Source organism: Thioclava sediminum (assembly GCF_002020355.1).
Taxonomy (GTDB): Bacteria; Pseudomonadota; Alphaproteobacteria; order Rhodobacterales; family Rhodobacteraceae; genus Thioclava; species Thioclava sediminum.
Window position 1 is genome coordinate 112,315 of sequence record NZ_MPZV01000002.1, and the last position, 113,774, is coordinate 226,088.

Annotated in this window: 103 protein-coding genes and 3 tRNA genes (2 of these 106 only partly in view); 46 read left to right on the top strand and 60 right to left on the bottom strand. The window is 64.4% G+C overall.

The genetic code is table 11. The annotated features are described in order from the left end of the window. On the bottom strand, positions 1–787 hold the 5' portion of the coding sequence (locus BMI91_RS07795; protein ID WP_158522116.1) for a LysR family transcriptional regulator. The gene continues 62 nt to the left of window position 1, outside the view; only the first 787 of its 849 coding nucleotides appear in the window; the start codon lies at positions 785–787; its stop codon lies beyond the left edge, outside the window. 114 nt (positions 788–901) lie between these two features. Here BMI91_RS07795 and BMI91_RS07800 point away from each other — a divergent pair, with 114 nt between their 5' ends. After that, the gene (locus BMI91_RS07800; protein WP_078604566.1) at positions 902–1,132 is read left to right on the top strand and encodes a DUF1127 domain-containing protein; all 231 of its coding nucleotides are present in this window, start codon (positions 902–904) and stop codon (positions 1,130–1,132) included. A 134-nt stretch (positions 1,133–1,266) separates the two neighbouring features. Further along, positions 1,267–1,986, top strand: coding sequence for a Bax inhibitor-1/YccA family protein (locus BMI91_RS07805; RefSeq protein ID WP_078541880.1), 720 nt, complete (start codon positions 1,267–1,269; stop codon positions 1,984–1,986). A 57-nt stretch (positions 1,987–2,043) separates the two neighbouring features. Here BMI91_RS07805 and BMI91_RS07810 read toward each other — a convergent pair whose 3' ends face one another. The 14 genes from BMI91_RS07810 to chvE form a co-directional block, all read right to left on the bottom strand. Continuing rightward, positions 2,044–3,018 (bottom strand): type I glyceraldehyde-3-phosphate dehydrogenase, encoded by a 975-nt coding sequence (locus BMI91_RS07810; protein ID WP_078604567.1) that lies wholly within the window; start codon positions 3,016–3,018, stop codon positions 2,044–2,046. A 79-nt stretch (positions 3,019–3,097) separates the two neighbouring features. After that, on the bottom strand, positions 3,098–4,195 hold the full coding sequence (locus tag BMI91_RS07815; RefSeq protein ID WP_078604568.1) for a transglutaminase-like domain-containing protein: 1,098 nt from the start codon (positions 4,193–4,195) through the stop codon (positions 3,098–3,100). Positions 4,196–4,264: 69 nt separating this feature from the next. Continuing rightward, entirely contained in the window at positions 4,265–5,044 is a 780-nt protein-coding gene (gene pstB, locus BMI91_RS07820) for a phosphate ABC transporter ATP-binding protein PstB (protein WP_078605095.1), read from the bottom strand. 29 nt (positions 5,045–5,073) lie between these two features. Beyond that, a complete protein-coding gene (gene pstA, locus BMI91_RS19675; protein WP_244176586.1) occupies positions 5,074–5,904 on the bottom strand; it encodes a phosphate ABC transporter permease PstA in 831 nt (276 codons plus the stop codon). Between the two features lie 12 nt (positions 5,905–5,916). Further along, the gene (pstC, locus tag BMI91_RS19680; RefSeq protein WP_078570087.1) at positions 5,917–6,885 is read right to left on the bottom strand and encodes a phosphate ABC transporter permease subunit PstC; all 969 of its coding nucleotides are present in this window, start codon (positions 6,883–6,885) and stop codon (positions 5,917–5,919) included. A 78-nt stretch (positions 6,886–6,963) separates the two neighbouring features. Then, positions 6,964–8,016: a phosphate ABC transporter substrate-binding protein PstS gene (gene pstS, locus BMI91_RS07830; protein WP_078604569.1), complete on the bottom strand. Its 1,053-nt coding sequence runs from the start codon at positions 8,014–8,016 to the stop codon at positions 6,964–6,966. Between the two features lie 433 nt (positions 8,017–8,449). Then, positions 8,450–9,298 (bottom strand): SMP-30/gluconolactonase/LRE family protein, encoded by an 849-nt coding sequence (locus tag BMI91_RS07835; RefSeq protein ID WP_093476985.1) that lies wholly within the window; start codon positions 9,296–9,298, stop codon positions 8,450–8,452. A 24-nt stretch (positions 9,299–9,322) separates the two neighbouring features. Continuing rightward, positions 9,323–10,840 carry an aldehyde dehydrogenase (NADP(+)) gene (locus BMI91_RS07840; RefSeq protein WP_078604571.1) on the bottom strand — a complete coding sequence of 506 codons (1,518 nt, stop codon included), beginning with the start codon at positions 10,838–10,840 and terminating at the stop codon, positions 9,323–9,325. 10 nt (positions 10,841–10,850) lie between these two features. Further along, positions 10,851–11,762 carry a Gfo/Idh/MocA family protein gene (locus BMI91_RS07845; RefSeq protein WP_078604572.1) on the bottom strand — a complete coding sequence of 304 codons (912 nt, stop codon included), beginning with the start codon at positions 11,760–11,762 and terminating at the stop codon, positions 10,851–10,853. Continuing rightward, positions 11,762–13,504: an L-arabinonate dehydratase gene (gene araD / locus BMI91_RS07850; RefSeq protein WP_078604573.1), complete on the bottom strand. Its 1,743-nt coding sequence runs from the start codon at positions 13,502–13,504 to the stop codon at positions 11,762–11,764. Before araD ends, BMI91_RS07845 begins: the two co-directional genes overlap by 1 nt. An 8-nt stretch (positions 13,505–13,512) precedes the next feature. Further along, positions 13,513–14,499, bottom strand: a complete 987-nt coding sequence (gene araD1, locus BMI91_RS07855) for an AraD1 family protein (RefSeq protein WP_078604574.1) — start codon at positions 14,497–14,499, stop codon at positions 13,513–13,515. 1 nt (position 14,500) lies between these two features. After that, positions 14,501–15,703, bottom strand: a complete 1,203-nt coding sequence (gene mmsB, locus BMI91_RS07860; RefSeq protein ID WP_078520305.1) for a multiple monosaccharide ABC transporter permease — start codon at positions 15,701–15,703, stop codon at positions 14,501–14,503. A gap of 8 nt (positions 15,704–15,711) precedes the next feature. Continuing rightward, complete coding sequence (mmsA, locus tag BMI91_RS07865) at positions 15,712–17,232, bottom strand: multiple monosaccharide ABC transporter ATP-binding protein (RefSeq protein ID WP_078604575.1); 1,521 nt, start codon at positions 17,230–17,232, stop codon at positions 15,712–15,714. 82 nt (positions 17,233–17,314) lie between these two features. Then, positions 17,315–18,370, bottom strand: coding sequence for a multiple monosaccharide ABC transporter substrate-binding protein (gene chvE, locus BMI91_RS07870; RefSeq protein WP_078570080.1), 1,056 nt, complete (start codon positions 18,368–18,370; stop codon positions 17,315–17,317). A gap of 134 nt (positions 18,371–18,504) precedes the next feature. Here chvE and BMI91_RS07875 point away from each other — a divergent pair, with 134 nt between their 5' ends. Next, a complete protein-coding gene (locus BMI91_RS07875) occupies positions 18,505–19,437 on the top strand; it encodes a LysR family transcriptional regulator (protein WP_078520308.1) in 933 nt (310 codons plus the stop codon). 42 nt (positions 19,438–19,479) lie between these two features. On the opposite strand, the gene BMI91_RS07880 is transcribed toward BMI91_RS07875, so the two are convergent. Then, positions 19,480–21,117 (bottom strand): Na/Pi cotransporter family protein, encoded by a 1,638-nt coding sequence (locus BMI91_RS07880; protein WP_078604576.1) that lies wholly within the window; start codon positions 21,115–21,117, stop codon positions 19,480–19,482. 181 nt (positions 21,118–21,298) lie between these two features. Here BMI91_RS07880 and BMI91_RS07885 point away from each other — a divergent pair, with 181 nt between their 5' ends. The 5 genes from BMI91_RS07885 (at position 21,299) to BMI91_RS07905 (ending at position 27,617) form a co-directional block, all read left to right on the top strand. Next, a complete protein-coding gene (locus BMI91_RS07885) occupies positions 21,299–22,081 on the top strand; it encodes a DeoR/GlpR family DNA-binding transcription regulator (protein ID WP_244176587.1) in 783 nt (260 codons plus the stop codon). Between the two features lie 121 nt (positions 22,082–22,202). Then, the gene (locus BMI91_RS07890; protein WP_341853194.1) at positions 22,203–23,102 is read left to right on the top strand and encodes an HAD-IIA family hydrolase; all 900 of its coding nucleotides are present in this window, start codon (positions 22,203–22,205) and stop codon (positions 23,100–23,102) included. Between the two features lie 170 nt (positions 23,103–23,272). Beyond that, a complete protein-coding gene (locus BMI91_RS07895) occupies positions 23,273–24,232 on the top strand; it encodes a PAS domain S-box protein (RefSeq protein ID WP_158522117.1) in 960 nt (319 codons plus the stop codon). A gap of 118 nt (positions 24,233–24,350) precedes the next feature. Continuing rightward, positions 24,351–25,646, top strand: coding sequence for an MFS transporter (locus BMI91_RS07900; protein WP_208607969.1), 1,296 nt, complete (start codon positions 24,351–24,353; stop codon positions 25,644–25,646). A gap of 132 nt (positions 25,647–25,778) precedes the next feature. Beyond that, complete coding sequence (locus tag BMI91_RS07905) at positions 25,779–27,617, top strand: heavy metal translocating P-type ATPase (RefSeq protein WP_078604580.1); 1,839 nt, start codon at positions 25,779–25,781, stop codon at positions 27,615–27,617. A 48-nt stretch (positions 27,618–27,665) separates the two neighbouring features. On the opposite strand, the gene BMI91_RS07910 is transcribed toward BMI91_RS07905, so the two are convergent. From BMI91_RS07910 to BMI91_RS07930, 5 genes are all read right to left on the bottom strand, one after another. Next, entirely contained in the window at positions 27,666–28,139 is a 474-nt protein-coding gene (locus tag BMI91_RS07910; protein WP_078604581.1) for an outer membrane lipoprotein, read from the bottom strand. Positions 28,140–28,286: 147 nt separating this feature from the next. Then, positions 28,287–28,363: transfer RNA gene (locus BMI91_RS07915), tRNA-Arg, on the bottom strand. A 41-nt stretch (positions 28,364–28,404) separates the two neighbouring features. Further along, the gene (locus BMI91_RS07920) at positions 28,405–28,872 is read right to left on the bottom strand and encodes a GNAT family N-acetyltransferase (protein WP_078604582.1); all 468 of its coding nucleotides are present in this window, start codon (positions 28,870–28,872) and stop codon (positions 28,405–28,407) included. 68 nt (positions 28,873–28,940) lie between these two features. Beyond that, the gene (locus BMI91_RS07925) at positions 28,941–29,834 is read right to left on the bottom strand and encodes a lytic transglycosylase domain-containing protein (RefSeq protein WP_078604583.1); all 894 of its coding nucleotides are present in this window, start codon (positions 29,832–29,834) and stop codon (positions 28,941–28,943) included. A gap of 56 nt (positions 29,835–29,890) precedes the next feature. Next, positions 29,891–30,739: a COG3904 family protein gene (locus tag BMI91_RS07930; protein WP_078604584.1), complete on the bottom strand. Its 849-nt coding sequence runs from the start codon at positions 30,737–30,739 to the stop codon at positions 29,891–29,893. A 159-nt stretch (positions 30,740–30,898) separates the two neighbouring features. Between BMI91_RS07930 and BMI91_RS07935 the strand changes: the two genes are divergently transcribed. The 4 genes from BMI91_RS07935 (at position 30,899) to BMI91_RS07950 (ending at position 36,318) form a co-directional block, all read left to right on the top strand. Then, complete coding sequence (locus BMI91_RS07935) at positions 30,899–32,971, top strand: [FeFe] hydrogenase, group A (protein ID WP_078604585.1); 2,073 nt, start codon at positions 30,899–30,901, stop codon at positions 32,969–32,971. Between the two features lie 223 nt (positions 32,972–33,194). After that, positions 33,195–34,412 carry an efflux RND transporter periplasmic adaptor subunit gene (locus BMI91_RS07940; protein WP_244176588.1) on the top strand — a complete coding sequence of 406 codons (1,218 nt, stop codon included), beginning with the start codon at positions 33,195–33,197 and terminating at the stop codon, positions 34,410–34,412. Beyond that, complete coding sequence (locus BMI91_RS07945; RefSeq protein ID WP_078541903.1) at positions 34,409–35,113, top strand: ABC transporter ATP-binding protein; 705 nt, start codon at positions 34,409–34,411, stop codon at positions 35,111–35,113. Before BMI91_RS07940 ends, BMI91_RS07945 begins: the two co-directional genes overlap by 4 nt. Continuing rightward, a complete protein-coding gene (locus BMI91_RS07950) occupies positions 35,113–36,318 on the top strand; it encodes an ABC transporter permease (protein WP_078604587.1) in 1,206 nt (401 codons plus the stop codon). The genes BMI91_RS07945 and BMI91_RS07950 overlap by 1 nt, the downstream gene beginning before the upstream one ends. A gap of 70 nt (positions 36,319–36,388) precedes the next feature. Here the strand turns inward: BMI91_RS07950 and BMI91_RS07955 are convergent, their stop codons facing one another. Together BMI91_RS07955 and BMI91_RS07960 are read right to left on the bottom strand one after the other, a co-directional pair. Further along, positions 36,389–36,919, bottom strand: a complete 531-nt coding sequence (locus BMI91_RS07955; RefSeq protein ID WP_078570066.1) for a hypothetical protein — start codon at positions 36,917–36,919, stop codon at positions 36,389–36,391. A gap of 357 nt (positions 36,920–37,276) precedes the next feature. After that, positions 37,277–37,588 (bottom strand): ETC complex I subunit, encoded by a 312-nt coding sequence (locus tag BMI91_RS07960; RefSeq protein WP_078520323.1) that lies wholly within the window; start codon positions 37,586–37,588, stop codon positions 37,277–37,279. 413 nt (positions 37,589–38,001) lie between these two features. On the opposite strand from BMI91_RS07960, the gene uvrB reads away from it, so the two are divergent. After that, positions 38,002–40,185 (top strand): excinuclease ABC subunit UvrB, encoded by a 2,184-nt coding sequence (gene uvrB, locus BMI91_RS07965; protein WP_078605097.1) that lies wholly within the window; start codon positions 38,002–38,004, stop codon positions 40,183–40,185. A 41-nt stretch (positions 40,186–40,226) separates the two neighbouring features. After that, a complete protein-coding gene (locus BMI91_RS07970; RefSeq protein WP_143595001.1) occupies positions 40,227–40,940 on the top strand; it encodes a DUF6782 family putative metallopeptidase in 714 nt (237 codons plus the stop codon). Between the two features lie 3 nt (positions 40,941–40,943). Here BMI91_RS07970 and BMI91_RS07975 read toward each other — a convergent pair whose 3' ends face one another. Then, positions 40,944–41,543, bottom strand: coding sequence for a rhodanese-like domain-containing protein (locus BMI91_RS07975; RefSeq protein WP_078604589.1), 600 nt, complete (start codon positions 41,541–41,543; stop codon positions 40,944–40,946). A gap of 76 nt (positions 41,544–41,619) precedes the next feature. Here BMI91_RS07975 and BMI91_RS07980 point away from each other — a divergent pair, with 76 nt between their 5' ends. Beyond that, positions 41,620–42,084: a YdcF family protein gene (locus BMI91_RS07980; RefSeq protein ID WP_078604590.1), complete on the top strand. Its 465-nt coding sequence runs from the start codon at positions 41,620–41,622 to the stop codon at positions 42,082–42,084. 15 nt (positions 42,085–42,099) lie between these two features. Here BMI91_RS07980 and BMI91_RS07985 read toward each other — a convergent pair whose 3' ends face one another. The 4 genes from BMI91_RS07985 to BMI91_RS08000 all read right to left on the bottom strand — a co-directional run bounded on the left by BMI91_RS07985 (position 42,100) and on the right by BMI91_RS08000 (position 44,459). Then, a complete protein-coding gene (locus BMI91_RS07985; protein WP_078520327.1) occupies positions 42,100–42,372 on the bottom strand; it encodes a hypothetical protein in 273 nt (90 codons plus the stop codon). Positions 42,373–42,474: 102 nt separating this feature from the next. Beyond that, positions 42,475–42,792 carry an antibiotic biosynthesis monooxygenase family protein gene (locus BMI91_RS07990; RefSeq protein WP_078520328.1) on the bottom strand — a complete coding sequence of 106 codons (318 nt, stop codon included), beginning with the start codon at positions 42,790–42,792 and terminating at the stop codon, positions 42,475–42,477. Positions 42,793–42,954: 162 nt separating this feature from the next. Next, positions 42,955–43,998, bottom strand: a complete 1,044-nt coding sequence (locus BMI91_RS07995) for a TRAP transporter substrate-binding protein (protein WP_078604591.1) — start codon at positions 43,996–43,998, stop codon at positions 42,955–42,957. A 272-nt stretch (positions 43,999–44,270) separates the two neighbouring features. After that, on the bottom strand, positions 44,271–44,459 hold the full coding sequence (locus BMI91_RS08000) for a hypothetical protein (RefSeq protein ID WP_172976163.1): 189 nt from the start codon (positions 44,457–44,459) through the stop codon (positions 44,271–44,273). Between the two features lie 312 nt (positions 44,460–44,771). Between BMI91_RS08000 and BMI91_RS08005 the strand changes: the two genes are divergently transcribed. After that, positions 44,772–46,076: a UDP-glucose dehydrogenase family protein gene (locus BMI91_RS08005; protein ID WP_078600006.1), complete on the top strand. Its 1,305-nt coding sequence runs from the start codon at positions 44,772–44,774 to the stop codon at positions 46,074–46,076. Between the two features lie 140 nt (positions 46,077–46,216). Here BMI91_RS08005 and BMI91_RS08010 read toward each other — a convergent pair whose 3' ends face one another. After that, positions 46,217–47,407, bottom strand: a complete 1,191-nt coding sequence (locus BMI91_RS08010; protein WP_078604592.1) for a BaiN/RdsA family NAD(P)/FAD-dependent oxidoreductase — start codon at positions 47,405–47,407, stop codon at positions 46,217–46,219. Positions 47,408–47,506: 99 nt separating this feature from the next. Between BMI91_RS08010 and BMI91_RS08015 the strand changes: the two genes are divergently transcribed. After that, positions 47,507–47,581 (top strand) — tRNA-Gln (locus BMI91_RS08015). 503 nt (positions 47,582–48,084) lie between these two features. On the opposite strand, the gene BMI91_RS08020 is transcribed toward BMI91_RS08015, so the two are convergent. The 4 genes from BMI91_RS08020 to BMI91_RS08035 form a co-directional block, all read right to left on the bottom strand. After that, complete coding sequence (locus BMI91_RS08020; RefSeq protein WP_078604593.1) at positions 48,085–49,125, bottom strand: HlyD family secretion protein; 1,041 nt, start codon at positions 49,123–49,125, stop codon at positions 48,085–48,087. Between the two features lie 4 nt (positions 49,126–49,129). Continuing rightward, positions 49,130–50,941, bottom strand: coding sequence for an MFS transporter (locus tag BMI91_RS08025; protein ID WP_244176589.1), 1,812 nt, complete (start codon positions 50,939–50,941; stop codon positions 49,130–49,132). Next, on the bottom strand, positions 50,938–51,417 hold the full coding sequence (locus BMI91_RS08030) for a MarR family winged helix-turn-helix transcriptional regulator (RefSeq protein ID WP_078604594.1): 480 nt from the start codon (positions 51,415–51,417) through the stop codon (positions 50,938–50,940). The genes BMI91_RS08025 and BMI91_RS08030 overlap by 4 nt, the downstream gene beginning before the upstream one ends. 149 nt (positions 51,418–51,566) lie before the next feature. Further along, complete coding sequence (locus BMI91_RS08035; RefSeq protein ID WP_078604595.1) at positions 51,567–52,631, bottom strand: YeiH family protein; 1,065 nt, start codon at positions 52,629–52,631, stop codon at positions 51,567–51,569. 115 nt (positions 52,632–52,746) lie between these two features. Between BMI91_RS08035 and BMI91_RS08040 the strand changes: the two genes are divergently transcribed. Then, complete coding sequence (locus BMI91_RS08040) at positions 52,747–53,643, top strand: LysR substrate-binding domain-containing protein (protein ID WP_078604596.1); 897 nt, start codon at positions 52,747–52,749, stop codon at positions 53,641–53,643. Here the strand turns inward: BMI91_RS08040 and BMI91_RS08045 are convergent. From BMI91_RS08045 to BMI91_RS08060, 4 genes are all read right to left on the bottom strand, one after another. After that, positions 53,627–54,007, bottom strand: a complete 381-nt coding sequence (locus BMI91_RS08045; protein ID WP_078604597.1) for a response regulator — start codon at positions 54,005–54,007, stop codon at positions 53,627–53,629. The genes BMI91_RS08040 and BMI91_RS08045 overlap by 17 nt on opposite strands. Beyond that, positions 53,991–57,407: a CheR family methyltransferase gene (locus tag BMI91_RS08050; RefSeq protein WP_244176590.1), complete on the bottom strand. Its 3,417-nt coding sequence runs from the start codon at positions 57,405–57,407 to the stop codon at positions 53,991–53,993. Before BMI91_RS08050 ends, BMI91_RS08045 begins: the two co-directional genes overlap by 17 nt. Positions 57,408–57,573: 166 nt before the next feature. Then, positions 57,574–58,137, bottom strand: coding sequence for a PAS domain-containing protein (locus BMI91_RS08055; protein WP_078604599.1), 564 nt, complete (start codon positions 58,135–58,137; stop codon positions 57,574–57,576). A gap of 99 nt (positions 58,138–58,236) precedes the next feature. Further along, positions 58,237–58,313: transfer RNA gene (locus BMI91_RS08060), tRNA-His, on the bottom strand. Between the two features lie 130 nt (positions 58,314–58,443). Here BMI91_RS08060 and BMI91_RS08065 point away from each other — a divergent pair. Further along, positions 58,444–58,653 (top strand): DUF6324 family protein, encoded by a 210-nt coding sequence (locus BMI91_RS08065; RefSeq protein ID WP_078520339.1) that lies wholly within the window; start codon positions 58,444–58,446, stop codon positions 58,651–58,653. A 3-nt stretch (positions 58,654–58,656) separates the two neighbouring features. Here BMI91_RS08065 and BMI91_RS08070 read toward each other — a convergent pair whose 3' ends face one another. From BMI91_RS08070 to BMI91_RS08100, 7 genes are all read right to left on the bottom strand, one after another. Then, a complete protein-coding gene (locus tag BMI91_RS08070; protein WP_078520588.1) occupies positions 58,657–59,115 on the bottom strand; it encodes an MmcB family DNA repair protein in 459 nt (152 codons plus the stop codon). An 83-nt stretch (positions 59,116–59,198) separates the two neighbouring features. Then, positions 59,199–59,555 carry a hypothetical protein gene (locus BMI91_RS08075; protein WP_078604600.1) on the bottom strand — a complete coding sequence of 119 codons (357 nt, stop codon included), beginning with the start codon at positions 59,553–59,555 and terminating at the stop codon, positions 59,199–59,201. Positions 59,556–59,944: 389 nt separating this feature from the next. Then, positions 59,945–60,289, bottom strand: a complete 345-nt coding sequence (locus BMI91_RS08080) for a hypothetical protein (protein ID WP_078604601.1) — start codon at positions 60,287–60,289, stop codon at positions 59,945–59,947. Positions 60,290–60,411: 122 nt separating this feature from the next. Beyond that, a complete protein-coding gene (gene nusB / locus BMI91_RS08085) occupies positions 60,412–60,930 on the bottom strand; it encodes a transcription antitermination factor NusB (RefSeq protein WP_078520341.1) in 519 nt (172 codons plus the stop codon). After that, the gene (locus BMI91_RS08090; RefSeq protein ID WP_078604602.1) at positions 60,927–61,472 is read right to left on the bottom strand and encodes a 6,7-dimethyl-8-ribityllumazine synthase; all 546 of its coding nucleotides are present in this window, start codon (positions 61,470–61,472) and stop codon (positions 60,927–60,929) included. Before BMI91_RS08090 ends, nusB begins: the two co-directional genes overlap by 4 nt. Positions 61,473–61,475: 3 nt before the next feature. Beyond that, entirely contained in the window at positions 61,476–62,633 is a 1,158-nt protein-coding gene (ribB, locus tag BMI91_RS08095) for a 3,4-dihydroxy-2-butanone-4-phosphate synthase (RefSeq protein ID WP_078604603.1), read from the bottom strand. Continuing rightward, entirely contained in the window at positions 62,630–63,253 is a 624-nt protein-coding gene (locus BMI91_RS08100) for a riboflavin synthase (RefSeq protein ID WP_078604604.1), read from the bottom strand. Before BMI91_RS08100 ends, ribB begins: the two co-directional genes overlap by 4 nt. Before the next feature lie 208 nt (positions 63,254–63,461). Here BMI91_RS08100 and BMI91_RS08105 point away from each other — a divergent pair, with 208 nt between their 5' ends. The 3 genes from BMI91_RS08105 (at position 63,462) to BMI91_RS08115 (ending at position 67,973) form a co-directional block, all read left to right on the top strand. Then, entirely contained in the window at positions 63,462–64,748 is a 1,287-nt protein-coding gene (locus BMI91_RS08105; RefSeq protein ID WP_078604605.1) for a capsule biosynthesis protein, read from the top strand. Between the two features lie 79 nt (positions 64,749–64,827). Further along, positions 64,828–65,958 (top strand): polysaccharide biosynthesis/export family protein, encoded by a 1,131-nt coding sequence (locus BMI91_RS08110; RefSeq protein WP_483028318.1) that lies wholly within the window; start codon positions 64,828–64,830, stop codon positions 65,956–65,958. Continuing rightward, positions 65,958–67,973, top strand: coding sequence for a capsular polysaccharide biosynthesis protein (locus tag BMI91_RS08115; RefSeq protein ID WP_078604607.1), 2,016 nt, complete (start codon positions 65,958–65,960; stop codon positions 67,971–67,973). The genes BMI91_RS08110 and BMI91_RS08115 overlap by 1 nt, the downstream gene beginning before the upstream one ends. Here the strand turns inward: BMI91_RS08115 and ribD are convergent. From ribD to dnaG, 8 genes are all read right to left on the bottom strand, one after another. Continuing rightward, positions 67,943–69,046 (bottom strand): bifunctional diaminohydroxyphosphoribosylaminopyrimidine deaminase/5-amino-6-(5-phosphoribosylamino)uracil reductase RibD, encoded by a 1,104-nt coding sequence (ribD, locus tag BMI91_RS08120; protein ID WP_078604608.1) that lies wholly within the window; start codon positions 69,044–69,046, stop codon positions 67,943–67,945. The two genes, BMI91_RS08115 and ribD, sit on opposite strands and share 31 nt — an antisense overlap. Then, positions 69,043–69,513, bottom strand: coding sequence for a transcriptional regulator NrdR (gene nrdR, locus BMI91_RS08125; RefSeq protein WP_075774214.1), 471 nt, complete (start codon positions 69,511–69,513; stop codon positions 69,043–69,045). Before nrdR ends, ribD begins: the two co-directional genes overlap by 4 nt. 142 nt (positions 69,514–69,655) lie before the next feature. After that, positions 69,656–70,072, bottom strand: coding sequence for a secondary thiamine-phosphate synthase enzyme YjbQ (locus BMI91_RS08130; RefSeq protein WP_078548175.1), 417 nt, complete (start codon positions 70,070–70,072; stop codon positions 69,656–69,658). Next, positions 70,072–70,395, bottom strand: coding sequence for a hypothetical protein (locus BMI91_RS08135; protein WP_078570046.1), 324 nt, complete (start codon positions 70,393–70,395; stop codon positions 70,072–70,074). The genes BMI91_RS08130 and BMI91_RS08135 overlap by 1 nt, the downstream gene beginning before the upstream one ends. Positions 70,396–70,489: 94 nt before the next feature. Beyond that, positions 70,490–71,209 carry a hypothetical protein gene (locus BMI91_RS08140; protein WP_078604609.1) on the bottom strand — a complete coding sequence of 240 codons (720 nt, stop codon included), beginning with the start codon at positions 71,207–71,209 and terminating at the stop codon, positions 70,490–70,492. A gap of 189 nt (positions 71,210–71,398) precedes the next feature. Continuing rightward, entirely contained in the window at positions 71,399–71,767 is a 369-nt protein-coding gene (locus tag BMI91_RS08145) for a hypothetical protein (RefSeq protein ID WP_078604610.1), read from the bottom strand. Between the two features lie 62 nt (positions 71,768–71,829). Next, positions 71,830–73,845, bottom strand: a complete 2,016-nt coding sequence (rpoD, locus tag BMI91_RS08150; RefSeq protein ID WP_078604611.1) for an RNA polymerase sigma factor RpoD — start codon at positions 73,843–73,845, stop codon at positions 71,830–71,832. 182 nt (positions 73,846–74,027) lie between these two features. Next, positions 74,028–76,007 (bottom strand): DNA primase, encoded by a 1,980-nt coding sequence (dnaG, locus tag BMI91_RS08155; protein WP_078604612.1) that lies wholly within the window; start codon positions 76,005–76,007, stop codon positions 74,028–74,030. Between the two features lie 376 nt (positions 76,008–76,383). On the opposite strand from dnaG, the gene BMI91_RS08160 reads away from it, so the two are divergent. Genes BMI91_RS08160 through BMI91_RS08170 form a run of 3 tightly spaced genes read left to right on the top strand, consistent with a single transcriptional unit; the run spans position 76,384 to position 79,480 of the window. Then, positions 76,384–78,204, top strand: a complete 1,821-nt coding sequence (locus tag BMI91_RS08160) for a TadE/TadG family type IV pilus assembly protein (RefSeq protein ID WP_078548187.1) — start codon at positions 76,384–76,386, stop codon at positions 78,202–78,204. A gap of 16 nt (positions 78,205–78,220) precedes the next feature. Next, complete coding sequence (locus BMI91_RS08165) at positions 78,221–78,805, top strand: TadE/TadG family type IV pilus assembly protein (RefSeq protein WP_143595003.1); 585 nt, start codon at positions 78,221–78,223, stop codon at positions 78,803–78,805. A gap of 3 nt (positions 78,806–78,808) precedes the next feature. Further along, positions 78,809–79,480, top strand: a complete 672-nt coding sequence (locus BMI91_RS08170; RefSeq protein ID WP_078600043.1) for a TadE/TadG family type IV pilus assembly protein — start codon at positions 78,809–78,811, stop codon at positions 79,478–79,480. Between the two features lie 21 nt (positions 79,481–79,501). On the opposite strand, the gene BMI91_RS08175 is transcribed toward BMI91_RS08170, so the two are convergent. Further along, positions 79,502–81,160 (bottom strand): NAD+ synthase, encoded by a 1,659-nt coding sequence (locus tag BMI91_RS08175; protein ID WP_078604613.1) that lies wholly within the window; start codon positions 81,158–81,160, stop codon positions 79,502–79,504. Between the two features lie 239 nt (positions 81,161–81,399). On the opposite strand from BMI91_RS08175, the gene BMI91_RS08180 reads away from it, so the two are divergent. After that, positions 81,400–82,887, top strand: a complete 1,488-nt coding sequence (locus tag BMI91_RS08180; RefSeq protein ID WP_078604614.1) for an MORN repeat-containing protein — start codon at positions 81,400–81,402, stop codon at positions 82,885–82,887. A 19-nt stretch (positions 82,888–82,906) separates the two neighbouring features. Here the strand turns inward: BMI91_RS08180 and BMI91_RS08185 are convergent, their stop codons facing one another. Genes BMI91_RS08185 through BMI91_RS08195 form a run of 3 tightly spaced genes read right to left on the bottom strand, consistent with a single transcriptional unit; the run spans position 82,907 to position 85,783 of the window. Then, positions 82,907–84,433, bottom strand: a complete 1,527-nt coding sequence (locus BMI91_RS08185) for a cryptochrome/photolyase family protein (RefSeq protein ID WP_078604615.1) — start codon at positions 84,431–84,433, stop codon at positions 82,907–82,909. Further along, complete coding sequence (locus BMI91_RS08190; protein ID WP_078604616.1) at positions 84,426–85,124, bottom strand: SDR family NAD(P)-dependent oxidoreductase; 699 nt, start codon at positions 85,122–85,124, stop codon at positions 84,426–84,428. The genes BMI91_RS08185 and BMI91_RS08190 overlap by 8 nt, the downstream gene beginning before the upstream one ends. After that, complete coding sequence (locus BMI91_RS08195; protein WP_078605099.1) at positions 85,118–85,783, bottom strand: SDR family NAD(P)-dependent oxidoreductase; 666 nt, start codon at positions 85,781–85,783, stop codon at positions 85,118–85,120. The genes BMI91_RS08190 and BMI91_RS08195 overlap by 7 nt, the downstream gene beginning before the upstream one ends. A gap of 310 nt (positions 85,784–86,093) precedes the next feature. Here BMI91_RS08195 and BMI91_RS08200 point away from each other — a divergent pair, with 310 nt between their 5' ends. The 7 genes from BMI91_RS08200 to BMI91_RS08230 all read left to right on the top strand — a co-directional run bounded on the left by BMI91_RS08200 (position 86,094) and on the right by BMI91_RS08230 (position 94,601). Next, on the top strand, positions 86,094–87,653 hold the full coding sequence (locus BMI91_RS08200; protein ID WP_078520589.1) for a 2-isopropylmalate synthase: 1,560 nt from the start codon (positions 86,094–86,096) through the stop codon (positions 87,651–87,653). A gap of 324 nt (positions 87,654–87,977) precedes the next feature. Then, positions 87,978–89,009, top strand: a complete 1,032-nt coding sequence (locus tag BMI91_RS08205) for a rod shape-determining protein (protein WP_038064670.1) — start codon at positions 87,978–87,980, stop codon at positions 89,007–89,009. A gap of 52 nt (positions 89,010–89,061) precedes the next feature. Then, positions 89,062–90,024 carry a rod shape-determining protein MreC gene (gene mreC, locus BMI91_RS08210; RefSeq protein ID WP_078548201.1) on the top strand — a complete coding sequence of 321 codons (963 nt, stop codon included), beginning with the start codon at positions 89,062–89,064 and terminating at the stop codon, positions 90,022–90,024. After that, positions 90,021–90,560: a hypothetical protein gene (locus BMI91_RS08215; protein WP_078604617.1), complete on the top strand. Its 540-nt coding sequence runs from the start codon at positions 90,021–90,023 to the stop codon at positions 90,558–90,560. Before mreC ends, BMI91_RS08215 begins: the two co-directional genes overlap by 4 nt. Positions 90,561–90,571: 11 nt before the next feature. Continuing rightward, positions 90,572–92,521, top strand: a complete 1,950-nt coding sequence (mrdA, locus tag BMI91_RS08220; RefSeq protein WP_078604618.1) for a penicillin-binding protein 2 — start codon at positions 90,572–90,574, stop codon at positions 92,519–92,521. Next, positions 92,518–93,663, top strand: coding sequence for a rod shape-determining protein RodA (gene rodA / locus BMI91_RS08225; protein ID WP_078520366.1), 1,146 nt, complete (start codon positions 92,518–92,520; stop codon positions 93,661–93,663). The genes mrdA and rodA overlap by 4 nt, the downstream gene beginning before the upstream one ends. Next, positions 93,660–94,601 (top strand): 2-hydroxyacid dehydrogenase, encoded by a 942-nt coding sequence (locus tag BMI91_RS08230; RefSeq protein WP_078604619.1) that lies wholly within the window; start codon positions 93,660–93,662, stop codon positions 94,599–94,601. The genes rodA and BMI91_RS08230 overlap by 4 nt, the downstream gene beginning before the upstream one ends. 63 nt (positions 94,602–94,664) lie before the next feature. Here BMI91_RS08230 and hisG read toward each other — a convergent pair whose 3' ends face one another. Genes hisG through hisS form a run of 3 tightly spaced genes read right to left on the bottom strand, consistent with a single transcriptional unit; the run spans position 94,665 to position 97,947 of the window. Then, on the bottom strand, positions 94,665–95,378 hold the full coding sequence (gene hisG, locus BMI91_RS08235; protein ID WP_244176591.1) for an ATP phosphoribosyltransferase: 714 nt from the start codon (positions 95,376–95,378) through the stop codon (positions 94,665–94,667). Continuing rightward, a complete protein-coding gene (locus tag BMI91_RS08240; RefSeq protein WP_078604620.1) occupies positions 95,375–96,445 on the bottom strand; it encodes an ATP phosphoribosyltransferase regulatory subunit in 1,071 nt (356 codons plus the stop codon). Before BMI91_RS08240 ends, hisG begins: the two co-directional genes overlap by 4 nt. Then, positions 96,445–97,947 (bottom strand): histidine--tRNA ligase, encoded by a 1,503-nt coding sequence (gene hisS / locus BMI91_RS08245; protein ID WP_078520369.1) that lies wholly within the window; start codon positions 97,945–97,947, stop codon positions 96,445–96,447. Before hisS ends, BMI91_RS08240 begins: the two co-directional genes overlap by 1 nt. 75 nt (positions 97,948–98,022) lie before the next feature. Here hisS and BMI91_RS08250 point away from each other — a divergent pair, with 75 nt between their 5' ends. Together BMI91_RS08250 and BMI91_RS08255 are read left to right on the top strand one after the other, a co-directional pair. After that, positions 98,023–98,229 (top strand): SlyX family protein, encoded by a 207-nt coding sequence (locus BMI91_RS08250; protein WP_078541948.1) that lies wholly within the window; start codon positions 98,023–98,025, stop codon positions 98,227–98,229. Beyond that, positions 98,229–98,654, top strand: a complete 426-nt coding sequence (locus BMI91_RS08255; protein ID WP_078548213.1) for a hypothetical protein — start codon at positions 98,229–98,231, stop codon at positions 98,652–98,654. Before BMI91_RS08250 ends, BMI91_RS08255 begins: the two co-directional genes overlap by 1 nt. Before the next feature lie 3 nt (positions 98,655–98,657). Here the strand turns inward: BMI91_RS08255 and dnaE are convergent, their stop codons facing one another. Further along, positions 98,658–102,158, bottom strand: a complete 3,501-nt coding sequence (gene dnaE / locus BMI91_RS08260) for a DNA polymerase III subunit alpha (protein WP_078604621.1) — start codon at positions 102,156–102,158, stop codon at positions 98,658–98,660. A gap of 102 nt (positions 102,159–102,260) precedes the next feature. On the opposite strand from dnaE, the gene BMI91_RS08265 reads away from it, so the two are divergent. The 11 genes from BMI91_RS08265 to BMI91_RS08315 form a co-directional block, all read left to right on the top strand. Next, entirely contained in the window at positions 102,261–102,617 is a 357-nt protein-coding gene (locus BMI91_RS08265) for an ArsR/SmtB family transcription factor (RefSeq protein ID WP_078604622.1), read from the top strand. Then, entirely contained in the window at positions 102,614–103,081 is a 468-nt protein-coding gene (locus BMI91_RS08270) for an SRPBCC family protein (RefSeq protein WP_078604623.1), read from the top strand. Before BMI91_RS08265 ends, BMI91_RS08270 begins: the two co-directional genes overlap by 4 nt. 156 nt (positions 103,082–103,237) lie before the next feature. Further along, the gene (xdhA, locus tag BMI91_RS08275) at positions 103,238–104,608 is read left to right on the top strand and encodes a xanthine dehydrogenase small subunit (protein WP_078604624.1); all 1,371 of its coding nucleotides are present in this window, start codon (positions 103,238–103,240) and stop codon (positions 104,606–104,608) included. Then, positions 104,605–106,884 carry a xanthine dehydrogenase molybdopterin binding subunit gene (xdhB, locus tag BMI91_RS08280; RefSeq protein WP_078604625.1) on the top strand — a complete coding sequence of 760 codons (2,280 nt, stop codon included), beginning with the start codon at positions 104,605–104,607 and terminating at the stop codon, positions 106,882–106,884. The genes xdhA and xdhB overlap by 4 nt, the downstream gene beginning before the upstream one ends. Next, positions 106,881–107,816, top strand: coding sequence for a xanthine dehydrogenase accessory protein XdhC (gene xdhC / locus BMI91_RS08285; protein ID WP_078604626.1), 936 nt, complete (start codon positions 106,881–106,883; stop codon positions 107,814–107,816). Before xdhB ends, xdhC begins: the two co-directional genes overlap by 4 nt. Next, positions 107,813–109,327 carry an ABC transporter ATP-binding protein gene (locus tag BMI91_RS08290; protein ID WP_078604627.1) on the top strand — a complete coding sequence of 505 codons (1,515 nt, stop codon included), beginning with the start codon at positions 107,813–107,815 and terminating at the stop codon, positions 109,325–109,327. Before xdhC ends, BMI91_RS08290 begins: the two co-directional genes overlap by 4 nt. After that, positions 109,324–110,403, top strand: coding sequence for an ABC transporter permease (locus BMI91_RS08295; protein WP_078604628.1), 1,080 nt, complete (start codon positions 109,324–109,326; stop codon positions 110,401–110,403). The genes BMI91_RS08290 and BMI91_RS08295 overlap by 4 nt, the downstream gene beginning before the upstream one ends. Then, complete coding sequence (locus tag BMI91_RS08300) at positions 110,400–110,735, top strand: hypothetical protein (RefSeq protein WP_078604629.1); 336 nt, start codon at positions 110,400–110,402, stop codon at positions 110,733–110,735. Before BMI91_RS08295 ends, BMI91_RS08300 begins: the two co-directional genes overlap by 4 nt. Next, positions 110,732–111,664: an ABC transporter permease gene (locus BMI91_RS08305; protein WP_078520378.1), complete on the top strand. Its 933-nt coding sequence runs from the start codon at positions 110,732–110,734 to the stop codon at positions 111,662–111,664. Before BMI91_RS08300 ends, BMI91_RS08305 begins: the two co-directional genes overlap by 4 nt. Positions 111,665–111,719: 55 nt before the next feature. Then, positions 111,720–112,805: a BMP family ABC transporter substrate-binding protein gene (locus BMI91_RS08310; protein WP_078604630.1), complete on the top strand. Its 1,086-nt coding sequence runs from the start codon at positions 111,720–111,722 to the stop codon at positions 112,803–112,805. Between the two features lie 216 nt (positions 112,806–113,021). Continuing rightward, a protein-coding gene (locus tag BMI91_RS08315; RefSeq protein WP_078604631.1) for an NAD(P)/FAD-dependent oxidoreductase crosses the window boundary here: on the top strand, positions 113,022–113,774 show its 5' portion. The gene runs 534 nt beyond the window's last position; the window shows 753 of its 1,287 coding nt (coding positions 1–753); it begins with the start codon at positions 113,022–113,024; its stop codon lies beyond the right edge, outside the window.

Sequence of the window (113,774 nt, forward strand, 5' to 3'; positions counted from 1 at the left end):
CCGTGTCATAAAAGCAGATGCGAGAGCGGCCGATCGCCGGCAGGCCGCTCTCGGGCCCCAAGGCCACGCAGCCCAGCGGGATATATCGCGACAGACGCACCGCGACGCCCATATCGGCCGCCACCGTTGCGCTCGCCATTTCGTCAGATTGCCCCTCGAAAGCGGATTTCGCCTCGATTCCGACCGATTCAAGCGCCTCCAGCGCCGCGTCATAGAAGGCGCAGCTTTCCTCGATCGACAGCATCAGCGGGCGCTCGCAAAAGGCCCGCCCGAGCTGCGCGCCGATCCAGACCAGATCATCGGAAGCCAGCACCTCGGCCTCGTGTCCGGGCTTGTCTTCGGTGGTCAGGATAATATCGAGCTCCCCCGCATCGAACATCCGGCGCAGCACCGACGAACGGCGCGAGACAAGCTGCAGGCGCACCATCGGCCATTGCTCGGCCATCGCGCGCAGCAGGCCCGGCATTTGCGGGCTGACCAGATCATAGGGCAGACCGAAGCGCACGGTCACCTCGGCGTCCGCCGCGCGCAGCCGCGCCAGCGCCGCATCGTTCTCGGCACAGATGCGGCGGGCGTGGTCCAGAAGCGAGCGCCCCGCACGGGTCAGCGCCATCTTGCGGTTCGCCCGGTCGAAGAGAACCTTGTCGAGCGCTTCCTCCAAGCGACGGATCTGCATCGAGACCGCCGATTGCGTCAGGTTCAGAAGTCGCGCCGCCTGCGTCACCGACCCGGTCTCGGCGACCGTGAGGAGCGCCCGCAGCGCGGCGATATCGAGGTTTTGCGCCATGTCCGCCCATCCATCACGTTTCGTGATGCTTATTAGCACAATCATTCGTTTTCATCATCAATAAACTTGCGCCATCCTTCTCGGCAGGAACGATCTGCCACGGAGGATGAGACGATGACCTTCCTGACCCGGCGCAACGCCGCCTGCTGCGCCCCTGCCCGTCCCGCACGGCAGGGCCTCTTTGCGACCCTCGCTCGCATGGCCGCCTATCACCGGTCGCGCCGGGCTCTCGAGCGCCTTGATTCAAGGCTTCTCGACGACCTCGGGCTGAGCGAGACCGAGGCCGCATTCGAGGCACGGCGCTGGATTTGGGACGCCCCCGATCACTGGCGCGCGGGCCGCTGAGACAAAAGACGTGAAAACAGTGCGAAACGAGGCATTTTCGAGCGGCCCCAAATCTTGAATTTCGGGGCTGCTCTGCCAATATCGGTAGCGAAACCGGTCCGAGGGACGACCGGGAGATATAGTTGGAGGTGCTGATGGCTGATTTCGAAACGATGCGGACCCCCCAGGCGGGCACGCGTCAGGCTGCGATTGACGAGGGTCTTCGCGCACATATGAACAAGGTCTACGGGCTTATGTCGCTGGCGATGCTGGTGACCGGGGCCGTGGCGTTTGGTGTGGGTACGAACCCGGCGCTCGTTGCCGCGATCTTCGGCTCGGGCCTCAAATGGGTTGTGATGCTGGCTCCGCTGGCGATCGTCTTCGCCTTCGGTGCGATGATCAACAAGATGTCGACCAGCACGGCGCAGATCGTGTTCTTCGTCTATGCCGCGCTGATGGGGCTGTCGATCAGCTTCATCTTCGCTGCCTATACCGGCATCTCGATCGCGCAGACCTTCCTCGTGACGGCGATCTCCTTCGCGGGTCTTTCGCTTTACGGCTACACCACGAAGCGTAACCTGAGCGCGATGGGCTCGTTCCTGATGATGGGTCTGATTGGCCTGATCGTCGCTTCGATCGTGAACATCTTCCTCGCCTCCTCGGCGATGGCCTTCGCGATCTCGGTGATCGGCGTTCTGATCTTCGCGGGCCTCACGGCCTACGACACGCAGAACATCAAGAACACCTACCTGCAGCTCGCGGCCAGCGACTCGGAGTTCATGGGCAAAGCCGCCATCATCGGCGCGCTGCAGCTCTACCTGGACTTCCTGAACCTGTTCATGTTCCTGCTGCAATTCATGGGCAACCGGAACTGATCCGCGCCCAAGCGAACACGACACGAAGCCCCGCCCAACCGGCGGGGCTTTTTCATGTCAGCCCATCCGCAGCGCCATATCGAGCATGCGGTTGGAGAAGCCCCACTCGTTGTCATACCAGCCGAAGACCCGGATCAGCCCATGCTGGGTCGCCCGCGTCTCGGGCAGCGCCATGACGATGCTCTCGGGGCGCGCGCGCAGATCGGTGGAGACGAGCGGTTTCCCGGTCGTGCCGATCACGCCACCCGCGCCTTGCAGCACCGCGTTGATCTGCGCGACCGTGGCAGTTTTTTTCACCGTCACCGCCAGATCGACCGCTGAGACAGAGGCCGTGGGCACCCGCACCGCCTGCGCAATCAGGCGACCGGCGAGATCGGGGAGCACCTCTTCCATCAGCTTGCCTGCGGAGGTCGTCGTCGGCACCATCGACAGCGCGGCGGCGCGCGAGCGCTCCATCGGGCCGCGCGGCTTGTCGACCGTGGGCTGCGAGCCGGTATAGCAATGCACCGTTGTCATCGAGCCGGTGACGATCCCGAATTCCGCATCGATCAGCCGCGCAAGCGGCGCCAGCGCGTTCGTCGTGCAGCTGGCGTTGGAGACGATCTTCTGCCCGTTCAGCGCCGCATCATTAGCGCCCAGAACCACGGTGATCTCGGCCGCTTTCGCAGGTCCGGAAATCAGTACGCGAGACGCGCCACCCGCGATCCCCTGCCCCGCGATCTGCGGGCTGTCGGCGCGACCGGTGCATTCCATCACCAGATCGACATCCGACAGATCGAGCGTGGAGATATCATCCGCCCGGTGCAGCGCGATCCGGGTGCCGTTGATCACCAGCGCACCCGGTTCCAGCGCGACCGTGCCCCGCCACGGGCCAAAGACGCTGTCATATTCGAACAGGTAGGCCAGCATCTCGGGCGCTTCGATATCGTTGACGCCCACGATCTCGAGCCCCGGCCAGCGCGCAGGCGCCTCCGCCCAGGCGCGCAGCACCGAGCGACCGATCCGTCCGAACCCGTTTATGAAAACACGCATCTGGCGCACCTCCTGCAAACGCCCTTAGCGCCGCAGGGCGCCAAGGGAAAGTGCGCGATTGTCACCGATACGAGAGACTTCAGGCCGACAGTTCGTGCGCGGTGATCTGATAGGTGAAGTCCTTGGCATCGAGATAGTCGCGGCGTTTGCCGTCGATCTCGGCCTGCGGATACATCAGATAGGGCAGCTCCGGCCCGTCCGACCCCGGCAGGTCCACGTCATGCGCGTAGTTATAGCCAACCCAGTTGCCTTCCCATGCGCCGAACAGCTTCGCGCGCACGTCGACCACCTTCGGGTCTTTGAGCCCCAGATGGCCCTCGCCTTCCTGCAGCATCACCTTGCGCACATCGGCGGCGTCGGCGGGCACCCAGCCGAAGCCGCTCAGCCAGACTTCCGAGCGGCAATGCTGCGCGCCGGTGGCATCTTCGGATTTCAGACCGAGGCTCTTGTAGCCGAAGCGCGAGGGCGCGACGCGAATGCCATAGACATCACGTGCGGGCAGACCGGCAGCACGTGACAGCCCGACGAAGAGCGCGTTGAGATCGGCGCATTTGCCCGACAGGTCGCCCGAGGTCAGCATGAAAGAGATATCGCCCAGACCGCAGCCCGGCGTCTTCGGATTGCGCACGGTGTTCTCGACGATCCATTCGTAGATCGCGCGGGCTTTCTCCAGATCGCCGGTCTTCCCGCGCGTGATCGAGTCGGCGGTCTGCTTCACGATCCCGTCGGTCGGCAGCAGCTTGGTCGCGGCGGTGAAGCGCGCACGCTCGACCTCGTCCAGCGGCGCCACGTCGCCCGGCTTGCTCAGATCGACCACGAAGTCCTGCGTCTGGGCCTGCGTCGTCAGGGTCAGCGTACGCGGGCCCTCGGAGGCGCCCCAGACCGCATGCACCATCGGCGTGCCGGTGTCGGACGCATTCACGATCTGAACCTCGTCCGCATCGCTTTCCCAGTTCACCGCGCCGGGCTTCATCCAGCCGTCGCCATGCACGGAAGGTACCGGCACCCAAAGCTGCGCCGTCTCGCCACCGCCGGGCAGGCTGACCTTGGTGACCAGCTCGAAGCTGCGCCAGCCCGTGGGCTTGGGGTCGAACGCCGCCATCGCACCGCGCGGGCTGGCCGCCAGCGCCATCGAAGCCGCACCGAGTTGCAGAAGACGCCGTCTGTTCAAAGCCATGTCACCACTCCGCTGAATACTGGCCGCGTTCTACGCCCACGCCCCTGCAAGAACAAGGCAGCAGTTCGCTCAGCCGAACCGCCCGGTGATGTAGTCCGAGGTACGCTCGACCCGCGGGCGGGTGAAGATCTGCGCGGTCTCGCCCTCTTCGATCAGCTCGCCCAGATACATGAAGGCGGTGCGATCAGAGACGCGGCTCGCCTGCTGCATGTTGTGGGTGACGATGGCGATGGTGAACTGTTCCTTGAGCTGATGAATCGTCTCCTCCAGCTTGCCGGTCGAGATCGGATCGAGCGCGGAAGCCGGCTCGTCGAGCAGGATCACCTCCGGCTCCACCGCGATGGTGCGCGCGACGCACAGACGCTGCTGCTGACCGCCCGAGAGCGACTGGCCCGAGCTTTGCAGCTTGTCCTTCACCTCGTCCCAGAGCGCCGCCCCCTTCAGCGCCGCCTGAACCCGGTCGTCGATCTCGGATTTCGCGTAATTCGCGAGGCGTAGGCCGAAGGCGATATTCTCGTGGATCGTCATCGGGAAGGGCGTGGGCTTCTGGAACACCATGCCCACCTTGGCGCGCAGCCGGTTGAGATCGACCTTCTTGCCGAGGATATTCTCGCCATCGAGCAGCACCTCCCCCGTCGCGGTCTGCTTCGGATAGAGGTCATACATCCGGTTGAGCACGCGCAAGAGCGTGGACTTGCCACAGCCCGACGGGCCGATGAAGGCGGTCACACGGTTCTCGGGCAGGTCGAGATTGATCGATTTCAGGGCTTTGAAATCGCCGTAGAAGAAATCGAGGTTCTTGATCGAGATGCGCGATTTCGGCGCGGGATCTACCCCGTCGAAGGTCATCGGCGAGCGGTCGCGAATGAGGGTATCCATCAGTGTTTCTCCTTCTTGGAGGTGACGAGGCGGGCGACAATCGCCAGCGCCAGCACCGCGACGGTGATGAGAAGCGCGCCTGCCCAGGCAAGGGCCTGCCAGTTGTCATAGGGCGAAAGCGCGAATTGGAAGATGGTGATCGGCAGCGAAGCCATCGGCTGCGTCAGATCGAGGCTGAAGAAGTTGTTGGACAGCGCCGTGAAGAGAAGCGGCGCGGTCTCGCCCGAAATCCGGGCGATGGCCAGCAGCACGCCGGTCACGATCCCCGCCATCGCCGCCTTGTAGGCGACCGTGCGGATCACGATCCAGCGCGGCCAACCCATCGCAAGCCCTGCCTCGCGCAACTGGTCGGGCACGAGGCGCAGCATGTCCTCGGTGGTGCGCACGACGATCGGGATCACGAGGATCGCCAGCGCGACCGAGCCCGCAAGCGCCGAGAAATGCCCGAGGCTGACGACGAGCACCTGATAGACGAAGAGGCCCACGATGATCGAGGGTGCCGACAGAAGGATATCATTCACGAAGCGGATCACCTTGGACAGCTTCGCATAGCGCCCGTATTCGGCCATGTAGGTCCCGGCGAGGATGCCGATCGGCGTCCCGATCGCCACCGCGATCGCCGACATGATCACCGAGCCGAGGATCGCATTGCGCAAGCCCCCCGGCTCCATCGGCGAAGGCGTGTCTTGGGTGAAGACGGAAAGGTTCAGCGCGCTCGCCCCCTTGTAGAGCAGGTAGAGCAGGATCACGGCCAGCACGAAGAGGCCGAGCGCCGCCGCCCCCGTGGACAGCGTCATCATCACCGCGTTGATGGTTTTTCTGCGGGTCATCGAAGCCATGTCTTACGCTCCCGACTTTTGCTTCATGCGCTTGAGCATCCACTGGGCAGCGGCGAGCACGATGAAGGTGAGGATGAACAGAACGAGGCCAAGCGCGATCAGCGACGAGGTGTAGATCGGCGTCGTGGCCTCGGTGAATTCGTTGGCGATCGCCGCCGAGATCGTGGTGCCCGGTGCGAGGATCGAGCCCGAGATGCGATGCGCGTTGCCGATCACGAAGGTCACGGCCATCGTCTCGCCCAGCGCGCGGCCAAGCGACAGCATGATGCCGCCCACCAGCGCGGTGCGCACATGCGGGATCACGATATGGCGGTTCACCTCCCAGCGGGTCATGCCCATGCCGTATGCGCTTTCACGCAGCATCGGCGGCACCGTCTGGAAGATATCGCGCGCGAGCGACGCGATGAAGGGCAGGATCATCATCGCGAGGATCAGCCCCGCAGTCAGCATCCCGATCCCGTAGGGCGGGCCCGCGAAGAGCGTGCCGATCACCGGGACATGGCCCAGCGTGTCGATCAGGAAGGGCTGGATATAGCTCTGCATGAAGGGCGCGAAGACGAAGAGGCCCCAGATGCCGTAGATGATCGAGGGGATGCCCGCGAGCAGCTCGATCGCGATCCCAAGCGGGCGGCGCAACACGCGCGGGCAGGTCTCGGTCAGGAAGATCGCGATGCCAAGCCCCACCGGCACCGCGATGACCATCGCGATGATCGAGGTGACGACCGTGCCGTAAAGCGGCGCCAGCGCGCCGAACTTGTCGGTCACCGGGTTCCATTTCGCGGTCCACAGGAACGGCAGCCCGTATTCCTTAAACGCCGGCCACGCCCCCATAACGAGCGAGGCGAACACGCCCAGGAGAACCAGCAGCACCACCACCGCGGCGGCCAGCGTCAACGAGCCGAATATCCGGTCGGACTGGGCCACCGGGCGCGTGCTCTTCACGCCGCTGTCGTAATCGCTTGTCGCCGTCATCGCGCACTCCACTCAAAATCGCAGAAAGGGAGGGCCGCAGATGCAGCCCTCCCCCGAAGGTGTTTATGGCAGGAAGGATCAGTGGTTCATCGACCAGACAGCGTTGCCATCCTTGCCTTTGATCTGACCCCATTCTTTCTTGATCTGAGCCACGACGTTTTCGGGCATCGGGATGTAGTCCAGCTTGGCTGCCGCGTCGCCGCCGTTCGCGTAGGCCCAGTCGAAGAACTTCAGCGCTTCGGTCGAAGCCGCACCGTCCTTGGCGTCCTTGTGCATCAGGATGAAGGTCGCCGCGGTCATCGGCCAGGTCTTGTCGCCCGGCTGGTTGGCGAGGATGACGCCGAAGCCCGGCTGGCTCGACCAGTCGGCATTGGCGGCGGCTGCGGCGAAGGCTTCGGCCTTCGGCGCGACTTTCTTGCCTGCTTTGTTGATCATGTCCGTGTAGGTCATGTTGTTCTGCAGCGCGTAGGCATATTCGACATAGCCGATCGAGTTCTTCGTCTGATCAACGTTCGCAGCCACGCCCTGGTTGCCCTTGGCGCCAAGACCCACCGGCCATTCGACAGCGGTCGAGACGCCGATGTCGTTCTTCCAGGTCTCATCGACCGAGGCGAGGTAATAGGTGTAGTTGAAGGTGGTGCCCGAACCGTCCGAACGGTGGACAACGGCGATCGCCGCGTCGGGGAGTTTCACGCCTTCGTTGAGCTTGGCAATGGCCGGATCGTTCCACTTGGTGATCTTGCCTTCGTAGATCTTCGCCAGCGTCTCGCCGTCGAGAACCAGCTCGCCCGGCTTGATGCCTTCGACGTTCACGACCGGAACGATGCCGCCCATGACGGTCGGGAACTGAACCAGCGTGTTCTTCTCCAGCTCGTCGCCGCCCAGCGGCTTGTCGGACGCGCCGAAGGTCACGGTGCGGGATTCGATCTGCTTGATGCCGCCGCCCGAGCCGATGGCCTGGTAGTTGAGGCCCGTGCCCGTCTTCTCTTTGTAGGTTTTCGCCCAAGCCGAGTAGATCGGATAGGGGAAGGTCGCGCCGGCGCCGGAGATGTCGGCGGCCTGCACCGCGGCGGCCGAAGCCAGCGTCGCACCGGCGATCGCGGCGGTGAGGGTGAGGCGGGTGATGAACATTGAACAGTCCTCGCTGTCAGAATTCGGAAGCTATGAACGCGGTAACGAAACTCGTCCCGTCCGCTGGGTGCACTCATGACGGGGCTTTTTGACAGCTATGTAACAGTCGCGATTGCGTGACAGGGCGTGATAATCTGGCGGTTTTAGGGGCTTCGGGATCACGACACGCCTTGGGCAAGAAACCCCGAAAACGGAAGATCCATAGGGCCTTTCACACGCCTCCGGCGATCACGCTCTTATCGCAACGCCGCGAGGCATGGGCCGCATACGGCGCCCCCTACGTAAATTTCGCCGAGAAAATGACAGTCTGCAGGCGGTTTTCGTGACTATTTCGGTGTCATGAAACGGTCGCGAAGGCCGGATCGCCCTGCCCTCGCGACTCAGAGTCGGCGTGCGGCAAGCGGATGCCGCACGATCTGACTCGCGACAAAGGCTACAAGATCACGTGCGGCTCGGGCACACCGACGACCGGCGCGCGCAGCAGATAGGACAGACCCTGATCCGCATCGGGATCGGTCATCCCCTCAAGCGCGCTCGTGACCAGCACGTCGCGCATATCCGCGCCCCCGAAGGCCGGACAGGTGCTGTTCTTCCCCGGCAAATCGAGATGATGGGTCATGCGGCCTTCCGCATCGAAACGGGCCACCCGCCCCGAACTCCAAAGCGCGCACCAGAAGCCACCCTCTGCATCGACCACTGCCCCGTCGGGGTAGAGGCCCTCGGACGAGAGGTCGAGAAACAGCCGGCTCTCGCCCTCGGGCCAGCCATCCGCGTCCAGTGGCTGGCACCAGACCTTATGGCTGGGCGTATCGGCGTAGTAAGCCGTGCGACCGTCGAGAGTGAAGCAAATCGCGTTGGGGATGGAAATTTCCGAGACGAGGCGACGCAGCTCGCCCCGGTAATAGCGATAGATCGTGCCGCGCCCGCGCTCCGCCTCTTTGCCCATCGTGCCGAACCAGAAGCCACCCTGCCGATCCGCCCGCCCGTCATTCGAGCGGGTGCCGGGATCGTCGGCCTCCACTTCGACGAGCGGCTCCAGCGTGCCCTCGCCGATGTGGAACAGCGACAGGCCGGTCTCGGTCGCGAGGATCATCCGCTCGCGATCCACCCAGCCTGCCGCCGAGGCCATGCCCTCGAACTGCCATTCGAGCGGCCCGTTGGCATCGCGCGTCAGCAGCTTGCGGTTCAGGATATCGAACCAGAAGAACTGGCTGCGCTCGGGATGCCAGAACGGCCCCTCCCCCAGCTCGCAAACCCTGTCGTCAAACACGCTCATATGAATCCTCCCGCAATTTGCGGAAGCCTCTCACCCCTGCAGGTCTTCGGGCAAGAGGTTCTCGGGAATGTTCTGGAAACAAACGGGCCGCAGGAAACGCCGGATCGCGAGCGTGCCGACGCTGGTCGCGCCGAAATTCGTGGACGCCGGGTAAGGCCCGCCATGGACCATCGCGTCGCAGACCTCCACGCCGGTTGGGAACCCATTCGCAAGCACCCTGCCCGCCTTGCGCTCCAGCACCGGCAGCAGCCGTCCGGCCAGCGCCGCATCGCCGTCATCCATATGCAGCGTCGCGGTCAACTGCCCCGAGAAGCTGCGCGCGACCTTCACCATCTCGTCGTCATCCTTGACCGTCACGATCAGACCAAGCGGGCCGAACACCTCCTCAGAGAGAACTTCGTTCTCCAGCCAGTCGGCGGCGGAGACGCGGAACAGGTAGGGCTTCGCCTCGCGCCGGTCGCAAACCTGAGTCAGCAGTTGCTGAACGCCCCCGGCCTCCTCGAACCGCGCGGCGCCCTTGCTATAGGCTTCGGCGATGCCGTCGGTCAGCATGACCTGCGAGCCGCCCGCCTCGAGCGCTGCGAGGGCCGCGTTCACGAAACTCTCGCCCTCGGTGCCTTCTTTGACCACGACAATACCGGGATTGGTGCAGAACTGGCCCGCCCCCATCATCAGCGAGGCCGCCCAGCCCACGCCCAGATCCTCACCGCGTGCCGCAATCGCTTCGGGCAGCATGAACATCGGGTTGACCGAGCCCAGCTCGCCGAAGAAGGGGATCGGCTCGGGACGCTGCGCGCAAAGGTCATAAAGCGCCTTGCCGCCGCCCAAGCTGCCGGTGAAGCCCACCGCCTTGATCAGCGGGTGTTGCACCAGCCCCTGCCCCACATCATGCGAGCCGCCTTGGACGAGGCTGAACACCCCCTTGGACATTCCGCATTTCTCGACGGCGGCCTTGATCGCTTCGGCCACGATCTCGCCGGTGCCGGGATGCGCCGGATGGCCCTTCACCACGACCGGGCAGCCCGCCGCCAGCGCTGAGGCCGTGTCGCCGCCCGCCGTCGAAAACGCGAGCGGGAAGTTCGACGCGCCGAACACCGCGACCGGGCCGATGGGACGCTGGATCATCCGCAGGTCGGGGCGCGGCAACGGCTGGCGGTCGGGCAGCGCCTTGTCGTGGCGGCGATCCAGATAGTCGCCCTTGCGGATGTGCTCCGCAAACAGGCGCAATTGGCCGGTGGTGCGCCCGCGCTCGCCATTCAGGCGCGCTTCGGGCAAGCCGCTTTCCTGCGTGCCGATCTCGGTGATCGCCTCGCCGCGCGCCTCTATCTCGTCGGCAATCGTCTCGAGGAATTTCGCGCGGGTTTCGCGGCTCGAATAGCCATAGTCCCAAAACGCATCCTCGGCCGCTTCGCAGGCGGCATTCACCATCTCGACCGTGCCCATGCAGAACTCATGCGAGGGCCCATGCGCCGGGTCAGACGTGAAACGGGTCTCGGTCTTTACCCAATCGCCTGCGATCAGATGCTTGCCATGCGGGGTATAGGTCATTTGGTATCCTTCAGAATTCGAAGTCTTCAACAGCGGTGCGGCGGCCCAGCAGGAACGCATCGGCCACATGCACCATCGGCGCGAGATCCACGTCGGATGCGCCCTGCCGCACCAGCTCTGCCATGCGGGCATAGAGTGCGGGGTATTCTTCCATGATGCTCTCGGCACCCTCGGCTTTCGCGACGCCGATCTCAAGGACGTTGCCACCAAGGCGCAACGCCATCGACCCGGCATCGGTTTCCAGCTCGATATCCCAGGTCTGGGGGCCTTCCTGTCGCCAGTCGAAATCCGCCTCGATCGCGCCGGTAAAGTTCAGCCGCACGGCGATGGGGGCCTGTCGGTTGGCGGGAAACTCCAGCTCCGCCGAGGTCAGGTGAACCGGCGCGGGCAGGATTTCCGTCAGGATCGAGAGCGCGTTGATGCCCGGATCGAAAACGCCCATGCCGCCGGGCTCGAACACCCAGTCCTGCCCGGGATGCCATTTGCGCACATCCTCGCGCCATGTGATCCGGCCAGACTGCACCTTGCGATCCGCAAGCCACGCCTTGGCGGCGGCCACCGCATGGGCCATGCGCGAATGCCATGTCGCGAACAGCGTGAGGCCCCGCGCAGAGGCCATCGCCTCAAGCGTATGCACCTCGGCCAAGGTGGCCCCGGGCGGCTTTTCGAGCATCACGTGCCGCCCGGCTTCAAGCGCTGCGCGCGCAGCCAGAAAGCGCGGCACGGGCGGCAGGCAGAGGCTCACCACCTCAATCTCGGGATGGGCGGAGAGCATCTCCTCGATCTGCGTATAGGCGGGCACCCCCTCGACCGTCCCATGCCGCGAGACCGTCGCGGCCAGTTCCCAATCGGAGCTGGCAGCGATTGCGGGCACGTGCTGATCCAGAGCGATCTTGCCGATGCCGACGAGCGCGAGTTTCATCAATGACTGTCCTTTCCGACCGGGTTGCCCCGGCAGCCGACGAGGAAATCGAGATCCGCCCCGGTATCGGCACCCATCACATGCGCCTGATGCAGCCACGCGTAGCCACCGTCCGGCCGCTCATGACTCGGCTGCCACTTGGCAAGGCGCTCGGCCAGTTCCGCGTCCGAGATTTCGAGCGTCAGGCTCCGGTTCGGCACGTCGAGCGCGATCATGTCGCCGTTCTGCACGACCGCGAGCGGGCCACCGGCGGCCGCCTCGGGCGAGGTATGCAGCACCACCGTTCCGTAAGCGGTGCCTGACATCCGCGCATCCGAGATGCGGACCATATCGGTGATGCCCTTCTTCAGCACTTTCGGCGGCAAGCCCATGTTTCCGACCTCGGACATGCCGGGATAGCCCTTGGGGCCGCAATTCTTCAGCACCATCACGCAGGTCTCGTCGATATCGAGCGCGTCGTCGTTGATCTTCGCCTTATAGTCGTCGATGTCCTCGAAGACGACCGCGCGACCGCGATGGGTCAGCAGATGCGGGCTCGCCGCAGAGGGTTTGAGCACCGCCCCTTTCGGCGCGAGATTGCCGCGCACCACCGCGATGCCGCCCTGATCGGTCAGCGGCTTGTCGGCGGGCAGGATCACGTCCTCGTTCCAGTTCACGACGTCCTTGACCTCGTCCCAGATCGCCCCGCCCGACACGGTCAGCACGTCCTTGTGGAGCTGCCCCGCCTCGCCCAGACGTTTCAGCACGACCGGCAGACCACCCGCGTAGAAGAACTCTTCCATCAGGTATTTCCCCGACGGCATCAGGTTGACGATGGTCTTCACGTCGCGCCCGCAGCGGTCCCAGTCATCGAGCGTGACATCAACGCCCACGCGCCCCGCCAGCGCCAGCAGATGCACCACCGCATTGGTCGAGCCGCCGATCGCGCCATTGGTGCGGATCGCGTTCTCGAAAGCCTGCTTGGTCATGATGTCGGAGGGTTTCAGATCGTCCTTCACCATCTGCACGATGCGCCGCCCCGAAAGCTGCGCCATGACGCGGCGGCGGCTGTCCACCGCCGGGATCGCGGCGTTGCCCGACAGCGCCATGCCAAGCGCCTCGGCCATGCTCGCCATCGTGCTTGCCGTGCCCATCGTGTTGCAGGTGCCCGAGGATCGGCTCATCGACGCTTCGGCCTCGAGAAATTCCTCCTGCGTCATCTCGCCCGCCTTCACGGCTTCGGAGAATTTCCACAGATGCGTGCCCGAGCCCACACGCTCGCCCCGGAAATAGCCGTTCAGCATCGGCCCGCCGGTTACGACGATGGACGGAATATCGCAGCTTGCCGCCGCCATCATCAGCGACGGCGTGGTCTTGTCGCAGCCCACCAGAAGCACCGCGCCGTCCATCGGCTGGCCGCGGATCGTCTCTTCGATCGCGAGGGCTGCAAGGTTGCGAAACATCATCGCGGTCGGGCGGAACGTGTTCTCCGAGGCCGAGAAGACCGGCACTTCGACGGGGAAACCACCCGCCTCCCAGATGCCCGCCTTCACCTTCTCGGCCAGCTCGCGCAGGTGGCCATTGCAGGGCGTCAGGTCCGACCAAGTATTCAGGATGCCGATGATCGGGCGCCCGTCGAACAGGTCATGCGGATAGCCTTGGTTCTTCATCCAGCCGCGATGGTAGATCGTGTCGCGCGTATTGCCGCCATACCATTCCTGCGAACGCAGTTTGCGGGGCCAAGGGGCGGGTGTGAAAGCCATATCGGACCTCAGAGGCTGGCGACGGCCACGGGGGCCGACGCGTCGGAGTTGAGGGCGAGCGGATTGCGCAGCGCGAGACCGAACTGTGGGCATTCGATCTCGAACACGTCCCCCGGCGCGGCGCTGATCCCGTCGGCGAAGCTGAGCGTGGCGGTGCCGAAGAAATGCACATGCACATCGCCCGGCTCGCGGAAGGGCGCGTATTTGAAATGGTGATGTTCGAGATTGGCGATGGAGTGGGACATGTTCGCCTCGCCCGACAGGAAAGGTTTCTCCCAGACCGTCTTTCCGTCGCGCAGGATGCGGCTGATGCCCTCGACGCTTTCGGGCAGATCGCCCACCAGCATCTCGGGGCCGAAGCTCGCCGGGCGCAGCTTGGAATGGGCGAGCCACAGGTAGTTGCCGCGCTCGGTCACATGATCGGAGAACTCGTTGCCCAGCGCGAAGCCCACGCGGACCGGCTGCCCGTCGGGCGCGATGACGTAGAGCCCCGCGACCTCTGGTTCCTCGCCACCATCGAGCGCGAAGCTCGGCGAGGTCAGCGCAGCGCCCGGCGCGACTGCCGCCAGACCGTTGCCCTTGTAGAACCACTCGGGCTGGACACCCACCGAGCCAGCGGCGGGCTTTCCGCCCTCCAGCCCCATGCGGAACATCTTCATGCTGTCGGTCATCTCCTCGGTGACCTTGGTGTGCATCGCATCGCGAGTGGAGGCGGAGCCCAGATGGGTCAGCCCCGTCCCGGTCAGATGCAGATGCGCGGCATCGGGATGATCGAGCGGCACCAGCATCCGCCCCTCGGCATAGGCGGCCTCCAGGTCCACCTCGTCCCCCTGCCCGCGCGCGGCGATCTCGGCAGCCAGATCGTGCCCGGCGGCGATGGCGGCCAGCGCCAGATCGCGGGTCGAGGTGACACCCGGAACCAGATGCGCGGGGCCGTTGTCGCGCACGGCCACGGCGCGCGATCCGTCGGCAAGGGTCAATTGCGAGAGCAACATCTCAGGCTTCCTTGTTCTTGTTGTAGACATCGAAGAAGACGGCGGCGAGCAGCACGAGCCCCTTGATGACCTGTTGGTAATCGATGCCAATCCCGAGGATCGACATGCCGTTATTCATCACGCCCATGATGAAAGCGCCGACAACCGCGCCGATGATCTTGCCCGAGCCGCCCGACATCGAGGCGCCCCCGATGAACACGGCCGCGATCACGTCGAGCTCCACCGCGAAGCCCGCCTTCGGGGTCGCGGTATTCAGACGTGCGGCGAAGACGAGACCAGCGAGCGCGGCCAGAAGGCCCATGTTCACGAAGGTCAGGAAGGTCAGCCGCTCGGTGCGGATGCCCGACAGCTTGGCCGCCTTGGAATTGCCGCCCACCGCATAGACCCGGCGGCCCAGAGTGGTGCGTTCGGTTACGAAGACATAGATGATCGTCAGGATCACCATCGACAGCAGCACGTTCGGCAGACCGCGGAACCATGCGAGTTTCCACGTCACGAAGAGAAGCGCCACGGCGACGATCGCATTGCGAAGCACGAAGAGGCCAAGCGGTTCGCCCTCGATCCCGTAGCGCGCATCGCGCGACCGCGCCCTCAGGCCCAGCCACACCAAGAGCACCACAGCCGCGACACCGACCGCCAGTGCCAGCATATTCGGACGGCCCACGCCGAACGGGTCCGCGATGAACCCGGTCGAGAGCGCTTGGAACGACTTCGGGAAGGGGCCGATGGATTGGCCTTCGAGCAGCCAGAGCGACAGCCCGCGGAACACCAGCATCCCCGCCAGTGTCACGATGAAGGACGGGATTTTCCAATAGGCTACGAAATAGCCCTGCACCGCGCCAATCGCCATGCCCATCACGAGGCACGCCGGGATCGCCACCGCGACCGGCAGGTCCATCGACACGATCAACACCGCGGCAAAGGCCCCGATAAAGCCCATCACCGAGCCGACCGAGAGGTCGATATTGCCCCCCACGATCACCAGCAACATGCCCAAGGCCATGATGATGATGTAGCTGTTCTGCAGGAACAGGTTGGTGATGTTGACCGGCTTGAGCAACGTGCCGCCCGTCACGATCTGGAAGAACAGCATGATCGCGATCAACGCAAACAGCAGTCCGTATTCGCGGATGTGGCGCGCGATATAGGCGCCGATCCCAAGGCCTCCCGAAGGCTCGGAATTCGCTTGTTCGATCTGGTCCATGACTTTCCCTATTCCCTAACGATCAAGGACATGATGCGCTCCTGGCTGGCCTCGTCGGCGTTCAACTCGCCCACGAAGCTGCCCTCGTTCATCACGTAGATCCGGTCGGACATGCCCAGAAGTTCCGGCATCTCCGAAGAGATCATGATGACGGCCTTCCCGGCCGCGCTCAGTTCATTGATGATCCCGTAGATTTCGTATTTCGCGCCGACATCGATGCCGCGCGTCGGCTCGTCGAGGATCAGCACCTCCGGCTCGGTAAAGAGCCATTTCGCGAGCACGACCTTCTGCTGGTTGCCGCCCGAGAGGTTCATCACCTTCTGGAACACCGAGGGCGTGCGGATATTGAGGTCGCGGCGGTATTTCTCGGCCACCTCGGTTTCGCGAAAATCCTCGACCACGCCGTTCTTCGCCACCGCGCCGAGATTGGCGAGGCTGGTGTTGCGCTGGATCGTTTCTTCGAGGATCAGCCCGAGGCTTTTGCGGTCCTCGGTGACATAGGCGAGCCCCGCCGCGATGGCTCGGTCGACGCTGGAGACATCGGCGGGCTTGCCGTGGATCAGCACCTCGCCCGAGATATCGCGCCCGTAGCTGCGCCCGAAGACGCTCATGGCAAGCTCGGTGCGGCCCGAACCCATCAGCCCCGCGATGCCCACAACTTCGCCTGCCCGGACATGCATCGACAGGTCGCGGATCATCTGGCGGTCGCGATGTTCGGGGTGGCGCACGTTCCAGTTCTTCAACTCAAACAGCACCTCGCCCGCGCGACGGGTCCGGTCGGGGAAGCGATGCGCCATGTCGCGGCCCACCATGTCGCGCACGATGCGGTCTTCGGTGAGATCGCCGCCGCGCGCATCGATGGTAGAGATCGTGGCGCCGTCGCGGATCACGGTGACGCTGTCGGCCACGCGCTTCACCTCGTTGAGCTTGTGGCTGATGATGATCGAGGTGACGCCCTGCGCCTTCAGCTCCAGCAGCAGATCCAGCAGAGCCTGACTGTCGGATTCCGACAGCGCCGCCGTCGGCTCGTCGAGGATCAGCAGGCGCACGTTCTTCGACAGCGCCTTCGCGATTTCGACAAGCTGCTGCTTGCCCACGCCGAGACTGTCGACCAGCGTGCCGGGCGCCTCGCGCAGACCGACCTTCTTCAGCAGGCCTTCGGTCTGCTGGAAGGTTTCCTGCCAGTTGATCACGCCGCTCTGGGCGCGTTCATTGCCCAGATAGATGTTCTCGGCAATCGACAGAAGCGGCACCAACGCCAGCTCCTGGTGAATGATGATGATGCCACGATCTTCGCTGTCGCGGATGTCGCGGAATTCGGCAGCGGCGCCGTCATAGACGATCTCGCCCTCGTAGCTGCCTGCGGGATAAACGCCTGAGAGCACTTTCATCAGGGTCGATTTTCCCGCGCCGTTCTCACCGCAGATCGCGTGGATTTCACCGTCACGGACCGCGATCGAGACGTCGTCGAGCGCTTTCACACCAGGAAAGGTCTTGGTGATGTTGCGCATTTCAAGAAGGGTGGTCATCCGACCTCTCCGGCGTCAAATCGAGTGGGGGGGACTGGCCGCCCCGAAGGGCGGCCAGCGTGGCAAGTCGGGGAGGCCCGGCTTACTCGATCTGATCCTTGGTGTAGTAACCGGAGCCGATCAGAACCTTTTCCCAGTTCGATTTGTCCACCGGCACCGGCTGGAGCAGGTAGGACGGGATCACCTTGACGCCGTTGTCATAGGTCTCGGTATCGTTGATCTCGGGCTCGCCGCCCTTGAGCATCGCGTTGACCATGCCGACGGTGACTTTCGCCAGTTCGCGGGTGTCCTTGAAGATGGTCGAGTACTGCTCGCCCGCGAGGATCGATTTCACCGAAGGCACTTCCGCATCCTGACCGGTAACGATCGGCATCTTCATGTCGCCCGAGCCATAGCCCACGCCCTTGAGCGAGGACAGGATGCCGATGGACAGCCCGTCATAGGGCGAGAGCACGCCCTGCACCTGCTTGTCGGTGTAATTGGCCGACAGAAGGTTATCCATGCGCGACTGTGCCACGGCACCGTCCCAGCGCAGCGTGCCGACCGTGTCCATGCCCATCTGGCCCGACGGGATCACGACATCGCCCGAGTCGATGAGCGGCTGCAGCACCGACATCGCGCCATTATAGAAGAAATAGGCGTTGTTATCGTCCGGCGAGCCGCCGAACAGCTCGACATTCCACGGCTTGGTGTCGGGGAAACGCTCCTTGAGCCCCTGCACCAGCGAATTGGCCTGCTCCACGCCGACCTTGAAGTTGTCGAAGGTCGCGTAATAGTCGACATCCGGCGTGTCGCGGATCAGGCGGTCGTACGCGATGACCTTGATATCGGCGGCCTTCGCGTTGGCCAGAGCGTTCGACAGCGTCGTGCCGTCGATCGCCGCGATCACCAGAACGTCCACGCCCTTGGTGATCATGTTCTCGACTTGAGCGAGCTGGTTCGGAATATCGTCTTCCGCATATTGCAGGTCAGTGTCGTAGCCAGCTTCCTGGAACTGTTCGACCATCGAGTTGCCGTCAGATATCCAGCGAGCCGACGATTTGGTCGGCATCGATATCCCTACGGTTTCGGCCCAAGCGCCGGAACCGAGCAAAGCGGTGCCGATCGCCAGCACTGCGGCGGCGGTTTTAATTTTCATGGTGTCCTCCCTATGACGGTGCGCGGCCGTCTGTCCTCCTCGCGCAGCCCGATACCGGGCGTGGGAGAAACACTAGCAATGTGGGAGCATGATGATAAAATTACATTCAACGCAATCTGCATACCGAAAGTGATATGCCCCTTTCTCACCTGATGCTGAAACCGGCGCAGTTGCGCCTGATCCGGGCGGTCGCCGAGTCCGGGCAACTCCAACTCGCCGCCGAGAGCTGCGCCATGACGCAGCCGGCCGCCTCGCGGATGCTGGCCGAGGTGGAGCGGCGGGTCGACGCGCCGCTGTTCACCCGGCAGCCCAAGGGGATGGAGCCGACAGAGATCGGGCTGGCCGTGTTGCGCCGCGCCCGGGCCGTTCTGCGCGAACTCGAGAGCATGGGCTCCGACATCGAGGCGCTGCGCAGCGGCCATGCCGGGCGGGTGCGGATCGGCGCGGTGACCGGCCCTGCGGTGGGCTATCTCGTACCCGCGATCCGCGCCGTCAAACGTGCCTCGCCCGAGAGCGACATTTCCGTGGAGGTTCTGCCGTCACGCGATCTGTTGGGCTATCTCGCGGCGGGAGAAATGGATTTCATCCTCGCCCGGGTTCTGCCCGAGTTCGACAGCGAGCTTTTCGACATCACCCCGATGCGCGACGAGAAAATCGTCTTTCTCGTGCGCGCCAATCACCCGCTGGCCCGCTCGCCCTTCGTCACGATGACCGAACTGGGGGATTACGAATGGATCCTGCAGCAGCGCGGCGCGCCGATCCGGGAGGCGACCTTCGAGGCCTTCGCGGCGCTGGGCCTCTCCGAGCCGCGCGACTGCGTGAACAGCCCGTCGCTGCTGTTCACCATCGCCTATCTCGCGCAAAGCGACGCCGTGGCCGCCGTCTCGGAAGAGGTCGCGCAGCTTCTTATCCGGGACCCGGTCAATGCGGGCTTCGCGGTTCTGCGCATCCAGCAGGAATTTCGGGTGTCGTCCTATTACCTGCTGGGTCTGCGCCGCCGCCCGCTCTCGCCGCTTGCCCTTAGATTGCGCGAAGAGCTGCTGCAGCTTTCGGGGCAGGCAAGCTGATCGCAGACAGCAGCCACGTCCCCACATCTCCATCCGCTTAGCTCACCCGGTCAGGCGCGTCGCGCGCAGATCGCCTGCCTGTTCGAGGATCGGATAGGCCACATAGGTCACGTCCGTATTGATCTGCTTCAGCGCGCGCACGGTTTCCTGATGGATATTCGTGGTCTCGATAGAGGCACTGTTATTCGCGCGCAGCCGGGCAAGGTGGGCCGCCTGCAAATCGGCCTCAGCGGCGCGAGTGCGGTCTTTCTCCTCCACGAGCTGGCGCGCATCGTCGATCTCCCCCGACATCAGGACGTTCAGGGCCAGACGCGTGTTCGAGGTGACGCGGTCATGGAAATCGGTCAGCTCCCGCAGCCCCTCTTCCGAGAAGGTCAGGCCGCGTTCGTGGATGCGCTGGGCGAGATCGACGAGATTGGTCGAAATCTGATCGCCCGCATCCTCGAGATGGTTCGCCACCATCGCGATCTCCATCGCGCGCCGGGATTGCTCGGTGCTCAGCCGCGTCTCATTGAGCCGCGCGACATAGAGCTTGATCTCGTAATGCATGCGGTCGACCTCGGTTTCGTTGCGCTTGATGCGGGCGGCGACCTCCGGGTCCCAGCGGACGAAAAGCCCGAGCGCAGGCTGCAGCATCTCCAAGACCTGCTCGCCCATGCGCAGCAACTCGCGCGCGGCATTGCCAAGGGCATGGCCCGGATCGCCCAAGCCCTTTTGGTCGAGCGCGGTGATCCGTGTGGGCGACAGATCCTTGCGTTCGACCACGACCGCCCCGGCAAGACGCAGCACCGCAGGGATCAGCGGAAGCGACAGGATCGCGACGCCGAGGTTGAAGACCAGATGCAGGTTGACCACCTGCCGCGCCGTCGTCGCGCCCAGAAAGTCGAGCGCATGCGGGAAGGCCATCAGACCGATCAGCACCAGCGCGGCCCCGCCCCCGCGCAGGACGAAATTCGAGACCATGATGCGGCGCGGGATCGGATCGGCCGACAGCGTCAGCATCACCGGGATGATCGCCCCGCCGAGGTTCGCGCCCAGCACCATCGCCGCGGCGCCCGTCCCCGGCAAAAGGCCCTGGCCCGCGAAGGTCACGAACATCAAGACCGCCGCGATCGAGGAATGCATCGCCCAGGTCAGCAAGGCCCCGAGGACGAAGGCCGAGACGAGGTCGCTGCCCAGCCGGGTCAGCACCGCGTCTACCAGTTCGCTGTCGCGCAAGGGCGCCGTCGCCTCGCCGATCAGACCCAGCGAGAGCAGCACCAGCGCCAGCCCCACGAAGATGCGTCCCGCCTGCCGCGGCCGGCGGGCTTTCGACTTGAGAAACAACGTCACCCCGATCACGAGAAGCGCGGGCACAAGGACATGGATCGGCGAGAGCAGGATCTGCGCCACGATCGACGAGCCCAGATCGGCGCCTAGCACCAGCGCCACGCCCGACACGGCGGCCAATGTTCCGCTCGCGGCGAAGCCGGCGGTCAGGATCGCGACGGCGGTCGAGCTTTGCAGCAGCATCGCCGCCCCCGTCCCCGCCGCCATCGCACTGATCCGCGTGCCCGCCGTGCGGCGCAGGAACTGGCGCAGCGAAGCCATGAAGGCGCGCTCGACCCCGGTGCGGATCAGCCGAACCGCCCAAAGCAGCAGCGCCACCGCGCCCGCGAGATTGATCAGGAAATAGATCATAAGCTCTCCAAAATCCCGCGTTTGGCTTCGGATGCCCTCCAAGGCCACGCGGTTCTACCTCGTTAAACTGCATCAAAATGTGGGTTTCGCAACATTTTTCTTGAATTTATGCGGCATAGGCCACATCAATTTTAGAGTTCGGTGAGTTTTCTCACCTTCGGGAAAAGCGATGGATGCGAGCGTGAAACAAGACGGACAGCGACTGCGCAAACGCGACCGGCGCGAGCAGATCCTGTTCGAGTTGAAGCTGCGCCCCCACCTGCGCATCTCGGAACTCGCGGCGCGGTTCGGGGTCTCGACCGAAACGATCCGGCGCGATTTCGATGCGCTCGAAGAGAAGGGGCTGATCGACCGCGCGCATGGCGGGGCCTCGCGCCCCCATCCGGGTCACTATCCGACGCTGGACGAGCGCGAACGCGACCAGTTTCAGGAACGCGAGCGGATCGGGCGCGTTGCCGCCGCGCAGGTAGCCCCCGGCGAAACGCTGATGATCGACTCCGGCTCGACCACGCAGCAGATGGCCCGGTTTCTGGCCATGGCAGGCACCCCCTGCCGCGTCATCACCAATTCCCTGCCCATCGCCATGCTTCTAGGCGGAAGCGAGGGGGCGGAGGTGATCCTTGCCCCGGGGAATTACCTGCCGACGGAATCGGCGGTCGTGGGCGAAGAGACGCTCGAATTCCTGTCGCGCCATCACGTCGACCGGGCGGTGATCGGGGCCACGGCGCTTTCACTGGAAGGCGTGTCCGAAACCATTCCGGGCTTCGCCGCGATCAAGCGCGTGATGCTTGCGCAGGCGCAGGCCGGAATGCTGCTGATCCTCGGGTCGAAATTCGGCATTCACGGCTTCACCCGCGCCGCCACGCTAGGCGCGCTCGCCTCGGTGGTGGCGGACCGCGCGCCGCCCGCCGATCTGAAAGAGGCGCTGCGCGAAAACGCCGTGGAAGTACTGCTCGCCAAGTGAGGTCATCCACAAGAGTTTCCTGGGATGCCGGGCCAGCCGCAGACCTGAACGTGCTGGTGATCGCTGTCGCTGTGGTGATAAGTGAGCCCCTATCGGCACAGGCGCGAAGGACGACCATCTGATGACCATGACAGCGCAGGAAGCGCTCGTAGCTTATGAGCGCGCGCGCCATCGACTGCCCTCCCCGGGCGCGGGCACGACAAGCCAGATGGCCCGCGATCTCTCGGAACTTGCCGATCTGTTCGACGTCTTCCTGCTCGATGCGTTCGGCGTGCTCAATATCGGCGAGACCGCGATCGAAGGCACGCCCGAGCGCGTCGCGGCGCTGCAAGCGCAGGGCAAGCGGGTGATGGTCGTGTCGAACGCGGCGGGCGTCCCGCATGACAGCCTGATGCGGAAATACGCACGGCTCGGCTATGACTTCGCGCCCGAGGATGTCGTCACCAGTCGCACCGCTCTCGTTGCAGCCCTGCGCGAAGCGCCTGCCCGGGCCTGGGGCCTGATGGCGAGCCAAACGACGGGCGATGACGAGCTGGATCAGTTCGACGTCACATGGCTCGCCGAAGACCGCACCGCCTATGACGCGGCCGAAGGCTTCCTGCTGATCGGCGCGGCGGACTGGACCGAAGAGCGCCAAGGCCTGCTCGAAGCGTCCCTCCGCGATAACCCGCGCCCGGTCTGGGTCGGCAATCCGGATATCGTCGCCCCCCGTGAGGTCGGGTTCTCGCAGGAGCCGGGTCACTTCGCGCATAGGCTCGCCGATGCGACGGGTGTGGCGCCGGAGTTCTACGGCAAGCCTTTCACCAATATCTACGACATCGCCTTCGCGCGTCTCGGTCCGGTCGATCCTGCGCGCGTACTGATGGTGGGCGACAGCCTGCACACCGACATTCTCGGCGCACAGGCGACCGGAATCCGCTCTGCCCTGATCGCGGGATATGGCTTCTTCGGTGGCGAGGACGCGCAGGCGGCCATCGCCTCCTGCGGCATCGTTCCGGATTTCGTTCTGGAACGGCCGTGAGCGCGCCGCCGCTGACCCCGGCGAAATGATGTGTTTTTTAAAGCCATCGCGCGCGCTCCTGACCCGACCGTGATGGGCTATACTTGATATGCACCTTTTAGTATGTGTGTCCCCCGAGGAGCACGGAGGCCAGACCTGTCATGGACTCACCAGAAAGCATCCAACAGCATTTGGCTGCGATTGTGGAAGGCTCGGAAGATGCGATTGTCACCAAGGACCTCAACAGCATCATCCTGAGCTGGAATCGCGGCGCGGAAAACCTGTTCGGCTACACAGCACAAGAAGCCATCGGTCAGCCGATCACGATTATCTTTCCCGACGACCGGATGGATGAGGAGGTCGATTTCATCGCCCGTCTGCGGCGCGGAGAGCGGATCGCCAATTACGAAACGATCCGCCAGCGCAAGGATGGCAGCCCCGTTCCGGTGTCTCTGACCGTCTCGCCCGTGCGAGATGCCGATGGCCAAGTCGTCGGCGCGTCGAAGATCGCGCGCGACATCACCTTGCAGCATCAACTGGCGGAGCAGCAGAGACTGCTCCTGTCCGAGATGCGCCACCGGGTCGGCAACGCCTTCGCCGTGGCCGCGTCCCTGATTGCCGTCGCCGCGCGGCAGGCAGACAGCGCGGAGCAGCTCAGTTCCGAGATGCGCAGCCGCCTGCACGCGATTGCCTCGCTCAATTCGATGACCGTGAACGACCCCTCGGGCGAACAACCCGATGGCATGCCGCTTTCCTATCTTGTGAGCACGATCCTGAAACCCTTCAGCGAAGGGGCGAGCGTTCAGACCTCGCTTCCGGATATTCAGGTGCGCCCTGCTGCGATCACGCCGCTGACGCTCGTTCTCTTCGAGCTTGCGACGAATTCGGTGAAATATGGGGGCCTGTCGCAGAGCGGCGACGGCGTCGAGATTAGCGCGGAGATCGAGGACGGGCGCTTCAGGCTTGCATGGAAAGAGCCCGGCATCACCGAAGCGGGATCCGGCAAGGACGAAAACAAAGGGTTCGGCACATCGCTTTGTCGGCTCACCGTGTCCACCTCGCTCGGCGGCAGCTTCTCGCGCGAATTCACGCCGGAAGGATTGGTCGCGGCGTTGGATCTCGATCTGACCATGGTAGCGCAGATGCCGTGAGACCGCCGGGCGCGGAGCTGCACCTGCGATTTGGGTTTCAGGCGTCGCGATTTGCGCCCAACTCGAAGAAAAGGCTACGTATGTCGCGGAGATAGCAGAAAAATCGCGAGGCTCGACCATGGCACCGGACGGAAGCACAGCAAAACCGGCAGAGCTTCGGCACCGGATCATGGCCGGTTTCATCGGCAACGTGGTCGAATGGTATGATTTCGCGCTCTACGGCTATCTTGCAGGCGTCATAGCCCCGGTCTTCTTTCCCTCCAACGACCCGACCGCAGGCCTGATCGCGACTTACGGGATTTTCGCGGCCGGTTTCCTGATGCGCCCGCTTGGCGCGGCTGTGTTCGGGTGGTTCGGCGACCGCTATGGGCGCGCACGCACGATGCAGATTTCGGTCGTGATGATGGCGATGCCGACGCTGTTTCTGGGCATATTGCCGACCTATGCGCAGGTCGGCGTTCTGGCGCCGGCGCTTCTGGTTCTGGTGCGGCTGCTGCAGGGCTTGTCGGTCGGTGGGGAGTTCTCGTCCTCGGCGACCTACCTTGTCGAAACCGCGCCCCTGAAGAAACGCGGCCTGACGGGGAGCTGGGCCAATATCGGCTCCATGTCGGGCTCGCTTCTGGGGGTCGGGGCGGCGGCGCTGGTGACGAACCTCTTCGATCCGCAGACACTCGCGGATTGGGCATGGCGCCTGCCCTTCCTCGGCGGCGCGGTTCTTGGAACAGTGGCGATCCTGATCCGCCGCAACCTGCACACATCAGAGCATTTCCAGCAGCATCAGGAGGGGCGCGACGAGACATCGCCCCTGCTCGAAGCCTTCACGACGAACCGCAGGGAAACGCTTCTGGCGGTGGCCTTCGCGGCCAGCTACGGCACCTGCTACTACATCGCCTTCGTCTATCTTCCGGAATGGCTGTCCGGTCAGGGCTTGATGGCGCGGGACACCGCGCTTCTGATCAACACCGCGATGACGGTCCTCGTGATCCCGGCGATGCCGCTGGCGGCAATCGTGGGCGACCGGTGGGTGCCGCGTCGGGTCTGGATCGCTCTGGCGATCGGGCTGCTGGCGCTGGTCGCATGGCCGCTGCACGAGTGGATGCTCGAGTCGGGCGGCGCATTGCTGCCAGTGGTCGTAGCACATGCCGTGACCTTCCTGCTTTTGGCCGTGCCGCTGGGCTCCGGCCCCGCCCTGTTCGCGGAGATGTTCCCCGAGCGGGACCGGCTCTCGGGCTATTCCGTGGCCTTCAACATCGGCCTCGGCATTTTCGGAGGCCTCACGCCGATGATCGCCACGAGCCTCATCGCCGCGACCGGCATGGTCACCGCGCCTGCGCTCTACATGCTCGTGGCGGGTTTGATCGCTGTGGTCGCGCTTGTTTTCACTCCGGATCGCAGTCGCGCGCCTTTGCGCTGACCGAAGCACATTCGCGAAACCGAATTGGAGGCTGGACCGATCACCGGGATGCGCTATCACGGTGACGGCGCTCTCGGTTTGGAGATGCGAGGCGCCATCGACCGTGAGACGTGCAGAAGGACCACAGACCGGATGGAGCAGCGCGGAACCGACCGTCTGAAACTCGCCCTCCTCGCGCTTGCCGTAGCGGCGCTGGTGGTGGGCCTCGCCTTCTGGGCGGCTGGCGCGGACGCCTTGGCGAAAGCCAGCTGGATCGTCGGCGTCGTGCCCACCCTTGCCGCGCTTGTTTTTGAGATCTCCCGCAGCCTCCGCCGCGGCGAAGTCGGTCTGGATATCGTGGCCGCGCTCTCGATGACGGCCGCCCTCGTCTTCGACGAAACGCTCGCCGCGGCGGTCGTCGCGGTGATGTATTCCGGCGGCACCTTTCTTGAGAGCTTCGCCGAGGGCCGCGCCCGGCGTGAGATGCACGACCTGCTCTCGCGTGTCCCACGGACCGCGACCCGGCATCGCGATGGCGGGCTGGAGGATATTCCGCTCGACGAGATCGCCCCCGGGGATCGGCTGCTGATCCATCAGGGCGACGTGGTGCCGGTGGACGGGACATTGGCCTCCGAGACAGCCTTTCTGGACACATCGGCACTGACCGGGGAGTCTCTGCCGGTGCGTCTGGCGCATGGGGCCGACGTCATGAGCGGCTCGACCAATGCAGGCGAGGCGTTCGATCTGTTGGCGGTGCGGCCTGCGAAGGACAGTACCTATGCCGGGATCGTCCGGCTGGTCGAGGAAGCGCAGGCCTCCAAGGCGCCGATGTCGCGCCTCGCGGATCGCTGGTCGCTGGGGTTTCTCGTCGTCACGCTCGCCATCGCCTTCGCGGCGTGGTGGTTCACCGGAGACCCGATCCGGGCCGTCGCCGTGCTCGTGGTCGCCACGCCCTGCCCGCTGATCCTCGCCGTGCCGGTCGCTCTGGTGGCGGGCCTTTCGCGCGCGGCGCATTACGGCGTGCTGATCAAGGGGGCGGGGCCGCTCGAGACGATGGCGCGCATCGGCACGCTGGTCCTCGACAAGACCGGCACCCTGACCGAAGGCCGCCCGCAGATCGTTTCCATCGATAGTCACGACGGGATGGAGGAGGACGAGATCCTGCGCCTTGCCGCAGCCCTCGATCAGGCCTCGAAACACCCGGTGGCACAGGCGATCGTCACCGCCGCGAAAGAGCGCGGCTTCACCCTGCCCGTCCCGTCGGATGTAGCGGAAATCGCGGGCGAAGGCGTCGTGGGCCGTGTCGATGGGCGCAAGGTCATCGTGGGTGGCGACGACTTCGTGGCGGCGCGCGTCGGGCGCAAACCGGGCGACCACCCGACGATGGCCGCCGGGGCGGTTCTCGTCGCCGTCGCCGTGGACGGGCGCATGGCCGGGCATCTGGTGATGGCCGATCCGCTGCGCGAAGATGCGGGCGCCATGCTCGACGGGCTGCGCCACGAGGGGATCGAACGGATTCTGCTCGCCACCGGCGACCGGACGGATGTGGCCGAACGCGTGACCGAGGGGCTCGGCCTCGACGGGCTGCGCGCGGGCCTGACGCCGGACCAGAAGGTTCTCCTCGTGCTGTCCGAGCGCAAGCATGGGCCGGTCATGATGGTGGGCGACGGTGTGAACGACGCGCCCGCGCTCGCCGCCGCAGATGTCGGCGTCGCAATGGGCGCGCGCGGGGCCGCCGCCTCCGCCGAAGCGGCCGATGTAGTGCTTCTCGTCGACCGGATCGATCAACTGCGCGCAGGCATCGAAATCGCCGCATCCTCGCGGCGGATCGCCTTCGAGAGCGTCGCCGCCGGGATCGGCCTCTCCGTGCTGGGCATGATCGCGGCCGCCTATGGCTACCTCACGCCGGTGGAGGGCGCCATCTTGCAGGAGGCGATCGACGTCGCCGTGATCCTGAACGCCCTGCGCGCCCTTAGGATCAGGCCCAAGTGAGGACGCAAAACGACGTCGCACCCTCACTCAAGCCTGTGCCCAGTGGCGTTATCGCAGATAGACCTGATTGCCGCTGCGCACGACGCTCACCCTGTCACCGACGCGGAACTGGTTCGACATTTGGATGACCGTAATCGAGCCACCATTGTCGAGCCGCACGGTCCACGCATAGGACGTGTAGGTGCCGCCTTGGCTGGCGACGTTGCTGCCGATAATTGTGCCCGCGATCGCGCCCGCGCCGGTCATCACGTCCTTGCCGGTTCCGGAGCCGAACTGGTGGCCGATCACCGCGCCGACGAGGCCGCCCGTGACTGCGCCGACGATCTGGTCGCCGTCATTGGTGCGGCGCATCGTGACCGGCTGCACCGAAACGATGCGGCCATATTCGATGCTGTCATAGCTGTAGGTGGTGCGCGGGCCGGGGCCGGGACCGGTATAGGGACCGTTCGCATAGGGACCCGGCGTCGGGTTGCAGGCGGCAACGCTCAGCGCCGCAGGCAGAACAAGAAGAAAAATACGCATTTTGAACCTCCATGGTAGCTCCGCCGCATGTCTTTGACATCCGGGCGTAAAAGAAGCTTGCCGCGATTCAGAGCGCGTTTCCTTGTTTTCGGACAATGAGGTTGAATAAGTCGCAGGCGGAGGCCGCGTCGCAAGAAGCGAGGATTTTGGCGATCCCTCGAGGACTCGAACCCCGAACCTGCTGATTAGAAGTCAGCTGCTCTATCCAGTTGAGCTAAGGGACCGCTTGGCCCCTAAATGCGCGATCGGGGCGCGTGGTGCAAGTTCAGATCGCGCGCATCAGGAAGACGGAATTCGGATCGGGCTGATAGCCGACATAGGGCCCGCATTCCGCAAAGCCCGCGCGCAGGTAAAGCTGGCGCGCGGGTGCGAAGGAGTCCTGCGATCCGGTCTCGAGATAGAGCCGCGCCATCCCTTCGGCGCGCGCCGCCGCGATCAGCTGCTCAAGCATCCGCCGCGCGAGCCCCTGCCCGCGCATCTCGGAGAGGATATGCATCGATTTGATCTCGCCCTCATCGGGCGCGATGCGCTTCAGCGCGCCCATGCCCACCGGGCGCCCCGCCTGCCGCATCACGAAGAAGGAAATGCCGGGCGCAGCCAGCGCATCTGGCGGCAGCATATGGATCGACTCGGGCGGCGTATCTTCATGCATCGCCGCCGCGTGGCGGGCGTGAAGCTCTGCGAGATCCGCGCCCAGCGGGGTCTCGCGCGCGATTTCGATCGTGTCTTCCATGGGGCGTCCTCATCCGTATCGGCGGCAGATTAGGCGCGGCGCGCACCAGCCTCCAGCGCGAAAACGCCTTAGTTGCGGATGACTTTGCAGAACCCGCCCTGTCCGCGGATTTTCTCGCAGGTCGCCAGCGCCTCCTTGCGCGAACCTGCCGGGACTTGCGCCGTGTATTGCGCGCGCCGCCCGAAGCCCGGCATCACCGCGCGCACGAAGCGCAGCTTGGCGTCACCAATCGCGCCGGAATGACGCGCGGCGGCCCGTTTCCCGAAGACCTCAGCCGATCTCTGGGTGCGCCCGGCGGCCACGATCACGCCCCAGGGAGGGACCGGATCGCGGAACTCCCGGATCGCCCTGCCCTTCGCCAATGTGGTGCAGGCCGCAAGGAAAGGCGTCTCCCCATCGAGCCGGAAATCCACCTCCTCGGGTGGGGAGTCGCGCCAATCCTCCGCCGAATGGCCGGTAATCGCGCGCACATAGGCGCGGGTCTCGCCCGCAAGCCCGCCGGTCTTCGCGATGAACCCCGCCGCACGGTCCTCACCGCCGTTATAGCCGATCGCTGCGAGTCCGGGATTGCCGAAGCGCGTCGCCATCTCGGCCAGATAGCGCGCCGAGGCTTCGATCGCTTCGGCCGGATTGAACGGGTCTCCAAGCGCGCGCAGCCGCGCCGTGCCGGGCATGAACTGCGCGATCCCCTGCGCACCCGCCGGGCTGATTGCCGCCGGATCAAACCGGCTTTCGCGCCAGAGAAGCCGTGCGAAATAGCCCGGGTCGATCCCCGCCTCCTGCGCCGCGTTTTCGATAAGCCCGCAGGTATCGGCGAAATAATCTTTCAACCCGATGCAGCGCCGCCCATCTTCGGTGCAGCGCAGATCGGGTGCCGGAGGCCCGATCATCGCCCGAACGGGCTGCGCGTTCAGCGCCCCCGCGAGGACACAGAAAAACAGGGCTGAGAGGAGGGTTTTCATCACTGAAAATTAGCGGGAATTCCGGCATGGCGCCAGAGCGACGTCGAGGCCGAGCCTTAGTCGCGCAGCACACCTGCGGCGGCCAGCACTTTGCGATCCGGGCGCCAGATATCGCGATGCGGTGTCGCGAAGGCGCGCGTGGAGAAGCTGGCACTCACGCCCCGATCGCGCAGGAAGGCCCGGTCGATCGCCTCCTCTTTCGCGACATCGATCGGCAGCGGATAGGCTTTCAAGCTATAGCCGTGAAAGCCCAGCGTGCCCTCCGGCCCAAGATCGCGATGCGCGCCCGCCATGAAGATCAGCGTGCAGGCGGAATAGCAGCGTTTCGTCACCTGCGTGCTCAGCCCCCGCGCCAGCACGCGTTGCGCCAGCGCCCGCGCGGCGAAGACCTGCCCGCCGGCACTGTCGAGATCGACCGCCGAGACGCCCGTCGCCGGGGTCGCCTCGAACCGCGCCAGAAGATCGTAGCCGATATCGCCGGTCAGATAAGCGACGCCGTTGCGCACCTCCAGCGGCTGCGGCCCGGCATAGGCGGCCGGCACCAAGGCCGCGGTCTGCCTCGCGGCCTGATCGAGCGCATGGGTCACCGTCACCACCGCGACCGCGACCACCGCCACGCGCCCCGCCAGCAGCACATGGCCCCGCGCCTGCGCATCGATCCAATGCGACAGGCTGCGCCACGCCCCCACCAGCTGCCACAGCGCCAGTGTCATATCCGCGAGGAACAGCAACGCGAAAAACGGCATCGAGAGCGGCGACGACAAAGCTTGCCACAGCTCGGCGACAGCCAACCGTCCGCCGATCAGCACCACGACGAGCGCGATCCAAGGCGGGCACTCGCCCTGCCAGTAGCTGCCGAGACCCCAGTGTGAGGCGGGCTGAAATATCCGGGTGGCTCGGGCCATTTACGTCGTCCTTTCGAGCACCATCGGCTTTCAGTGTAGCACGACTGACCCGAAAATTGGGAAACTGCTGGAAAGGACGCGATTGCGGGCGGGCCGAAGGCGGGACTTCTGCCGCGAGCCATGCCTCTGCTATACTAAAGAGACGGGAGGTCCCTTCGCATGATCACGCTTACGATCAACGGGCGGCACGTCGAAGTCGATGACGGCACCAGCTTGCTGGAGGCGGCGAAGCTGGCTGGCATCCATGTCCCGACGCTCTGCTATTACCCCGGCTTGCCCGCCCATGCCGTGTGCCGCATGTGCCTCGTCGAGATCGAGGGCACTCAGAACCCGCAACCCGCCTGTCGCACGCTGGCGAAGGAGGGCGATGTCGTGGCGACGGACACCGTGGCGCTGGCAGCCTTTCGGAAAGCCGATGCGCAATGGCTGCTCGCGCGTCACCCCAATGACTGCATGCGCTGCGAGGTGAACGGGGCGTGCCAGCTGCAGCGTCTCGTCCATGAGAACCAGTGGGAGGAGCGTTGGCCGAAGATGCCCGCCGGGGCGCCTGCCGCCTCGGAAGAGCTCGCGAGTGATCACACCTCCCCCAGCATCTGGCGCGATCTGTCGAAATGCATCGAATGCGGGTTGTGCGCGGAGGTCTGCGGCGACGCCGTCCAAAACCAGAATGTCATCGGGTTCGCCAATCGCGGATTTGACCGCCGCCCCGTCACGGTCTTCGACGTACCGCTGTCGCAGACCAATTGCATCTCCTGCGGCCAGTGCACGCTTGTCTGCCCGGTTGGCGCGCTGATCGAGGCGCCCCATTGGCACGCGGTGCTGCAGACGCTCGACGCTCATCGGCGCGTCTCCGTGGTTCAGGTGGCCCCGGCGACCCGCATCGCCATCAGCGAGGAATTCGGGTTGGAGCCGGGCACCGTCAGCACGGGACGCTTGATCAATGCGCTGCGGCTTCTGGGGTTCGATTACGTGTTCGACACCAATTTCGCCGCCGATCTGACGATCATGGAGGAAGGCACCGAACTGCTGTCGCGGCTCAAAGCCGGGACGGAGCTGCCGCTGTTCACCTCCTGCTGTCCGGGTTGGGTGAATTGGGTCGAGCTGAACCGCCCCGATCTTCTGCCGCATCTGAGCACGACCAAATCTCCCCAGCAGATGCATGGCGCGATCGCCAAACGGGGCCGCTTTGCACGGTCTCTGGGGCCCGATTTCGCGGAGGGCAAAGCCGAGCCCTATGTCGTGAGCGTGATGCCCTGCACCGCCAAGAAGGACGAGGCCCAGCGCCCCGGCGTCTCTGGCGACGTGGATCATGTGCTCACCACCCGCGAACTGGCGCGGATGATCCGGTCGCGGGGCATCCCGTTCGGGGCGCTCTCCGAGGACGGGCAATTCGACAGCCCGCTGGGCGAGAGCACCGGGGCCGCCCAGATATTCGGCGCCTCCGGCGGGGTCATGGAGGCGATGGTCCGCACGGCTGCACATTTCAAAGGGGTCGAGCACGATTTGCCGCTGGAATGGGAGGCGCTTCGCGGCGTCCGTGAGGGCGTGAAAACCGCGACCATTCCCGGCGTCGGCACGGTGGCCGTGTGCAACGGGATCGCCTCGGCCCAGCGCATGCTGGAGGACGAGGCATGGCGCGACGACTATGTCGCGATCGAAGTCATGGCCTGCGTCGGCGGCTGTCTCGGCGGCGGCGGCGAGCCGAAATCCATGGACCCGCATATTCTGCAAAAACGCGCCAAGGCGATCTACAGCGTTGATGCGAAGGCACCGCGCCGCCGTTCCTATGAGAATGCGGATGTGCAGGCGCTTTATGCCTCGGAATTGGGCGCGCCGAACTCGCCGACCGCGCATCGCCTGCTCCACACCCATTACGCCACCAGACATTCCGCGCGCTCACTGCTGATGCGCTTTCTGGATTGCGTGGACCGGCGCGATGGCGCGGCGGCCGCAAAGCTGTTTCATCCCGATGGGGTCTGGTCGACCACCTCTCCCTTCGGCGTGCTGACCGGCGCAGACGAGATCGCGGGGCTTATCAACGCGAAGCTGCCGCCGAACCTGCGCGGTGCGAAATATGCGCGTCACCAGATGGAGAGCGCCTCAGATATCGACGATCTCACGGTCCTCGCCCCCGACGGGAGCCGCAGCCGCTTCGATCTGGAGCTGAGCACCGTGGAAGCTGACGGCTATTCTCAGACGGTGATCCAGACCCTCACGCGCACCGTCCTTTGACACTCTCCTGCGCAGGCTTTCCGCGCAACGGGCGAAGACAGGTCACAAATTCATCATCCCGACGATCACAAGCGCGTTTCTTTTTCCTTTCTTGTTCTAGAGCAAAGCCATAGCGGGCGACGGGGTTCATTTTCTCGGACGTAATACTCCCGCCCGAGCTTGCGGGAAGAGACACCGGAACGGATGAACGATGCCAAGCCAGAGCCGCGACGAAATCGAAAAAATGCTGTCCACTGCGAAGAGTGGACGCCCCTGGCGACTCTGGGCTTTCGGCGCGGGTGCTGTCGTGATCGCGATCGGCGCGTGGCTTTGGCTCGCGCCTGCCGGCGACACCACGGGCACGAGCTATGTAACGCAAGCCGTCACGCGCGGCGATCTGACCGTCACGGTTACCGCAACCGGCACGGTGCAGCCCACGACGGAAGTCGAAGTCTCCTCGGAGCTGTCGGGCACGCTCGATAGCATCGATGTCGACTATAACGACGAGGTCAAAGTGGGTCAGGTCCTCGCGCGGCTCGACGACACGAAATTCAAGGCGCAGGTCGCCAATGCCGAAGCCGCGCTTGCGGCCGCCAAGGCGCAGCTCGCACAGGCCGAAGCCACCCAGAAGGAAGCGACGGCGCTTTATGAGACACAAGCCGAGCTGGACCGGCGCGGCGTCTCGACCCATAGCACCTTCGTAACCTATATCGCGCAGCGCGATCGCGCCGTGGCCGCCGTTCAGGCCGCGAAAGCGTCGCTGACGCTGGCCGAGGCGAACCTCGCTTTGGAGAAGGACGATCTGGAGAAATCGGTCATCCGTTCCCCGATCAACGGCGTCGTTCTGGACCGCAATGTCTCGGCCGGTCAGATCGTGGCCGCCTCACTGTCCGCGCCCACCCTGTTCACGCTGGCCGAGGACCTGCGCCGGATGCAATTGCTGGTCGATATCGACGAGGCGGATATCGGTCAGGTTGCGGTCGGCAATGACGCGACATTCACCGTCGACGCCTATTCCGGTCGCTCCTTCCCGGCGACGATCACGCAGGTGCGCTACGCCCCCGAGACCACCGACGATGTCGTGACCTACAAGGGCGTGCTGGCGGTCGACAATTCCGATCTTCTCCTGCGCCCCGGCATGACCGCGACGGCGACGATCACCGTGGACGAGGCCAAGGACGCGCTTCTGGTCCCGAACGCGGCGCTGCGCTACGCGCCCCCGCAAGAGGTCGAAGATACGGGCAATGGCGGAAGCGGGCTCATCGGTCTCGTGATGCCGAGCCGCCCGAGTTCGGAGAGCGGCACCGCGAGCGGCAAGTCCGTCTGGGTGCTTCGCGACGGCACCCCCGTCGAAGTGGCGGTCACGCCGGGGGCGACGAACGGCAAGTTCACGATCGTCACCGCGGGCGATCTGGCCGTTGGCGATCAGGTCATCACCGATCAGCGGGATATGTCGCGATGAGTGAACCGCTTCTCGAGCTGCGCGGGATCGAGCGCCACTATGGCCATGACGAAACCCTCGTGCGCGCTCTCGACGGCGTCGATCTTCGCGTCGAACCGGGGGAATTCCTTGCGATCATGGGGCCCTCGGGGTCGGGAAAATCGACCGCGATGAACATCATCGGCTGTCTCGACCGGCCGACCGCGGGCAACTACCTGTTCAACGGTGTCGAGGTGGCGACCCTGAACCGCGACCAGCGCGCCCTGCTGCGCAGGCACTACCTCGGGTTTGTCTTTCAGGGCTACAACCTTTTGCCGCGCACCACCGCGCTGGAAAATGTCGAACTTCCCCTGATCTACAAGGGGATGCGCAAGGCCGAGCGCGTGGCGCGGGCCCGTCAGGCTCTGGCGCGGGTCGGGCTTGAGGGGCGCGAGGATCACACGCCGTCGCAGCTCTCGGGCGGTCAGCAGCAACGCGTCGCCATCGCGCGGGCGCTGGCGGGAGAGCCGATGGTGATGCTCGCCGACGAGCCCACCGGCAACCTCGACACCAAACGCAGCGTCGAGATCATGAACCTGATGCAAGACCTTAACCGCGAGTCCGGGCTGACCATCGTGATGGTCACGCATGAGGAGGACATGGCCGCCTATGCCTCCCGCCTCGTCGTCTTCACCGACGGTCGCGTCGTACGCGACGAGAAGATGCACGAAGGAGCGCTGTGATGCTCTGGGAAACCATCCGCCTAGCGCTGACCGCGATCATCCGCAACGCGCTTCGATCCTTTCTCACCGTGCTGGGCGTGGTGATCGGGGTTGCAGCCGTCATCGCGATGGTGACCGTCGGGCAAGGCTCCTCCGAACAGGTCTCGGCCAATGTGGAATCGCTCGGCACGAATGTGCTGGTCCTGCGCTCGGGGGCGCGGATGATGGGGCCCGGATCGCGCGATACCGCCCCGTCCTTCAAGCTTTCGGATGCAGAAGCGCTGGAGGACCTGAGCAGCCTCTCGGCGGTCGCACCTGTCGTCTCGACCTCAGCCACGGCGGTCTTCGGCAACAACAATCGCACGACATCGATCACTGGCACTACGTCGCCCTATCTCGAGATCGGCGGCTGGACAATCGCGCTCGGGCGCAGCTTCACCCCGGCGGAGGACCGCAGCGGCGCCAATCTTTGCATCATCGGCGAGACCGTACGGACGACCCTGTTCGGCGCGACCGATCCGACCGGCGAGAAGATCCGCATCAAGTCGATCTCCTGCGAGGTGATCGGCGTGCTGAAGTCCAAGGGCGCCGGGTCCTTCGGGCAGGATCAGGACGACCTCGTGCTGATGCCGGTCCGAACGGTGCAAAGGCGGCTGATGGGCAGTCAGGACGTCTCTTCGATTTCGCTTCAGGTGGCCCGGACGGCCTCCGTGGAGCGGGCGACGTCCGACATCGAGGCCCTGATGCGCGAGCGTCGCCGCATCGCGATCGGTGAAGACGACGACTTCTCGGTCTTCGACATGGCCGAACTGAGTTCGATGCTCAATTCGGTCAATTCGGTTCTCACCGGCCTGCTGTCCTCCGTCGCCGCGGTCAGCCTGCTCGTGGGCGGCATCGGGATCATGAACATCATGCTGGTCTCGGTGACCGAGCGCACCCGCGAGATCGGCATCCGCCTCTCGGTCGGCGCGCAGGCCCATCAGGTCTTGATGCAGTTTCTGGTAGAGGCGGTGGTGCTGTCGGTTCTGGGCGGGATCATCGGGATCCTCTTCGGCCTCGGCCTCGCCTATGTCGCGGCGCAGATCATGGCGATCCCCTTCTCGCCCAGCCTGAACGTCATCGCCCTCGCCTTCGGCTTCTCCGCCGTGGTGGGTATGGTCTTCGGCTACTTTCCTGCGCGGCGGGCGGCCCGGCTCGATCCGATCGATGCGCTGCATTATCAGTAGATGTCAGGCACAAAAAAGCCCCCTGCCGCGGAGGACAGGGGGCTTCGGGATCATGTATCGTCGAAGGTGATCAGGCGTTGTTGTCGACCACGACGATCAGATTGCCTTCGGCGTTGATATACGCGGCAGCGACATCCTCGGGCGTGTAGTCGGTGCCGTCGAAGACGCTGGACGGAAGCTGGCTGTAATCGGCATCCACGTCAGCGCCCATTGCGTTCTCGAGAGCCGCGGAGCCATTCTCGGCGCCTTTACCCTTCAGATCGGACAGAGCGACGATCTTGGCTTCGCCATCGGTTCCCACTTCATAATCGGCGAACTGGTCGGTGGACGCAGCGCCATTGGCCTGAAGGTCCGCGACGAGCTGACCATAGGTCTTCACCGACCCATCTTGGCCCATTCCACCATTCGAGCCCGCAGTCGTTGCGGCATCCGTCGATGCGCCCATATCCGCGCTTGCGCCGACATCAGCGCCTGCAGCCTGCGCCGAGACCGATGCGCCAGCGTCCGTTCCGGTGGATACGTCAGCCTGAGCCAGGGCCGCAACGGGCGCGGCAGTGGCCAGAATACCTGCGAGAGCGATCGACTTGATGGTGTAGGTCATAGTGTTCTCCTTGCATTTCATGCGCCGACCGTCAGCCGGCAGACAGAGAACACTGCAGAAAGATCACCGTTCCTGAGCGCGAGCAGGCTCGGAAAAACTCTGCTCAAACGTCGAAAATCGTGAGCGCGATAATGCCAAGGAACAAAGCGACGGGCTCTTGGGACGGAACGCAGAGCTACGTCGGAAATTCGGGCCACGTTGGAACCTGCGCGAGACCGTCGGTGGCACAGGTTGGAACGCAGTAAGAAACCGAAACGCAGCCTGACGCCCCAGCTTCATTCACGTGGAAATCGGGGGGGGGCGCGGTGCGGAAAACTCTCCCTCAGCCGGGAAAGCTTTCGCCGAAATCGCAAATATTCAGTGCGTCCAGTTCGCGCGGCGGTCGGTCGCGAAGTTCTCGCCATAGCCGCGGGCGCGGACATTCGGGGCGCGCTTATGCGGCTCCGTCACGACGTAATCGATGCCCTTTTCCTTGGCATAGGCTTCGGCCGCCTCGCGGGTCTCGAAGCGCAGCCGCACTTGGGCCTGCGTGTCGTTGGAGCTGGTCCAACCCATCAGCGGGTCGATCTCACGCGCGTCGGAGGCGACATAGTCGAGATACCAGAACCGCGTTTTCGCGGTGCCCGATTGCATGGCGTTGCGGGCGGGTTGGTAGATGCGCGCGCGCATGGGCAAACTCCTCTGCGATACCTCTGACTTTTCTTAGTGCATCTGAGCCAAATCGCAAGCCCCGGAGCGCAAAGCCGAAAGATGCGAGGTGATTGTGCATGACATGCCGAGCCCGGAGAGAACGCCGCCGCCTACCCTGTCCGAAGGATCCCGCGAGCACCGGTGAGATGAGGAACTGCCGACCGACTGGGGAGCAAGGGGTGGGGGTGGTGCGCCGGCCGGCAGTCTGATGCTACTTGCAAAAGGCAAGATGCGCGCGCGCCGCCGCGAATTCAAGCCAAACAGAGACGCAAGCCACTGTTAAATATAGACAATTCGAAACTCCGCGTTAAGCCTTCCGTAACGCCTTTCGCAAACCCTTGAATGCGAACGAAAAGAGGACAACTTTGGGGGGCAAGCAAAAGGTCTGCGCGATGCCTCACAACAATACCAATCTGCCCTCCGAACGCCCCGACGTGCTCACCCGCCCCAAGCTGGAAGGCGGCAAGCGGTTCGTGATGCAGACTCAGTTCAACCCGGCCGGCGACCAGCCGACCGCGATTGCGGAACTGTCTTCCGGTGTCGAGGCGCTCGAACGCGATCAGGTGCTGCTGGGGGCGACCGGCACGGGCAAGACCTTCACGATGGCCAAGGTAATCGAGGAAACCCAACGCCCCGCGATCATCCTCGCGCCGAACAAGACGCTGGCCGCGCAGCTATATGGCGAATTCAAGAGCTTCTTCCCCGACAACTCGGTGGAGTATTTCGTCTCCTACTACGACTACTACCAGCCCGAAGCCTATGTGCCGCGCTCGGACACCTATATCGAGAAGGAATCGCAGATCAACGAGCAGATCGACCGGATGCGCCACTCGGCCACCCGGGCGCTTCTGGAGCGTGACGACGTGATCATCGTGGCTTCGGTCTCGTGCATCTACGGCATCGGCTCGGTCGAGACCTATTCGGCAATGACGCAGGACCTCAAGACCGGCGATCTGATCGAACAGCGCAAGTTCATCAACGAGCTGGTGGCGCAGCAATACAAGCGACTCGATGCGGCCTTCCAGCGCGGCGCGTTCCGTGTGAAGGGCGACACGGTCGATCTGTGGCCCGCCCACTTGGAGGACCGCGCCTGGCGCTTCTCCTTCTTCGGCGAGGAGCTGGAGGCGATCACCGAATTCGATCCGCTGACCGGGGCGAAGACCGACAGTTTCGACCAGATCCGCATCTATGCGAACAGCCACTACGTCACGCCGCGCCCGACCCTGCAGCAAGCCGCGAAGGGCATCCGCAAGGAGCTGGCGCTCCGGCTGAAGCAGTTGGAAGAGGAAGGCAAGCTGCTGGAGGCGCAGCGCCTTGAACAGCGCACCAATTTCGATCTGGAGATGCTGGAGGCGACCGGCGTCTGCAACGGGATCGAGAACTACTCGCGCTACCTCACCGGTCGCGCACCCGGCGAGCCGCCGCCTACCCTGTTCGAGTTCATTCCCGATAACGCGATCGTCTTCGCCGACGAAAGCCACGTCACCGTGCCGCAGATCGGCGGCATGTATCGCGGGGACTATCGGCGCAAATTCACGCTGGCAGAGCACGGGTTCCGCCTGCCGTCCTGCATGGATAACCGCCCGCTCAAATTCGAGGAATGGGACGCGATGCGCCCGCAATCGGTCTTCGTCTCGGCCACCCCCGCCGCGTGGGAGCTAGAACAGACCGGCGGCGTCTTCACCGAACAGGTCATTCGCCCGACCGGCCTTCTGGACCCGATCGTGGAGATCCGCCCGGTCGAGACGCAGGTGGACGATGTGCTCGATGAGATCCGCACCGTCGCCGCACGCGGCTATCGCACACTCGTCACCACGCTCACCAAACGCATGGCCGAGGATCTGACCGAATACCTGCACGAACAGGGCGTTCGCGTGCGCTACATGCACTCCGATATCGACACGATCGAGCGGATCGAAATCCTGCGCGACCTGCGCCTCGGGGCCTTCGACGTGCTGATCGGGATCAACCTGCTGCGCGAGGGTTTGGACATTCCCGAATGTGGGCTGGTCGCGATCCTCGATGCCGACAAGGAGGGCTTCCTGCGCTCGGAAACCTCGCTGATCCAGACCATCGGCCGCGCCGCGCGGAACTCTGAGGGCCGCGTCATCATGTATGCCGACAGGATCACCGGCTCGATGCAGCGCGCTATGGACGAGACCGACCGCCGCCGCGCCAAGCAGATCGCCTATAACGAGGAACACGGCATCACGCCCGAGACGATCAAGAAGAATGTCGATGACGTTCTGGCCGGTCTCTATCAGGGCGACACCGATATGTCGCGGGTCACCGCCAAGGTCGATGCGGTCAAACCCGGCGCGAACCTGCAGGCGCATCTCGACGACATGCGCGCCAAGATGCGCAAGGCCGCCGAGGATCTGGAATTCGAGGAAGCCGCCCGTCTGCGCGACGAGGTGAAACGTCTGGAAGCGGTGGACCTCGCCGTCCACGACGACCCGCTCGCGCGGCAATCGGCGGTGGAGGCGGCCAGCGAGGCCGCCGTCAAGGCGCAGGGCCGCTCCACAGCCGGGCGCCCCGGTCAGCGCGGGGGTGTTAAGCGGCGGAAGGGTCGGTGAGGCGCGCCCGGCACATCGTCCTGAGCGCCTGGCTCGGTGTGATGACCGGACCGGCGCACGCCCAGATCCTCACTTGTGCCGCCCCACCCTTCGATAAGCCTCCCGAAATCGCAGCGCTCGTCACACAGCTGCGTCCCGCCCTCGACCGCTGGCCGAGCCTGCATGTCGCGCTCTTTCAAGACGCTGGCGAGCTGTGTCTCGCCGACACGCTGCACGATGCGCGGGGATATTTCGAGCCGCGCTCCTCCCGGCTCGTGATCGCCACCGACATGGCACCCGCCCTGCAAAAGGCAGTTCTGATTCACGAATTGCGCCATCTGGAGCAGAAATTCCACGGTTCCTGTCCCGATCCGAACCTGTCGATGAAGGAAAATGCCCGCGCGATCTTCGCGATGGAGGCGGACGCGACGACCTTCAGCCTCGCTGTGGCTTGGGATCTGCGCGAAGCCGGGATGCCCGACGCCTGGGACGCGCTTGCAGGATGGCCGATGCAGGACGATATCGCCGCAGCCTTCGAGACAGAAATGGGCCGCTCGGACGATCTCATCAGCGCGGCCAGCGCCGCTTTCACCCAGTGGTACGCGAAAGATGCACGACGCGAGCTATACTACCTCGCGTCGTGCAGCGATTATCTCGAGTCCCGCGACCGGGAACACAGAATGCTCAGCTATGATCGGCTTTCCAGCAGCTTCTTCGACGCGCTTTGCCGGCTACCCGATGGCGAAGCCTACCCTTGCACAGAGCCCGGAGACTGAGGTTCAGCCCCCGCTGACCGTCAGCCCCAGCAGCCGCCACTGCTGCATCCCGCCGCGGTAGTAATAGATCTTTTCCGCCGGGAAACCGGCTTCGATCATGCGGCGTGCGGCAGTGGGCGACTGACCGCACCACGGTCCGTTGCAGTAAAGCGCGACCGATTTCACATCCTCGCCATCGCAGATGAAGCCCTCGAAATCGGGCTGACAGCCAAGCTCGCCCAGACGGTCGGGGGCTTCCATATAGGGAATATTAATCGCACCGGGGATCGCGCCGCCCTCGAAGTCGCGGGTCACCCGCCCGTCGACGACCACCACGTTGGGATCCTTGAGAAATTCCATCATCTCCAGCTCCCCCACCGGGGTCACGCCGGGGGCCGGGATCATCGGCTGGATGCAGAAGCTCGGACAGGGGCGCGAGGTCTTGGCCCAATCGCCTTCCAGCTTGTTCTCGTTATCCTGAATCCGCTTGATCTCGACCGGTCCGTTGGCAGTGTCGACCGTGACGGACATGACGTCAGGGCGAATATTGACCGGCTCGGCGAAAGCGGGCTCGACAATAACAGGCGCGGCAGCCAGAAGCGCGGCAAGAAAAATGAAACGCATGTTAACCTCCCTTTTTCGTGATCATAACACGACTGCCAGCCTTGTCGCCGGCAGTGTGGACCTTTAGCTCAACGAAATGAGAGCGATTTTGATCCTTGGTGCAGCGGTTTGGGCGCAAGAAGCCCCCTCGCCCACATTGCTGCGGCGCACCCGTCACGCGGCATCGCTCTGGCATTCCGGCGCGGCGGAGCGGGTGATCTGTTGCGGAGGTGTCGGGCGGCATCCGCCGAGCGAGGCCGAAGTGATGGCCCGGATCCTGCGCGCGGAAGGCGTCGACGACGGGGCGATCACGCTCGAGGACCGCTCGACCACTACTTACGAGAATATCGGCTTCGCCCGGGCGCATCTGGAGAGCGACGAGGTGATCATCGTCACCGACCCCTATCACGCGCCGCGCGCGGTGATGATCGCGCGGCGGATGGGGCTGCGAGCGCGCGCGGATTGTCCGCCGCACCGCGCGAGCGCGAAGGCCCGCGCCCGCGAAGGGTTCGCCTACCTGAAGCTGGGATGGTGGCTGGCACGCGGTGGGCCTTCGCCCTGAGGCGCGCGCCTTGCGTCAGTCGAGGATCATCTTGCCGATAACCAGCACGATGACCGCACCGACAAGCGCGATGGCAATGATCGCAAGCAGACCGCCCGCCGCAAGCACCGCCCCGCCCAGAAGGGCCACGATGAAGGGGGTGATCAGGGCGCCGACCACGCCGATCGCCAGATAGGCGGCCTTGTGACGCCCACCCGAGACGACGCTCGCGATCCAGCCCGCCAGAAGACCTGCGAGCACGAGAAAGATCAGGCCGACCGTGCCGATAGCTTGCAGAACGCTTTCCATGATGTCACTCCGATATGTCTTTTCACAACAACGCGAGGCGAGCGATGAAGTTCCCTCTCCGCGCAACCATTTCGGCAGCGCAGAAACGTCCCCGCCTGCCCGTCAGAAATCGGCGGAAACCTCATACATCACCGGCTCGAAATTGCGGCACAGCGTGTAGATCACGCGGTTGCGCGAGATCATCTCGGGGCTGCGCAGCATCGCCTGATAGTCGCCCCGCTCGTTCCATTTCGAATAGGTCGCGATCCGCGTGCGCGCGTCGTTCATATGCAGGCCCGCGCCGATGAAACCGGGCGCTTTCGAGATCACCTCGGAATAGGCGGCTTGCAGCTTCTCCATCAACTCGTCGGCTGTGGCGGGCGTCATCTCGAAGGTGCAGATCACGGTCTGCCCTTTGAAATCGCTGGTAATCTCGGTCATGGGCGGTCCTCCTCGGCCTCATGCTCGCACAGAAGCGCGCAGAAATCACCGCTCTTTTGCGGACCTGCGTCAGAGTGGCAGAAGCGCCAGCGCCGGGATCGCCACGATCAGCGCGATGCGGATCAGATCGGCGCCCACGAACCAGCTCACCGCGACCCGAGTTCAGAACGAATGTTTCTCGATCAAGGCACGGGCGGAGCTCAGCAACGCCTCACCCGGCACACCGTTCTCTTCCATCTCGGCAACCCATGCGTCGATCACCGGCTGCGAGGCGTCTTTCCAGATCGACGTATCCTCGGCCGGGATCGTGATGATCTCGTTGCCCAGATCCATCGCGGCCTGACGCGAGGGGATATCCTCTGCCTGCTGCAGGTGTCCCGCCTGCGCCGAGAACTCAACGCCCGAGACGCTGTCGATCGCGGCCTGCAGATCGGGGTCGAGCGCTGCGTAGCGGTCCTTGTTCATCGCGAGAATGAAGCACGCCGTGTAGATCGAGGGGCCTGCAAATTGCGTGTGGTGATGGACCAGCTCGCCGATCCGCAGCGAGGCCGAGACCTCCCAAGGCAGGAGCGCCCCGTCGATCGTCCCGTGCGAGAGCGCCTCGGGCACAGCCGGGACCGGCATTTCGACAGCCGTCGCGCCGAAGTGTTCGAGCAGATTCGTCGTGACCCGCGACGGGCCACGCAGTTTCAGCCCTTCGAAATCGGAAATCGCGCGCACAGGTTTGTTCGCGTGGATCACGCCCGGCCCGTGCACCCAGGTCCCCAGCAGGTGAATGTCGCGGAAATCGGTGTCCACCATCTCCGCCTGCGCCAGCTCCCACAGCGCAGCAGACGCGGCTTCGGCCTCGGCGACCAGGAAGGGAAGCTCCATCACCTCGGTGCGCGGAAACCGCCCCGGCGTGTAGCCCGGCAGCGTCCAGACGATGTCGACAACCCCGTCAGTGACCTGATCGATAAGATCGGTCGGCTTCCCGCCAAGCTGCATCGAGGGGTAATGCTGGATGCGCACCCGGCCCTGCGACGCCTCTTCGACCGCCTTGATCCAAGGGGTGAGGATATGGGCGGGCACGAAGCTGGTCAGCGGCAGAAATTGATGCAGGCGCAGCGTGACCTCGGGCTCTGCGGCCAGCACAGGCGGCGCGGCCAAGGCGGCGGCACCGGCGGCAAGGGCGAAACTCTCACGGCGGGTAAATCTCTGGCTCATGCGGGTCTCCCTCTCACGCGGTCCAAAGCGGATTTACCCGGCGGATGCCCCCAACGTCCAGTTTTGCTTTTCGCGAGATGACGGGACCTGTCGTGCGGCCACAGCAGCGGCACTCGACGCATGGCAAAACCGCTCCTTCCCGCAAAAGAAAAACCCGCGCCAAGCGCGGGTTTTTCCTGTCCCCGGAGCTTCAGGCCCTACCCCGTATCTCCGGAAATGAAAAAGGCCGGAACGCGTACGTCCGGCCCCTTCCAATTCGGTGTTACCCGAAATTAGTTGTTCGAGGCTGCGACAGCAACGCCGAGCAGCAGCAGAACCGGGATGATGATGCCGGCGTTCGAGGACGACGACTGCTCAACCACAACGGGCTCGGGCTCGACGACCGGAGCGGTGTAGCCGCCAGCAAAAGCGGTCGAACCGGTGAGGCCGAGGGCCAGGGCGATGGTAGCGATCTTTTTCATAGTAATCTCCGTCATTACCGTAGGGAGCCGCCGGACTTTTCTGGCAGCTTCCCGGCGAGACTTACACAGCTTCCCGGGATTGCAAAGAGTGAAATACACGGCCCATTCACGCAGAGGCGAAGACTGTTGCACTTTGGCACTTTTCTTGCATGAAATGCCCAGAATTCGTGTCTAACGCGGCACAGGCTACCATTCCGCGCTTCTGGAGCGACGCGGATTCTGAGAAGAATTACGAGAACTTGTCCGGAACCGGCTTGCAATTTCGCCGCCCGGGAATCAAGGCACCGACACAGCACAGGCAAGGACGAGAATATGAAAATCGCGATGATCGGCACGGGCTATGTTGGCCTTGTTTCGGGGGTGTGTTTCTCCGATTTCGGCCATGAAGTCGTTTGCGTCGACAAGAACCCCGCGAAGATCGAAATGCTCGAGGGCGGCCGCGTGCCGATCTACGAGCCGGGGCTCGACGAATTGATGGTGAAGAACGTCGAAGGCGGACGTCTTTCCTTCACCACCGATCTCAAGGCTGCGGTCGCCGGCGCCGATGCGGTCTTCATCGCGGTCGGCACGCCGACGCGGCGCGGCGACGGCCATGCGGATCTGACCTATGTGATGGCCGCCGCCGAGGAGATCGCCAACGCGATGACCGGCTATGCGGTGATCGTGACGAAATCGACCGTGCCGGTGGGCACCAACCGTCAGGTCGCTGAAGTCGTGCGCAAGACCCGCCCCGATATCGAGTTCGACGTGGCCTCGAACCCCGAATTCCTGCGCGAAGGCGCGGCGATCGACGATTTCATGCGGCCCGACCGGGTCGTCGTCGGCACCACCTCGGAGAAGGCCGAAGCCGTGATGGGCGAGATCTACCGCCCGCTCTTCCTGCGCGAATTCCCGATCCTCTATACCGATCTGGAAACCGCCGAGATGATCAAATACGCGGCCAACGCGTTCCTCGCGACGAAGATCACCTTCATCAACGAGATCGCACGGCTCTGCGAAAAGACCGGCGCCGATATCAAGCAGGTCTCGCGCGGCATGGGGCTCGACGGTCGGATCGGCAACAAGTTCCTCCATGCGGGCCCGGGCTATGGCGGTTCGTGCTTCCCGAAGGATACGGCGGCGCTGGCGCGGATCGGTCAGGACTATTCCTGTCCGATGGAGATCGTCGAAACCGTCATCAAGGTGAATGACGACATCAAGCGTCGGATGATCGAGAAGGTCGTCGATCTCTGCGGCGGCTCGGTCAACGGCAAGACGATCGCGGTCTATGGCGTGACCTTCAAGCCGAACACCGACGACATGCGCGAGGCCCCTGCCCTGACCATCGTGCCCGCGCTCGTGGGCGGCGGCGCGAAGGTGCGCGTGGTCGATCCGCAGGGCAAGCGCGAGGGCGAAGCGCTGCTGCCGGGCGTGTCCTGGATGGACGATGCCTATGCGGCAGCCGAGAAGGCCGATTGCGTGGTGATCCTGACCGAGTGGAACGAGTTCCGCGCGCTCGACCTGAACAAGCTGGCCGCGACGATGGAGACCGCGCGCATGGCCGACCTGCGCAACATCTACGCCGAGAAGGACGTCAGGAAGGCGGGCTTCGAGGATTACGTGGCGGTCGGGCGGTAAGCCCTGACGGCATAGAAATCGATCCGGGAGGGGGCTCTGCCCCCGTCACCGGAGGGCGACAAAACTTAAGAGGGAGGGGGCTCTGCCTCCGCCCTTCGGGCCCCTCGGGGATATTTCTTCCAAGAGGAAGAGGCGCGTGGTCAGGCCACCTGCCCCGCAGCCCAGCCCGAGGCCCAGGCCCATTGGAAGTTGTAACCGCCCAGCCAGCCGGTCACATCGACAACTTCACCGATGAAATAGAGCCCCGGCACCTGCTTCGCCTCCATCGTCTTCGCATCGAGCGCATCGGTCGACACGCCGCCTAGCGTGACCTCCGCCGTGCGATACCCTTCCGAGCTGACCGGCCGCACCTGCCAGCGATGGATCTGATCGTCGAGCTTGGCGAGGTCCTTGTTCGATTGCTCGGCCAGCCGCCCCGATAGCTTCGCCTCCGCCACCACGAAATGCGCGAGCTTCTCCGGCAGATGCCGCGCGAGCGCATTGTGCAGCGCCTGCCGGCCCGCCGCGTCGCGCTGCTCCGACAGCGCCGCCGCGATGTCATTGCCCGGCGCCAGATCGATCTTGAGCGTGTCGCCCTCGCGCCAATAGCTGGAGATTTGCAGGATGGCGGGCCCTGACAGCCCGCGATGGGTGAACAGCAGATCCTCGGCGAAATGCGTCTTGCCGAGGCGCAGATCGACGGGCCGCGCGAGACCCGACAGCGGCGCAGTGCGCGCCAGATCCTGCTCGGCGAAGGTCAGCGGCACCAGAGCGGGCCGCGTCTCCACGATATCGAGGCCGAATTTCTGCGCGATCTCGTAGCCGAGGCTGGACGCGCCCATCTTCGGGATCGACTTGCCGCCCGTAGCCACGATCACCGAAGCCGCGCGGATCGGGCGTTGCGAGGTTGTGACGAGAAAGCCGTCGCCCTCCCGCTCCACCCGCTCGATCTCCGTCTCGAGCGACAGCACGCCGCCTGCCGCGCGCAGATCGCGCAGTAGCAGGTCGATGATCTGCGTGGCCTTGCCGTCGCAGAAGAGCTGCCCCAGATGCTTCTCGTGCCAGGCGATCCCCGCCGCATCGAGCCGCGCGATGAAATCCGCGGGCGTGTAGCGCGACAGCGCGGAGAGCGCGAAGCGGGGATTGCGCGACAGGAATCGTTCGGTCGCGTTTTGCCGGGTCAGGAGACGGTTGGTGAAGTTGCACCGCCCGCCGCCAGAGATTCGAATCTTCTCGCCCGGACGCCGCGCATGGTCGAGCACCCGCACCGAGCGCCCGCGCCGCGCCGCCTCGATCCCGGCCATCAGCCCGGCAGCCCCTGCGCCAAGCACCAAAACATCGCAATTTTCCATGCCATCTCGCTTGCCGTAGCGGCGCGTGACGCGCAATCGAAATTTGTCGGATTTTCCTCTTGAAGCCCCGCGCCCACTTGGCTACATACCCCCCCACGTTGGGGCGTAGCCAAGTGGTAAGGCACCGGTTTTTGGTACCGCGCACCGTAGGTTCGAATCCTACCGCCCCAGCCACTTTTCTCAGTAGAACTGAATTGTTTAAGGTTTCGCTGGCCGCTCAGGCCGTGAAATTGGCCTCTGCTCGGCTTGTTAACAGGCGGCGGCGACGCGACGTCTCCAGAGTTGCGCTCTCTCGACCCAAACGACGGCCACAAATCGCAGCCCCCTTCGCTCGAGGACGGACGGCTTCACTTCGCCGCCGGAATCACGCTGACCAACTATTCCAACCGGACCTTCATGTGGTCGCGCCGATCAACAGCTCGAACGCGTTTTCACGATTGAAAACGGCGCCGTTTGGTGGCGCATGTCGGTCATCTAAGGGGCGGAGGAGGCGGTGACCTCAGGGAGGAGGAGAGAGGCCACCGCCAATTTCCGAGGCTCAGGGAGGAGGAGAGAGCCTCAGGAACTGTTGCAACGATTTGCTCGCTGCGTTGAAATCTTTTTCGCACAAATGCTGCGCCGCAGAAACAGCTTATTCGACATAGCCGCGCTGCGCCTTCCGCATAGCTGACGGCGGATCACGATCCGTGCTGCGGGGCGCTGACCTCGGCGGACAGACCCGGGGCCAGTCGTTGGGCCTGCGGTTGGTCGGGGTCTATCGCGATCCGGACCGGCACACGCTGCGCGATCTTGGTGAAGTTCCCGGTCGCATTGGAGCCCGACAGCAGGCTGAACTGCCCTGCCGTCGCGGGCGAGAACCGCTCGATATGGCCTTTGAATTGCGTCTTGCCCAGCGCGTCGACGGTGAAAGTCACCGGCTCGCCCATCTGCAGCCCCGCAAGCTGGGTCTCCTTGTAATTCGCGATCAACCAGAGATCGGAGGGCACGAGCGAGACCAGTGTGCTCCCGGCGCTGACGAATTTGCCGACTCGCGCCGAGACCTGGCCCAGCCGCCCATCCTCGGGCGCACGGATCACCGCGTGATCGAGCGCCACCTGCGCCGCATCGAGTGCGGCCTGAGCTGCATCGGTTTTCGCGGCGAGCGAGCGTTTGTTCAACTGTGCCGTCTGCACCGCCTGCTCGGCCACGTCGATGGCGCTTTGCGCCTCCTGTACGCCCGCCTTCGCCTGATCGAGCGTAAGCTGCGCCTGATCGGCATCCGATTGCGAGACATAACTTTTCTTCGTCAGTTTTGACGCCCGGTCCCGCGCGGTCTGCGCCGTGGCTTGAGCTGCTTTCGCCGAGGCGAGCGAAGCCTGCTTAGCCTCGAGCGTAGCTTTCGCCGAATTCACCGCCTGCGCCCCGTTCGACTGCGCGGCCTTCGCCGTCTCGAGCGCAGCCTGCGCCTGCTCCACAGCCGCTTTCAGCGCGCGATCGTCGAGACGCACCAGCACATCGCCCTTCTTGACCTCCTCGAAATCACTGACCGGCACCGCCGTGACCTCGGCGGCGACCTGAGCAGAGATCGGCGTGACCTTGCCCTGCAGATAGGCATTGTCGGTCCAGGCAACGTCAGAACGGAACGGCGGCAGGCGCCATGCGTAGAGCACGGTCGCGACACCGGCGAGCGCGATGAGAAGGATCAGGGCGGAAGCGAGATAGCGGCGGGTCTGTGACATCGGATCAACTCGTAGAAACAGGGGTGGAGGGCGTGAGGCGCAGGCCCGGGAGGGGCCAGCTTCGGTGCAGGGCGACATGGGCGATCAGCCCGGCCAAGGCCGCCAGCGCGAACCAGAACACGGCGCGGAACGCATCGTCATAGGCGAGAATAGTGGCCTGCTGCTGCACCGTAGAGGCGACGGAAGACAGCGCGGCCCCTGCCCGCGCCCCGGCATCCGCAGTCTGGCTGCCCAGCGATGCGGCACTCTGCGCGAGGGTCTGGCTCAACATCGGGTTGTCGGCCGATATCTGCGGCGAAAGCTGCGCCATGTGATAGGCGGTGCGGTCGACCACCAAGCTCCGGAACAGACCGGAGCCGATGACCCCGCCGATGGATTGCGTGGCCAGAAACAGCACGACGAAGCTCAGCAGGTAGTGCGGCCCCTTCGCGAAGGCAGCTCCCAACCCTTTCGCCATCGCTGGCGGCAGGAACAGGATACCGGCAAAGCCGATCATCGCTTGGCTAAGATACATCTGCTCGGGCCCGGTGAGCGCGGTCGATTGCGAGTCGAGCCACGCCCCTGCCGCGATCAACACCAGCGCGATCCCGTGGAACAGCGGCGCGCGCGCTCCGCTATTGGTCAGCATCAGGACACCGGTCGCGGCCAGCATCGACAGCGCGATGATCCCGAACAGCAGTTGCTCCTGCCCGGGCTGCAGCCCCATCGTGCGCAGGAAACCGACGGCGCCCGCGCTTTGTTCGGCCAGCGCGATACGGAACACCAGCAGGGTCCCCGCCAGATGCAGGATCGGCGGGCTCAGCAACCAATGAAAATCGATCAGCGGATTGGCCCGCTGCATTTCGATCAGCACCGCGCCCGCGACCATCACGATCGCCGCCGCGAGCGCCACGCCCAGCCATTCGGTCTGCGTCCAGTAGTCGAGCGCACCGAACATGAAGACGCTGGTGAATGCACCGAAGCCAACCGCGAGCAGACTGAAGGAGACGAAATCGAGCGGCTTGAGCACCTTTTGCAGCGGGCGCGGCGTCAGTGGCAGCGCGAAGATCAGTGCCAGCGCCACCAGCGCCATGCCCATCTGGAACAGGCTCACCGCGTGCCAACTGGCATTCGCGGTGAGTTCGGGCAGCAGCACCCGCGCCAAGGGCCTGCCCACCATGATCATCGTCAGGACAGCGGGGATCGCGACCTTGAGGCGCTGAGCGGCGGGAATGGCCTCCAGCATGTAAAGAAAGCCGAGGCTCGACAACGGGGCCGCGGCGCAGCCGCTCAGGAAGGCCACGATGACCGCGGAATGCAGATCGTCCACCCAGAGATTGAGCACCATCGCCAGCACGAAGCAGACGATCCCGACCTCGGCGAAGCGGCGCAGGCCGAACTGGTCGCGGATGCGGATCAGCATCAGCGGCATCGAGGCGCGCGGCGCCATGAAGGCCGCCATCACCCAATAGGTGTGGTTCGTGGTGGCGTGCAAATCGCCCGCAAGCTGCGGAAGATTGGCCGAGACGAAGCCGGTCGCCAACGACTGCGATAGGGCCACGAAGACGGCGGCGCTGGCATAGACGATTCGCTTGCCTGCGGAATGGTCGGGCTCCGCAGGCGCGGCAGGCTGGGGCGCAGCCTCTGGCTCGGCGATCTCTCCCGCTGCGGACTCGTTTTGCGTGACCTCAGCCTCTTTGGCCGGGGCCGCCTCGGGCCGCGGCTCTGTCACCTCGGAACGCGCGTGCTCGCGCAGCGCCGGGTCGCGCGGCGATACCGGTTCGGCGGCCATCGGACGCGCATCCGGGCCGTTGATGTCGCGAATCTGGGAATTCATTGGCCGCGCATCCTTTCGAGATTGGCCTGCATCCGCTCCATCGTCTTGCGGGCGCGGGCGACCTCCTCGGCGTCGATGCCGTCGTAGAGCTTCGCGCGTAGCGCCTCGACGAAGGTCTCGATCTCGGAGGCATTCGCGCGGGCATGTTCGGTGAGAAAGATCTGGCGGACGCGTTTGTCGTCGGGATCGGCGCGGCGCTCCACAAAACCGAGCTTCTCCAGCCCGTCGAGCGTTCGGTTCAGCGTCGGCGTCTCGATCGCCAGCGTCTCGGCCAGTTGCGTCTGGTTCAGCCCCTCGTCGCGGGAGATCGCCAGGATCGCCTGCGCCCGCGCGAAGGTCAGCCCCATGTCCCGCGCCTGCGCGTCGAACATCGCGCGCACCGACCGCGCCAGCAGCATCATCGTGCGCGTCAACTCGGCACGGTCGCGGCGGGCGGCTTCGGTGGGTGCGGATGTAAGAGCGGCGCGGTCGGACATGGGGGCCTCGGGAATAAAGTTAGCCTGCTAACGTTTTCGTCCCATCCCACATATCCTCTGGGTCGCGAGGATCAACACAGGCCGCCCGCACAGGGGGCCGTGCGAAATTGCGAAAGGCCCCGGATCGCGCTGTCATTCAGCGTTCACGCTCAGGCGGAAAGCAAGGTCACAAGCCCGAGACCTGCGCCCACCAGCATCACCAGCGACAGCGTCACCGTCGCGATCACACGCGGCCCGGCGGCTGCCACCGCCCGCGCATCGACGCCAAGCCCCAGCGCGGCCATCGCGATCACCGTCAGGATGGACGCCCCCTGCCCCATCGGTGCGAGAGCCGCCTCCGGGAGCGCCCCGGCAGAGCGCAGAACGATCATCCCGAGAAACCCGAGGATGAAGAGCGGCGGCATCAGCCCGCGCCGTACGCGCCCTTCCGGCGCGGCGGAGCGCCCATCGGTCGGCAGATGCGGCGCGAGAAGCGACAGAACCACCGTAATCGGCCCCAGCATCAAGACGCGCACCAGCTTCACCAGCGTGCCGAGCTGGATCGCCGCGGCCCCCATCGGCGCTGCGGCCGCCAGAACCTGCGGCACCGCGTAGACCGTGATCCCCGACAGGATGCCATAGCCATGCACGCTCATCCCCGCCACGTGGCCGACCACCGGCAGCAGCAGGACGACCGCGACGCCCAACACGGCAGTAAACGCGATTGCGGCGCTGACATCGTCGCTATCGGCGTCGATCACGGGGGCGACGGCGGCGATGGCGGAGTTCCCGCAGATGCCGTTGCCGCAAGCGATCAGCAGCGCCATGCGGGCCGGCAGACGCAGGGCCCGCCCCAGCAGGTAGGCCGCGGGCACCATCAGCGCGACCACTGCGACGATGCCACCCAACAGCCCCGGCCCCACCGACAGAAGCGTCTGGGCGCTCACCGAGGCCCCGAGCAACACGATCGCGATCTCCAGCACCGTCTTGGCGGAAAATCGGATACCGGCTTCGAACCGTGCAGGCGGCGTCCAGAGGTAGCGCACTACCGCACCGATGAGGATCGCCAACACCAGCGGTTCCAGCCATGCCGCACCGAACAGCGCGTGCTCAGCCAAACCGCCCAAGGCCGCGAGCGCGGCGACGCCGATGCTCAACCCAAGCCCCGGCGCGAAGGCGCGAAGCGCAAGCCGCGGGCGGGTGAGGCTGCAGGCAAGGGTCGAATGGTGCGGCACGGTGGCCTCCTATCGTCAGGTCTTGCCCTGTAATTGCCCGCGCCAATTCATTCTTCAAACGAAATGTTTTTGTCGATATGATCGATTTTATCGATTATTCGAACCAGAGACACGCATGACCCCCGAACAACTCCGCGTTTTCGTCGCGGTCGCGGAAGAGCAGCACATGACCCGCGCCGCCGCCCGGCTGAACATGACGCAATCGACGGCCTCAGCCGCCATTGCGGCGCTTGAGGCGCGTCATGAGATCAAGCTGTTCGACCGGATCGGACGGGGAATTTCACTGACCGAGGAGGGCCGCGCCTTTCTACCCGAGGCGCGCGCGGTGCTGGCACGGTTTGCCGAGGCGGAGGCGATGCTTGCCGAGACCCGCGGCCTCGAACGCGGGCATATCCGCCTGATCGCCAGCCAGACCATCGCGGGCTACTGGCTGCCGCCCTACCTTGCCGCTTTTCGGCAAGCCCGCCCGGGGATCGAGGTGACGCTGGAAATCGGCAACACGCAGGAGGCGGCGGAACGCCTGCGCGCAGGCCTGCACGATCTCGCGCTTGTCGAAGGCGATGTCGAGGATGCGAAGCTGGAGCGGGTTCAGATCGGGGCGGATCGGCTGATGCTGGTCAGCGCCGCGCCGCCCCCCGGCAAGCTGGATGCGCGGGCGTTGAGCGCGGCGAGTTGGGTGCTGCGCGAGCCGGGCTCTGGCACGCGCTCTACCGCGGAAGCTGCCCTCGCCGATCTGGGTGTCGCGCCGCACGCGCTCTCAGCGGCGCTGGTCCTGCCCTCGAACGAGGCGGTGCTGAGCGCGGTCGAGGCAGGGGCCGGGATCACCATTCTCTCGGCCCATGTCGTCGCGCGGTCACTGAGCCTTGGAACGGTACGGGACTGGGATTTGCATCTCGCGCCGCGGCCCTTCTATGCGCTGCGTCACCGCGACCACCATGTCAGCCACGCCACCCGCGACCTGCTGGCACGGATCGATCAGTCCCAGCTCGACGATCTCACTCTGACGGAATGAACCAATTCGCGAGCTTCGCCTCGATCTCCGAGGGAAGCGCAGGCTTCGGGCAGACAGCCGCGCCGGGATACCGCTCGCGCAGCTGATTGGCCTCGGCATGGCCGGAATGGAACAGAAGCGGCACGCCCGCCTTGTGAAGATGATCGGCCAGTTCGTAGACTTCGCCATCGGCCAGCATCACGTCGAGGATCGCAGCGCCCGGCAAACGATCGCGGACCAGATCCAGACCCGCGCGCACGGTGGCGCACGGCCCCCAGACATCCATCCCGAGATCCTCGAGCATGAACTGAAGATCAAGCGCGACGACGGCTTCATCTTCGACAAGGAGCACCTCGCTCGGTGCTTTCTCAGTCAGCGTCGCCATCGATTTCATGCGCGAAGATAATCCTGTTGCAACGGCTTTCCGGCGTCTGACGCGTGTCGACCCGCGCCGATATCTGGCTTGCGGAAATATCGACCAACGTCGAGCCGAAGCCCTGTTTGTTCGTGTCGAGTTGCAACGCTTCACGGTACCGCTCGTTCCACGAAAGTATCACGGTATCGTCGTTTTCCATCGACCATGTGATCTCGAGATCACCCTCTCGCGGCCCCAATACCCCATATTTAGCGGCATTGGTGCTCCATTCGTGGAAAATCAGCGCAAGAGCCGTCAGGTGATGCGTCGGCACATCAACATCCGGCCCATCGATCAGGAATTTCGACGGGTCGTCATAGGGGGCCAGAGTCGTTTCGATCACCTCGCGCAGCGGGATCGCCGCACCAGAGGTTCGGGTGCGCGCCAGATCATGCGAGCGCGCAAGCGCGTTGATCCGCTGGCCCACATCCTCAACCAACTCGCGCGGGCTGGCCGCCGAACGCCCCGCGATGCGCAACATGCCCGAGACGATGGAGAACAGGTTCTTCACCCGGTGGTTCATCTCGCGCAGCATCAGCTCGCGCATCTGCGCCGCCTCTTCATCGGCGGTGATATCGACGCTGAGCCCCAGCAGGCGGTTTTCACTCCCCTCGCCCATCGTCCGACCCGTTGCGCGCAGATGGCGCTTCGTGCCGGAGGGGAGGTCGAGTTCGTAATCGACTTCCAATTCGGAACCAGTCTCGCGGGCCTCGCGCACCGCCTCTTCGACACGGGCACGGTCATGTTCCGCGATGCGTTCGAAGAACCGCTCGATCGGATAGGTGCCAGCCGCTTCGAATTCGAAGAAGGCTGCGACAGCCTCGTCGACTTCGACATCTCCATTGGGCTCAGTGATCGACCAAACCCCGATCTGCGCGATTTCCAGTGCGAGTTGCAGCCGCTCGCCCTTCAACGTCAGCTCGGTTTCGAGGCGCAACGCCTCGGTGATGTCGGTGAAGACGAGCGTCGCGCCTTCCACCTCGCCGCGCGAATTCAGATACGGCGTCGCGGAGAGCGACCAGACCTTGCCGAGCTCGGTGGACTTGACCCGGCGCGGTCGCGGCAACTCGCCCTCAAGGACCACATTGATCAGTTCGATCATCACCTCGGGCGTGTCGAGCAGGTTCTGGATGTCGTCGAGCGGACGCCCCCGGTCACTGCCGCGCAGGCGGATCATCTCGCTCGCGCCATCGGTGAAGTTGCGCAGGCGCAGCTTGCGATCGACCGTCACCAGCGCATGCAGCTTGGAATCGAAGATGTTGCGCAGATCGGCATTCGCGGTCGAAAGCTCCTCTACCTTGGTCTTGAGTTCGTCATTGACCGTCGCGAGCTCTTCGTTTGTCGATTGCAACTCCTCGTTCATCGACATCATTTCCTCGTTCGAGGATTTCAGCTCTTCGTTGGCGGTCTCCAGCTCTTCGACCGTCGTGCGCAGGCGGTTGCGGGTCGCGCGCAACTCGGCTTCCAGCACCTGCACATGGCTTTCCGACGGCGCGATCTCGTCGAAATCATATTCGTCCAACGCTTCGAACGGGCCACGGTCGCGGAAAACGATCAGCAGCGTATCGTCGGAGAGCGGATCGGCCAGCACATCGACACGCTGCCGCCCGGTTTCCGAGATCACTTCGACGTCGCGCACGATCTTGCGCGTGCCAAGCTCCGCCGACTCGCGGATCACCGCGGAGAGCGCCTCGCGTAGGCCCGCCCGCGCGAGCGATTGTGCATAGCCCTGCCCGGTCTCGGACGGGTCGATCTCAAGATACTTGCCCAAGCGCCCCGTCGCGGCGAGGATCGCCCCATCGCGATCGACATTTAGCGTCGCGGGCGCATAAAGATCGAGGATACGATTACTGGCCAAGGTCGTGTTCCAGTCTTTGGTTCTTCTGTCAGTCGTCTTCGGTCGGAGTGGCGCAAGTCGCGCATGAGGGTCGGAGCGCATCGGCAGTTCGGTCGGATAAGGAGACCGGGGCCCTATGCTGCGGAAGATGCGCATCGCGCCATCTATGGGATCGAAAAGTTCCTCATGCCGCCCGATCGTCTCGGATGGGCCGAGGAAGAGAACGCCGCCCGGATTGAGCGCGTAATGGAAGATCGGCAGTGCCCGCGCCTGCAACTTCTCTCCGAAATAGATCAGCAGATTGCGGCACGACACCAGATCGAGCCGCGAGAACGGCGGGTCCTTGATCAACGAATGCGGCGAGAAGCGCACCCGGTCACGCAGCGCGGCGGTGATCTGGAAATTGCCCTCACGCCCGATCGTGTAGAGATCGCGGTACCTTTCGGGCAGGTCAAGCAGGACCGAGACCGGATAGCGCCCCTCACGCGCGATCGCGAGCATCCGTTCGTCGATATCGGTGGCGAAGATCTGGAAATCGATCTCCTTGCCGCTCGCATGGATCGCCCGGTCGATGAGCATCGCCAGCGTGTAGGCTTCTTCGCCGCTCGAACAGCCCGGCACCCAGATGCGCAGCGCGCCGCCATCATCGGCCTTCTCGACCATCGGCTTGATCGCCGTCTCGTTCAGCGCCTCGAAATGCGCGCTGTCCCGGAAGAAGCGGGTGACGTTGATCAGCAGGTCGCCCAGCAGCGCCAGAGGCTCGTCTTCTTCGCGTTCGAGCCGTTCGAGATATTCGCGCGGGTGCAGAATGCCCACGACCTGCATCCGGCGCTGGATCCGACGCTCGAGGGTCGAGCGCTTGTATTGCGCGAAATCATGCCCCGTCAGACGGTTCAGCGCCGCGCAGATTTCATCGAGCGTTCCGGAAACCGGCGGCGCCGTGTTCACCTGATCCGGGTCGACATTGCGGAACTCGGTGATCCGCGCGATCACGTCGGAGGGCGCGCTGACCACATCGACCATCCCGGTCGCGACCGCCGAATTCGGCATGGAATCGTAGCGCGCCGTTGCGTCCTGCGCGATGCAGAAGCCGCCATGTTCTTTCACCGCCCGCAGCCCGACGGAGCCATCCGTGCCGGTGCCCGACAGGATCACGCAGACCGCGCGGCGCCCGAGATCCTGGCCGAGCGACACGAAGAAATCGTCGATCGGACGGCGAAGACCGCGGGGTTGGGCGAATTCCGAAAGCTTCAGGCGCCCGTTCTCGACCTCCAGCCCGTAGCCCGGCGGGATCGTATAGACATGCCCGGCCTCCAGCTTCGCGCCATCTTCGGCCTGAAGCACTTCGAGCGAGGTCGACCGGCCGAGCAATTCCGCCAGAAGCGACTCGTGGTTCGGATCGAGATGCTGAACCACGACATAGGCGCTGGGGTCATCCACCCGCGCAGGCTCCAGAAGATCGCGAAGCGCTTCAAGCCCACCAGCGGAGGCGCCGATGCCGACAACGTATAGATCCTCGGGGGCGTCCGTCACTGCACGGCCCGCCGATCCGCGCAGCGCGCGTCCAAAAGGGCGCGGCCTGCGCGCCCTTCTCTATAGTTCTCTTTGCAGTTCATCCGGAGATCGGTGTCACTAGCCTCAGGGCCCTGCAATAACATTTGACATAGTACTGAACACATAACCGTGGCCGCAGCCATTCTTAGCCCTCGCGGTAGATAATCGTGGCCATTGTGGAGAGGCTCTCCGACAGAACCTTGGCAGAGCCGATCATCGCGAGACCGAATCCGCGCGACATCGCGGCGAGATCGTCGGCATTGCGCAGTAGGCTCTCGTCATGCGCAGCGATGTCGACCTTCACGTTCTGACGTTCCGCCGCGGAGGTAAGGTCGAATTGCGACCCGAGGAACAAGCGCGTATCGCCATTGGCCTCGCGCAGACGCGTCATGAACACGAAATTCTGGAAGGTCTCGCCATTCGCGCGGCTGTTGGTGACACGGAAACGGCCCGCGGAAATGTCCTCGTCGTCGATGAACTCCCGCATCGCAGAGCGTTCTTCCTCAGTCGCGGCACCCGCCTGCAGGAAGCGACAGTTCTGCCCCAGCACCTCTTCAGCGGAATACCCGGTCAGATTGAGAAACGCCTGATTCACATAGACGAGCGGCACATCATCCCGATCGGCCGCGGCAATGGTCAGCGCGACATTCGACTTGTCGCAATAGCTGACCAGCGCATCTGGCAGTTCGTAATCTGTGTAAACGGGCATGAAGCCTCCGCTGCGTTTGAGAAAACAAGATTGATCATTGCGCGGAAAAGTCCAGCGCGCGAGGCGAAATACCACCGATAACCAATTTGAAGGGGGGGATGGTACCGCCTCCCCGGCTTGAACGGGGGACCTCTGGATCCACAATCCAGCGCTCTAACCAACTGAGCTAAGGCGGCACTGGCGCGGGATTTAGCCCCCTCGCGCGCGGAATGCAAGTGTCCGATGACGAGAAATTCGCACCAAGTCTTGCCTGCGCACGTCGCGGGGGTTAGGTGCATTTTCCATCCAACCTCTCAGGAGTTTTCGATGAGCATCGACAAGGAAAGCGACATCTCCGCGAATCTGCAAATCGGCCCGACCTCGCTCGGAATGGTGCGGATCTATGTCGAGGGCGAAGGCGTCGAGCTACCGCTCGATTTCGATCCCGACGAGGCGATGGAAATCGCCGAAGAACTGCAGGCCGCTGCGGAAGCTGCGCGTGAAATGAGCAAAGGCGGCAAGGGCAAGAAGCGCTGAGCCTCAAAATCCGGGCGGTATCGCGCCCGGATCGCACAGCCGCTGCAACCGCCGTGCCGACGCGCGCGCGAAATCGAGCGTCAGCGCCTTGCGCCGCGCCGGCGCAAGCTTGGACAGCGGCGCCTCGCGGATCATCTCGGCGCCGTAGCCATCCGCGATGAAAAGCCCCGTCCCCTCGGGCAGAAGATCCGTGGGGAAATCCTGGTCTACCGCCCAGAAATAGCGGTCGCACCAGTCCAGATAGCCGTCCCATTTCCGATCCGAGGTGAAATCGGCGCGGCTCGACTTGCACTCCACGATCCAGATTTCGCCCTTCCGGTCGATCGCCATCAGATCGGCGCGCAGCCTTGGGCGCAGCACCATTTCCGGCAAACTGTCGAGCCCTAGCTCGGACAGCGCGCGGGCCGTGCCGCGTGCTAGCACCTGCCCCGGCTGAAGTTCGGAAAGCGGAATCTGCGTCATGTGGGAAAACATGAACGAAGTGTGAACAAAAGTCCAGACTCAGCCCACCGCACCGATGCGAAGCAGCGGATCAAAAGGTCGGATCAGAAGACCAGCACCGAGAACACCAGAACGATCAGCGCCGCGCGCAGCACCCAGACGCCGGACTCGGCCACCCGCAGCAGCGTCGCGGCCTCGGCCAGCCCTTCGGGTTTGATCTGGCCAAGAAGCCCCGCAGCGCTGACCCGGAACGCCTCGCCAGCAAACAGCGCCAACGCCAACAGCAGATAGAGCAGGTAGTCGATCATGCGCGCATGGCCCGCCACCATCACCGGCAGCAACAGCGCCCCGGCGCCGACCTCGGTGCGCAAGGTGTTGTCCGCCCAGAGCCGCTCCAGCACTGCGCCGATCCCGGTGCTGCCACTCCCGCCGCCTGCGGCGGGCCCGTTCAAATCGCTCATGAAAACTCCTGTCCGCGAATTCCTGCCGCCAAGGGTAGAGCCTCGCAGGGCGAACCCAAGCGCCAAGGTGTCGCAGCGGCAGAGCCTTGCCACCCGGAAAAACCCGCCCTCTCCCCCTCTTGCCGGAGCGCGGTTTCACCCCTATCTGGGGGGCTGACGGTTACTGCTCTTTCTGTGAAAGACCCTTTTCCAGTGGCCTATACCATTCCTGAGGGAGCTGGCTCTGCCGGGGTCCTGGCCTCGGTATCTGGCGCCCACCTGACTTTTCAGGTCTCCGGGAACTCTCGTCTACACGTCTGCTGCGGTTTCCGTCACTCCACCCATCGCAAGACAGCAAAAAGCCCCGCCGGACCGGTCGGGGCTTTTGTCGTCTCGGGAGGTGGATGCGCTCAGCGGCGAAGCTGCATCTGCTGACGCGACTTGGGCGTATCGACCGGAACCGGGATCGCCAGATGCTCGGCCGCCATATCGGTGGGGATGCCGTCGCGTTTGCCGCCGCCGGAGCTGTCGTCATCCTCGGCCATGCGCATCACCGCGATCGCGAATTGGACGCCGGAGAAGACGATCGTGTTGAACACGACCAGCAGCGCCATTGCGATATAGCCGATATCGGACGTGAAAATCAGGTGGCGGAGATTGCCGACATTGAAGCCGAGAAGAAGGCCAACGAAGGTGAGCGCGATGAAGAAGCCAATGATGACGTTCTTGATGTAGAGCCGGACCAGTTCGGGCATGAAAAATCCTCCTGCTTACCTCACAATCTAGTGCATATTCCCAAGTTTCAAACAGGGAAACGGGCGGCAATTGCGAGATAAGCGGGGGTTTGCCCGTGGCATGGTGTCGCGAGTGAGCGCGCTCAGAACGCGTCGGGTTGCAGCGCGCGCGCCATGTGATCGAGCACCGCGTTGACGAATTTCGGCTCCTTGCCTTCGGGGAAGAAGGCGCGGGCCACGTCGACGAACTCGGTGATGACGACACGCGGCGGCGTCGCGGGGGTGATCAGCTCTGCCCCGGCGGCACGGAACAGCGCGCGCAGCACCGGGTCGATCCGGTCGATCGGCCATTTCGCCACCAGCGCACGGTCGGTCGCCTGGTCGATCTTCGCCTGCCAGGTTACCGCATCGTCGATCAGACGGCGGAACAGGTCGAGATTGCCCTCGGCCATTTCGGTGCCGTCCTCATCCACGGCGCCAAAGCGGAAATTTTCGAACTCACGGCGCACCTTGTCGGCGCCCTGCCCGGCCGCTTCCATCTGAAACAGCGCCTGAACCGCGTAAAGACGCGAGGCGGATTTCATCTGGCGCTTCTCCTCTTGGGTGAGCTTGCGCGGTTTCGGGGCGTCTTGGGGCGCGTCGGAAGAGGCGTCGTCGGTCATGCGTTGTTCGATCCGTCAGTGTCGCCGGCGATACGGAAGGATTCGGCGGGCTTGAACCCGATACCCTTCGTCCGGCGCGCCCATTTGCGCGACAATGAGATGAGATGCAAGGCCGCAGCCGCCGCGCCGCCACCTTTGTTTTGATCGGCAGGGTCGGCGCGCACTGCCGCCTGCTCGTAATTTTCGACCGTCAGGATGCCGTTGCCGATGCAAATCCCTTCGAGCCCCATCAGCGTCAGCCCGCGCGAGCTGTCGTTGCAGACGGTCTCGTAATGGGTGGTCTCGCCGCGGATCACGCAGCCAAGCGCCACGAAGCCGTCGTAATCGGCCATGCGCGCGGCCATCGCGATCGCGGTGGGCACTTCGAGCGCGCCGGGCACCTCGATCACGTCCACATAGGCGCCCGCCTCTTCGGCCACCGCCTTCGCCCCCGCGATCAGGTTGTCCGCGATATCCTTGTAATACGGCGCGACCACGATCAGCAGCCGCGGCGCGCTGTCGAATTTCGGCAGGTCGAGCGTGTAATGCGAGATTCCGGCCATGTCTTACTCCGTGATGGGGCGTGTGCCGACGATGCGCAGGCCATAAGCGTCGAGGCCCACATATTTCGTCTGCGGATTGTCGGTGAGAAGAATCATGTCATGCAGCCCCATCGAGGACAGGATCTGCGAGCCCAGACCGATCTGCTTGATCGTGCGCGGCCCCTGATCCTCTTCGCGCAGAAGGCGGTTCGACGGGTCGCGGAAGAGGCATACGAGGCCACGACCTTCCTCGGCCACGATCTCCATCGCGCGACGCACCTCGTCGGCGGGACCGGGGCCGATGCCCAGCACGTCGTCGAGAATGTTGAGCGAGTGGGTGCGCACCAGAACCGGCTCGGGCGTTGAAATGTCGCCCTTCACCAGAACGATGTGATCGACGCCCTCGGCCATATCGGTGAAGACACGCATCTCCCACTCGCCGCCATGGCTCGACGTGACCATCTGGCGCAGGCCCTCGCGCACGAGATTGTCGTGACGGCGGCGGTAGGCGATCAGGTCCGAGATCGTGCCGATCTTCAGCCCGTGTTTCTTGCCGAACTCGATCAGCCCCGGCAGGCGCAGCATGTGACCGTCATCGCCCATGATCTCGCAGATCACGCCGGCGGGCTTGAGCCCGGCCAGACGCGCCACGTCCACGGCGGCTTCGGTATGGCCCGCGCGCACCAGCACCCCGCCGTCGCGCGCCCGCAGCGGGAAGATGTGGCCGGGCGAGGCGATATCCTGCGGCCCTTTGCTCGGATCGATCGCCACCTTGATCGTCTGCGCCCGGTCATGGGCGGAAATCCCGGTGGTGATGTTCTCGCGCGCCTCGATCGAGACGGTGAAGGCCGTCTCGTGGCGCATCGAATTGGCGCGCACCATCGGCGCAAGGCCCAGTTGGTCGACGCGATCCGAGGTGAGCGGCAGGCAGATCAGCCCGCGCCCGTAAGTCGCCATGAAGTTCACCGCTTCGGGGGTGCATTTCTCGGCCGGAATATACAGATCGCCCTCGTTCTCGCGATCCTCGTGATCGACGAGGATCACCATGCGCCCGGCCTTCGCCTCGGCGATAATGTCCTCGGCGGGCGCGATCACGTGGCGCAGGCTTTCCTCGACCTCGCCGGGCATGTCATGGGTGCCGGATTTGTCGACCGGGGTCAGGGGTTTGCCGTCGGTGGTCATGCGTTCCACTCCTGCAGCCGCGCGACATAGCGCGCGAGCGTGTCGATCTCTAGATTGATCCGGTCGCCCGCCTTGGCATGGCCCCAGTTGGTGACCTGCTTGGTATGCGGGATGATGTTGACGCCGAACGTCGCGCCCTCGACCTCGTTCACGGTCAGCGAGGTGCCGTTCAGCGCGACCGAGCCTTTCGGCGCGATGTATTTCGCGAGCGCTTCCGGCGCGCGGAAGGTAAAGCGCGTGCTGTCGCCCTCATCCACCATCGCCACGATCTCGGCCACGCCATCGACATGGCCCGACACGATGTGACCGCCCAGCTCGTCGCCCACTTTCAGCGCGCGTTCGAGATTGATCTTCTGCCCGACTTGCCAACCGCCGCTGGCATCGTTGCCGCGGCCGCCGATATTGGTCTTGGCCTGGCTCTCGGCGGAGATTTCCACGTCGAACCAGTTTTTCGGCTCAGAGCCCGTGGCGATCACGGTCAGGCAGCAGCCGTCGCAGGCAATCGACGCGCCCAACTCGATGCTGCCCACGTCATAGCTTGTGCCGATCCGCGCGCGCAGATCGCCGCGCTGCTCCAGCTCCAGAATTTCTCCGATATCGGTCACGATCCCGGTGAACATGGCATATCCCCTCAGATTTCGGACCTTAGCTAGCCCGCAGGGCGCGCCTTCGCAAGAGATGAGCGCCCCGCCGTCCCGTCACACTCTGCGCGGCCCCGCACAGCGCCTGCCCTAAAATTGTCCAATATTTAAGGGATTACCCCACAAACTCCGTGACTTCGCGCGCATCCTGCGCAATCACGGAAGCAGGCCAAGGACCCACGACTGGATGAACCGTTTCGAAAATCGCCACTTCCTGATGCTGCAGGGGCCCCACGGCCCCTTCTTTCATCAGCTTGGCGCGATGCTTCGGCAGGCGGGGGCGACGGTCTGGCGCGTGGGGTTCAACCGCGGGGATGAGGTCTTCTGGTTCGACCGCGCCTCCTACCTGCGTTTCGACGCACCGCCGGAGGATTGGCCTGATCACCTGCGCGCCCTGATCGCCGAGAAAGGCATCACCGATCTCGTGCTCTATGGCGACACCCGCCCAATCCATGCGCAGGCCGTCGAGGTCGCGAAGGCGCTGGGCCTGTGCGTGCATGTCTTCGAAGAGGGTTACGTCCGCCCCTACTGGGTCACTTACGAGCGCGGCGGCTCGAACGGGCACTCCCGGCTGATGGAGATGTCGGTGGCGCAGATGCGCACGGCACTTGCCCAGTCCGAGATCGAGTTTCCCGACGCCCCGCCCCGCTGGGGCGATATGCGCCACCACGTGTTCTACGGCGCGCTCTACCATTTCTTCGTAATGCTCCGCTCCGGTCCCTATCGCCGCTTCCGTCCGCATCGCGACATCACCGTGTTTCAGGAATTCCGCCTCTGGCTTCGCCGCCTGCTGCTGATGCCGCTGCATATGCTGGAGCGCAAACGCGCGACGCGGCGCATCCGGCATGGCGGCTTTCCATATCACCTCGTGCTGCTGCAGCTCGAACACGATTCCAGCTTCCGGATGCACTCTCCCTTCGCGAGCCAGACCGAGTTCATCGATCTGGTGATGGAGAATTTCGCGAAAGGCGCCCCGCCTCATCATCACCTCGTCTTCAAGGCCCATCCGCTCGAAGATGGGCGCGCGCCCATCCGCGAGACGATCCGCAAAGCGGCCCGCGCACATAGGCTGGCGTCGCGCGTGCATTTCGTGCGCGGCGGCAAGCTGGCGGGGCTTCTGGCGCAGGCGCGCTCCGCCGTCACGGTCAATTCGACCGCCGCGCAGCAGGCACTCTGGCGCGGGCTGCCGCTGAAATCTCTGGGTCGTGCGATCTTCGACAAGCCGGAATTCACCTCCGCGCAACCGCTCGAGGCCTTCTTCGCAAGCCCGGCCCGCCCCGACAGCCGCGCCTATCGCGACTATCGCCACTACCTGCTGGAAACGAGCCAGGTTCCGGGCGGCTTCTACTCTGCGAAAGGCCGCCGCGCCCTGCTGCGACAGGTGGTCGACATGATGCTGGCCGCCGAAGACCCCTATGATGCGCTGGTCGCAGGCAACGCGGCCCCACGGCAACAGTTGCAGGTGGTACGATAATTTTTCTCGTTTTTTTCCCGAGGCTTCGGTAGCTTGGTCGCAAAACGATAAGCAGCATCCCGAACGAGGAGCTCGAGCAGTGACCATGACCCCTTCCCGCAGGGCCGTTTTGACGGGCCTTTCCGCCACGCTTTTGACCGCATCTTGTGGCCTTCCGCGCTCCGGCCCCAACAAGCGCGAACTCTTTGCAGGCTCCGTGATGCGCCAGGGCGATGCGTTCGTCGTCAAGGTGAACGACTTCGTCACCCGCGCAACCGCCGTGCAACCGGCGCTCGGCTTCACCTCCAATTTCATCAATGCCGGTCAGATCGGCTCCGATACGATCCGCCCGGGCGACACGCTTTCGCTGACGATCTGGGAGAACGTCGATGACGGGCTGCTCGCCAGCAAAGGCGCCAACGCGACCCAGCTGCAAGAGGTGCAGGTCGATGGTGCGGGCTTCATCTTCGTCCCCTATGCGGGCCGCATCAAAGCCGCGGGCAACACGCCCGACGGGCTGCGCCGCATCATCACCACCAAGCTCGACGCGCAAACGCCGGACCCGCAGGTTCTCGTGACCCGCGTGGCAGGCGATGGCGCGACGGTTTCGGTCATGGGTGCGATCAACGGTCAGGGCGTCTACCCGATCGAGCGGCCGACCCGGACGCTTTCGGCGATGATCGCCAAGGCGGGCGGCGTGGCGATCCCCCCCGAGGTCGCCAAGATCACCGTGACGCGCGGCGGCATGTCGGGCTCGATCTGGCTCAAGGATCTCTACGAGAACCCCAAGATGGACATCGCGCTGCGCAATGGCGACGTGATCCTCGTCGAGAAGGACCAGCGCGCCTTCACCTCGCTCGGCGCGACCGGCAAGCAGGCCCGCGTGCCCTTCGAGACCCAGACGCTTTCGGCGCTGGAGGCCATCGCAACGGTGGGCGGCTTGCAGTCGAACCTCGCCGATCCGACCGGCGTCTTCGTGCTGCGCAACGAGCCGGCCGATATCGCGATGAAGGTGCTTGATCGCACCGACCTCGTCGGCGATCAGCGCATGATCTACGTGCTCGACCTGACCCAGCCCAACGGCATGTTCATGGCGCGCGATTTCGCGATCCGCGACGGCGACACGGTCTATGTCACCGAGGCGCCCTTCGTGCAGTGGCAGAAGACGCTCTCGGCGCTGACCCAGCCGCTGGGCACGGTGAACACGCTCAATACGCTCGCCGGGAACTGATGCCCCGCGACAGAGACCAGGAGGCCGCCGGGGCGATCCCCCGGCGGCTTTTTTTCTACAATGGCGGGGTGCTGCGCCAGAAGCGCCTGCGCGAGATTTTGCGCGCAGCAGACCATGCACCGCGCCTCGGCCTACCCGGCCCCGACGATGGCGTGATGGTCTGGGGCCGCTCGCCCTATGCGGCGCGCGGTGAGGCGGTGGCCGCCAAGCGCGACGTGCCGCTGATCCGGGTGGAGGATGCGTTTCTGCGCTCGATCCATCCGGGCCGAACCGGCGCGCCGCCTTTGGGCCTGATCCTCGATCCAATGGGCGTGCATTTCGACAGCTCCCAGCCCTCGCGGCTCGAACATCTCCTCGCGACCGAGCCGCTCGACGATAGTGCCGTCTTGCAGCGGGCGCGCGACGGGATTGCCCGGCTGAAAACCTCGGAGCTCTCGAAATACAACGATTTCGACCCGGACCTGCCCGTTCCCGACCCGGGCTATGTTCTGGTGATCGACCAGACACGGGACGATGCCTCGATCACCCATGGCGGGGCGACGGCGGCCACGTTCCGCGAAATGCTGGCCTATGCGCGGATCGAAAACCCCGGCGCGCGCATCCTGATCAAGACCCATCCCGAAACCCGCGCCGGGCTGCGGGGCGGCCATTACGGGCCGGAAGATTGCGATGCGAATTCCGAGATTTACGACGCGCCGGCCTCGCCATGGAAACTGCTCGAAGGCGCGATAGCGGTCTATACCGTGTCGTCGCTCATGGGCTACGAGGCGATCCTCGCAGGCCACAAGCCGCGCGTCTTCGGCCAACCGTTCTATGGGGGATGGGGGCTCACGCAGGACGAAAACCCCGTACCCCGCAGATCGCGCAGCCTGACCCGCGCGCAGATTTTCGCGGTGTCGCATATCCTCGCGCCGATCTGGTACGATCCTTGCCGCAAGCGCCTGTGCAGCTTCGAGGAGGCGGTGGATCAGCTCGAGGCCGAAACCCGCGCCTATCGCGAGGATCGGCAGGGCTACGTCGCGGGCGGCATGTCGCTGTGGAAACGCCCGCATCTGCGCAAGTTCTTCGGACATCACGGGTCGCTGCGGTTCAGCGAGACACCCGACCCTGCTCGGCCCTTTCTCTACTGGGCCACGCGCGCGGCCCCAGACGACGACCGCGACCCTATCCGCGTCGAAGACGGGTTTCTGCGCTCACGCGGCCTCGGCGCCGAACTCGTCCCGCCGCTCTCGTTGATCGCGGATCGCACTGGCATCTTCTACGACCCGACCCATCCCAGTGATCTGGAGGCGTTGATCGCGCGGCCTCTGCCGCCGGGCGGCGAGGTGCGGGTGCGCAAGCTCATCCAACGGATCACGACTGATGGCCTGACGAAATACAATCTCGGCGGCGCGCTTCCCGACCTGCCCCAAGGCCATAAGATCCTCGTGCCCGGCCAGGTCGAAGACGATGCCTCAATCCGCCTCGGCGCGGGGGAGACTTGTACAAATGCGATGCTTCTGGAGAGAATCCGGGCCGAGAACCCCGATTCAGTTATCCTTTTCAAACCTCACCCCGATGTCGTCGCTGGTCTGCGTCCCGGCGTCGTACCCGATGAAGTGGCGAAGACATATGCCGATCTGATCCTGCCCGAGACCAACACCGCTGCGCTGATCGACGCGGTGGACGAGGTCTGGACGATGACTTCCGGCCTCGGCTTCGAGGCTCTCTTGCGCGGCAAGGCTGTCACCACCCTCGGGGCGCCCTTCTATGCCGGCTGGGGGCTCACACGCGATCTCGGGCCTGTTCCGGCGCGCAGAGCGGCGCGCCCCGATCTGCTGCAGCTCACCCATGCCGCGCTGATCGCCTATCCGCGCTATCTCGACCCGGTCAGCGGGTTGCCCTGCCCGGTCGAGGTCGCGCTGGATCGCCTGAGCGAGGGCCGCACCCTACCCCGGGGCCCGCTCAACCGGATCGGCGCGAAGCTGCAAGGCGTGTTCGCGTCCTACGCGTGGCTCTGGCGCCGCCAGCGGTGAAGCAGGTCGTCGCCGATGGGGCGGCTTTCGACCAGCGTGTAGCGCGGCGCAGAGGCCAGCGCACTCAGCCCCATATCGCCGACCCCGGCGCGACCATCCGCGCCCAGTACCATGCCCGCCGTGAAACCGATCAGCTCGTCCACCAGCCCCGCATTGATCAGAGAGGCCGCGAACTTACCGCCGCCTTCGCAGAACACGCGCGTCAGGCCGAACCCGGCCAGAGCCTCCATCAGCGCCAGCGGATCGAGACCGCCGCCAACTGTCTCGGCCACCTCGATCGGCTCCGCGCCCACATCACGCCAGTAGTCTTTCGCTTCCTCGGGCGCGGCAGCCCCATGGATCAGCCAAAGCGGCGCGACGTCCAGCGACCCGGCAAGCCGCTTGCGCGGCAAATCAAGCCGCACCGAGGCCACGATCCGCAGAGGTTGGCGCAGCGGCTTGAAGCTGCGCACGGTCAGCAGCGGATCGTCGGCCCGCGCGGTCCCGCCGCCCACCATCACCGCGTCGAATTCAGCGCGCATCGCATGGACCAGCGCGCGCGATTGCGGCCCGGTGATCCACTGGCTCTCGCCGGTCGAGGTCGCGATACGCCCGTCGAAACTGCTCGCAAGCTTCAGCGCGAGCCACGGCCGCGCGCGGGTCACACGGCTGAGAAATCCCGCCTGCAGATCGCGCGCCTCCGCCTCCATGAGCCCGGTTTCCACGTCGATCCCCGCGTCGCGCAGCATCGCATGACCGCCGCCCGAAACGCGCGGATCGGGGTCTTCCATCGCCGAGACGACACGCGCCACCCCGGCCTCGCGCAGCGCCATCGCGCAGGGCGGCGTCTTGCCGTAATGGGCGCAAGGCTCCAGCGTGACATAGGCCGTGGCGCCATGCGCCGCCTCCCCCGCCTGCGCGAGCGCACGCACTTCCGCATGGGGCCGCCCGCCCGGCTGGGTCCAGCCGCGCCCGACGACGCGGCCCTCTTTCACGATCACGCAGCCGACGGCCGGGTTCGGCCAGACATTGCCAAGGCCCCGGCGCGCAAGCGTCAGGGCCATCGACATGAACCGCCGGTCTTCTTCGGTCACTCGGGGTCGCCCGCTCCCGGCGGACGCAATTCGGAGACGAACTTGTCGAAGTCGTCCGCTTCCTGGAAGTTCTTGTAAACGCTGGCGAACCGGACATAGCCGACCGTGTCGATCCGCGCGAGCGTCTCCATCACGATCTCCCCGATCACCTTCGAGGAGATGTCGGTCTCGCCCATGCTTTCCAGACGCCGCACGATGCCGGAGATCATCTGGTCGATCCGCTCGGGTTCGACCGGGCGCTTCTGCATCGCGATCCGGATCGAGCGTTCGAGCTTGTCGCGATCGAAATCCTCACGCTTGCCGGAGGTCTTGATCACCACGAGGTCGCGCAGCTGGACGCGTTCGTAAGTGGTGAAACGACCGCCGCAGGCCGGGCAGAACCGACGTCGCCGGATCGCGACGTGATCTTCCGCCGGACGGCTATCTTTCACCTGAGTATCGACATTTCCGCAAAATGGGCAGCGCATTCGCTTTCCCCCGTTCGTTGTCCCGCCTCACGATAGGGTCTGCATGCCCCTCTTATCCACAAGACCTTAGCCTAGCGTCGATGGTTTGGGTAGGAAAAATCTTTCGACCCCAGATGTGGCGGTTGCCTGTGGCGAATGAGACTCAGCGCATGAGGGCCATGACCTCGCGGCGATGCGCGCGGCTGCGATGTTCGAAAAGGTAAATTCCCTGCCACGTTCCGAGCGCCATACGCCCCGAAATGACAGGAATCTGCAAGCTGACCGGTAGAAGCGCCGATTTGATATGGGCCGGCATATCGTCCGGCCCCTCATAGGTATGGGTCAGGTAGGACATGCTGGGATCGGTCGTGGGCGGCACGAGCCGATGGAAGAATTCCTTCAGATCGGAGCGCACTTCCGGGTCGGCATTTTCCTGGATCGCGAGACTTGCCGAGGTGTGACGGATGAACAGCGTGAGCAACGCCTCCTCCGCATCGGCGCCCGCGACCCAAGCCGCCACGTCACGCGTGAATTCGTAAAGACCCGGGCCCGATGTTGCGATCTCGAACCGGCGATGCATCAGCTTTTCGGCGCGGGACGCGCCTCGGAGCGATCCGTCGCGACGATCGCGAGGCATTCGGGGTTGATGTCCATGATCTTGCGCTCTTTCGCCCACACCGCATCGGCCTGCGCGCCGCTTAGCCCGCGCTTGACCATGGCCTTGGGTTGCGGCGTGCCGTCGCCGACGCCCGAGACCACCGAATAGGTGCCGCCTGCCTCTTCCTGCACATAGAGGAAACAGGTGCCTGCTTGATCCATGCGCGGCGTGCCCGATTGCATCGTGCCGACCTGACAGGCAGCGAGAACGAGAGGGGCGAGCAAGGCAGGCGCAAACTTGAACATGGTATCTCCGGTTATTGGGTCGCTTCAATTTGGACCGCCGCAAGACGACAGGCAACGCCTTTTGCCCACGCGCGCCACACGAATTAGGCCGCCACTACGCGTGGGAAACCTCGGCACTCTGGAACTGCGCGAGCAGGTAACTGAAACCGTAGCCGCAGGCGATGGAGGCGAAGATGATCTCACCGCCATCTTCGATCAAGCCGAGAAGCCATGAGAGCGGAGCGCCCTCGAACACGCTATGGATCGCGTCGAACCCCACTCCACAGATGATGAGACCGAAGATCGAAGCGGAAAAGCGAAGCACATAGAGGCGCTGCTCCGGCGACCCGAAGCGATAAGCGAGCCACAGAAGCGCGACAACAACGACGCCTTGTCCCGCGAAATACACAAGCTCTCCGATCGTCTGCGCGGCATGCGGATCGGCGATGACTTGTTCGAACACCCCTTCCCTCAGAAACCGGCCTGCGTGTTCGTGCAACTGCTTGCTGTCATCGGCAAGCAGAATGGCGAAGACGGCAAATATGAACACGCTCATGGCGTTCGGCTTTTTCAGGAACGACGCGAGCATGAACACCATGATCGCGGTCCATTTGAAGAACCCGAAATTCTCGGAAAAGCTGAGGTCGAGACCGATATCGAACCGCCAGAACTGTTCGGCGATCAGCCCGTCGCCATGATTGAGCCCCAAAACGTTGTAAGTGATGAAAATAACCAGCAGCACTGCATCCACGAAAAGCAAAGCGAACAGAAACTTTCGCGTTAACTCGTCATTGAACGGTTTCAGCAGGGCTGGCGCGTAATTGCGCAGCCGCATTTAACTCCCCCCAACGAACACCCCAATTGTCCGTAAGGTGACGATAACACGATCAGGGGAATTTCAAACTTTCCAGCAACTTGAGGGACGAAAAAGCCGTTCCACCCCCCGAAATGCTCAAGAAATGTGCGAAATATGCGGTTTAGGGGCCGCCGCCTCGACGCAGCAATGCAAGCGGACCGCCCTCCGTCACGGCACGTGAACGAGACCGTTCATCTTGCAGCCCAGCGGCGCAAGATCGGCTTCGACCGCGGCTTTATGCGCGTTGAATTCGACGTTATGGGCGTCGATCGCCTCTTGGCTCGGGGCATGGCCGGACTCGCGCTGCGCCGTGGTTTTCGCCTCCAGACGCGCGGCCTCGGCCTGATGATCGCTGGCGAAGACGGCCTTGGCCTTCTCCCAATTCTCGGCGATCGCCTCCTGGCTCTCCCCTTCGCAAGTGAAGAGATAGACCAGCTTGGCAGGCTTGTCGGGAATGTAGAATTGCGCGCGCTCGGCGGCGCTGGCGGACCCAGCGACCAGAAGGGCTGCAGCCACAAACGTAGTGAAGACTTTCATGCTCCCCTCCCCGGATGACATGAAAACGCCCCCGAAACCGGGGGCGTCCTGATCGAATGCTATTACTGGTCGAGGAACGAACGCATCTTGCGCGACCGGCTCGGGTGCTTGAGCTTACGCAGCGCCTTCGCCTCGATCTGACGGATACGTTCGCGGGTGACCGAGAACTGCTGGCCCACCTCTTCGAGCGTGTGGTCGGTGTTCATGCCGATACCGAAGCGCATCCGCAGAACCCGCTCCTCGCGCGGGGTGAGCGAGGCCAGAACCCGCGTCGTCGTCTCCTTCAGGTTCTCCTGAATGGCGGAGTCGAGCGGCAGAACGGCGTTCTTGTCCTCGATGAAATCGCCAAGCTGGCTGTCTTCTTCGTCGCCGATCGGCGTCTCGAGCGAGATCGGCTCCTTGGCGATCTTCATCACCTTGCGGACCTTCTCGAGCGGCATCTGCAGCTTGTCGGCCAGTTCTTCCGGCGTCGGCTCGCGGCCGATCTCGTGCAGCATCTGGCGACCGGTGCGGACCAGCTTGTTGATCGTCTCGATCATGTGGACCGGGATACGGATGGTGCGCGCCTGATCCGCGATCGAGCGGGTGATCGCCTGACGGATCCACCACGTCGCATAGGTCGAGAACTTGTAGCCGCGGCGATACTCGAACTTATCCACGGCCTTCATGAGGCCTATATTGCCTTCCTGAATGAGATCGAGGAATTGCAGGCCGCGGTTGGTGTATTTCTTCGCGATCGAGATCACGAGACGCAGGTTCGCCTCGACCATCTCTTTCTTGGCCTGACGGGCTTCTTTCTCGCCCTTCTGAACCTGCTGCACGATGCGGCGGAATTCGGAAATATCGACGCCGACATACTGTCCGACCTGAGCCATCTCCCCGCGCAGCTCTTCCACCTTGTCGGCGGAACGCTCGAACAGGGACTGCCAAGCGCGGCCCGACTTCGCCTGCATCCGCTCGGACCAGCTGGGGTCCAGTTCGTAGCCGCGATACTCTTCGATGAACTCACGACGGTTGATGCGCGCCTGATCGGCGAGCTTCACCATGCCGCTGTCGATCGACATGATCTTGCGGTTGATGCCGTAGAGCTGGTCGATCAGCGCTTCGATCCGGTTGTTGTGCAGGTGAAGCGAGTTCACCAGCTCGACGATCTCGGAACGCAGCTTCTGATAGGCGGCTTCCTCGGTGACCGAGAAGGAGCCATCCTCGTTCAGCGTCGCCGACATCCGCAGATCCTGCATTTCGGCAAGCTGAGCATAGTCGCGCGCGATCAGTTCGAGCGTCTCGAGAACACGCGGCTTCAGCGCGGCTTCCATCGCGGCGAGCGAAAGGTTCGCGCCTTCGTCCTCGTCGTCATCGTCGGATTGGATCGGGTTGCCGTCCGCGTCGAGCTCGGGCTCCGAATTGCCGCTATCCTCGGATTTCTTGCTGCCCTCTGTCGTCGCCTCGGCTCCGACGGTGGGCGGTGCGATCTCTTCTTCTTCGCCTTCGACCCCTTCGAGCGAGTTGCCGAAGGTGGTCTCGAGGTCGATCACGTCGCGCAGCAGAATTTCTTCGTTGAGAAGTTCGTCGCGCCAGATCGTGATGGCCTGGAAGGTCAGCGGGCTCTCGCAGAGGCCCGCGATCATCGTGTTGCGGCCAGCCTCGATGCGCTTGGCGATCGCGATTTCGCCCTCGCGCGACAGCAGCTCGACCGAGCCCATCTCGCGCAGATACATCCGCACCGGGTCATCGGTACGATCGAGCGTTTCCGAGCTGGTGGTCGAGACTGCGACTTCACGCGACCCCGAAGCCGTCGTCGCGACTTCGCCGCCCTGGCTGCTGTTTTCTTCCTCATCGGCCTCTTCGGCTTCGATGACGTTGATGCCCATTTCCGAGAGCATCGACATGACATCTTCGATCTGGTCCCCGGAGACCTGATCTTGCGGCATCACCTTGTTGAGCTGGTCATAGGTAATGAACCCGCGTTCCTTCGCCTCGGCGATCATCCGCTTCACGGCGGCCTGACTCATATCGAAGGACGTCGCGTCGTCGCTCGGGGTGTCGGATTTATTGTCGTCGATGTCTTTGGCGGCCATGTGGGCTCCTCGGTCAGGGCTTGGTTGGGCTCAAGCTATGACGAAAGCGAATCATATCTCGTCTGTGTATCGAATCGCGGCGGCGAATCACAGGGGCGCGAGGGCTGTGGACAGAAAGTTGATTCTGAATGTGTCCGCAACAATTCGCTTTTCCGTAATCCGTTGGCCCGCAGCCATCCGGCTCAATGTTTCTTACGCCAGATTTCCCCGTCGATCATGGCCTGAAGCGTTGCGGACAGCGCCGCTTGATCTTCGCCCATATCGGAGGAGTCCTCCAGTTTCGATCTCTCTGCACGATGGCGAAGCGATGCTGCTTGCGCCAGACGCCATGTCACGCCTTCGTCGGCAAGCCCCGCCAGATCCTCCATCGCGTCGGCGACCTCTTCGCGCACGGCGCGAGCGGCGTCCAGCTTGGCCAGTTCCTCGGTCAGGCACATCCGCGCCAAATCGAGGTTCTCAGCGTTGCGAACCGGAGGGGCAGAGCGCAAATGGGGCAGGTTCAACAGTTTTTCAAGGTCGGCCGCCATTTCCGCGTAAAGGTTTTTCGCGATTTCCGGGGCGGGCGCGGCGACATGGGCGAGCATCCGGTGGCGCAGCTGATCATGCGTCGCGTCGCGCAGCGGCACGGCTTCCAGTTCCGCCTCGAATTCGGCGATCAGCGCCGGGTGGGTGACGCAGATGCCGAGGATCATCGCCTCGCGCAGATGCTCGGCCACGTCGCTCGGCGCGGTCGCCAGAAGCGAGGAGCGCGTCTCGGGCAAGGCCGGCGGCGGCGCACCGAAGCGGCCCTTGCCGCGCTTGCCGCCGGGGCCGAAACCGCTCGGCGTGAAGCCCCCGCGGGATCCTTGCGCGCCGCCCTGTTGGCCAGCCTGCGGACCGGTGCCGAACAGCTCCCAGCGCAGGCGTTTGATCTCGTCCCCGTAATGGCCGCGAATCGAGGGATCCTGGATGCGCGCAATCGCGGCGCGCAGGCTCTTGTCCAGGGCCGCCCGACGCTCGGGACTGTCGAAGACTTTCCCCTCGGTCTCACGTTGCCACAGCAGCGAGACCATCGGCTTCGCCTCGGCGAGGATCGTCTCCATCGCCTCGCGGCCCTGCTTGCGGATCACGTCATCCGGGTCGAGCCCCGGCGGCATGATCGCGAAACGCACGCCCTTCCCCGCCTCCAGCAGCGGCAGCGCGAGATCGATCACCCGCAGCGCCGCGCGCAGGCCCGCCGTATCGCCATCGAGCGCGATGATTGGCTCGTCATGGATGCGCCACATCAGGCGCAGCTGATCTTCGGTGATCGCGGTGCCCAGAGGTGCGACCGCCCCGCCGAAGCCGCCCTCGACCATGGCGATCACATCCATATAGCCCTCGCAGACCACAAGCGGCGCGCCCTTGCCGCAGGCTTCGCGCGCGGGGCCATGGTTATAGAGCGAGCGCCCCTTGTCGAATAGCGCGGTCTCGGGCGAGTTGAGATATTTCGCCGGATCGTTCGGATCCATCGCCCGCCCGCCGAAGGCGATGCAGCGCCCGCGCGGATCGCGGATCGGGAAAATGATACGGTTGCGGAAGACGTCGAAGGGTTCGCGCCCCTTCTGGCTGTCCTTCGCAAGCCCCGCGCCCTTGATCAGTTCGTCGGAAATCCCCTTCGCCTTGAGCGCGTCGCGCAGGCCCTGCCAGCCGGGCGGCGCAAAGCCGATCTCAAAGCGGTCCACGGCGGGTTTGTTCAGGCTGCGCCCGGCCAGATAGTCGCGCGCGGCGCTCCCGGCCTGCGTGTTCAGATGGAGGCGGAAATACTTCACCGCCTCTTCCATCACATTGGCCAGCTCGGTGCGCAGATCGGCCTTCTCCTGCGCCATCGGATCGCGCGCGGGCATCTGCATTCCGGCCTCACGGGCGAGGATCTCCACCGCCTCCATGAAGCTGACATTCTCGGTCTCGCGCACGAAGCTCAGCGCGTCGCCCTTCGCGTGACAGCCGAAGCAATAGTAATAGCCCTTGCGGTCATCGACATGGAACGAGGCCGATTTTTCCTGATGGAAGGGGCACGGCGCCCACATGTCGCCCTTGGCCTGGTTCGACTTGCGCATGTCCCAAATGACCTTGCGCCCCACGACCTGAGCGATCGAGGAACGGCTGCGCAATTCGTCGAGAAATCCGGGTGGCAGGCTCATGGTCTCTATATTGTCTCCATGTGCGGCAGAGTCGAGGGGACCCGCGGAGCTACCCACAGCTTTCGGCCTCGCGCGCGCCGAGAACTTCGCGTCAGCCGAAGGTGAGAAATCCGCCCCTTGAGGCGAGTTAACTTAGTTTAAACGACTCAGTCTCTAAGACGGCACCCAGCGTCAGAAGACCCTCAGATTGGTGGCCGATTGGGAAACTATCTCACACACACTGCGGCATTCCACATTTAAAGCACAACAATTCCATGAAGTTAGACAAGGTTTTGCCTTAATTTCGCCTCAGGAATTATGCAGTTTCATCCGGTGATTTTTTACGAGTTTTCTCCGCTGGCGGCGAGGCCATGGGACAAGGAGAAGGAGGTCGGGGATGAGGGACAAAACCGAACAAAACGGCTTGGCACGCCGTATCGAAGCCGCGCGCGCCCGAATGGGGCGGTTCGCGCAGGACGAGGATGGAGCGGTTTTCATCTTCAGCCTGCAGGTTTTGATCGTGCTGATGGTCATTGGCGGCATTGCGATTGATTTCGTCCGCCAAGACGAACGCCGTACGCTTATCCAAAGTTCGCTCGACCGAGCCGCGCTCGCCGCCGCCAATCTGGATCAGACGCTCGATCCCGCGACCGTGGCGAAAGACTACCTCTCCACCAGCGGCCTCGACTATCTCAATATCGAGCCCGTGGTCGAAGAGGGCGCGCAGAAGGAATACCGCCGCGTATCGATGACCGCGCAGGATGACATGCCCACGATCTTCGGTGACCTGATCGGCTTCGGCGTCGATTCCTTCCGCTCCAACACCGCAGCCAAAGCCGAGGAATCCATCGGCAATGTCGAAATCTCGATGGTGCTCGACGTCTCCGGCTCGATGGGTCAAACGGATTCCGGCTCCTATTACGGCGAGACGAAGATCGCCTCGCTGCGCGATGCCGCGACGAATTTCACCAACAAGATGTTCGACAACGTTCAGCCTCCGGGCGCGCCGGCCGGTCGCCTTTCGATCTCGATCGTGCCCTACAACCAGCAGGTCTCGCTCGGCCCCGACCTGGCGGCGGCGTACAACCTGTCGAACGATCACAGCTACAACACCTGCGCCGACGTGCAGCTTCAGGGCTTCAACAGCGTGAGCCTGCCGACCACCGGCCTGCAGCGCACCATGTATGGCTGGAGCTATGATCTCGTTGGCCAAGGCTACGGCGTGTACAAAACACTCTCGGAATCCTCCGAGAACTGCTACGAGCACAGCTATTCTGACGTGATGGCCTTCGAGGACAATCAGAACGACGTCGTGAACAAGATCGCGTCGCTGCGTGCAGGTGGCGATACCGCGATCGACATCGGCGCTCGCTGGGGCTTCGCGCTGCTCGACCCTTCGGCCAAACCGGTCTCAGCTGCTCTGGTCCAAAACGGGACGATTTCTGCTGATGTGGACGACCGCCCCCTGCCCTATCCGGCGACCGGTCAGAGCATCGATGAACGCTCGATGAAGGTGATGATCCTGATGACCGACGGTCAGAACACACGCACCTTCTCGACCTATATGAAGTACAGGACGGGCGATTCCGGCCTATTCTCGATCGACAGTTCGACGGCGTTTAATGACGACAGCTCGACCATGTCGCACATGTACTGGTTCTCGCAGGAGCGCGCAGATCAGGGAGAGAAGCCCTATTACTCATTCGCCGATCGCAACTGGTATGCGCCCGAGGAAATCGGCGAGACCATCGCGACGAAAGTTTACGAGACGAAGTGCTATACGGATTGGCGGGGCCGCGAGCGTTGCTACCAGGATTCGCATTACGAGTATCAATTCGAGCCGCGTGATCTGCATGCGATCGACTGGCGCACCGTCTGGAGCAAAGGATGGACGCTGCAATATGTGATCCAGACCTTCCTTCTGCCGCCGCGCCAGCGCCTAGACCCGCAAGAATCCGTGGCTTCGATCTACGACGAGATGGCGATCTCCTCGATGTTCTCGGAGAAGGACAAGAACCTGCACGACGTGTGCCAGGCCGGGAAAAGCAAGGATATCATCGTCTTCACTGTGGCCGTGGATGCGCCCCAGAGTGGCAAGACGGCGCTCGCCGATTGCAGTTCGGGTCCGAGCTACCAGTATGACGTCGACTCCGCCAATCTCGCGGATGCGTTTTCCTCGATCGCGACGCAGATCTCTACCCTGCGCCTGACGAACTGACCGGAGAGCGCAGAGCATGGCATTGAGGCTGACGCATAAACGAGCCTTCCTGAGGGCGGAGGACGGGGCGGTGACGATCCCCGCCCTGCTCTGGATCGTGTTCCTGATCTTCTTCATGTTCGCCGGCATCGAGCTGGGCGTGATCTTCATCAAGCAGACCCTGCTGACCCGCGCGACCGAAGCCACGAGCCGGATCATCCGCATCGGGAACTACTCAAGCATCGACGAGAAAACGCTGCGCCACGAAATCTGCAAACAGGCGGGCTTCTTCGGGAACACCTGCATGAACCGGGTTTCGGTCGAGATGTTTCAGGTCGACAAGACGAACTGGACCTCCTCAATCGCCAATCACCCGGTGCGCTGCGAGGATTTCTCGGACGTAACCAAGCCACCGCCCTCCGGCACGCTGGAATCCGCCGCCCCGGATCAACTGATCCTCGTGCGGGTCTGCCTGCGCGAAAAGCCGATGCTGCTGGAAGATTTCATTGCGCAAGCTTTCCTCGAAGCATCGCCGGTCGGCGCGGATGGCGATTACGCCTTGGTGACAACGACCGCGATCGTGATCGAACCGGCAGTCGCCTCTGCTGCAGGAGGGACCTGAGCGATGGTCATGGCAAAGATGCGCAATGTGTTCCGCCGCTTCCGCGACGACGAGACCGGATCCATCCCGATCGAAGGGCTGATGGCCTTCATCATGCTGTCGGGCTGGCTGATCCTGTCGATCGAAATGTATGACGTGTTCAAAATTCGCGGCGCCGCGACACGGGCCAATGTAACGGTCTCGGACCTGATCTCGCGCGAACGGGATCCAATCGGCCCGAAATTCGTCGCAGGCATCAAACAGGTCTACGATTTTGCGACCGGCAATAGCGACCCGTCGCGCAGCTGGATGCGTGTGACCTTGGTGAGTTGCTGGGACGATCCGCAGGATTTGAACCACGCCTGCAACGATCCCACCGAAGGCAGCGACGCAAAAAAGGTGAAGCTGGACGATTCCTTTGCGACCGGTCTGGCGCAAAGCTACACGCAGGAGGCGCTCGATCTCGAGGCGGACCGCATTCCGGTCCTCGCGGCGGGCGACCAGGCGCTGATCGTGGAGACGTCCTACGCCTATGATCTCCCCTTCAAGTTGTCGGAAGCCTACAAGGCTTATCTGACGTCAATCGGGAAAGATCCGACCAAGCATTTCGTCGGCTTCCGCGATGCGATCTCGTTCGACAATTTCATCGTCACCCGGCCGCGCGTCGCCCGCCTGACGTGGAGCGACGCAGACTGAGCGGCAGCGCGAAAGCCGCGCTCAGCCGTGGTCGCGCCAGCGATTGACGATCGGATAACGGCGATCCAGCCAGAACGCCTTGCTCGACAGGCGCGTGCCCGGCGCGGACTGGTGGCGCTTCCATTCCGAGATATAGAGCAGATGCTCGACCTTCTTGATCGTCTCGCGCTCGTAGCCCTCGGCCACGAGATCGGCGACCGAGGCGTCGCGCTCCACCAGCCCTTCGAGAATACCGTCTAGCACCGGATAGGGCGGCAGGCTGTCCTCGTCCTTCTGGTCGGGCCGTAGCTCCGCCGAGGGCGGCTTCTCGATGATCTCGCGCGGGATCACCTCGCCTTCCGGGCCCTTCATCCAGTCGCGGTAGTTCGTATTGCGCCAGCGGCAGGTCTCGAAGACGCGGGTCTTGTAGAGGTCCTTGATCGGATTGTACCCGCCCGCCATGTCGCCATAGATCGTGGCATAACCCACGGCCATTTCCGACTTGTTTCCAGTGGTCAGAAGCATTTCACCGAACTTGTTCGACAGCGCCATCAGCATCACGCCGCGCAGGCGCGACTGGATGTTTTCCTCGGTCACGTCGGGCTCGGTGCCCTCCATCAGATGGGCAAGTGCATCCGAGACCGCATCGCGCGCCCCGTCGATCCGCACTGTATCGAGCCGCATCCCCTGACGCGTCGCCAACTCGGCCGCGTGATCGAGCGAGCCCTGCGAGGTGTATTCCGAGGGCAGCATCACGCAATGCACGGCCTCCGGCCCCAGCGCATCCGCCGCGATCGTCGCCACCAGCGCGGAGTCGATCCCGCCCGACAGGCCGAGCACGACCTTGGAGAAGCCCGACTTGCGCAGGTAATCGCCAAGGCTTTCGACCATCGCGCGGTAATCCTGCTCCCATTCCGAAGGCTGCGGATCGTCACGGCCCGCGACGCAGGCCCAGCCTTCGCCGTCACGCTCGAAATCGACATGGTCGATGATCTCGTCGAAAGGTGCGAATTGCGCGGCCAGTTGCCCGTGACGGTTCAGCACGAAGCTCGCCCCGTCGAAGACCTGATCGTCCTGCCCACCGACAGAGTTGAGATAGGCGAGCGGCAGCCCGGTCTCGACCACGCGCGCGACCATATGGGTCATCCGCACGTCGAGCTTGCCCCGGTGATAGGGCGAACCGTTCGGCACGATCAGAATCTCGGCTCCGGTCTCGGCCAGCGTCTCGGCCACGTCGGGGTGCCACGCATCCTCGCAGATAGGCGTCCCGACCCGCACGCCGTTGATCGCGTAGGGCCCCGAGATCTGACCGGTATCATAGATGCGATACTCGTCGAAAATCCCGTGATGCGGCAGATCGTGTTTCAGCATCCGCGCGACCAGCGCGCCGTCTTTCCAGACCCAATAGGCGTTATACTGCCCCTGCTCGGTCCAGTAGGGCCCGCCGATGCCCAGCGCCGGACCGTCCGTGATCCGCGCGCCCAGCGCCTCCATCGCGGCGACCGCGTCGCGCACGAAAGCGGGCTTCGCGATCAGGTCCTGCGTCTGGTAGCCGGTCAGGAACATCTCGGGCAGCACGACCATGTCGGCGCCCGCGCGCTTGCCCTCTTCCCAAGCGGCGAAGGCCTTCTCGGCATTGGCCTCCAGCGCGCCCACGGTGGGGTTGAGCTGGGCCATGGTGAGGCGGAAACGATCGGCCATAAGCGTCCTCGGGGCTGTTATCGCCCTCTCATTTAGCAGAAAACGCTGGGGTGAAAAGGGGATGGCTGCCCTGCATTTGCCGCCCCTCCCGTGACGCCCCTCAACGCGACCGCCCCGACACCGCCCCCTGCCCGCTTGTCAGGCTATCCCCGCGCAATTAACCTTTCCCCAAGCACGGCAGAGCGCGAATCCACGCGCTCGCGAGACCGGAGCACAGGCAGCACCATCAGGGGGCACGCATGGCAGGCGCGCAGCTTCGCATCGCGACATTGGCAGTTCTGATCGGCTGGACCGCGCAGATCGCGCCGGCGCAAGAGGTCATCACAAAGCAATACGATGACGGCGGCCTCTATGAGGGCACCTTCACCGATGGCAAGCAGGACGGCTATGGCAGCTACAAGCTGCCCTCGGGCTACGAATACGAAGGCCAATGGGTGATGGGCGAGATCAAGGGCAAGGGCCGCGCGCGCTTCCCCAATGGCTCGATCTACGAGGGCGAGTTCGACCACGGCAAACCCAACGGCAAGGGCAAGATCACCTTCGCCGATGGCAGCACCTACGAGGGCGACTGGCTCAACGGTCAGATCACCGGCACCGGCACCGCGCATTACGCCAACGGCTCGGTCTATCAGGGCCAGTTCCGCAACGCGATGCATGACGGCAAGGGTACGCTCGAGAGCGCGAACGGCTATCGCTACGAGGGCGACTGGCTGGGCGGCGTCAAGCAGGGCAACGGCAAGATCACCTATCCCGACGGCTCCACCTATGAGGGCCAGATGGCGCATGGCCAGCGCGACGGCACTGGCACGCTCACCATGGCGGACGGGCTGACCTATGTCGGCGACTGGAAGGCCGGCCAGATGAACGGTCGCGGCAAGCTGACCCAACCCAATGGCGACGTCTATGAAGGCCAGATGGTCAACGGCAAGCGCCACGGCTCGGGCAAGGTCACCTATGCCAATGGCGACACCTATGAGGGGGAATTCCTGCTCGATAAGCGCCACGGCACCGGCACGTTCCGCGGCAAGGACGGCTATGTCTATACCGGCCAATGGAAAGAGGGCCGCATCGAGGGTCAGGGCAAGGTGCAATATCCCGACGGCTCGGTCTATGAGGGCAGCTTCAAGAACGACCTGCCCGACGGTCAGGGCAAGATCACCTATCCCGACGGCTCCAGCTACGAGGGCGGCTGGGCGCATGGCGTCATTCAGGGCACCGGCACCGCGCGCTACGCGAACGGGCTCGTCTATGAGGGCGAGTTCAAGAACGCGCGCAACGACGGGAAGGGCAAGATGACTTACCCGGACGGCTACAGCTACGAGGGCGACTGGGTGAACGGGCAGCGCGAAGGTCAGGGCACCGCGCGCTATGCCGATGGCACGACCTATGAGGGCGCCTTCAAGAACGGCCAGCGCGACGGGACTGGCAAGCTGACCATGCCCGATGGTTTCACCTATGAGGGCGAGTGGCGCAACGGCGCGATCGACGGACAAGGCCGCGCGACCTATGCCAACGGCGACACCTATGTGGGCAGCTTCTCGAATGGCAAACGCGAGGGGCAAGGCACGATGACCTATGCCTCCGGCACGGTGGCGAGCGGCGAATGGTCGAACGACAAGCTGCAGGATACCAGCGCCCCCGCGACGCAGCCCACGCCCGATGCCAGCGCCGAGACCCCGCCGGTCCCGGCGAACGAACCGGCGACTGCAGAGCCTTCCGCGAACTGATCCGCTCTTCTAGGCTGGCTTACAGCGCCTCGCCCCTGTCGAGCTTTGCGAGCACCGCCTCCGCCGTCTTCAGCTTGGCGTCGCGGGTCTCTTTCTTCTGCTTGTCCCAGTTGCGATAGATGAGTCCCATGCGCGGATTGCCCTCGAAGCGGTCGCGATGCCGGTCGAGGAAATGCCAGTAGAGGCTGTTGAACGGGCAAGCCTTCTCGCCGTCCTTCGCCTTCACGTCATAGGCGCAACCGCCGCAATAATCCGACATCTTGTCGATATAGGCGCCCGAGGAAATGTAGGGCTTCGAGGCCACCACCCCGCCATCCGCGAACTGGCTCATCCCCGCCGTGTTCGGCGCCTCCACCCACTCATAGGCGTCGATATAGACCGCGAGATACCAGTCCTGCACTTGGCGCGGGTCGATCCCGGCCAACAGCGCGAAATTGCCAGTCACCATCAGACGCTGGATATGATGGGCATAGGCCAGATCGCGGGTCTGCCCGATCGCGGCTTTCATGCAGGCCATGTCGGTCTCGCCCGACCAGTAGAACCACGGCAGGTCGCGCTTGTGGTTGAGCGCATTGCGCGACGTGTAATCCGGCCCTTCGCGGAAATAGATGCCCCGCATATATTCGCGCCAACCAAGGATCTGCCGGATGAACCCTTCCACCGAATTGATCGGCGCATCGCCCGCCTTGTAGGCGTTTTCCGCGGCCTTGCAGACCTCCCGCGGTGAGAGCAGCCCGAGATTGATGCACGATGACAGGATCGAGTGATGCAGCAGCCGGTCCTCGGCCAGCATCGCGTCCTGATAGGTGCCGAAATCGCGCAGGTTATGGGCAATGAAATGCTCCAGCGCGCGTTCGGCCTGCGCGCGGCTGACCGGCCAGTTGAATTCGTCGAGCGACCCGAAATTGTCGGGGAACTCCGCCTCGACCATATCGAGCACCTCCTGCACCAGCGCATCCTTGCGGAAGGTCGGCGCGGGCTCGCGGAACAGGTCAGGCTGGGCGGGCTTGCGGTTTTCCTTGTCGAAATTCCACTCACCACCCGCCGGATCGTCGCCTTCCATCAAGAGCCCCGTCTCGCGGCGCATTTCGCGGTAGAACCACTCCATGCGCAACTCCTTGCGCCCCTCGGCCCAGTCCGCGAAGCGTTTCTCGGAGCAGATGAAGCGGTCGTCGGGCAGTTGGCGGATTTTCAGCGGCGCGCTCTCGAAGGCCTGCCGCAGTCGCCATTCGCCGGGGGCGAGCGTCACCACCTCCTCGGCCCCCTCTTCCTCGGCGCGGCGCGCGAATTCACCCACCAGCGAGCCCGCGTTGTCGTTATCGATCAGCTCGGTGTAGCGGACATGCCAGCCGTCGCGCTCCAACTCATCGGCGAAGCGACGCATGGCGGCGAAGGTCAGGGCCAACTTCTGCTTGTGATGGCCGGTATAGGTGGCTTCCTCGCGCACCTCGGCCATGACCACCACATCCGTGCCCTTGTCGCCGCAGCGCAAAGCCGCGCCGTCATGGCTCAGCTGGTCGCCCAACACCGCGATCAGCTTAGTCATAGATCATCTTTCGGGTCATGCCGCCATCGACGACCAGCACCTGCCCCGTCACGAAGCCCGCATCGGCAAGGTACAGCACCGCGTCGGCGATGTCGGAAGGCGCGCCCACCCGGCCCACGGGATGCAGCGCGTGATCCTCTTTGCTCAAGGCCTCGCCGCTCGAATTGATCCAGCCGGGCGCGATGGCGTTGACCCGAACTTCCGGCCCAAGGCTCACCGCCATTGCGTGGGTCAGCGACGTGACGCCGCCCTTCGCCGCCGCATAGGCGAAGGTGTCAGGCTCGGATTGCAGCGCGCGGGTCGAGGCCATGTTGACCACCGCGCCGCGACCCTTGCGCAAGGCGGGCAGAGCCTCGCGAGTCATCAGGAACGTGCCGGTCAGATGCGGGTCGATCCACCTGTGCCACACCTCCAGCGTCAGGTCCTCCAGCGGCCCGCATTCGGGATTGGCTGGCCCGCCATTATTCACCAGCAGATCGAGCGTCTCAAACCCGGCCTCCGCGACGGCGGCGCGAATATCGTCTTCGCTCCCCAGATCGCAGCGGATCGCCTGCAAGCCTTCGCGCACCTCCAGTGGGTCGATATCCAGATCGAGCGCCGCGACCTGCCAGCCGCGATCCAGCAGCGCCTCGGTGATCGCGCGGCCGATCCCGCGCGCAGCCCCGGTGACGATGGCGTTTCGGGTTACCATGGGATCTCCTTGCCTGCGTAGTCGTAAAAGCCGCCCGATTGCGCGGGGGGCAGCCCGTCCAGCACATCCAGCAACCGGCGCGCGGCGTCTTCCGGGGCGAGCTTGTCGCGCGGGTAATCGGCGGTAAAGGGGGTGTCGACCGTGCCGGGATGCAGCGCCGCGATAACGAGCTGCTTGTGACTACGTCCCAGTTCGATCGCCGCGCCGTGCAGCAGCTGGTTCAGCGCCGCTTTCGAGGTCCGATAGCTATACCAGCCGCCCAAGCCGTTATCCCCGATCGAGCCGACCCGCGCCGAGAGCGCCGCAAACCGCGCGTGCCCGTCGCGGGGCAACAGGCGGGCGGCGTGTTTCAGCACCAGCGCCGGGCCCATCGCATTCACGGCGAACTGGGTCTGCAATTCCTCGGGCGTCAGATGCGACAGCGCCTTTTCCGGCGTGCCAAGTGCGCCCGAGGCCACGAAGATCAGATTGACCGGCCCCTCGATCTCGCGCAAACCCGCCTCGACCGAACGCTCATCCGTCACATCGAATCCATCGCGCGACCGCGACAACCCCTTCACCGCGAAGCCGCGCGCTTCCAGCTCTGCCCGGATCGCCGAACCGATCCCGCCCGTATCTCCGATCACGATTGCCTGACCCGCCACCTTGTCCTCCGTCATATGCGCCAAAAGGCTACGCGCCCCCGCCGCGAGCGGTTCCTTTTTTGCTTTTCATTTATCACTTGGCGCCTATAGTGCCCCCCATGACACGGGTTAAGCATATTCAACTCACCGCAGCCGGGGCTCTCGCCCAAGGCGCGATGCCCCGTGGTCTCCTTCTTCTTAGCAGCCTCTGAGCGTGCCTTCGGGCGCGAACGCTCAGGGGTAACCAGCGCCCGGACAACTTCCGAAAGCCACCGCGCAATGCTGGCCTTCGGGACCAAGTAACGCTAAGAGCCAAGACGAAAGAGACTAGCAGATGGCCCAGACCATGATCGACAAAAACCGCGTTCTGATTTTCGACACGACCCTGCGTGATGGCGAGCAATCGCCGGGCGCGACGATGACCCATGACGAGAAGCTCGAGATCGCCGATCTGCTCGACGAAATGGGCGTAGACATCATCGAGGCCGGCTTCCCCATCGCCTCGGAAGGCGATTTCGAAGCCGTCAGCGATATAGCGAAACGCGCCAAGTTCTCGACCATTTGCGGGCTGGCCCGCGCGAAGCTGCCCGATATCGACCGCTGCTGGGAGGCCGTGCAGCACGCGAAATCGCCGCGCATCCACACCTTCATCGGCACCTCGCCGCTGCACCGCGCGATCCCGAACCTGACGATGGACGAGATGGCCGACGTCATCCACGAGACCGTCAGCCACGCGCGCAACCTCTGCGACAACGTGCAATGGTCGCCGATGGACGCGACCCGGACCGAGCATGACTACCTCTGCCGCGTCGTCGAGATCGCGATCAAGGCGGGCGCCACCACGATCAACATCCCCGACACCGTAGGCTACACCGCCCCGACCGAATCCGCCGATCTTATCCGGATGCTGCTCGAGCGGGTGCCGGGCGCCGACGAGATCATCTTCGCGACCCACTGCCACAACGATCTGGGCATGGCGACCGCGAACGCGCTGGCCGCGGTCGATGCAGGTGCGCGCCAGATCGAATGCACGATAAACGGTCTGGGCGAGCGCGCGGGCAACACCGCGCTCGAAGAGGTCGTGATGGCGATGAAGGTCCGTCAGGACATCATGCCCTACCAGACCCATATAGACACGACGAAGATCATGAACATCTCGCGCCGCGTGGCGCAGGTTTCGGGCTTCCCGGTGCAGTTCAACAAGGCGATCGTCGGCAAGAACGCCTTCCTGCACGAAAGCGGCATCCACCAGGATGGCGTGCTGAAGAACGTCGAGACCTTCGAGATCATGAAGCCCGCCGATATCGGCCTCAACGAGGCGAATATCGCGATGGGCAAGCACTCGGGCCGCGCCGCGCTGCGCGCGAAGCTCAAGGATCTGGGCTACGAGCTGGGCGACAACCAGCTCAAGGACGTCTTCGTCCGCTTCAAGGCGCTGGCCGACCGCAAGAAGGAAATCTACGACGAGGACCTGATCGCGCTGATGACCGACAGCGCCGCGAACACCGCCGATGACTACCTGCAGGTGAAATGGCTGCGCGTCGTCTGCGGTTCGGACGGGCAGGAAGCCGAGCTGAAGATGCTCGTCGATGGCGAGGAGAAATCCAGCAAGTGCCAAGGCGACGGCCCGGTCGATGCGGTCTTCAACTGCGTCAAGGAAATCTACCCGACGCAAGCGAAGCTGAAGCTCTATCAGGTGCATGCCGTGACCGAAGGCACCGACGCGCAGGCGACCGTTTCGGTCCGCCTCGAAGAAGACGGGCGGATCGGCACGGGGGCGGCGTCGGACACCGACACGATCCTCGCCAGCGTGAAGGCCTATGTCGGCGCGCTCAACCGCCTGCGCTTCCGCAGCCAGAAAACCGCGCCCGACGCGGATGTGAAAACGGTGAGCTACAAGCTCTGAGCCGACCACAAATTGCACAGGTTTCGGGCAGCCCGCGAAGGGCTGCCCGTTTTCAATCCAGCCCCCGCGAATTCCCCGATTTCAGCACGATTTCGTGACGTATCGCATATCTGTAATTTCAAGCAATTTTTCCGGGCGAAATCCGACTAAAATGTTGAAAAAGGTCAATCCCTTGGCCTAGCCTCAGCGGATAACCGCAGGGGTGCCTTGCCGACAGCGCAAATCCGCTTCCCCGTAAGGGCCGCTTTGACTATACGAGGCGCGGGCCGTGGCTTGGCGCGAGTCGCGGTGTTTCTAAGAAATTTGGGATGGGACAGGCGTAATATGGTTGGTGGGATCTTCTCCTCGGACATGGCGATCGACCTCGGGACGGCGAACACGCTGGTCTATGTCAAAGGCAAGGGTATCGTGCTGAACGAACCCTCTGTGGTCGCCTATCACGTCAAGGACGGCAAAAAGCAGGTGCTGGCAGTCGGTGAAGACGCCAAGCTGATGCTCGGCCGCACCCCCGGCTCGATCGAAGCGATCCGCCCGATGCGCGACGGCGTCATCGCGGATTTCGACAGCGCCGAGGAAATGATCAAGCATTTCATCCGCAAGGTGCATAAGCGCTCGACCTTCTCGAAGCCGAAGATCATCGTCTGCGTCCCGCATGGCGCGACCCCGGTGGAGAAGCGCGCGATCCGTCAGTCGGTTCTCTCGGCAGGTGCGCGCCGCGCCGGCCTGATCGCAGAGCCGATCGCAGCGGCTATCGGTGCCGGCATGCCGATCACCGACCCCACGGGCTCGATGGTGGTCGATATCGGCGGCGGCACGACCGAGGTGGCCGTCCTCTCGCTCGGCGACATCGTCTATGCGCGCTCGGTGCGCGTGGGCGGCGACCGCATGGACGAGGCGATCATCTCCTACCTGCGCCGCAACCAGAACCTTCTCGTGGGCGAATCCACCGCGGAGCGGATCAAGACCACGATCGGCACCGCGCGGATGCCCGATGACGGGCGCGGCATGTCGCTCCATGTGCGCGGTCGCGACCTGCTCAACGGCGTACCGAAGGAAACCGAAATCACCCAGGCGCAAGTCGCCGAGGCGCTGTCCGAGCCCGTCCAGTCGATCTGCGACGCGGTGATGCAGGCGCTGGAGACCACCCCGCCGGACCTCGCCGCCGACATCGTCGACCGTGGCGTGATGCTGACCGGTGGCGGTGCGCTGCTGGGCGAGCTGGATCTGGCCCTGCGCGAGCAGACGGGCCTCTCGATCTCGATCGCCGATCAGTCGCTCAACTGTGTTGCGCTCGGCACCGGCAAGGCGCTTGAATATGAGAAACAGCTTCGCCACGTCATTGATTACGACAGCTGAGCCGGGACCGGGATCGCACCACGCCCGGCCAGTGATCTGACCGGAGACGGAATTGGCCAGAAATCGCGACGACCAAGACTATATCGGACCGCTGCGCCGACTGGGCGTTGCGGTTCTTGTCGTCGTGTTGCTCGCGCTCTTCCTCGTCTGGCGCATCGACAGCCCGCGGATGGAGCGGTTCCGCTCTGCCCTCGTGGATCGCTTCGTGCCCAGCTTTGATTGGGCGATGGCGCCGGTCACGAAACTGACCGACATGGTCGAGGGTTTCCAATCCTATTCGCGCATTTACGAGCAGAACCAGGAGTTGCGCCGCGAGCTGCAGCAGATGAAGGCGTGGAAAGAAGCCGCCGTTCAGCTGGAACAGCAAAACGCGAAACTTCTGGCGCAGAACAAGGTGCGGCTCGATCCGAAGCTGACCTCCGTGTCGGGGCGTGTGCTCGCCGATAGCGGCTCGCCCTTCCGCAAATCGGTGCTGCTGAATGTCGGCAAGCGCGACGGTATCGTCGATGGCTGGGCCACGATGGATGGGCTGGGCCTTGTGGGCCGGATCTCGGGCGTAGGCTCCTCGACTTCGCGGGTGCTGCTGCTGACCGACGCCTCGAGCCGCATCCCGGTCTCGATCCCGGCCTCGGGGCAGAACGCAATCCTCGCGGGCGACAACTCCCCCTACCCGTTCGTGGATTTCCTCGAACATCCCGACCGCGTGCGCCCGGGCGACCGCGTGATCTCCTCGGGCGATGGCGGGGTCTTTCCGGCGGGACTGCTGGTCGGTCAGGTCTTCCAGGGCCGCGACAAGCGGCTGCGCGTGCGCCTCGCGGCCGATTACGAGCGGCTCGATTTCCTGCGCGTGCTGCGCTCGCACCCGGCCGAGCGGATCGAGAATGCAGGCGGGCTGATCGCGCCCGACCCGAAGGTCATCGAACAGGAAGCCGCCGAGAAGGCGCGCTCGGAGGCCGCCGAGGGCGCGCTCGAACCCGATGACGGGTCGGAGGACGGCAACGGGGGCAGCCAATGATCGACCCCATCACCCGCCGCCGTCTCAGCTACCGCACGCTCTTCGTCGCGATCGGCCTCGTGCTGATCTTCGTGCGCCTGATGCCGGTCGACCATTCGCCAGGCGGCCTGCCCGGCCCCGACCTGACCTTGGCCCTGACGCTCGCCTGGGTACTGCGGCGGCCCGAATACGCCCCGGCCCTGCTGATCGTTCTGGTTTTCCTGCTTGAAGACATCATGTTCTGGCGGCCCATCGGACTTTGGGCGCTGATCGTCCTTGGCGCGACCGAATTCCTGCGCCGCCGCGAGCAAAGCCTGCGCGATCTGCCCTTCGCGCTGGAATGGGCATTGGTTGCGGGGCTGCTGATCGCTATGGTGGCGGTGAAGCGCATCGTCCTGCTTGTCACGATGGTCGATCAGCCGAGCCTCGGCTTGGAGCTGTTCCAGATGCTGGTGACGCTCGCCGCCTATCCGGTGGTTGTGCTTGTGTCGCGGGTGGCCTTTGGCCTGCGCCGCGCGGCACCGGGCGAGGTCGACGCCTACGGACATCGAATGTGAGGGGGCCCAGAATGAGACGATCCCCGAAAGAGACCGAAGTCAGCACCCGCCGCATCACGCGACGCGGCTTGCTCTTGGGCGGCGCGCAGGCGGCGGTCGTGGCCGTTCTGGCGGCGCGGATGCGCAAGATGCAGCTCGAAGACGCCAAGCAATACCGGCTGCTGGCCGAGGGCAACTCGGTGAAGATCCGGCTGATCCCGCCAGCGCGCGGGCTGATCTTCGATCGCAACGGGGTCATGCTTGCGGGCAACGAGCAGAATTACCGTGTCACGATCACCCGCGAGGATACCGACGACGTCGATGCGACGCTGGCCGCTTTGCGCCGTCTGATCCCGATTACCGATGACGATACGAAAGATATCCTGCACGACATCCGCCGCCGTCCGCCCACGACGCCGGTCACGGTGGCCGACCGCCTGACATGGGACGAGTTCTCGCGCGTCGCGGTGAACGGCCCCTCGTTGCCCGGCGTCAGCCCCGATGTCGGCCTGTCGCGCCTCTATCCCCGCCGCGAGGATTTCGGCCATGTGATCGGCTATGTCGGCCCGGTCTCGGATTACGATCTGAGCAAAATGGAAGATCCCGACCCGCTTCTGCTGATCCCGAAATTCCAGCTGGGAAAAACCGGGATCGAGGCCAAAGAGGAAAGCGTGCTGCGCGGCGCGGCCGGTCAGCGGCGCGTCGAGGTGAACTCCGCAGGGCGCGAGATGCGCGAACTGTCGCGCGAACCCGGCCAGCCCGGCGAGAACCTTCAGCTGACGCTCGATTATCGTCTGCAGAACTATGCGCTGCAGCGGTTGGAGGAGGAATCCGCCGCGACCGTGGTGATGGATGTGACCAATGGCGACGTGCTCGCCTGCGCCTCCGCGCCGAGCTTCGACCCCAACCTTTTCGTGCGCGGGATTTCGGTCGCCGATTATCAGCGCCTCACGCAGGACGATCACCGCCCGCTGGCCGACAAGACCGTGCAGGGACTCTACCCGCCGGGCTCGACCTACAAGATGGTCACCGCGCTCGCCGCGTTGGAGGCCGGGCTGGTGACGCCCGAGGAAACCATCTGGTGCCCCGGCTATGTCGAGATTGCGGGCCGCCGCTTCCACTGCTGGAAGGGCGCGGGCCATGGCCATGTGAACATGACCAAGAGCATGGAGCAGTCCTGCGACGTCTATTACTACGAGCTGTCGCAGCGCGTCGGCATCGACAAGATGAGCGACATGGCCAAGCGTCTGGGTATTGGCGTCCGGCCCGACCTGCCGATGTCGGCGGTGAAGGAAGGCGTGGCCCCCACCAAGGAGTGGAAGCGGGAGCGCTACGGCAAGGACTGGCTGATCGGCGACACCGCGAACGCGGCCATCGGTCAGGGCTATGTGCTGGCCTCGCCGATGCATCTCGCGATCATGGCGGCGCGCATCGCCAGCGGGAAGAAAGTTGAGCCGCGTCTGATCCGCGCCCGTGACGGGGTCGAGCAACCGATCCGCGTCACCGACGATCTGGGCGTCGAGAAGGTCTATCTCGACAGCGTGCGCAAGGGGATGACCGCGGTGGTCAACTCCTCGCGCGGCACCGCGCGCGGCTCGCGCATCGCGATGAAGGAATGGAAGATGGCGGGCAAGACCGGCACCTCCCAGGTCCGCAACATCACCAAGGCCGAGCGTGCCCGCGGCGTGATCCGTAACGAGCAGCTTCCCTGGAACCGCCGCGACCACGCGCTCTTCGTGGCCTTCGCCCCCATCGACAATCCGCGCTACGCGGTCTCGGTCGTGGTCGAACACGGCTCGGGCGGCTCGACGGCCGCCGCCCCGATCGCGCGCGACGTGTTGCTGTTCGCGCTGGCGGGCGGTCTGCCCCCGGATGATGCCTACCCGTCCTTCGCCCGCGCGAAGGCCAAGGAGCTGAACGAAACGCTCGATCTGGTCGACCCCGACACCGTGCAGAAGCCGCAATCGAGGTCGCGCGCATGAGCTATCTCGAGAGCAATCTGAAGACCGTCCCGACGGGATGGCGCAAGATTTTCTATCTGAACTGGCCGCTGGTGATCCTGCTGACGGCGGTGGCCTGCGCGGGCTTCCTGATGCTCTACTCGGTCGCGGGCGGCAATATCCACACCTGGGCCGAGCCGCAGATGAAGCGTTTCGCGCTCGGTATGATCGCGATGTTCACCGTGGCCTTCATCCCGGTTTGGTTCTGGCGCAATGTCTCCGCGCTGGCCTATTTCGTGGCGCTTCTGCTGCTGGTGGCGGTGGAGTTCTTCGGCGCGATCGGCATGGGGGCACAGCGCTGGCTGGAGATCGGCCCGCTGCGCATCCAGCCCTCCGAGTTGATGAAGATCACCCTCGTGATGCTGCTGGCCGCCTATTACGACTGGCTGCCCGTCGAGAAGGTCTCGCGCCCGCTCTGGGTGTTCATCCCTGCGGTGATCATTCTTGCGCCCACCTTCCTCGTACTGGCCCAGCCCGACCTCGGCACCGCGGTGATGCTGGTGCTGGGCGGGGCCTTCGTGATGTTCGCAGCCGGGGTGTCGTTTTGGTATTTCGGCACCGTGATCGCGCTGGTCGTCGGGCTCGTCTTCGGCGTGATGGAAAGCCGCGGCACGGAGTACCAGCTGCTGCACGACTACCAGTACAAGCGCATCGACACGTTCCTCGATCCCGGCTCCGACCCGCTTGGTGCGGGCTACAACATCATGCAGGCGCAGATCGCGCTCGGCTCGGGCGGCTGGTCGGGGCGCGGCTTTATGCAGGGCACGCAAAGTCGGCTGAACTTCCTGCCCGAGAAGCACACGGACTTCATTTTCACCACGCTCGCCGAGGAGTTCGGCTTCGTCGGCGCCTTCTCCCTCCTGATGCTCTACACCGGCATCATCGGCTTTGCGCTTTACACCGCGATGGCGACGAAGGACCGCTTCGCATCACTCCTCAGTTTCGGGGTCGCAGGGACGTTCTTCTTCTTCTTCGCGATCAACATGGCGATGGTGATGGGGCTGATGCCTGTCGTGGGCGTGCCCCTGCCACTGGTGAGTTACGGGGGCACCGCCATGATGATCCTGCTCGCGGCCTTCGGGCTGGTGCAAAGCGCCCATGTCCATAGACCGAGGCAAAGATGATCCGCGTCCTTTTCGCCGACAAGCCCGAGAACTGGGCCCGTTACGAACGCCCGCTCACCGAGGCGATCGCCGCGACCGGCGTTGAGGCCCAGATCGTTCAACCGGGCGAGATCGATCCCGCGCAAGTCGACTACGTCGTCTATTCGCCGCAAGGCCCGGTGCAGGACTTCACCGCCTATACCGGCGCGAAGGCTGTGCTGAACCTCTGGGCCGGGGTGGAGCGCGTGGTGGGCAACGAGACCCTCACCCAGCCGCTGTGCCGGATGGTGGATGCCGGGCTGGAGCGCGGCATGGTCGATTACGTGACCGGCCATGTGCTGCGCTATCACCTCGGGATCGACGCGACACTGGCGCAGCAGGACGGTGTCTGGCGCCATGATGGCGGCGTGCCGCCCCTGGCGCGCGACCGCTCGGTCGTGATGCTAGGCTTGGGTGCCTTGGGCAAAGCCTGCGCCGAAGCGCTGGCAGGGCTTGGTTTCGCGGTGACAGGCTGGAGCCGGTCGCCGAAAGACATCCCCGGCATCACTTGCCTGAACGGCGATGACGGTCTGGCGGAGGCGCTGTCGAAGGCGGAAATCCTCGTCTCGATCCTGCCCGACACACCCGAGACCACCGAGCTTCTGAACGCGGACACGCTGGTGCAGATGCCGAAAGGCGCGCGGATCATCAATCCGGGTCGCGGCACGCTGATCGACGATGACGCGCTGCTCGCAGCGCTGGATCGCGGCCAGATCGGTCATGCGACGCTCGACGTCTTCCGCGCGGAGCCCCTGCCCCCCGAGCACCCCTATTGGGCGCATCCCCACGTGACGGTGACGCCCCATATCGCCGCCGAGAGCCGGGCAGAGACTGCGTCCGAAGTCATCGCGGAGAATATCCGGCGGGGCGAAGCGGGCGAGCCGTTCCTCTATCTCGTGGACCGGTCGCGCGGCTATTGAGCGGCGCAGGCCGGGGGTTTCACACCCCCGGACCCCCGTGGGATATTTCGACCAAGAGGAAGATCAGAGCGTTGGCGCGGGCAGTCCGAGCTGCTGCGCGAGACCCGCAAGGCGGCTTTCCTGCCCCGACCAGTCGGCGGCGCGCGACGCAAACAGCGTCGCCTGAGACTGGTGGATCAGCCCGTCGGAAAGGATCTTCAGGTGGTTCGCGCGCAGCGTCTCGCCGCTCGAAGTGATGTCGGCCACGGCCTCGGCGGTGAGGTTCGCGATCGTGCCCTCGGTCGCGCCCTGGCTGTCGACAAGCTGCCAGTCGGCGACACCCTCGCGGGTCAGGAATTCGCGCACGAGGCGGTGGTATTTCGTGGCGATCCGCAGGCGGAAGCCGTGGGTGGCGCGGAAGCGGTGGGCTGCGGCGTCGAGGTCTTCGAGGCTGTCCACATCCGACCAGCAGGCCGGCACCGCGATGATCAGATCGGCATGGCCGAAGCCCATCGGCGCGAGATCGGCGACCTGGCTTTCCCAGTCGGCGAGCTTCTCGCGCACGAGATCGGAGCCGGTGACGCCCAGATGGATACGTCCCGCGGCCAGTTCGCGCGGGATTTCTCCGGCCGACAGCAGTACGAGCTGCACGCCCTCGGCCCCTTCGACCGCGCCCGCATATTCGCGCTCCGACCCGGTGCGCTTGAGCGTGATGCCCGCTTGCGCAAACCAGTCGAAGGTCTTCTCCATCAGACGCCCTTTGGAGGGCACGCCGAGTTTGATCATGGCCTCGCTCATGCTTGCGCCTCCAGATCGGACATCAGCCCCGCACGGATCACGCCGCCCACGGCGGGGATTTCGCGCCCCTGCCCCAGTTGCCGGGTCAGCGCGTCATAGCGCCCGCCGGAGGCGACCGGCGGCAGCGCCGGATCGGCGGCGGTGAAGGTGAAGACGAAGCCGTCGTAATATTCCATCGTCGAGCGCCCGTGGCTCGCGTCGAAAGTGATCGCGGAGAGGTCGATACCGCGCGTGGCGAGCGCGTCGAGGCGCTTTTCGAGCCGCGCGATGGCGGGTTCGATGGCAGCGATGTTCAGCGCGCGCAGGGCGGCAGGCGCCTGATCGGCGGCACAGCGCAATTCAGCCAGCTTGCCCATCGCGGCGACCGCATCGGTCGGGATCGGCGCGGCAGCGGCATCGGCGGCGAGCGTGGCGATCCGCGCCTCCATCTCCTCGCGCGAGCGAAGCCCGATCCACGGCGCGCCGGAGCGTTGGCCCGTCAGCAGATCGGCGCGGGCTTTCGGCACCTCGACCTGCCCCGAATAGCGCGCAAGCAGATGCTGGAACCGCTTGGGGCGCCAGATGTGACGGGCGAGCGCGGCTTTGCGTTCGGGCAGCGTATCGAGCCCGTCGACGGCCGCGCGCAGTAGGCCCATATCGCCGATCGTGGCGGACAGGGTCAGCTTGGCAAGAAGCCCCGCGAACAGCGCGAAGACCTCAGCATCCGCGGCTTCGGGATCGGCGCGGTCGAAAATCTCGAACCCGGCCTGAAAATACTCATGGGCGCGTGCCGCGCCGCGATGATCCTGACGGCGGAACACCTCGCCCGCGTAAGCGTAGCGCGCAGGTTCGGCGCCATTGGCCATATGCTCCTGCACGACCGGCACGGTGAAGTCCGGGCGCAGCATCATCTCGCCGCGCAGCGGGTCGGCGGTGACATAGGCGCGGGCGCGAATATCCTCGCCATAGAGGTCGAGAAGCGCCTCGGCGGGTTGCAGGATGTCAGGCGTGACCTCGACCGCACCGGCGGCGAGGAATAGCTCCAGCAGACGGCCTGCCTGTCCCCGCGCTTGCGCCTTGTCCGCCATCACTCGGCCTCGTAGCGCGCAAGGATCTCTTGCACTTTTGCGACCATTTCCCCGGTCGGAACCTCGAATTGCGCCGGTTGGGATTTCCATTCTTCAACCGTCGCGTCCTGCGCGATCTTCGCACCAAGGATCAGATCCTTGATCTGGACGACACCGCGTTCGGCCTCGTCCGAGCCTTGGATGATCGCCACGGGGCTCTCGCGTTTGTCGGCGTATTTCAACTGGTTGCCGAAGTTCTTCGGGTTGCCCAGATAGACCTCAGCGCGCAGCCCTGCCCCGCGCAGTGTGGAGGCCAGCGCCATGTATTCGGCCATCCGGTCGCGATCCATCACGGTCACGACGACCGGGCCCTGCGCAGAACCGCCAATGCGGCCCTTGGCGCGAAGCGCAGCCAGAAGACGGTCGACGCCGATCGAGACGCCGGTGGCCGGCACGACCTGACCGGTGAAGCGCTTGACCAGATCGTCATAGCGCCCGCCGCCTGCGACCGAGCCGAATTGGCGCGGGCGGCCCTTCTCGTCGGTGATCTCGAAGGTCAGCTCGGCCTCGAAAACCGGGCCGGTGTAATAGCCCAGGCCGCGCACAACCGAGGGGTCGATGACGATGCGGTCGGGGCCGTAGCCCTGCGCGTCGAGAAGCGAGGCGATCTGCTCGAGTTCATCCACGCCTTCCGCACCGAGCGCCGAGCCTTCGACCAACTCGCGCAGCCGCGCGACGGTGGCGGCGTTGTCTTCGCGCTTGGCCTCCATGAAGCCCATGACCGTATCGGCCTGTGCTTCGGACAGCCCCGCACCTTTGGTGAAGTCGCCGGAGTCGTCCAGACGCCCCTCGCCCATCAGAAGGCGCACGCCCTCCTCGCCGAACTTGTCGAACTTGTCGATGGCGCGCAGGACGATGCCGCGCTCTTCCTCGAACTTGGCCGGATCGGCCGGGTCGAGAACGCCCGCGACTTCCATCACGCCGTTCAGAACCTTGCGGTTGTTCACCCGCACGACGTAATCGCCGCGCGGAATGCCGACCGCCTCCAACGCATCCGAAAGCATCCCGCAAATCTCGGCATCGGCGGCCACGGACGGCGCGCCCACGGTATCGGCATCGCATTGATAGAACTGGCGGAACCGGCCCGGACCGGGCTTTTCGTTGCGCCAGACGGGGCCCATCGTGAAGCGGCGATAGGGAGTCGGCAGATCGTTGCGATATTGCGCCGCGACCCGGGCCAGCGGCGCCGTCATGTCGTAGCGCAGCGCCAGCCACTTGCCGTCATCTTCCTCCTGCCACGCGAAGACGCCCGCATTCGGGCGGTCCACATCGGGGAGGTATTTGCCCAGCGCCTCGACCGTCTCGATAGCCGAAGTTTCAAGCGCCTCGAAGCCATGCGTGCGATAGACCTCTGCGATCTTCGCCAGCATATCGGCCCGCTCGGTCACCTCCGTCCCGAAATAATCGCGGAAGCCCTTCGGGGCCTCTGCCTTGGGACGGGGCTGCTTTTTCTGTTTCGCCATCGGCTTGCACCTGATCTAATCTCGCGCGAGGGTGTAGCCCAAGGGGCTGGCCCCGGCAAGCAATAGGAACGGCAGATGCAGGAACGGCTGGAACGGGCGGAAGAACAGATCGCCTATCTGACGCAAACGGTGGACGAGCTGTCCGATGTCATCGTCGCGCAAGCCCGCCAGATCGAACGGCTGGAGCGCCATCTGGGCCTGCTGATGGAGCGCGAGGCCGAGCGCGAATATGACAGCGGCAGCGCGATTCCTCTGGCCGATCAGAAACCGCCGCACTGGTAATGGATGCGGCGCTCTGGGGGCTGAACGGGGTTTTCGTGAGCGCCCAAGCGCTCATCTACACTGCTTTGCTGATCTGGCCCCCGGGCATCGACCTTCGTTCGACACTCGACCGGTTCGAGCTGTGGCAGGGCAGCGGCATCCTCGCGATGCAGGTGTTCTTCGCCGTGCCGCTGATGTGCGGGCTGATCTGGCGGCTGCGCAGCCATCGACAGGCGATGATTTTGGTCTCAGTGAGTTTTCTGGCAACTGCCGTGCTGGGCGCGGCGGCGTGGCTGGAGATGGGGATGATCTCCGGTGCGGTACGCGACGGGATCAACGAGCCCGATCTGCTGCGCGGCTTGGCGCTGCTGCGGTGGGGCGAGTTCGCCACCGCCCTTGCCGCCGCGATAACGCTGAGGCTGGCATGGGTGGCGCGCAGCCTGTGAGGCTCAAACCTCTTCGACCTCGCTCACCCCGCGCAAGGAGCGCAGCGCGCCTTTCACCTGTGCGTTGACCGGCGCCTCGGGCATCGCGGTGATCTGGTAGCGGCAGCCGCGCTCATTGTCATAGACCATGAAGCTGATCGGGCCGCGCGAATGGACCTTCCCTTCGCGGGCGACCCGCTCGACGAGGCTCGCGACCGAGGCGACCGCGTCATTGTTGTCGATATGCACCAGAAGCCCCGACGAGCCCGCATCGGCCGTCGCCTTCTCCACGGTCTGGGCCGAAGTGGCGACCATACGCACCGACTCGCCATCCACCTCGACCTTCACGGTCAGCACCAGAAGGTTGCCGGTTTCCAGCACGTCGCGGCAGGCCTCCAGCGCCTCCGACCAGAAGGCGACCTCATAGGGCCCCGACGCATCCGACAGCGCGACGAAGGCGAAGCGGTTGCCCTTGGCGGATTTCTTCTCGCGCACCGAGGCGACCTCGCCCGCGATCTTGGTCACGAAAGGACCGCCCACGGCCTTTTGCTGCACCTCTTCCCAGCTCAGCACCTTCTTGCGCTTGAGCGCGGGCAGGTAATCCTCGATCGGGTGACCCGACAGGTAGAAGCCGATGGCCTTGTGTTCTTCGGCCAGACGTTCGCCCGGCAGCCAGTCGTCGGTATCGGCCAGACGCGGCGGCGGCAGATCGTCGCCCGCCTCGCCGAACAGCGACACCTGCGCCGACTCGCGCGCCTCGATCACCGCGCCCGACCACGCCATCAGCGATTCCAGCGACTCGAAGACGCGCTTGCGGTTCGGATCGAGCAGATCGAAGGCCCCTGCCCGCGCCAGCATCTCCAGCGGGCGCTTGCCCACCCGCTTCATGTCCACGCGCCGCGCGAAATCGAACAGGTCCTTGAACGGTTCTTCGCCGCGTGCGGTCACGATCATCTGCATCGCGTCCGCGCCGACGTTCTTCAGCGCGCCGAGCGCATAGACCAGTTTCTGATCGACCACGTCGAAGGTCGAAAGCGAGCGGTTCACGCAGGGCGGAATGATCTCGATCCCGAGCTTCTTCTGCACCTCGTCGGCATAGATCGCGAGCTTGTCGGTCAGATGAATATCGCAATTCATCACGCCGCCCATGAACTCGACCGCGTGGTTCGCCTTCAGCCAGCCGGTGTAATAGGACACCACCGCATAGGCCGCCGCGTGGGATTTGTTGAAGCCGTAGTTCGCGAATTTCTCCAGAAGGTCGAACACCTCGGAGGCCTTCTTCTTGTCGACTCCGTTCTTGGCCGCGCCCGCCTCGAATTTCGGGCGCTCGGCATCCATCGCCTCCTTGATCTTCTTACCCATCGCGCGACGGAGAAGGTCTGCGCCGCCAAGCGAGTAGCCCCCCATGACCTGCGCGATCTGCATCACCTGCTCCTGATAGACGATGATGCCCTGCGTCTCTTCAAGGATATGGTCGATGGTCGGGTGGACCGAGGTGATCTTCTTGAGCCCGTTCTTTACCTCGCAATAGGTCGGGATATTCTCCATCGGACCGGGACGATAGAGCGCCACGAGCGCGACGATGTCCTCGATACAGGTGGGCTTCATCTGGCGCAGCGCCGATTTCATGCCCTCCGATTCCACCTGGAACACCGCGACCGTCTTGGCGTCGGCGTAGAGCTTGTAGGTCTTCTCGTCATCCAGCGGGATCGCGTTGATATGGTTCTCCGCGCCCTCGGCAGGCTCGTAAAGCTGATTGCCCGCGGCATCGACATGCAGCGGACGGCCGGATTTGAAAATCAGCTCCATCGCCGAGCGGATCACGGTCAGCGTCTTCAGACCGAGGAAGTCGAACTTCACCAGACCCGCCTGCTCGACCCATTTCATGTTGAACTGGGTCGCGGGCATGTCCGAGCGCGGATCCTGATAGAGCGGTACCAGCTCGTCGATCGGACGGTCGCCGATCACGACGCCCGCCGCGTGGGTCGAAGCGTTCCGAAGCAGCCCTTCGATCGCCTTCGCGTAATCGAGAAGCCGTGCCACGACCTCCTCGTTGCGAGCCGCCTCGCGCAGACGCGGCTCGTCGGCCAGCGCCTTCTCGATGCTGACGGGCTTCACGCCCTCGACCGGGATCAGCTTCGAGAGCTTGTCGACCTGCCCGTAGGACATCTGCAAGACCCGGCCCACGTCGCGCACGGCGGCCTTGGACAGAAGCGCGCCGAAGGTGATGATCTGGCCCACCTTTTCGCGCCCGTATTTATTCTGAACATATTGGATCACCTCCTCGCGACGATCCATGCAGAAGTCGATGTCGAAGTCCGGCATCGAGACACGTTCGGGGTTGAGGAAGCGTTCGAACAGCAGCGAATAGCGCAGCGGATCAAGGTCAGTAATGGTCAGCGCGTAAGCCACGAGCGAACCCGCACCCGAGCCCCGCCCCGGCCCGACCGGAATGTCATGATCCTTGGCCCATTTGATGAAGTCGGCAACGATCAGGAAGTAGCCCGGGAAGCCCATCTGCTCGATGATGTCGAGCTCGAATTGCAGGCGTTTCTCGTAATCCTCGACGGGTGCTGCATGCGGGATCACGTCAAGACGGTTGCGCAACCCGTCCCAGGCCTGACGCCGCAGTTCCACCACCTCGTCATCGGCGAATTTCGGCAAGATCGGCGCGCGCTTATAGGTCGAGAAAGCGCAGCGTTTCGCGATCTCGACGGTGTTCTCCACCGCTTCGGGCAGATCGGCGAAAAGCGCGACCATCTCGCCTTCGGATTTGAAATAGTGCTGCGGGGTCAGACGCCGGCGCGGTTCGATCTGGTCGACATAGGCGCCTTCCGCGATACAAATCATCGCGTCATGGGCCTCGTAGATCGCGGGCTTCGGGAAATAGACGTCGTTCGTGGCGACCAGCGGCAGACCCAGCTCATAGGCCCATTCGACGAAGGGCCGCTCGGTCGCGATCTCGGCCTCGGTCAGCGTGCCGCCCTCGCCCGGGTGACGCTGCAATTCGACATAGAGCCGGTTCGGGAAGATCCCGGCAAGTTGCTGCAACAGCGCCTTCGCGCGGTCCTTCGCGCCATTCCGGATCAGCCGCCCGACGGGGCCGTCTGGGCCGCCCGAAAGGCAGATCAGCCCCTCGGAATAACGCTCCAGCTCCTCAAGCGTGACCTGAACCAGCGCCCCGTGCTTGTCGAGATAGAGGCACGAGTTGAGCTTCATCAGGTTCTCGTAGCCGCGCTCGGTCTGGGCCAGCAGAACGATCGGAGCAGGCAGGCGCGGACGCTCGCCCGGCTTGGCCGGATCGAACTCCAACGAGACCTGACAGCCGACGATCGGCTGCAGCCCCGCCCCCGTCGCGGTCACGGAAAACTCGAGCGCCGCGAACATGTTGTTCGTGTCGGTCACGGCGACGGCGGGCATCTTCGCCGACTCGCACATCTTCACGAGTTTCTTGGCGGGCACGGCGCCTTCGAGCAGGGAATACTCGGTATGGACGCGCAGATGAATGAATCGGGGGCTGGTCATGCCACCAGATTTAGCGGGTCGGGCGCGTTGCAGAAAGCAGGAAAAACTTAGCGATCAGACTAACCATTGACTCGAATCGGCAATGCGCAAACAGTTAGCCACATGGCTAAGCATTTCGACACACAGGCACTCGACCGCTATTTCGCCGCCATGGCCGACCCGACCCGCCGCGCGGTGCTGGAGCGGCTGACGCAGGGGCCCGCTTCGGTCTCCGACCTGCATGCGCCGCATCAGATGGCGCTGCCCAGTTTTCTGCGCCACCTGAGGGTGCTGGAAAACGGCGGGCTGATCGTGACCGAGAAGCGCGGTCGCGTGCGCATGGCGAGGATCGAGGCGCTGCCGGTCCGCGCCGCCGAAGACTGGCTGGCCACCTTGCGCCGGCAATGGGAGGACCGCCTCGACCGGCTCGATACGCTGGCAGAGGCCTTGGAGCATGACACGAAGGGAGATGCGCAATGACAACCGAACTCGACCTGACTCTGACCCGGCGCGTGGCCGCCAGCCCCGCCACGGTCTATCGCTGCTGGACCGAACCAGAGTTGCTGAAACAGTTCTTCGCTCCGAAACCCGGCAGGACGGTCGACGCCAAGCTCGACGTCCGCCCAGGCGGCGCGTTCTACACGAAGATGGTCTTCGAAGAATACGGCGAGATCGAATCCGAGGGCTGTTACCTGATCGTCGAACCGGCAAAGCGGCTCGTCTTCACCGATTGCCTAAGCGCCGATTTCCGTCCTTCGGCACAACCCTTTTTCACCGCAGATCTGAACTTCATCGAGACTGAGGAAGGCTGCGAATACAATGTCATCGCCCGGCATGCCAGCGCGGAAAGCGTCAAACGCCACGAGGAGATGGGCTTCCATGAAGGTTGGGGCACCGTCGCGAGGCAGATGGCCGAGATCGCTGAAGCCATTGAGCGCGGCTGAACGCCCAATTCTTGATCACCGGATCAAGTTTCGGGCAACGCGCAGCCGCGAATCCCTTGCCAAAGCCTGCCTGCATCGGCTTTGCTGGGCCGGTCCCGTTCTACGCCGCATCGAGGGGGACCGCAGGGACGACTGGTAAGGCGGCGGATTTTTCGTATGGAGATCACGTTTCTTCTCAATGGAGAAACCCGGACGGTGGCACTTACCGATCCGACGCAATCTGTGCTCGACTGGCTGCGCGCCGAGGGGCTGACCGGCACCAAGGAGGGCTGCAACGAGGGCGATTGCGGGGCCTGCTCGGTCATCGTGACCGACGCGGAGGGCGCCAAACCGCTCAATGCCTGCCTGATGATGATGCCCCATCTGCACGGCCGCGCGCTGCGCACCGTCGAGGGCGTCGCCGGGCCGAAGGGTGAATTGCACCCCGTTCAGCAGGCGATGGTCGATCATCACGGCTCGCAATGCGGCTTCTGCACGCCCGGTTTCATCGCGTCGATGGCGGCGGGGCATCTGAACGGGCGCCACGATCACGACGATCTGCTGGCGGGCAACCTGTGCCGCTGCACCGGATACGCGCCGATTATCCGTGCCGCCGAGGCGGCGCAGGATGCACCGGTGCCTGCATGGATGCACGACACGCTGCCCGATCTGGCAGAGGTCGCGCCTATAGCCGATCATGTCTTCCTGCCCGACAGCGCGGATGCACTGGCGGATTGGTATCTCGCCCATCCAGACGCCACGTTGATCGCCGGCGCGACCGATGTGGGGCTCTGGGTCACGAAGCAGCTGCGCGAGCTGAAAGAGGTCGCCTTCCTCAACAACTGCACGGACCTGCAGACCATCGAGGAAACCGACGACCGCTATATCGTCGGCGCGGGCGTCACCTTGGCCGCGTTGCGCGAGGCGATCCGCGACACGCTCCCAAGCTTTGCCGAATTGCTGCGCCGTTTCGCCTCCGAACAGGTCAGACAGGCGGCGACTATCGGCGGCAATATCGCGAACGGCTCGCCCATCGGCGACAGCCCGCCCGTCCTGATCGCGATGGGCGCGGAGCTGACGCTGCGCAAGGGAGATGCGCGCCGCACGATTCCGCTGGAGAGCTTCTTCCTCGACTACGGCAAACAGGACCGCGCACCCGGCGAATTCGTCGAAAGCGTCAGCTTCCCGAAATCCGCGCCCGATCTGGCCTGTTACAAACTGTCGAAACGCTTCGATCAGGACATTTCGGCCGTCTGCGGCGCGCTGAATATCCCGCGCGATGGCGACAAGATCGGCGCGCCGCGTATCGCCTTTGGCGGCATGGCGGGTATCCCGAAACGCGCCGCGGCACTGGAGGGCGCGCTGGAAGGTCAACCCTTCACCGAAGAGGCGATCACGGCCGCCCTGCCCGCGTTGGAGCAGGACTTCACGCCGCTCACCGACATGCGCGCCTCGGATGCCTACCGGATGGAGGCCGCCAAGGCGATGCTGATCCGATACGTCCGCAATGCCCAAGGCACCCTCTCCATTCTGGAGGTACAACCATGAGCGTCGGCACCAAGAAACCCCACGATTCCGCGCAGTTGCACGTCACCGGCGCGGCGCGCTACGTCGATGACATCCCCTGCCCCGGCAACACGTTGCACCTCGCTTTCGGCCTCTCGACCGAAGCCCATGCCGAGATCGCCTCGCTCGATCTGAGTGCGGTGCGGAGCGCCCCGGGGGTGGTCGCGGTGCTGACGGCCAAGGACATGCCGTTTGCCAACAATGCCTCGCCCGCGCCCGAGCCCGAACCGGTTCTGGCCGAGGGGGTCGTGCATTTCGTCGGCCAGCCGATCTTCGTGGTCGCGGCGTCCAGCCATCATGCGGCGCGCAAGGCCGCACGGCTGGCGAAGATCGACTACACGCCCCGCCCGGCGATCCTGACGGTCGATGAGGCGCTCGACGCGAACAGCCATTTTGAAGGCGGCCCGGTCACCTGGGCGCGCGGCGATACCGGCAAAGGCTTCGCGCAGGCCGAGCATATCGTCGAAGGCAGTTTCGACATGGGCGGGCAGGAGCATTTCTACCTCGAAGGTCAGGCCGCCCTCGCGCTGCCCGACGATCAGGGGATGGTGATCCGGTGCTCCTCGCAGCACCCGTCCGAGGTCCAGCACAAGGTGGCCGACGCGCTTGGCTGCGCGATGCATGACGTCCGCGTGGAGATGCGCCGGATGGGCGGCGGTTTCGGCGGCAAGGAAAGCCAGGGCAACGCGCTCGCCATCGCCTGCGCCGTGGTCGCGCGAGCCACCGGGCGGCCCTGCAAGATGCGCTACGACCGCGATGACGACATGGTCATCACCGGCAAGCGCCATGATTTCCGGATCAAGTATCGGCTCGGCGCAGATGCCGAGGGCAAGATCGTCGCGGCCGAGTTCACCCATCTCGCCCGCTGCGGCTGGTCGCCGGACCTGAGCCTGCCGGTCTGCGACCGCGCGATGCTGCATACGGATAGCTCTTACTACCTGCCGAATGTGAAGATCGAGAGCCACCGGCTGCGCACCAATACCCAAAGCGCGACGGCCTTCCGGGGCTTCGGCGGCCCGCAGGGCATGATCGGCACGGAAGCCGCGCTCGATCACCTCGCCCATGTGATGGGGCTCGACCCGCTCGATCTGCGCAAGCGCAACTACTACGACCCCGAGGGCGGGCAGAGCACGCATTACGGCCAGCCGGTCGAGGATTTCATCCTGCCCGAGATCACCGAACGTTTGGAGCAATCCGCCAAGTTCGCGGCCCGCAAGGCCCGCGTGGCCGAGTGGAACGTTGCGAATACCACCCTGAAGCGCGGCATCTCGCTGACGCCGGTGAAGTTCGGCATCTCCTTCACGCTGACCCAGCTGAACCAGGCGGGTGCGCTGGTGCATGTCTATGCCGACGGCTCGATCCAGCTGAACCACGGCGGGACCGAGATGGGTCAGGGCCTGCATCGCAAGGTCTGTCAGGTCGCGGCCTCGGTCTTCGGCGTGACGGATGAGGATGTGCGCATCACCGCGACGGCCACCGACAAGGTGCCCAACACCTCCGCCACTGCGGCCTCCTCCGGGGCCGATCTGAACGGCATGGCGGTCAAGGCCGCCTGCGAGACGATCAAGGCACGGCTGGCGGGTTTCATGGCCGAAAGCGCGGGCGCCGCGGTGGAAGACGTGACGTTTGCCAATGGCGAGGTGCGCGCGGACGATCATGCCCTGCCCTTCGCGAAGCTGGTGAAGCTCGCTTACGAGGCGCGGGTATCGCTGTCGTCGACGGGCTTCTACGCCACGCCGAAAATCAGCTGGGACCGGATCAAGGGTCAGGGCCGCCCGTTCTTCTACTTCGCCTATGGCGCGGCGGTGACCGAGGTGGTGATCGACACGCTGACCGGAGAGAACCTTATCCTGCGCACCGACATCCTGCATGATGCCGGCGCCTCGCTGAACCCGGCCATCGACATCGGCCAGATCGAAGGCGGCTACGTGCAGGGCGCGGGCTGGCTGACGACCGAGGAACTGGTCTGGGACGACAAGGGGCGTCTGCGCACCCATGCGCCTTCGACCTACAAGATCCCCGCCTGCTCGGACCGCCCGCGCGTTTTCAACGTCGCACTCTGGGACGAGCCGAACCGCGAGGACACGATCTATCGCTCCAAGGCGGTGGGCGAGCCGCCTTTCATGCTGGCGATCTCGGCCTTCCTCGCGCTGCAGGACGCGTGCAAATCCTGCGGCCCGAACTGGCCCGATCTGCAGGCGCCCGCCACGCCCGAGGCGGTTCTGGCTGCCGTGCACCGGGCAAGGGGGGACGCATGAGCCTCGATCCCGCAGCCCTCGCCCGCGCGGCAGACCGCGGCCCCTTCACCCGCGTCGTGGTCGCGCGCGCCCAAGGCTCCACCCCGCGCGAAGACGGCGCGGAGATGCTGGTCTGGGCGGATCATGTAGAAGGCACGATCGGCGGCGGCGCGCTGGAATTCTCTGCCATTACGAAGGCGCGGGGCGGGCTGACGGGGATCGAGAAAATCCCGCTTGGCCCCGCAATGAACCAATGCTGCGGCGGGGCCGTGGTGCTGGGCTACGAGCGAATGGACCAGACCACCGTCGCGCAGATCACCGGCGACTGGCACGCCCGTCCTCTGACGCCGGGCGCGCCGGAGCCGCTCGCCGTCACCCGCGCGCTGGCCCGCGCCCGCGATCGCGGCGAGACGCCGCCGCTGCTGGTGGAGAACTGGCTGATCGAACGCGTCGCGCCGCCGCCCGCCCCGATCTGGGTCTGGGGGGCAGGCCATGTCGGGCGCGCGCTGATCGGGGCGCTGTCCCCCCTGCCCGGCCTTGCCCTATCCTGGGCCGATAGCGGGGCGGAGCGGTTTCCCGACATCATCCCCGAGGGCGTCACGCCACTAATCGCCGAGAACCCGGCCGATCTGGTCACCCTCGCGCCCACTGATGCCCGCCACTTCGTGCTGACCTATTCACATTCTCTCGATCTGGAGCTTTGCCACCGGCTGCTCGCCCATGGCTTCGGCGGGCTCGGCCTGATCGGGTCGGACAGCAAATGGGTCCGCTTCCGCAAGCGTCTCGCCGCGCTCGGTCATTCGGATGCACAAATTTCGCGCATTGCCTGCCCGATAGGCGATCCGACCTTGGGGAAGCATCCTCAAGCCATTGCCCTTGGGGTAGCGACCGGGCTAGTGAAAGAGCTGAATGCCGCGGGGGCGGCAACGGGGAAAGGGAAACGCGCCGGGTGACGGAGCTGCTCAAGATCGAAGGGCTGACAAAAGCCTATCCTGGGGTCGTGGCCAATGACGGCGTCGGCTTCTCGGTGCGTCCGGGCGAGGTCCACGCCCTGCTGGGCGAAAACGGCGCCGGCAAGTCGACGCTGGTGAAAATGATCTACGGGCTGGTGAAGCCCGATTCCGGCACGATGCACTTCGCGGGCCAATCCTTCGCGCCTGCCGATCCGCGCGCCGCACGCGCGGCAGGCGTCGCGATGGTGTTCCAGCATTTCTCGCTTTTCGAGGCCCTCAACGTCGCCGAGAACGTGGCGCTCGGCATGGAAAACCCGCCGCCGATGCGCCAGCTTGCCAAGCGTATCCGCGAGATTTCCACCGCTTATGGCCTGCCGCTGGACCCCGCGCGACTGGTGGGAGACCTTTCCGCGGGCGAGCGTCAGCGCGTCGAGATCGTGCGCTGCCTGCTGCAGGACCCCAAGCTTCTGATCATGGACGAGCCGACCTCCGTTCTGACGCCGCAGGAGGTGGAGATCCTGTTCCACACCCTGCGCAAGCTCTCCGCCGAGGGCACTGCGATCCTCTATATCAGCCACAAGCTCGAAGAGATCCGCACGCTTTGTGAAGGCGCGACGATCCTGCGCGCGGGCAAGGTGGTGGCGAGCTGCAACCCGCGCGAGAAGACCGCGCGAGAGCTGGCCGAGCTGATGGTCGGCGCGGAGCTGAAAGTCACCGACCGGGCCGAGCGCAAGCTGGGCGATGTCGTGCTGAAAGTCTCGGGCCTGTCGCTCGCACCGCTGTCGCAGTTCGGCCCTTCGCTGAAGGATCTGAGCCTCGAGCTGCGCGCGGGCGAAGTGCTGGGCATCGGCGGCGTCGCGGGCAACGGTCAGGAAGAATTGCTGGCGACCCTGTCGGGCGAGCGGCCCTCCGCCCCCGGCACGGTCAGCCTGATGGGCGAAGATATCTCGGGGCTCGGGCCGAACGGCCGCCGCGCGAAGGGGCTGCTGGCCGCGCCAGAGGAACGGCTAGGCCATGCCGCCGTCCCCGCGATGAGCCTGACCGAGAACGCGATCCTCACCGGCACGATGCGCAAACCGCTGACCCGCAACGGATTTGTCGATCAGGGCGCGGCGAAGACCTTCGCCGATGAGATCATTCAGGCCTTCGACGTGCGCACGCCGGGTTCGCATGTCGCGGCCCGCGCGCTCTCGGGCGGCAATCTGCAGAAATACGTGATCGGCCGCGAGGTGCTGCAAAACCCCGCCGTGCTGGTGGTAAACCAGCCGACATGGGGCGTGGATGCCGCCGCCGCCGCGTCGATCCGGCAGGCGCTCCTCGATCTCGCCGCGAAAGGCGCTGCGGTGATCGCGATCAGCCAGGACCTCGATGAGCTTATGGAAATCTCCGACCGCTTCTCGGCGCTGAACGAAGGCCGACTGAGCGCCTCGCGCCCGACCCAAGGGCTAACGATCGAAGAGATCGGCATGATGCTGGGCGGAGCGCACGGGATGCAGGAGGCCGCGGTATGATCACCCTCGTCCGGCGCCCCACCCCGTCGCAATTCTGGTCCTACGCGACCCCGCTCCTCGCCGTGATCGCTACCATGATCGCGGGCGGCATCCTCTTCGCGATACTGGGCAAGCACCCGGTCGAAGCGATCCGCGTGATCTTCTGGGACCCGCTGTTCGGCGGCAATGCCAGCTATTTCCGCGGCCAGCTTCTGGTCAAGGCCGGGCCGCTGATCCTGATCGCCTGCGGGCTCGCCGTGGGCTTTCGCGCGGGCATCTGGAATATCGGCGCCGAAGGGCAATACATCATGGGCGCGCTGTTCTCGGCATGGCTGGCGCTGAAGATGTACCCGGCGGAAAGCCACTGGCTGTTCCCGGCGATGATCGTGCTGGGCGCGCTTGGCGGCTTCCTCTGGGCGATGATCCCGGCGGTGCTGAAGGTGCTGTTCGGCACCTCGGAAATTCTCGTCTCGCTGATGCTGGTCTACGTGGCCGAGAACCTGCTGGCCTATATGGCTTTCGGCCCGCTCAAGAACCCTGAAGGCTTCGGCTTTCCCGGCTCGCGCAACCTGCAAGACTACCCCTCGGCCTTCAATCACGAGCTGATCGAGGGCACGGGGATGCATTGGGGCGTCGTCGCGGCACTGATCGCGGTGATCTTCTCCTATGGGCTGATGCACCGCCATATCACCGGTTTCCGCATCCGTGTCGCGGGCGAGGCTCCGCGGGCTGCGCGCTTCGCCGGCGTGATCCCGGCGCGGCTGGTGATGCTCGGGCTTGGCATGGGCGGCGCGTTCGCAGGGCTTGCGGGCATGTTCGAAGTCTCCGGCCCCTCGGGTCAGATCACCGACAGCTTCAACGTGGGCTACGGCTTCACCGCGATCATCGTGGCCTTCCTTGGCCGCCTGCATCCGATCGGCATCCTGCTGGCGGGGCTCCTGATGGCGCTGACCTATATCGGCGGCGACATGGCGCAGCTGATGCTCGGCCTGCCCTCGGCGGCGATCCAGGTCTTCCAGGGGATGCTGCTGTTCTTCCTGCTGGCCTTCGACGTGCTGACCAATTTCCGCATCCGCTTCGGGAGGGTCGCGGCATGATGCGCAAACTCCCCTCGCTGCGCCTGTTGATCATCTTCCTTGGCGGCGTCGTCATGGGGCTTGGCCTGTACTACCTGCTCGCGGTAGCGCAGGCGTTCTGGGCCTTCGTCGTGATCGGCGTGGTGATGATGGTGGTGTTCGAGCTGGCGCTGGGAGCCTCGCGGGCGGTGATCTACCGCATCGGCGCGCGCCCCGACAGCGAAGAGCCCCGCCGCCCCACCCTGCATGGACGCGAGCGTTACGCCTCTGTGGCCGGACTCGTCGTCGGCCTCGTCGGCGGCTATCTGGCCTGGGGGCCGGTTCTGTTCTGGGGACATGGAGGCGCACTATGATCGTGGGCGGCATCGATATCATCACCCTGACCGCGACGCTGATGGGCGCATCGACCCCGGTCCTGCTGGCCGCGACCGGCGAACTGGTCGCCGAGAAATCGGGCGTGCTCAACCTCGGCGTCGAGGGGATGATGATCATGGGCGCGGTTGCAGGCTTCGCCGCCGCCGTCGCCACCGGAAGCCCGGTTCTGGGCTTTCTGATGGGCGCGATCGCCGGTGCTTTGCTGGCGACGCTCTTTGCCTTCCTGACGCAGAAGCTGCTGTCGAACCAGGTCGCGACAGGTCTCGCGCTGACGCTGTTCGGGCTGGGCCTGAGCGCGCTGATCGGCAAGGGCTACGAGGGCGTGCGCCCGCCGCCGACCGCCAAGATCGATTTCGGGCCGCTCTCGGATATTCCGGTGCTGGGCCGTATCCTCTTCTCGCATGACTGGATCGTCTATCTCTCGCTGATCCTCGTCGCGGTGGTCTGGTACGTGCTGCGCTCCACCCGCGCCGGGCTGATCCTGCGCGCGGTGGGCGAGAGCCATGATGCCGCCCACGCGCTGGGATACCGCGTCGTCGCCGTGCGCTTTGCCGCGCTGGCCTTCGGCGGGGCGCTGGCCGGTCTGGGTGGCGCATATCTCAGCCTCGTGCGCGTGCCGCAATGGACCGAAGGCATGACCGCAGGCGCGGGCTGGATCGCTCTGGCCATCGTGGTCTTCGCAAGCTGGCGCCCGTGGCGGGTGCTGCTGGGCGCTTATCTCTTCGGCGGCATCACCGCGCTGCAGCTGCAATTGCAGGCCGCAGGCTACGCGATCCCGGTGCATATCCTCTCGATGGCCCCTTATGTCATCACCATCGTGGTGCTGGTCATCCTGTCCGCCATTCACCGCCACGGCGTGCAGGCCGCCCCTGCCAGCCTCGGCAAGTCTTTCCACGCCTCGAGCTGAGGCATCTCTCGAAGGGCCCCATCAAGAGGCCCGCCACCCAACTTGGAGTAACGCGATGAACCGCAGATCCTTTTTGAAAACCACCGCCGCCACGGCTGTCGTCGCGGGCGTCGGCGTCCCGGCTTTCGCCGCTGACGAGCCGCTGAAAATCGGCTTCATCTATGTCGGCCCCGTCGGCGACATGGGCTGGTCCTACCAGCACGACCAAGGTCGTCAGGCGATCGAAGAAAAGTACGGCGACAAGGTGAAGACCTCGTTCATCGAGAACGTGCCGGAAGGCCCCGATGCCGAGCGCGCGCTGACCCAGCTGGCGCTGGACGGCAACAAGCTGATCTTCGCGACCTCGTTCGGCTACATGGACGCGGTGATGAACGTCGCCAAAAAATTCCCCGACGTGAAATTCGAGCACGCCACCGGCTACAAGCTCGCGGACAACGTCGCCACCTACGACGCCAAGTTCTATCAGGGTCGCGCCATTCAGGGCACGATCGGCGGTCGCATGACCAAGACCAACAAAATCGGCTATATCGGTTCCTTCCCGATCCCCGAGGTCTATCAGGGCATCAACGCCGCCTATCTGGCCGCGAAGAAGGTGAACCCGGATATCGAGATGAAAGTGGTCTGGGCCTACACCTGGTTCGATCCGGCGAAAGAGGCTGACGCGGCCGCAGCCCTGATCGCGGATGGTGTGGACGTGCTGCTGCAGCACACCGACTCGACCGCGCCGCAGGCGAAAGCTCAGGAAGCGGGCAACGTCATCACCTTCGGTCAGGCCTCGGATATGTCGAGCTTCGCGCCGATGCCGCGCGTCGCGTCGACCATCGACAACTGGGCGCCCTATTACATCGAGCGCGTCGGTGCGGTCATGGACGGCTCGTGGAAGTCGGAAGCCACCTGGGGCGGCATCGACAGCGGCATGGTGGAGATCGGCGAGATCTCCTCGGCCGTGCCGGACGACGTCAAGAAAGAGGCGCTGCAGCTCAAGGACGATATCGGCTCGGGCAAGGTCCATCCCTTCACCGGCCCGCTGAACAAGCAGGACGGTACGGCCTTCCTCGCCGATGGCGAAATGGCGACCGACGATCAGCTTCACTCGATGACCTTCTACGTCGAGGGGATCACGGCAGAACCGCCGAAGTAAGTCAGTCCTACTGATGCGAATGGGAAAGGGTCGGCCGCGCGCCGGCCCTTTTTCGTTGTTTCGCAAGTGTCTTTTCACTTCACGTTAGCGTCAGACTTGTTCCACAGGCTGATTCGTCGCAGGATTTGAAAGGCGGGTCTTCTTGACACATTCAAACAATTGCATCTATCGAGTTAGACGTGACAAGTTGATGACCGGGTAACGGGAGGGAACAAAATGGCACATATCGTGGTGCTGGGCGCAGGTCTTGGCGGCGCCATCATGGCTTATGAATTGCGTGACCAAGTCCGCAAGGAAGACGAAATCACCGTCATTACCAAGGACCCGAAGTACCACTTCGTGCCCTCCAACCCTTGGGTCGCCGTCGGCTGGCGCGACCGCAAGGACATCACCGTCGATCTCGAACCGACGATGAAGAAGAAGAACATCAAGTTCATCCCGGTCGCGGCAAAGCGCCTTCACCCCGATGACAACAAGGTCGAGCTGGAGGATGGCCGCGAGGTTTCCTACGATTACATCGTGCTCGCCACCGGCCCGGAACTCGCCTTCGACGAGATCGAAGGGCTCGGGCCCGACGGCTTCACCCACTCGGTCTGCCATGTCGATCACGCCGAGGATGCCGGCACCGCCTTCAAGCGCTTCTGCGAAGACCCCGGCCCGATCATCGTGGGCGCGGTGCAGGGTGCATCCTGCTTCGGCCCAGCCTATGAATTCGCCTTCATCCTCGATACCGCGCTGCGCCGGGCGAAGATCCGCGATCAGGTGCCGATCACCTTCGTCACCTCCGAGCCTTATGTCGGCCATCTCGGCCTGGACGGCGTCGGCGACACCAAGGGTCTTCTCGAAGGCGCGATGCGCGACAAGCACATGAAGTGGATGACCTCGAGCCGCGTGAAGAAGGTCGAAGACGGCGTGATGCATGTCGAAGAGATCGCCGATGACGGCTCCGTCAAGGCGACCCACGAGATG

Bases quoted from the DNA above. Each gene is read 5' to 3' on its own strand.
- BMI91_RS07800 (WP_078604566.1), top strand. From the start codon at position 902: ATGACCTTCCTGACCCGGCGCAACGCCGCCTGCTGCGCCCCTGCCCGT.
- BMI91_RS07805 (WP_078541880.1), top strand. From the start codon at position 1,267: ATGGCTGATTTCGAAACGATGCGGACCCCCCAGGCGGGCACGCGTCAG.
- BMI91_RS07810 (WP_078604567.1), bottom strand. From the start codon at position 3,018: ATGCGTGTTTTCATAAACGGGTTCGGACGGATCGGTCGCTCGGTGCTG.
- BMI91_RS07815 (WP_078604568.1), bottom strand. From the start codon at position 4,195: ATGGCTTTGAACAGACGGCGTCTTCTGCAACTCGGTGCGGCTTCGATG.
- pstB (WP_078605095.1), bottom strand. From the start codon at position 5,044: ATGACCTTCGACGGGGTAGATCCCGCGCCGAAATCGCGCATCTCGATC.
- pstA (WP_244176586.1), bottom strand. From the start codon at position 5,904: ATGACCCGCAGAAAAACCATCAACGCGGTGATGATGACGCTGTCCACG.
- pstC (WP_078570087.1), bottom strand. From the start codon at position 6,885: ATGACGGCGACAAGCGATTACGACAGCGGCGTGAAGAGCACGCGCCCG.
- pstS (WP_078604569.1), bottom strand. From the start codon at position 8,016: ATGTTCATCACCCGCCTCACCCTCACCGCCGCGATCGCCGGTGCGACG.
- BMI91_RS07840 (WP_078604571.1), bottom strand. From the start codon at position 10,840: ATGACCTATACCCCGCATGGCAAGCATCTGATCGCAGGCGATTGGGTA.
- BMI91_RS07845 (WP_078604572.1), bottom strand. From the start codon at position 11,762: ATGAAACTCGCGCTCGTCGGCATCGGCAAGATCGCTCTGGATCAGCAC.
- araD (WP_078604573.1), bottom strand. From the start codon at position 13,504: ATGGCTTTCACACCCGCCCCTTGGCCCCGCAAACTGCGTTCGCAGGAA.
- araD1 (WP_078604574.1), bottom strand. From the start codon at position 14,499: ATGTTGCTCTCGCAATTGACCCTTGCCGACGGATCGCGCGCCGTGGCC.
- mmsB (WP_078520305.1), bottom strand. From the start codon at position 15,703: ATGGACCAGATCGAACAAGCGAATTCCGAGCCTTCGGGAGGCCTTGGG.
- mmsA (WP_078604575.1), bottom strand. From the start codon at position 17,232: ATGACCACCCTTCTTGAAATGCGCAACATCACCAAGACCTTTCCTGGT.
- chvE (WP_078570080.1), bottom strand. From the start codon at position 18,370: ATGAAAATTAAAACCGCCGCCGCAGTGCTGGCGATCGGCACCGCTTTG.
- BMI91_RS07875 (WP_078520308.1), top strand. From the start codon at position 18,505: ATGCCCCTTTCTCACCTGATGCTGAAACCGGCGCAGTTGCGCCTGATC.
- BMI91_RS07880 (WP_078604576.1), bottom strand. From the start codon at position 21,117: ATGATCTATTTCCTGATCAATCTCGCGGGCGCGGTGGCGCTGCTGCTT.
- BMI91_RS07890 (WP_341853194.1), top strand. From the start codon at position 22,203: ATGACCATGACAGCGCAGGAAGCGCTCGTAGCTTATGAGCGCGCGCGC.
- BMI91_RS07900 (WP_208607969.1), top strand. From the start codon at position 24,351: ATGGCACCGGACGGAAGCACAGCAAAACCGGCAGAGCTTCGGCACCGG.
- BMI91_RS07905 (WP_078604580.1), top strand. From the start codon at position 25,779: ATGGAGCAGCGCGGAACCGACCGTCTGAAACTCGCCCTCCTCGCGCTT.
- BMI91_RS07910 (WP_078604581.1), bottom strand. From the start codon at position 28,139: ATGCGTATTTTTCTTCTTGTTCTGCCTGCGGCGCTGAGCGTTGCCGCC.
- BMI91_RS07920 (WP_078604582.1), bottom strand. From the start codon at position 28,872: ATGGAAGACACGATCGAAATCGCGCGCGAGACCCCGCTGGGCGCGGAT.
- BMI91_RS07925 (WP_078604583.1), bottom strand. From the start codon at position 29,834: ATGAAAACCCTCCTCTCAGCCCTGTTTTTCTGTGTCCTCGCGGGGGCG.
- BMI91_RS07930 (WP_078604584.1), bottom strand. From the start codon at position 30,739: ATGGCCCGAGCCACCCGGATATTTCAGCCCGCCTCACACTGGGGTCTC.
- BMI91_RS07935 (WP_078604585.1), top strand. From the start codon at position 30,899: ATGATCACGCTTACGATCAACGGGCGGCACGTCGAAGTCGATGACGGC.
- BMI91_RS07940 (WP_244176588.1), top strand. From the start codon at position 33,195: ATGCTGTCCACTGCGAAGAGTGGACGCCCCTGGCGACTCTGGGCTTTC.
- BMI91_RS07945 (WP_078541903.1), top strand. From the start codon at position 34,409: ATGAGTGAACCGCTTCTCGAGCTGCGCGGGATCGAGCGCCACTATGGC.
- BMI91_RS07950 (WP_078604587.1), top strand. From the start codon at position 35,113: ATGCTCTGGGAAACCATCCGCCTAGCGCTGACCGCGATCATCCGCAAC.
- BMI91_RS07955 (WP_078570066.1), bottom strand. From the start codon at position 36,919: ATGACCTACACCATCAAGTCGATCGCTCTCGCAGGTATTCTGGCCACT.
- BMI91_RS07960 (WP_078520323.1), bottom strand. From the start codon at position 37,588: ATGCGCGCGCGCATCTACCAACCCGCCCGCAACGCCATGCAATCGGGC.
- uvrB (WP_078605097.1), top strand. From the start codon at position 38,002: ATGCCTCACAACAATACCAATCTGCCCTCCGAACGCCCCGACGTGCTC.
- BMI91_RS07970 (WP_143595001.1), top strand. From the start codon at position 40,227: ATGACCGGACCGGCGCACGCCCAGATCCTCACTTGTGCCGCCCCACCC.
- BMI91_RS07975 (WP_078604589.1), bottom strand. From the start codon at position 41,543: ATGCGTTTCATTTTTCTTGCCGCGCTTCTGGCTGCCGCGCCTGTTATT.
- BMI91_RS07980 (WP_078604590.1), top strand. From the start codon at position 41,620: ATGAGAGCGATTTTGATCCTTGGTGCAGCGGTTTGGGCGCAAGAAGCC.
- BMI91_RS07985 (WP_078520327.1), bottom strand. From the start codon at position 42,372: ATGGAAAGCGTTCTGCAAGCTATCGGCACGGTCGGCCTGATCTTTCTC.
- BMI91_RS07990 (WP_078520328.1), bottom strand. From the start codon at position 42,792: ATGACCGAGATTACCAGCGATTTCAAAGGGCAGACCGTGATCTGCACC.
- BMI91_RS07995 (WP_078604591.1), bottom strand. From the start codon at position 43,998: ATGAGCCAGAGATTTACCCGCCGTGAGAGTTTCGCCCTTGCCGCCGGT.
- BMI91_RS08000 (WP_172976163.1), bottom strand. From the start codon at position 44,459: ATGAAAAAGATCGCTACCATCGCCCTGGCCCTCGGCCTCACCGGTTCG.
- BMI91_RS08005 (WP_078600006.1), top strand. From the start codon at position 44,772: ATGAAAATCGCGATGATCGGCACGGGCTATGTTGGCCTTGTTTCGGGG.
- BMI91_RS08010 (WP_078604592.1), bottom strand. From the start codon at position 47,407: ATGGAAAATTGCGATGTTTTGGTGCTTGGCGCAGGGGCTGCCGGGCTG.
- BMI91_RS08020 (WP_078604593.1), bottom strand. From the start codon at position 49,125: ATGTCACAGACCCGCCGCTATCTCGCTTCCGCCCTGATCCTTCTCATC.
- BMI91_RS08025 (WP_244176589.1), bottom strand. From the start codon at position 50,941: ATGAATTCCCAGATTCGCGACATCAACGGCCCGGATGCGCGTCCGATG.
- BMI91_RS08030 (WP_078604594.1), bottom strand. From the start codon at position 51,417: ATGTCCGACCGCGCCGCTCTTACATCCGCACCCACCGAAGCCGCCCGC.
- BMI91_RS08040 (WP_078604596.1), top strand. From the start codon at position 52,747: ATGACCCCCGAACAACTCCGCGTTTTCGTCGCGGTCGCGGAAGAGCAG.
- BMI91_RS08045 (WP_078604597.1), bottom strand. From the start codon at position 54,007: ATGGCGACGCTGACTGAGAAAGCACCGAGCGAGGTGCTCCTTGTCGAA.
- BMI91_RS08055 (WP_078604599.1), bottom strand. From the start codon at position 58,137: ATGCCCGTTTACACAGATTACGAACTGCCAGATGCGCTGGTCAGCTAT.
- BMI91_RS08065 (WP_078520339.1), top strand. From the start codon at position 58,444: ATGAGCATCGACAAGGAAAGCGACATCTCCGCGAATCTGCAAATCGGC.
- BMI91_RS08070 (WP_078520588.1), bottom strand. From the start codon at position 59,115: ATGACGCAGATTCCGCTTTCCGAACTTCAGCCGGGGCAGGTGCTAGCA.
- BMI91_RS08075 (WP_078604600.1), bottom strand. From the start codon at position 59,555: ATGAGCGATTTGAACGGGCCCGCCGCAGGCGGCGGGAGTGGCAGCACC.
- BMI91_RS08080 (WP_078604601.1), bottom strand. From the start codon at position 60,289: ATGCCCGAACTGGTCCGGCTCTACATCAAGAACGTCATCATTGGCTTC.
- nusB (WP_078520341.1), bottom strand. From the start codon at position 60,930: ATGACCGACGACGCCTCTTCCGACGCGCCCCAAGACGCCCCGAAACCG.
- BMI91_RS08090 (WP_078604602.1), bottom strand. From the start codon at position 61,472: ATGGCCGGAATCTCGCATTACACGCTCGACCTGCCGAAATTCGACAGC.
- ribB (WP_078604603.1), bottom strand. From the start codon at position 62,633: ATGACCACCGACGGCAAACCCCTGACCCCGGTCGACAAATCCGGCACC.
- BMI91_RS08100 (WP_078604604.1), bottom strand. From the start codon at position 63,253: ATGTTCACCGGGATCGTGACCGATATCGGAGAAATTCTGGAGCTGGAG.
- BMI91_RS08105 (WP_078604605.1), top strand. From the start codon at position 63,462: ATGAACCGTTTCGAAAATCGCCACTTCCTGATGCTGCAGGGGCCCCAC.
- BMI91_RS08115 (WP_078604607.1), top strand. From the start codon at position 65,958: ATGCCCCGCGACAGAGACCAGGAGGCCGCCGGGGCGATCCCCCGGCGG.
- nrdR (WP_075774214.1), bottom strand. From the start codon at position 69,513: ATGCGCTGCCCATTTTGCGGAAATGTCGATACTCAGGTGAAAGATAGC.
- BMI91_RS08130 (WP_078548175.1), bottom strand. From the start codon at position 70,072: ATGCATCGCCGGTTCGAGATCGCAACATCGGGCCCGGGTCTTTACGAA.
- BMI91_RS08135 (WP_078570046.1), bottom strand. From the start codon at position 70,395: ATGTTCAAGTTTGCGCCTGCCTTGCTCGCCCCTCTCGTTCTCGCTGCC.
- BMI91_RS08140 (WP_078604609.1), bottom strand. From the start codon at position 71,209: ATGCGGCTGCGCAATTACGCGCCAGCCCTGCTGAAACCGTTCAATGAC.
- BMI91_RS08145 (WP_078604610.1), bottom strand. From the start codon at position 71,767: ATGAAAGTCTTCACTACGTTTGTGGCTGCAGCCCTTCTGGTCGCTGGG.
- rpoD (WP_078604611.1), bottom strand. From the start codon at position 73,845: ATGGCCGCCAAAGACATCGACGACAATAAATCCGACACCCCGAGCGAC.
- dnaG (WP_078604612.1), bottom strand. From the start codon at position 76,007: ATGAGCCTGCCACCCGGATTTCTCGACGAATTGCGCAGCCGTTCCTCG.
- BMI91_RS08160 (WP_078548187.1), top strand. From the start codon at position 76,384: ATGAGGGACAAAACCGAACAAAACGGCTTGGCACGCCGTATCGAAGCC.
- BMI91_RS08165 (WP_143595003.1), top strand. From the start codon at position 78,221: ATGGCATTGAGGCTGACGCATAAACGAGCCTTCCTGAGGGCGGAGGAC.
- BMI91_RS08170 (WP_078600043.1), top strand. From the start codon at position 78,809: ATGGTCATGGCAAAGATGCGCAATGTGTTCCGCCGCTTCCGCGACGAC.
- BMI91_RS08175 (WP_078604613.1), bottom strand. From the start codon at position 81,160: ATGGCCGATCGTTTCCGCCTCACCATGGCCCAGCTCAACCCCACCGTG.
- BMI91_RS08180 (WP_078604614.1), top strand. From the start codon at position 81,400: ATGGCAGGCGCGCAGCTTCGCATCGCGACATTGGCAGTTCTGATCGGC.
- BMI91_RS08185 (WP_078604615.1), bottom strand. From the start codon at position 84,433: ATGACTAAGCTGATCGCGGTGTTGGGCGACCAGCTGAGCCATGACGGC.
- BMI91_RS08190 (WP_078604616.1), bottom strand. From the start codon at position 85,124: ATGGTAACCCGAAACGCCATCGTCACCGGGGCTGCGCGCGGGATCGGC.
- BMI91_RS08195 (WP_078605099.1), bottom strand. From the start codon at position 85,783: ATGACGGAGGACAAGGTGGCGGGTCAGGCAATCGTGATCGGAGATACG.
- BMI91_RS08200 (WP_078520589.1), top strand. From the start codon at position 86,094: ATGATCGACAAAAACCGCGTTCTGATTTTCGACACGACCCTGCGTGAT.
- BMI91_RS08205 (WP_038064670.1), top strand. From the start codon at position 87,978: ATGGTTGGTGGGATCTTCTCCTCGGACATGGCGATCGACCTCGGGACG.
- BMI91_RS08215 (WP_078604617.1), top strand. From the start codon at position 90,021: ATGATCGACCCCATCACCCGCCGCCGTCTCAGCTACCGCACGCTCTTC.
- mrdA (WP_078604618.1), top strand. From the start codon at position 90,572: ATGAGACGATCCCCGAAAGAGACCGAAGTCAGCACCCGCCGCATCACG.
- rodA (WP_078520366.1), top strand. From the start codon at position 92,518: ATGAGCTATCTCGAGAGCAATCTGAAGACCGTCCCGACGGGATGGCGC.
- BMI91_RS08230 (WP_078604619.1), top strand. From the start codon at position 93,660: ATGATCCGCGTCCTTTTCGCCGACAAGCCCGAGAACTGGGCCCGTTAC.
- hisG (WP_244176591.1), bottom strand. From the start codon at position 95,378: ATGAGCGAGGCCATGATCAAACTCGGCGTGCCCTCCAAAGGGCGTCTG.
- BMI91_RS08240 (WP_078604620.1), bottom strand. From the start codon at position 96,445: ATGGCGGACAAGGCGCAAGCGCGGGGACAGGCAGGCCGTCTGCTGGAG.
- hisS (WP_078520369.1), bottom strand. From the start codon at position 97,947: ATGGCGAAACAGAAAAAGCAGCCCCGTCCCAAGGCAGAGGCCCCGAAG.
- BMI91_RS08250 (WP_078541948.1), top strand. From the start codon at position 98,023: ATGCAGGAACGGCTGGAACGGGCGGAAGAACAGATCGCCTATCTGACG.
- BMI91_RS08255 (WP_078548213.1), top strand. From the start codon at position 98,229: ATGGATGCGGCGCTCTGGGGGCTGAACGGGGTTTTCGTGAGCGCCCAA.
- dnaE (WP_078604621.1), bottom strand. From the start codon at position 102,158: ATGACCAGCCCCCGATTCATTCATCTGCGCGTCCATACCGAGTATTCC.
- BMI91_RS08265 (WP_078604622.1), top strand. From the start codon at position 102,261: ATGGCTAAGCATTTCGACACACAGGCACTCGACCGCTATTTCGCCGCC.
- BMI91_RS08270 (WP_078604623.1), top strand. From the start codon at position 102,614: ATGACAACCGAACTCGACCTGACTCTGACCCGGCGCGTGGCCGCCAGC.
- xdhA (WP_078604624.1), top strand. From the start codon at position 103,238: ATGGAGATCACGTTTCTTCTCAATGGAGAAACCCGGACGGTGGCACTT.
- xdhB (WP_078604625.1), top strand. From the start codon at position 104,605: ATGAGCGTCGGCACCAAGAAACCCCACGATTCCGCGCAGTTGCACGTC.
- xdhC (WP_078604626.1), top strand. From the start codon at position 106,881: ATGAGCCTCGATCCCGCAGCCCTCGCCCGCGCGGCAGACCGCGGCCCC.
- BMI91_RS08295 (WP_078604628.1), top strand. From the start codon at position 109,324: ATGATCACCCTCGTCCGGCGCCCCACCCCGTCGCAATTCTGGTCCTAC.
- BMI91_RS08300 (WP_078604629.1), top strand. From the start codon at position 110,400: ATGATGCGCAAACTCCCCTCGCTGCGCCTGTTGATCATCTTCCTTGGC.
- BMI91_RS08305 (WP_078520378.1), top strand. From the start codon at position 110,732: ATGATCGTGGGCGGCATCGATATCATCACCCTGACCGCGACGCTGATG.
- BMI91_RS08310 (WP_078604630.1), top strand. From the start codon at position 111,720: ATGAACCGCAGATCCTTTTTGAAAACCACCGCCGCCACGGCTGTCGTC.